General features: G+C 73.6%; 103 protein-coding genes (1 of these 103 running past the window's edge). 34 read left to right on the top strand and 69 right to left on the bottom strand.

All coding sequences use genetic code 11. The annotated features are described in order from the left end of the window. From CTE05_RS01670 to CTE05_RS01695, 6 genes are all read right to left on the bottom strand, one after another. Positions 1–205: the start of an ABC transporter permease gene (locus CTE05_RS01670; RefSeq protein ID WP_146844358.1), read on the bottom strand. It extends 833 nt beyond the left edge of the window; the window shows 205 of its 1,038 coding nt (coding positions 1–205); it begins with the start codon at positions 203–205; its stop codon lies beyond the left edge, outside the window. Between the two features lie 8 nt (positions 206–213). Continuing rightward, positions 214–1,755, bottom strand: a complete 1,542-nt coding sequence (locus CTE05_RS01675) for a sugar ABC transporter ATP-binding protein (protein ID WP_146844359.1) — start codon at positions 1,753–1,755, stop codon at positions 214–216. Between the two features lie 96 nt (positions 1,756–1,851). Continuing rightward, complete coding sequence (locus CTE05_RS01680; RefSeq protein WP_146844360.1) at positions 1,852–2,859, bottom strand: ABC transporter substrate-binding protein; 1,008 nt, start codon at positions 2,857–2,859, stop codon at positions 1,852–1,854. A gap of 256 nt (positions 2,860–3,115) precedes the next feature. Then, entirely contained in the window at positions 3,116–3,895 is a 780-nt protein-coding gene (locus CTE05_RS01685; RefSeq protein ID WP_146844361.1) for an ABC transporter permease, read from the bottom strand. Then, positions 3,892–4,689, bottom strand: coding sequence for an ABC transporter ATP-binding protein (locus tag CTE05_RS01690; RefSeq protein WP_146844362.1), 798 nt, complete (start codon positions 4,687–4,689; stop codon positions 3,892–3,894). Before CTE05_RS01690 ends, CTE05_RS01685 begins: the two co-directional genes overlap by 4 nt. 44 nt (positions 4,690–4,733) lie before the next feature. Further along, positions 4,734–5,528, bottom strand: a complete 795-nt coding sequence (locus tag CTE05_RS01695; protein ID WP_186814692.1) for a maleylpyruvate isomerase N-terminal domain-containing protein — start codon at positions 5,526–5,528, stop codon at positions 4,734–4,736. Between the two features lie 58 nt (positions 5,529–5,586). On the opposite strand from CTE05_RS01695, the gene CTE05_RS01700 reads away from it, so the two are divergent. After that, the gene (locus CTE05_RS01700) at positions 5,587–5,976 is read left to right on the top strand and encodes a DoxX family protein (protein WP_146844364.1); all 390 of its coding nucleotides are present in this window, start codon (positions 5,587–5,589) and stop codon (positions 5,974–5,976) included. On the opposite strand, the gene CTE05_RS01705 is transcribed toward CTE05_RS01700, so the two are convergent. The 16 genes from CTE05_RS01705 to CTE05_RS01780 form a co-directional block, all read right to left on the bottom strand. Continuing rightward, the gene (locus CTE05_RS01705) at positions 5,917–6,612 is read right to left on the bottom strand and encodes a TetR/AcrR family transcriptional regulator (RefSeq protein WP_146844365.1); all 696 of its coding nucleotides are present in this window, start codon (positions 6,610–6,612) and stop codon (positions 5,917–5,919) included. The two genes, CTE05_RS01700 and CTE05_RS01705, sit on opposite strands and share 60 nt — an antisense overlap. Before the next feature lie 22 nt (positions 6,613–6,634). Next, the gene (locus CTE05_RS01710) at positions 6,635–6,856 is read right to left on the bottom strand and encodes a hypothetical protein (protein ID WP_146844366.1); all 222 of its coding nucleotides are present in this window, start codon (positions 6,854–6,856) and stop codon (positions 6,635–6,637) included. A 77-nt stretch (positions 6,857–6,933) separates the two neighbouring features. Continuing rightward, complete coding sequence (locus CTE05_RS01715) at positions 6,934–7,938, bottom strand: hypothetical protein (protein ID WP_146844367.1); 1,005 nt, start codon at positions 7,936–7,938, stop codon at positions 6,934–6,936. 105 nt (positions 7,939–8,043) lie between these two features. Continuing rightward, entirely contained in the window at positions 8,044–9,543 is a 1,500-nt protein-coding gene (araA, locus tag CTE05_RS01720; protein WP_186814693.1) for an L-arabinose isomerase, read from the bottom strand. After that, positions 9,543–10,232: an L-ribulose-5-phosphate 4-epimerase gene (locus tag CTE05_RS01725; RefSeq protein WP_146844369.1), complete on the bottom strand. Its 690-nt coding sequence runs from the start codon at positions 10,230–10,232 to the stop codon at positions 9,543–9,545. The genes araA and CTE05_RS01725 overlap by 1 nt, the downstream gene beginning before the upstream one ends. Next, positions 10,229–11,809, bottom strand: coding sequence for a xylulokinase (locus CTE05_RS01730; protein ID WP_146844370.1), 1,581 nt, complete (start codon positions 11,807–11,809; stop codon positions 10,229–10,231). Before CTE05_RS01730 ends, CTE05_RS01725 begins: the two co-directional genes overlap by 4 nt. Before the next feature lie 138 nt (positions 11,810–11,947). Further along, complete coding sequence (locus tag CTE05_RS01735) at positions 11,948–12,286, bottom strand: cupin domain-containing protein (RefSeq protein WP_146844371.1); 339 nt, start codon at positions 12,284–12,286, stop codon at positions 11,948–11,950. After that, complete coding sequence (locus CTE05_RS01740) at positions 12,283–13,128, bottom strand: helix-turn-helix transcriptional regulator (RefSeq protein ID WP_146844372.1); 846 nt, start codon at positions 13,126–13,128, stop codon at positions 12,283–12,285. Before CTE05_RS01740 ends, CTE05_RS01735 begins: the two co-directional genes overlap by 4 nt. Continuing rightward, the gene (locus tag CTE05_RS01745) at positions 13,125–13,535 is read right to left on the bottom strand and encodes a hypothetical protein (protein ID WP_146844373.1); all 411 of its coding nucleotides are present in this window, start codon (positions 13,533–13,535) and stop codon (positions 13,125–13,127) included. The genes CTE05_RS01740 and CTE05_RS01745 overlap by 4 nt, the downstream gene beginning before the upstream one ends. Positions 13,536–13,703: 168 nt before the next feature. Then, positions 13,704–14,714 carry a LacI family DNA-binding transcriptional regulator gene (locus tag CTE05_RS01750; protein WP_246123189.1) on the bottom strand — a complete coding sequence of 337 codons (1,011 nt, stop codon included), beginning with the start codon at positions 14,712–14,714 and terminating at the stop codon, positions 13,704–13,706. Next, positions 14,714–15,544 (bottom strand): pyrroline-5-carboxylate reductase, encoded by an 831-nt coding sequence (gene proC, locus CTE05_RS01755; RefSeq protein ID WP_146844374.1) that lies wholly within the window; start codon positions 15,542–15,544, stop codon positions 14,714–14,716. Before proC ends, CTE05_RS01750 begins: the two co-directional genes overlap by 1 nt. 103 nt (positions 15,545–15,647) lie before the next feature. Further along, entirely contained in the window at positions 15,648–17,501 is a 1,854-nt protein-coding gene (locus CTE05_RS01760) for an HlyD family efflux transporter periplasmic adaptor subunit (RefSeq protein ID WP_146844375.1), read from the bottom strand. Further along, the gene (locus CTE05_RS01765) at positions 17,494–18,393 is read right to left on the bottom strand and encodes a DUF5666 domain-containing protein (protein WP_146844376.1); all 900 of its coding nucleotides are present in this window, start codon (positions 18,391–18,393) and stop codon (positions 17,494–17,496) included. Before CTE05_RS01765 ends, CTE05_RS01760 begins: the two co-directional genes overlap by 8 nt. A 24-nt stretch (positions 18,394–18,417) precedes the next feature. After that, a complete protein-coding gene (locus CTE05_RS01770) occupies positions 18,418–19,650 on the bottom strand; it encodes an ABC transporter permease (protein ID WP_146844377.1) in 1,233 nt (410 codons plus the stop codon). After that, a complete protein-coding gene (locus tag CTE05_RS01775; protein ID WP_146844378.1) occupies positions 19,647–20,366 on the bottom strand; it encodes an ABC transporter ATP-binding protein in 720 nt (239 codons plus the stop codon). Before CTE05_RS01775 ends, CTE05_RS01770 begins: the two co-directional genes overlap by 4 nt. Then, positions 20,359–21,501: an efflux RND transporter periplasmic adaptor subunit gene (locus CTE05_RS01780; RefSeq protein WP_146844379.1), complete on the bottom strand. Its 1,143-nt coding sequence runs from the start codon at positions 21,499–21,501 to the stop codon at positions 20,359–20,361. Before CTE05_RS01780 ends, CTE05_RS01775 begins: the two co-directional genes overlap by 8 nt. 310 nt (positions 21,502–21,811) lie before the next feature. Here CTE05_RS01780 and CTE05_RS01785 point away from each other — a divergent pair, with 310 nt between their 5' ends. Next, positions 21,812–24,754, top strand: a complete 2,943-nt coding sequence (locus CTE05_RS01785; protein WP_146844380.1) for a glycosyl hydrolase — start codon at positions 21,812–21,814, stop codon at positions 24,752–24,754. Positions 24,755–24,889: 135 nt separating this feature from the next. Here CTE05_RS01785 and CTE05_RS01790 read toward each other — a convergent pair whose 3' ends face one another. From CTE05_RS01790 to CTE05_RS01805, 4 genes are all read right to left on the bottom strand, one after another. Continuing rightward, entirely contained in the window at positions 24,890–26,425 is a 1,536-nt protein-coding gene (locus tag CTE05_RS01790; protein ID WP_246123190.1) for a DUF7059 domain-containing protein, read from the bottom strand. Between the two features lie 95 nt (positions 26,426–26,520). Next, positions 26,521–27,204 carry an endonuclease/exonuclease/phosphatase family protein gene (locus CTE05_RS01795; RefSeq protein ID WP_146844382.1) on the bottom strand — a complete coding sequence of 228 codons (684 nt, stop codon included), beginning with the start codon at positions 27,202–27,204 and terminating at the stop codon, positions 26,521–26,523. 106 nt (positions 27,205–27,310) lie between these two features. After that, on the bottom strand, positions 27,311–27,970 hold the full coding sequence (locus CTE05_RS01800) for a ThuA domain-containing protein (protein WP_146844383.1): 660 nt from the start codon (positions 27,968–27,970) through the stop codon (positions 27,311–27,313). Between the two features lie 73 nt (positions 27,971–28,043). Then, positions 28,044–30,335 (bottom strand): sodium-translocating pyrophosphatase, encoded by a 2,292-nt coding sequence (locus CTE05_RS01805; protein WP_146844384.1) that lies wholly within the window; start codon positions 30,333–30,335, stop codon positions 28,044–28,046. A gap of 191 nt (positions 30,336–30,526) precedes the next feature. On the opposite strand from CTE05_RS01805, the gene CTE05_RS01810 reads away from it, so the two are divergent. Continuing rightward, positions 30,527–31,066, top strand: coding sequence for a sigma-70 family RNA polymerase sigma factor (locus CTE05_RS01810; protein ID WP_146844385.1), 540 nt, complete (start codon positions 30,527–30,529; stop codon positions 31,064–31,066). Next, a complete protein-coding gene (locus CTE05_RS01815) occupies positions 31,063–32,271 on the top strand; it encodes a hypothetical protein (RefSeq protein ID WP_146844386.1) in 1,209 nt (402 codons plus the stop codon). The genes CTE05_RS01810 and CTE05_RS01815 overlap by 4 nt, the downstream gene beginning before the upstream one ends. 4 nt (positions 32,272–32,275) lie before the next feature. Here the strand turns inward: CTE05_RS01815 and CTE05_RS20705 are convergent, their stop codons facing one another. The 5 genes from CTE05_RS20705 to CTE05_RS01840 form a co-directional block, all read right to left on the bottom strand. Further along, on the bottom strand, positions 32,276–35,377 hold the full coding sequence (locus CTE05_RS20705; protein WP_281286144.1) for a PKD domain-containing protein: 3,102 nt from the start codon (positions 35,375–35,377) through the stop codon (positions 32,276–32,278). Between the two features lie 128 nt (positions 35,378–35,505). Further along, the gene (locus CTE05_RS01825; protein ID WP_146844387.1) at positions 35,506–35,841 is read right to left on the bottom strand and encodes an STAS domain-containing protein; all 336 of its coding nucleotides are present in this window, start codon (positions 35,839–35,841) and stop codon (positions 35,506–35,508) included. A gap of 21 nt (positions 35,842–35,862) precedes the next feature. Next, complete coding sequence (locus CTE05_RS01830) at positions 35,863–36,741, bottom strand: 5-oxoprolinase subunit C family protein (protein WP_146844388.1); 879 nt, start codon at positions 36,739–36,741, stop codon at positions 35,863–35,865. Next, positions 36,738–37,379, bottom strand: a complete 642-nt coding sequence (locus tag CTE05_RS01835; RefSeq protein ID WP_146844389.1) for a 5-oxoprolinase subunit B family protein — start codon at positions 37,377–37,379, stop codon at positions 36,738–36,740. Before CTE05_RS01835 ends, CTE05_RS01830 begins: the two co-directional genes overlap by 4 nt. A gap of 102 nt (positions 37,380–37,481) precedes the next feature. Continuing rightward, complete coding sequence (locus CTE05_RS01840; protein ID WP_146844390.1) at positions 37,482–38,243, bottom strand: LamB/YcsF family protein; 762 nt, start codon at positions 38,241–38,243, stop codon at positions 37,482–37,484. Positions 38,244–38,385: 142 nt separating this feature from the next. Between CTE05_RS01840 and CTE05_RS01845 the strand changes: the two genes are divergently transcribed. Continuing rightward, positions 38,386–41,034 carry a DEAD/DEAH box helicase gene (locus tag CTE05_RS01845; RefSeq protein WP_146844482.1) on the top strand — a complete coding sequence of 883 codons (2,649 nt, stop codon included), beginning with the start codon at positions 38,386–38,388 and terminating at the stop codon, positions 41,032–41,034. A gap of 151 nt (positions 41,035–41,185) precedes the next feature. Here the strand turns inward: CTE05_RS01845 and CTE05_RS01850 are convergent, their stop codons facing one another. From CTE05_RS01850 to CTE05_RS20815, 5 genes are all read right to left on the bottom strand, one after another. Further along, positions 41,186–41,650 carry a GyrI-like domain-containing protein gene (locus CTE05_RS01850; protein ID WP_146844391.1) on the bottom strand — a complete coding sequence of 155 codons (465 nt, stop codon included), beginning with the start codon at positions 41,648–41,650 and terminating at the stop codon, positions 41,186–41,188. Between the two features lie 41 nt (positions 41,651–41,691). After that, positions 41,692–42,123 carry a hypothetical protein gene (locus tag CTE05_RS01855; RefSeq protein ID WP_146844392.1) on the bottom strand — a complete coding sequence of 144 codons (432 nt, stop codon included), beginning with the start codon at positions 42,121–42,123 and terminating at the stop codon, positions 41,692–41,694. 270 nt (positions 42,124–42,393) lie between these two features. Beyond that, positions 42,394–42,768 carry an Rv3654c family TadE-like protein gene (locus CTE05_RS01860; protein ID WP_146844393.1) on the bottom strand — a complete coding sequence of 125 codons (375 nt, stop codon included), beginning with the start codon at positions 42,766–42,768 and terminating at the stop codon, positions 42,394–42,396. Continuing rightward, on the bottom strand, positions 42,765–43,163 hold the full coding sequence (locus CTE05_RS01865) for a TadE family type IV pilus minor pilin (RefSeq protein ID WP_246123191.1): 399 nt from the start codon (positions 43,161–43,163) through the stop codon (positions 42,765–42,767). Before CTE05_RS01865 ends, CTE05_RS01860 begins: the two co-directional genes overlap by 4 nt. Next, positions 43,160–43,414, bottom strand: coding sequence for a DUF4244 domain-containing protein (locus CTE05_RS20815; RefSeq protein WP_246123202.1), 255 nt, complete (start codon positions 43,412–43,414; stop codon positions 43,160–43,162). Before CTE05_RS20815 ends, CTE05_RS01865 begins: the two co-directional genes overlap by 4 nt. A 392-nt stretch (positions 43,415–43,806) precedes the next feature. On the opposite strand from CTE05_RS20815, the gene CTE05_RS01875 reads away from it, so the two are divergent. After that, complete coding sequence (locus CTE05_RS01875) at positions 43,807–44,982, top strand: VOC family protein (protein WP_246123192.1); 1,176 nt, start codon at positions 43,807–43,809, stop codon at positions 44,980–44,982. Between the two features lie 27 nt (positions 44,983–45,009). Here the strand turns inward: CTE05_RS01875 and CTE05_RS01880 are convergent, their stop codons facing one another. The 4 genes from CTE05_RS01880 to ssd all read right to left on the bottom strand — a co-directional run bounded on the left by CTE05_RS01880 (position 45,010) and on the right by ssd (position 48,471). Beyond that, entirely contained in the window at positions 45,010–45,558 is a 549-nt protein-coding gene (locus CTE05_RS01880; protein ID WP_146844395.1) for a type II secretion system F family protein, read from the bottom strand. Further along, positions 45,555–46,130, bottom strand: coding sequence for a type II secretion system F family protein (locus CTE05_RS20105; RefSeq protein WP_186814694.1), 576 nt, complete (start codon positions 46,128–46,130; stop codon positions 45,555–45,557). The genes CTE05_RS01880 and CTE05_RS20105 overlap by 4 nt, the downstream gene beginning before the upstream one ends. 380 nt (positions 46,131–46,510) lie before the next feature. After that, positions 46,511–47,710, bottom strand: coding sequence for a TadA family conjugal transfer-associated ATPase (locus CTE05_RS01890; protein WP_146844396.1), 1,200 nt, complete (start codon positions 47,708–47,710; stop codon positions 46,511–46,513). After that, entirely contained in the window at positions 47,707–48,471 is a 765-nt protein-coding gene (gene ssd / locus CTE05_RS01895; protein WP_146844397.1) for a septum site-determining protein Ssd, read from the bottom strand. Before ssd ends, CTE05_RS01890 begins: the two co-directional genes overlap by 4 nt. Before the next feature lie 316 nt (positions 48,472–48,787). Between ssd and CTE05_RS01900 the strand changes: the two genes are divergently transcribed. Continuing rightward, the gene (locus CTE05_RS01900) at positions 48,788–49,594 is read left to right on the top strand and encodes an HAD family hydrolase (RefSeq protein WP_146844398.1); all 807 of its coding nucleotides are present in this window, start codon (positions 48,788–48,790) and stop codon (positions 49,592–49,594) included. Positions 49,595–49,860: 266 nt separating this feature from the next. On the opposite strand, the gene CTE05_RS01905 is transcribed toward CTE05_RS01900, so the two are convergent. Further along, entirely contained in the window at positions 49,861–50,682 is an 822-nt protein-coding gene (locus CTE05_RS01905) for a Fic family protein (protein ID WP_146844399.1), read from the bottom strand. A 34-nt stretch (positions 50,683–50,716) separates the two neighbouring features. Here CTE05_RS01905 and CTE05_RS01910 point away from each other — a divergent pair, with 34 nt between their 5' ends. After that, positions 50,717–52,114: an NAD-dependent malic enzyme gene (locus tag CTE05_RS01910; RefSeq protein ID WP_146844400.1), complete on the top strand. Its 1,398-nt coding sequence runs from the start codon at positions 50,717–50,719 to the stop codon at positions 52,112–52,114. Here CTE05_RS01910 and CTE05_RS01915 read toward each other — a convergent pair. Next, the gene (locus CTE05_RS01915) at positions 52,111–52,845 is read right to left on the bottom strand and encodes an IclR family transcriptional regulator (protein ID WP_146844401.1); all 735 of its coding nucleotides are present in this window, start codon (positions 52,843–52,845) and stop codon (positions 52,111–52,113) included. The genes CTE05_RS01910 and CTE05_RS01915 overlap by 4 nt on opposite strands. Positions 52,846–52,919: 74 nt before the next feature. On the opposite strand from CTE05_RS01915, the gene hutH reads away from it, so the two are divergent. Genes hutH through hutI form a run of 5 tightly spaced genes read left to right on the top strand, consistent with a single transcriptional unit; the run spans position 52,920 to position 59,695 of the window. Further along, a complete protein-coding gene (gene hutH / locus CTE05_RS01920) occupies positions 52,920–54,428 on the top strand; it encodes a histidine ammonia-lyase (protein ID WP_146844402.1) in 1,509 nt (502 codons plus the stop codon). Next, entirely contained in the window at positions 54,425–56,086 is a 1,662-nt protein-coding gene (gene hutU / locus CTE05_RS01925; protein WP_146844403.1) for a urocanate hydratase, read from the top strand. Before hutH ends, hutU begins: the two co-directional genes overlap by 4 nt. Then, positions 56,083–57,246: an allantoate amidohydrolase gene (locus CTE05_RS01930; RefSeq protein WP_146844404.1), complete on the top strand. Its 1,164-nt coding sequence runs from the start codon at positions 56,083–56,085 to the stop codon at positions 57,244–57,246. Before hutU ends, CTE05_RS01930 begins: the two co-directional genes overlap by 4 nt. After that, positions 57,243–58,556, top strand: a complete 1,314-nt coding sequence (locus CTE05_RS01935; RefSeq protein WP_146844405.1) for a formimidoylglutamate deiminase — start codon at positions 57,243–57,245, stop codon at positions 58,554–58,556. The genes CTE05_RS01930 and CTE05_RS01935 overlap by 4 nt, the downstream gene beginning before the upstream one ends. After that, positions 58,553–59,695 carry an imidazolonepropionase gene (gene hutI, locus CTE05_RS01940; RefSeq protein ID WP_146844406.1) on the top strand — a complete coding sequence of 381 codons (1,143 nt, stop codon included), beginning with the start codon at positions 58,553–58,555 and terminating at the stop codon, positions 59,693–59,695. Before CTE05_RS01935 ends, hutI begins: the two co-directional genes overlap by 4 nt. Here hutI and CTE05_RS01945 read toward each other — a convergent pair. Continuing rightward, positions 59,692–60,762 (bottom strand): NADH:flavin oxidoreductase/NADH oxidase, encoded by a 1,071-nt coding sequence (locus CTE05_RS01945; RefSeq protein WP_146844407.1) that lies wholly within the window; start codon positions 60,760–60,762, stop codon positions 59,692–59,694. The genes hutI and CTE05_RS01945 overlap by 4 nt on opposite strands. A gap of 87 nt (positions 60,763–60,849) precedes the next feature. Between CTE05_RS01945 and CTE05_RS01950 the strand changes: the two genes are divergently transcribed. The 3 genes from CTE05_RS01950 (at position 60,850) to acs (ending at position 64,950) form a co-directional block, all read left to right on the top strand. Next, positions 60,850–61,695 carry a formate/nitrite transporter family protein gene (locus CTE05_RS01950; RefSeq protein WP_146844408.1) on the top strand — a complete coding sequence of 282 codons (846 nt, stop codon included), beginning with the start codon at positions 60,850–60,852 and terminating at the stop codon, positions 61,693–61,695. Between the two features lie 69 nt (positions 61,696–61,764). Further along, positions 61,765–62,853 (top strand): hypothetical protein, encoded by a 1,089-nt coding sequence (locus CTE05_RS01955; protein ID WP_146844409.1) that lies wholly within the window; start codon positions 61,765–61,767, stop codon positions 62,851–62,853. Between the two features lie 96 nt (positions 62,854–62,949). Continuing rightward, positions 62,950–64,950, top strand: coding sequence for an acetate--CoA ligase (gene acs / locus CTE05_RS01960; RefSeq protein ID WP_246123193.1), 2,001 nt, complete (start codon positions 62,950–62,952; stop codon positions 64,948–64,950). Between the two features lie 37 nt (positions 64,951–64,987). On the opposite strand, the gene CTE05_RS01965 is transcribed toward acs, so the two are convergent. Together CTE05_RS01965 and CTE05_RS01970 are read right to left on the bottom strand one after the other, a co-directional pair. Next, on the bottom strand, positions 64,988–65,821 hold the full coding sequence (locus tag CTE05_RS01965; protein WP_146844411.1) for a hypothetical protein: 834 nt from the start codon (positions 65,819–65,821) through the stop codon (positions 64,988–64,990). Further along, the gene (locus CTE05_RS01970) at positions 65,818–67,512 is read right to left on the bottom strand and encodes a bifunctional lysylphosphatidylglycerol flippase/synthetase MprF (protein WP_146844412.1); all 1,695 of its coding nucleotides are present in this window, start codon (positions 67,510–67,512) and stop codon (positions 65,818–65,820) included. The genes CTE05_RS01965 and CTE05_RS01970 overlap by 4 nt, the downstream gene beginning before the upstream one ends. Before the next feature lie 253 nt (positions 67,513–67,765). Here CTE05_RS01970 and CTE05_RS01975 point away from each other — a divergent pair, with 253 nt between their 5' ends. Continuing rightward, a complete protein-coding gene (locus tag CTE05_RS01975; protein WP_146844413.1) occupies positions 67,766–69,181 on the top strand; it encodes a cellulase family glycosylhydrolase in 1,416 nt (471 codons plus the stop codon). 60 nt (positions 69,182–69,241) lie between these two features. Here CTE05_RS01975 and CTE05_RS01980 read toward each other — a convergent pair whose 3' ends face one another. Next, positions 69,242–70,459 carry an NAD(P)-binding domain-containing protein gene (locus tag CTE05_RS01980; protein WP_146844414.1) on the bottom strand — a complete coding sequence of 406 codons (1,218 nt, stop codon included), beginning with the start codon at positions 70,457–70,459 and terminating at the stop codon, positions 69,242–69,244. An 81-nt stretch (positions 70,460–70,540) separates the two neighbouring features. Here CTE05_RS01980 and mshD point away from each other — a divergent pair, with 81 nt between their 5' ends. Genes mshD through CTE05_RS01995 form a run of 3 tightly spaced genes read left to right on the top strand, consistent with a single transcriptional unit; the run spans position 70,541 to position 74,720 of the window. Further along, positions 70,541–71,512 (top strand): mycothiol synthase, encoded by a 972-nt coding sequence (gene mshD, locus CTE05_RS01985; protein WP_146844415.1) that lies wholly within the window; start codon positions 70,541–70,543, stop codon positions 71,510–71,512. After that, positions 71,509–73,746 (top strand): RNA degradosome polyphosphate kinase, encoded by a 2,238-nt coding sequence (locus CTE05_RS01990; RefSeq protein WP_146844416.1) that lies wholly within the window; start codon positions 71,509–71,511, stop codon positions 73,744–73,746. Before mshD ends, CTE05_RS01990 begins: the two co-directional genes overlap by 4 nt. Further along, a complete protein-coding gene (locus CTE05_RS01995) occupies positions 73,743–74,720 on the top strand; it encodes an NUDIX hydrolase (RefSeq protein WP_146844417.1) in 978 nt (325 codons plus the stop codon). Before CTE05_RS01990 ends, CTE05_RS01995 begins: the two co-directional genes overlap by 4 nt. A gap of 15 nt (positions 74,721–74,735) precedes the next feature. Here CTE05_RS01995 and CTE05_RS02000 read toward each other — a convergent pair whose 3' ends face one another. The 3 genes from CTE05_RS02000 to CTE05_RS02010 all read right to left on the bottom strand — a co-directional run bounded on the left by CTE05_RS02000 (position 74,736) and on the right by CTE05_RS02010 (position 77,328). Next, complete coding sequence (locus CTE05_RS02000; protein WP_146844418.1) at positions 74,736–75,740, bottom strand: inorganic phosphate transporter; 1,005 nt, start codon at positions 75,738–75,740, stop codon at positions 74,736–74,738. A gap of 5 nt (positions 75,741–75,745) precedes the next feature. Beyond that, positions 75,746–76,366, bottom strand: a complete 621-nt coding sequence (locus CTE05_RS02005; protein WP_055911795.1) for a DUF47 domain-containing protein — start codon at positions 76,364–76,366, stop codon at positions 75,746–75,748. A gap of 362 nt (positions 76,367–76,728) precedes the next feature. Further along, positions 76,729–77,328: a hypothetical protein gene (locus CTE05_RS02010; protein ID WP_146844485.1), complete on the bottom strand. Its 600-nt coding sequence runs from the start codon at positions 77,326–77,328 to the stop codon at positions 76,729–76,731. A 172-nt stretch (positions 77,329–77,500) separates the two neighbouring features. Between CTE05_RS02010 and CTE05_RS02015 the strand changes: the two genes are divergently transcribed. From CTE05_RS02015 to CTE05_RS02025, 3 genes are all read left to right on the top strand, one after another. After that, the gene (locus CTE05_RS02015) at positions 77,501–78,982 is read left to right on the top strand and encodes a sugar porter family MFS transporter (protein ID WP_146844419.1); all 1,482 of its coding nucleotides are present in this window, start codon (positions 77,501–77,503) and stop codon (positions 78,980–78,982) included. Between the two features lie 128 nt (positions 78,983–79,110). Further along, positions 79,111–79,608: a MarR family winged helix-turn-helix transcriptional regulator gene (locus CTE05_RS02020; protein ID WP_146844420.1), complete on the top strand. Its 498-nt coding sequence runs from the start codon at positions 79,111–79,113 to the stop codon at positions 79,606–79,608. Positions 79,609–79,678: 70 nt separating this feature from the next. Beyond that, positions 79,679–81,337 (top strand): MDR family MFS transporter, encoded by a 1,659-nt coding sequence (locus CTE05_RS02025; RefSeq protein ID WP_246123194.1) that lies wholly within the window; start codon positions 79,679–79,681, stop codon positions 81,335–81,337. 72 nt (positions 81,338–81,409) lie between these two features. Here the strand turns inward: CTE05_RS02025 and CTE05_RS02030 are convergent, their stop codons facing one another. The 3 genes from CTE05_RS02030 to msrB all read right to left on the bottom strand — a co-directional run bounded on the left by CTE05_RS02030 (position 81,410) and on the right by msrB (position 83,252). Beyond that, positions 81,410–81,859 (bottom strand): MarR family winged helix-turn-helix transcriptional regulator, encoded by a 450-nt coding sequence (locus CTE05_RS02030; protein WP_246123195.1) that lies wholly within the window; start codon positions 81,857–81,859, stop codon positions 81,410–81,412. A 110-nt stretch (positions 81,860–81,969) separates the two neighbouring features. Next, entirely contained in the window at positions 81,970–82,749 is a 780-nt protein-coding gene (locus CTE05_RS02035; RefSeq protein ID WP_146844422.1) for a nuclease-related domain-containing protein, read from the bottom strand. 56 nt (positions 82,750–82,805) lie between these two features. Beyond that, complete coding sequence (gene msrB / locus CTE05_RS02040) at positions 82,806–83,252, bottom strand: peptide-methionine (R)-S-oxide reductase MsrB (RefSeq protein WP_146844423.1); 447 nt, start codon at positions 83,250–83,252, stop codon at positions 82,806–82,808. 175 nt (positions 83,253–83,427) lie between these two features. Between msrB and CTE05_RS02045 the strand changes: the two genes are divergently transcribed. The 4 genes from CTE05_RS02045 to CTE05_RS02060 all read left to right on the top strand — a co-directional run bounded on the left by CTE05_RS02045 (position 83,428) and on the right by CTE05_RS02060 (position 87,249). Continuing rightward, positions 83,428–85,548, top strand: a complete 2,121-nt coding sequence (locus CTE05_RS02045; protein WP_246123196.1) for a putative bifunctional diguanylate cyclase/phosphodiesterase — start codon at positions 83,428–83,430, stop codon at positions 85,546–85,548. Between the two features lie 72 nt (positions 85,549–85,620). Continuing rightward, on the top strand, positions 85,621–86,310 hold the full coding sequence (locus tag CTE05_RS02050) for a TasA family protein (RefSeq protein ID WP_186814695.1): 690 nt from the start codon (positions 85,621–85,623) through the stop codon (positions 86,308–86,310). Between the two features lie 5 nt (positions 86,311–86,315). After that, positions 86,316–87,053 carry a signal peptidase I gene (locus CTE05_RS02055; protein ID WP_146844425.1) on the top strand — a complete coding sequence of 246 codons (738 nt, stop codon included), beginning with the start codon at positions 86,316–86,318 and terminating at the stop codon, positions 87,051–87,053. Next, the gene (locus tag CTE05_RS02060; RefSeq protein ID WP_146844426.1) at positions 87,034–87,249 is read left to right on the top strand and encodes a hypothetical protein; all 216 of its coding nucleotides are present in this window, start codon (positions 87,034–87,036) and stop codon (positions 87,247–87,249) included. The genes CTE05_RS02055 and CTE05_RS02060 overlap by 20 nt, the downstream gene beginning before the upstream one ends. A gap of 3 nt (positions 87,250–87,252) precedes the next feature. Here the strand turns inward: CTE05_RS02060 and CTE05_RS02065 are convergent, their stop codons facing one another. The 8 genes from CTE05_RS02065 to CTE05_RS02100 form a co-directional block, all read right to left on the bottom strand. Further along, entirely contained in the window at positions 87,253–88,656 is a 1,404-nt protein-coding gene (locus CTE05_RS02065) for an FAD-binding oxidoreductase (protein WP_146844427.1), read from the bottom strand. Between the two features lie 116 nt (positions 88,657–88,772). After that, positions 88,773–90,563: a sensor histidine kinase gene (locus tag CTE05_RS02070; RefSeq protein ID WP_146844428.1), complete on the bottom strand. Its 1,791-nt coding sequence runs from the start codon at positions 90,561–90,563 to the stop codon at positions 88,773–88,775. A gap of 7 nt (positions 90,564–90,570) precedes the next feature. Further along, positions 90,571–90,921, bottom strand: a complete 351-nt coding sequence (locus CTE05_RS02075; protein WP_146844429.1) for a response regulator — start codon at positions 90,919–90,921, stop codon at positions 90,571–90,573. Beyond that, complete coding sequence (locus CTE05_RS02080; RefSeq protein ID WP_146844430.1) at positions 90,918–91,103, bottom strand: hypothetical protein; 186 nt, start codon at positions 91,101–91,103, stop codon at positions 90,918–90,920. Before CTE05_RS02080 ends, CTE05_RS02075 begins: the two co-directional genes overlap by 4 nt. Next, the gene (locus CTE05_RS02085) at positions 91,100–92,584 is read right to left on the bottom strand and encodes a glycosyltransferase family 2 protein (RefSeq protein ID WP_146844431.1); all 1,485 of its coding nucleotides are present in this window, start codon (positions 92,582–92,584) and stop codon (positions 91,100–91,102) included. Before CTE05_RS02085 ends, CTE05_RS02080 begins: the two co-directional genes overlap by 4 nt. Beyond that, positions 92,581–93,294, bottom strand: a complete 714-nt coding sequence (locus CTE05_RS02090) for a PHP domain-containing protein (RefSeq protein WP_146844432.1) — start codon at positions 93,292–93,294, stop codon at positions 92,581–92,583. The genes CTE05_RS02085 and CTE05_RS02090 overlap by 4 nt, the downstream gene beginning before the upstream one ends. Next, complete coding sequence (locus tag CTE05_RS02095; RefSeq protein WP_146844433.1) at positions 93,291–94,259, bottom strand: ATP-grasp domain-containing protein; 969 nt, start codon at positions 94,257–94,259, stop codon at positions 93,291–93,293. Before CTE05_RS02095 ends, CTE05_RS02090 begins: the two co-directional genes overlap by 4 nt. Next, positions 94,256–95,335, bottom strand: coding sequence for a response regulator (locus CTE05_RS02100; RefSeq protein WP_246123197.1), 1,080 nt, complete (start codon positions 95,333–95,335; stop codon positions 94,256–94,258). Before CTE05_RS02100 ends, CTE05_RS02095 begins: the two co-directional genes overlap by 4 nt. Before the next feature lie 207 nt (positions 95,336–95,542). On the opposite strand from CTE05_RS02100, the gene CTE05_RS02105 reads away from it, so the two are divergent. Both CTE05_RS02105 and CTE05_RS02110 read left to right on the top strand, forming a co-directional pair. Beyond that, positions 95,543–96,697 (top strand): LLM class flavin-dependent oxidoreductase, encoded by a 1,155-nt coding sequence (locus CTE05_RS02105; protein ID WP_146844435.1) that lies wholly within the window; start codon positions 95,543–95,545, stop codon positions 96,695–96,697. Positions 96,698–96,717: 20 nt separating this feature from the next. Beyond that, complete coding sequence (locus CTE05_RS02110; RefSeq protein ID WP_146844488.1) at positions 96,718–97,338, top strand: CE1759 family FMN reductase; 621 nt, start codon at positions 96,718–96,720, stop codon at positions 97,336–97,338. A gap of 143 nt (positions 97,339–97,481) precedes the next feature. On the opposite strand, the gene CTE05_RS02115 is transcribed toward CTE05_RS02110, so the two are convergent. Then, positions 97,482–97,757: an iron-sulfur cluster assembly accessory protein gene (locus tag CTE05_RS02115; protein WP_146844436.1), complete on the bottom strand. Its 276-nt coding sequence runs from the start codon at positions 97,755–97,757 to the stop codon at positions 97,482–97,484. 207 nt (positions 97,758–97,964) lie between these two features. Between CTE05_RS02115 and CTE05_RS02120 the strand changes: the two genes are divergently transcribed. Further along, positions 97,965–98,339, top strand: coding sequence for an iron chaperone (locus tag CTE05_RS02120; RefSeq protein ID WP_146844437.1), 375 nt, complete (start codon positions 97,965–97,967; stop codon positions 98,337–98,339). A gap of 8 nt (positions 98,340–98,347) precedes the next feature. Here CTE05_RS02120 and CTE05_RS02125 read toward each other — a convergent pair whose 3' ends face one another. Together CTE05_RS02125 and CTE05_RS02130 are read right to left on the bottom strand one after the other, a co-directional pair. Next, positions 98,348–99,100 carry a M15 family metallopeptidase gene (locus CTE05_RS02125; RefSeq protein ID WP_146844438.1) on the bottom strand — a complete coding sequence of 251 codons (753 nt, stop codon included), beginning with the start codon at positions 99,098–99,100 and terminating at the stop codon, positions 98,348–98,350. 79 nt (positions 99,101–99,179) lie between these two features. Next, entirely contained in the window at positions 99,180–99,461 is a 282-nt protein-coding gene (locus CTE05_RS02130; RefSeq protein WP_146844439.1) for a hypothetical protein, read from the bottom strand. A 169-nt stretch (positions 99,462–99,630) separates the two neighbouring features. On the opposite strand from CTE05_RS02130, the gene CTE05_RS02135 reads away from it, so the two are divergent. Then, positions 99,631–99,984: an MmcQ/YjbR family DNA-binding protein gene (locus CTE05_RS02135; protein ID WP_146844440.1), complete on the top strand. Its 354-nt coding sequence runs from the start codon at positions 99,631–99,633 to the stop codon at positions 99,982–99,984. Between the two features lie 14 nt (positions 99,985–99,998). Here CTE05_RS02135 and CTE05_RS02140 read toward each other — a convergent pair whose 3' ends face one another. Continuing rightward, entirely contained in the window at positions 99,999–100,340 is a 342-nt protein-coding gene (locus CTE05_RS02140; RefSeq protein WP_146844441.1) for a YnfA family protein, read from the bottom strand. Between the two features lie 147 nt (positions 100,341–100,487). Here CTE05_RS02140 and CTE05_RS02145 point away from each other — a divergent pair, with 147 nt between their 5' ends. Next, the gene (locus tag CTE05_RS02145) at positions 100,488–101,765 is read left to right on the top strand and encodes an alpha-amylase family glycosyl hydrolase (RefSeq protein ID WP_146844442.1); all 1,278 of its coding nucleotides are present in this window, start codon (positions 100,488–100,490) and stop codon (positions 101,763–101,765) included. Between the two features lie 182 nt (positions 101,766–101,947). Here the strand turns inward: CTE05_RS02145 and CTE05_RS02150 are convergent, their stop codons facing one another. The 3 genes from CTE05_RS02150 to CTE05_RS02160 all read right to left on the bottom strand — a co-directional run bounded on the left by CTE05_RS02150 (position 101,948) and on the right by CTE05_RS02160 (position 106,329). Then, complete coding sequence (locus CTE05_RS02150; RefSeq protein ID WP_146844443.1) at positions 101,948–102,472, bottom strand: class I SAM-dependent methyltransferase; 525 nt, start codon at positions 102,470–102,472, stop codon at positions 101,948–101,950. Positions 102,473–102,571: 99 nt separating this feature from the next. Beyond that, the gene (locus tag CTE05_RS02155; RefSeq protein WP_146844444.1) at positions 102,572–104,611 is read right to left on the bottom strand and encodes a glycosyl hydrolase family 28-related protein; all 2,040 of its coding nucleotides are present in this window, start codon (positions 104,609–104,611) and stop codon (positions 102,572–102,574) included. A gap of 227 nt (positions 104,612–104,838) precedes the next feature. Then, complete coding sequence (locus tag CTE05_RS02160) at positions 104,839–106,329, bottom strand: glycosyltransferase family 39 protein (RefSeq protein WP_186814696.1); 1,491 nt, start codon at positions 106,327–106,329, stop codon at positions 104,839–104,841. A 59-nt stretch (positions 106,330–106,388) separates the two neighbouring features. Here CTE05_RS02160 and CTE05_RS02165 point away from each other — a divergent pair, with 59 nt between their 5' ends. Then, positions 106,389–107,165 carry an aldo/keto reductase gene (locus CTE05_RS02165; RefSeq protein ID WP_186814697.1) on the top strand — a complete coding sequence of 259 codons (777 nt, stop codon included), beginning with the start codon at positions 106,389–106,391 and terminating at the stop codon, positions 107,163–107,165. 9 nt (positions 107,166–107,174) lie between these two features. On the opposite strand, the gene CTE05_RS02170 is transcribed toward CTE05_RS02165, so the two are convergent. Together CTE05_RS02170 and CTE05_RS02175 are read right to left on the bottom strand one after the other, a co-directional pair. Further along, complete coding sequence (locus tag CTE05_RS02170; protein ID WP_146844446.1) at positions 107,175–108,662, bottom strand: outer membrane protein assembly factor BamB family protein; 1,488 nt, start codon at positions 108,660–108,662, stop codon at positions 107,175–107,177. Between the two features lie 22 nt (positions 108,663–108,684). Further along, entirely contained in the window at positions 108,685–110,166 is a 1,482-nt protein-coding gene (locus tag CTE05_RS02175; protein ID WP_146844447.1) for an outer membrane protein assembly factor BamB family protein, read from the bottom strand. 65 nt (positions 110,167–110,231) lie between these two features. Here CTE05_RS02175 and aztD point away from each other — a divergent pair, with 65 nt between their 5' ends. Beyond that, entirely contained in the window at positions 110,232–111,482 is a 1,251-nt protein-coding gene (gene aztD, locus CTE05_RS02180; RefSeq protein ID WP_146844448.1) for a zinc metallochaperone AztD, read from the top strand. Positions 111,483–111,513: the final 31 nt, after the last annotated feature.

Genomic DNA, 111,513 nt, shown 5'->3' on the forward strand with positions numbered 1-111,513 from the left:
CGATGACGAGCGTCATGCCGAGGGCCACCAGCAGCAGGACGCTGGACCGTCGCAGGATGTCGATCGGCCCGCCGTAGAGGTGCCCGTCCCGGATGGTGATGTCCAGGAACGTGCTCGACTTCAGCACGCAGGCCAGCAGCAGCACGGCCAGGGCCACGATCGGCCAGAACAACCGGTGCCGGGCGACGGCTCCGGCAGAGGTCATGACGGAACTCATGACTGCCCTCCGCTCGCGATGAGGTGGACGACGTCGTCGGTGGTGACGTCGTCGGAGTTGGTGATCTCGGCGACCTTCCGGCGGTCGCGGAGCACGGCGATGCGGTGCGACAGGCGCAGGACCTCCTCGAGCTCGGCCGAGATGAACACGACCGCCATGCCCTGCGCGGCGAGGTCGGCCACGAGCTTCTGGATCTCGGCCTTGGCGCCGACGTCGATGCCGCGCGTGGGCTCGTCGAGCAGCAGGAGCTTCGGGGCGGTGGCGAGCCAGCGCGCGAGCAGCACCTTCTGCTGGTTGCCGCCGGACAGGTTGCCGGCGATCGCCTCGGGGTTGGCGGGGCGGATGCCGAGCGCCTCGATGTAGCGGTTCACGACCTCGTCCGACTTGCGCCGGGAGATCCGTCGCAGCCAGCCGCGGTCGGCCTGGAGGCCGAGCACGATGTTCTCGCGCACCGTCAGGTCCCCGACGATGCCCTCGGTCTTGCGGCTCTCCGAGGAGTAGACGATGCCGCGTGCCAGGGCGCTGCGCGGGGTGCGCAGCTTCGTCGGGACGCCCTCGACCCGGACCTCCCCCGAGTCCGCGTGGTCCGCCCCGTACAGGAGGCGCGCCAGCTCGGTGCGGCCGGAGCCGAGCAGGCCCGCGAGCCCGACGACCTCTCCGGCGTACACGTCGAGGTCGAAGGGCTCGATCGTGCCCTTGCGGCCGAGGCCGATGGCCTGCACGTAGGGCTGCGTCTCGGCACGCTCCGCGACGGATCGCTTCGGCGCCTCCTCAAGCTCCTCGAGGACGGCGAGCGCGCGGCCGATCATCTTCTGCACCAGCTCGACCCGGTCGAGGTCGGCCGTGCGGTACTCCCCGACGAGGGCGCCGTTGCGCAGGACCGTCATGCGGTCGCTGATCTCGTACACCTGGTCGAGGAAGTGGGACACGAACAGGATGGCGACGCCGCGGTCGCGCAGGGCGCGCACGACGTCGAACAGCCGGGCGACCTCGTCGGCGTCGAGGCTGGACGTCGGCTCGTCGAGGATGAGCACGCGGGCGTCGACGACCATCGCGCGCGAGATCGCGACCAGCTGCTGCACGGCCAGCGAGTGCGACGACAGCGACGACTTCGGGTCGATGTCGAGGTTCATGGTGCGCAGGTGCTCGCGGGCCGCGTTGCGGGTCTGCCGCCAGTCGACCACCCCGGCCCGCCGGACCTCGTGGCCGAGCATGATGTTCTCCGCCACCGACAGGTTGTCGCAGAGGTTGACCTCTTGGTAGACGGTGCTGATCCCCGCGGCCTGGGCCTGCGCGGGACCGGCGAACGTGCGCTCCTCGCCGTCGACGACGATCGACCCGGAGTCGATGGTGTACACGCCGGTGAGGGCCTTGATGAGGGTGGACTTCCCGGCGCCGTTCTCGCCCATCAGGGCGTGCACCTCGCCCGGGAAGAGCCGGAAGTCGACGCCGTCGAGCGCCTTGACCCCGGGAAAGGTGATGGAGATCCCCGTCATCGCGACGATCGGGGTGGGGTCCTGTGTAGTCACAGCGGTCATCGTCGACCTTTCGTCCGCGCCGGTCTCACGGTACCGGCAGGGCTGTGCCGCCCGGGGGGACGCGGAGGTCCCCCCGGGCAGCCGGGGCGAGAAGGATCAGTACTGGCGGTCGGCCAGGACTGCCTTGGCGCCTTCCTGGTCGAACGCCTCGTCCTTCGTGACGATGCGGGGCTCGACGGTGCCGCCCTCCTCGAGGGTCTTGATGATCTCCGCGAGGTCCGGGCCGAGCAGCGGGTTGCACTCGACGATGTAGCTGATCTTGCCCTCGGCGAGGGCGGTCATGCCGTCCTTGACGCCGTCGATCGTGACGACCTTGATGTCCTGACCGGGCACCTTGCCGGCCGCCTCGATCGCCTCGATCGCGCCCAGACCCATGTCGTCGTTGTGCGCGTACACCACGTCGATGTCGGGGTACGCCTGGAGGAAGCCCTCCATGACCGTCTTGCCCTCGGCGCGCGTGAAGTTCCCGGTCTCCGAGGCGATCACCGAGATGTTGTCGTTGCCCTCGATGGCGTCCTCGAAGCCGGTCTTGCGGTCGATCGCGGGTGCGGAGCCCGTGGTGCCCTGCAGCTCGACGACGTTGATGGGCTCGGTGCCGAGGTTCTCGGAGACCCACTCACCGATGCGCTTGCCCTCCTCGACGAAGTCCGACCCGATGAACGTCACGTAGAGCGACGTGTCCTCGCTGTCGACCGCGCGGTCGGTGAGGATGACCGGGATGTCGGCCGCCTTGGCCTCCTCGAGCACGCTGTCCCAGCCGGACTCGACGACCGGCGAGAACGCGATGTAGTCGACGCCCTGGGCGATGTAGGACCGGATCGCCTGGATCTGGTTCTCCTGCTTCTGCTGGGCGTCGGAGAAGCTGAGGTCGAACCCCGCCTCCTCCGTGAGGGCGTCCTGGATCGACTTGGTGTTGGCGGCGCGCCAGCCGCTCTCGGCACCGACCTGGCTGAACCCGACCGAGATGAGGTCGCCCTCGTCGCCGCCGCCGCTGCCTGCGGTCTCCCCGTCACCGGAGTCGCCGCCCGCGCACGCTGCGAGGCCGAGTGCGAGCACCGCGATCCCTGCGGCCATCGACCGCTTCCTGAACATGTTGCTGACCATCTGCTTCTCCTCCTCGAGAAACGCACTCGCTCGCTGGCCCGACCCACGCCGGTCGAGCCGCGTCGTGCATCCGGGGCACCGGGGGCACGAGTCCCGCTGGACCGAGGTCCAGCAGGTGGTTCGCCTGAATGTTAGCGCTCACATTCTGCTCAAGGGCGTCGTTCAAAGGTTGCATTCCGGTCACGCTTCGCCACGCGACGATGTCCGGTTCATCCGCCCGGGTGACCGTGAGGGTGCCGCGCACCGGCGGTGTGGGTCAGGGGGTGCGGCGGCGGAGCGTCGCTGCGCCGACCACCAGGGCGCCGACGATGAAGCCGGCGATCACCGCGACGTCGCCGCGCACGTCGGGCCACGAGCCGCCGGCCGCGAGCCGCTGCATCGCGTCCAGGGCGTAGGTGAGCGGCAGGACGCGGGAGATCCACTCCAGGACGGTCGGCATCTCGTCGCGGGGCATGAGCAGGCCGCACGTGATCAGCTGCGGGAACAGGACCAGCGGCATGAGCTGCACGGCCTGGAACTCCGTGCGCGCGAGCGCCGACGCACCCAGGCCGAGCGCGCACCCGAGCACCGCGTCGAGCACCGCGACGAGGACCACGAGCCCGATCGGGCCGGCGACGTCCATGCCGCACACCCACACCGCGAACCCGACGATCACGAGCGCCTGCACCGTGGCCAGCACGGCGAACGCCAGGGCGTAGCCGACGACGACGTCACCGCGCCCGATCGGCAGCGTCATCAGCCGCTCGAGAGTCCCCGAGGTGCGCTCCCGCAGGGTCGCGACGCTGGTGACCAGGAACATCACGATCATCGGGAACAGTGCGACCAGCAGCGGACCGAACTGGTCCAGCACGGGCGTCCCGTCGAACATCCACGCGATCAGGCCGATCAGCACGCACGGGAGCAGGACGACGAGCGCGATGGTGCGCTTGTCGTGCCGGAGCTGCGTGAGGACCCGACGCGCGGTCGCCGCGGTGAGACCCGCCGTGATCGTGCGCGACGGGACGTCCCGCACCTCTGCCGCTGTCGTGGCGCTCATGCCACCGCTCCTCTCCCGGAGACACCCTCGCCCGCGCTGCCGCCGGTCGCCGCCGCATGACGTCCGGTGGTGACGTCGCCCGCCGCCGCCTCGTCGACGAGGGCGAGGAACGCCGCCTCGGCGTCGGTCGTGCCGGTGCGGGCGAGCAGGTCCGCCAGGGGGCTGTCCGCCAGCACCCCTCCCCCGCGCAGCAGGACGAGGCGGTCGCACCGCGCGGCCTCGTCCATGACGTGGCTCGACACCAGGAGGCTGACCCCCGTCCGGCTCAGGCGGTGGAAGAGGTTCCACAGGTCGCGACGGAGCACGGGGTCGAGGCCGACGGTCGGCTCGTCGAGCACCAGCAGGTCGGGGCGCCCCAGCAGGGCGATCGCCAGCGACACCCGCGAGCGCTCCCCGCCGGACAGCGTCCCGATCGACTGGCCGGCGTGCCCCAGCAGGTCGACGTCGGTGAGCGCCTGGTGGATCGCCGCGGCGTCCACGCCGAGGATCGCGGCCGCGTACCGCAGGTTCTCCGCGACCGTCAGGTCCCCGTACACGCTCGGCGACTGGGTGACGTAGCCGATCCGTCGCCGCAGCGCCGCGGACCCCGCGGGCAGGCCGAGGACGGTGACGGTCCCGCCGTCGACGATCTGCGCCCCGACGATGGCGCGCATGAGGGTCGTCTTCCCGCTGCCGCTCGGGCCGAGGAGCCCGACCACCTGCCCGACCGGCACCGCCAGGTCGAGCGACGGGATGACCGGGACGCCGCCCCGGACGACCCGGAGCCCGGCGATCTCGATCGCACTATTCCCCATGCGAGGAATTCTGCTCCTCCCGTCGGGCGCGACGCAAGCACCCGCTACTGCGTGGACTCCACGATCACCGCGCGCAACCGGTCGACGGCAGCGCGGTCCCCGGTGACCGTGAGGCCGTCCGCCCCGCCGCGACCCCAGAGCCACAGCTCCAGGTCCCACGCCGGGCCGGCGACCGCGGCGGTGACGTCCTGGTCCTCGCCCTCCCAGGGCGCCTCTCCGACGAGCTCCGCGCACTCCTCGTCGTACTCCGTGCCGGTCGTCGGCGACGTGCCGTGGAACCGGCCGAACGCCATGACCCACTGGCGGTCGGCGTCCGTGGCCACCAGCCGGACCCGCTGGCCGTCGGCCGTGAACGACGCCCACGCCGGCAGGCCGCTGACCATCACCCCGAGCATCTCGTCCACCCCGTCGGCCGCGAGCTCGGTCCCCGGGTCGACGACCGGCAGCCCCGCGGTCTGCTCCGCGTCGACCCGGTGCACCAGCGCCTCGTGCGCCTGACGCCGCAGCACCCAGCCGACGGTCCCGCCCGTGGCCGACCAGGACCAGCACGGGTCGTCGGGGTCGTGCGCGGCGAGCGCGCCCAGCAACGCCTGCGTGCGCGTCCGCAGGAACGCGACCAGCTCGTCGTCGGGCCGGCGCTCCGTGTCCTGCGCGTCGTCGGGGCCCGCTGGGGCGTTCCCGACGATCTGCGACCAGAAGTCCTGCACCTCGCCCAGGTGGTACGCGAGGTCGGCGGCGTCCCAGTCCGCGCACGACGGCACCTGCGCCGTGAGCGGCGCCTCCGCGAGGGCGTCGGCGGCCCGCGCCGACTCCTCGGCGATCACACCTGCGTAGTCCATGAGCCGCACGCTAGCGTCCCGACGTGCCCCGCGCCGACCGGGGTGGCTACGGTGACGGGTGCTCACCGAGACCCTCCGCCGGCACGGCCCGGCCCTCGCGCTCGCCGCCCTGCTCGGCACGTCCGGCGTGCTGCACCTGCGGCGGCCCGCTGTCTTCCGGCCGCTCGTCCCGCGCATCCTCGGCGACCCCGACCCGTGGGTGCTCGGCAGCGGCGTCGCGGAGCTCGCGTGCGCCGCCGCGCTGGTGGCACCGCCCACGCGACGGCTCGGCGGCTGGGCCTCGGCCGCGCTCCTGGTCGGTGTCTTCCCGGGGAACGTGACGATGGCCGTCCGGTCCCGGACCGACGCGCGCGGGTGGGCCGGCAAGCCTGCGGTGGCGTGGGGGCGGCTACCCCTCCAGGTGCCGCTGGTCGCCTGGGCCGTCTCGGTGGCGCGCCGGGGCGGCTGACGAGGTCCCGAGCGGCCCGGTCAGGTAGCGGTCGAGCGTGGGGCCGACGAGCGCGACGACCTCCTCGACGGGCATCGACGCGAGCGGCTCCAGCCGCAGGACGTGCCGGGCCAGCAGCACGCCCGCGACCTGCGACGCGACGAGGGACACGCGCAGCTGCTGGTCGGGTGGCGGGAGCAGGGGGGCGACCCGGGCGAAGACCTGCCGGCCGACGTACCCCGACAGCGCGTCGGCCTGCACCTCCCCCGAGGTCATCCCCGCGAACGCCACCCGCAGCGCGACGCCGCCGTCCTGCCCCCAGATCCCGAGCACCGCGGTGAGCAGCCGCTCCCCGAGCCCGTCGACCCCACCGGCGGCCAGCCGCGCGACGAGGACCGCCGGGTCGACGCCGTGCGGCACGATCCCGGCGGCGAACAGGTCGGACTTGGTGCGGAAGTAGTGCCGGACCAGACCAGGGTCCACGTCGGCGCGACGCGCCACCGACCGGATGCTCGCGCCGTCGAAGCCCCGCTCCGCGAACTCGTCGCGGGCGGCCGCCAGGATGGCGCCACGCGTGTCCTCACCGGCGGGGCGCCGACCCCGCCTGCGGGCAGCGGGCCCGACGGCGTCGTCGTCGGCGCCTGCGTCGATGGACATGCGCACAGCGTACGGAGCGCGTTCAGGACTCCGGTGGCGCGGTGCGCTGCGTCGGGACCTCCGTGAGCGTGGACGGCCCACGGTCGGTCGGCCAGTGGAACGTGCGGGTGACGGCGGGGGACGCCGCGACGGCGACGACCGCCATGGCGACGGCAGCGGCGGCCCCGGCGAGCTCGAGGGCGATGGCGGCCATCCCGCCGCTGATGATGACGGTCTGGACGGATCGACGGAGGAACGGGTGCACGGCGGACTCCCTGGACGAGTGTGGGAGCGCCCTGGTCGGGCGCCGAGGCGTGCCGCGCGGGCGCGCGGGGCGCCCGGTCACGCAGGGGAGTCGAGGATCTCGATCTGAGGTGCGACGGCAGGTTCGGCTCCGGGTCCGGCCCGAACGCTGAGCACGCGCAGCTGGGGAGGTTCGAGATCGGCGGGCAGGTCGCCGTCCACGCATGAGCGCGCACCCGACGACGTCCCGGCGCTCGGCGTCGACAGACCGGCTGCCGGCCGGCCCGTCGGACGCGGGTGGTCCGCGGTGCCGCTGCGGACGTGCTCCGCACCGGGCGGGGGCGCGACGACGGGGAGCCGGTCGTCGGGACGCGGTGCGTCGTCGTGCGACGTCCCTGGGTGCCACGGCGAGGACGGCCGGACGGTCGGGACGACCGCTGCGGCGACGGTCGGGCAGGGCAGCGGCGCAGCGACCGCGACGACGGGCGCGCGAGGCGCCGGTGCCATCCCGTGTCGGGGTGAGCCGACCAGGCGAGGCGCGTCGGGCACCGGCGGCAGCGACGCCGTCAGCGCGCCCGCGACGGGGCCCAGCCCGCTGGTCGCCGCCGTCGCCACCTCGGCCACCGGCCCGAGGACCGTCGTGACCGACTCGGCCACGGGCGCGCCGACCTCGACCACGGGTCCGGGCGTCTCGGCCACGGGTGCGACGGACTCCGCGACGGGCGCGACGGGGGTCTCGGTCACCGGGGTGGCGAGGGACTCCACCACCGGCACGACGAACGTCTCGGCCACCGGCGCGGCCGCCTCCGGTACCGGCTCGACCGCGGTCTCGGCCGCCGGGGCGACGGGCTCACCCTCCGCGACCGCCTCGGTGGCCGTCGTGACGGCGCCGCCGTCGGCCCCGGTCGCACCGGAGGCGGCGATGTCGCCGACGAGTCCGGTCAGCGAGGCGGTCGCTGCGGTCGCTGCGGCGTCGGGGTCAGGAGTCGCGTGCGCCGAGGGCGCCGACCACAGCACAGTGAGGACCGCGACGAGCATCCCGAGGCCGACGACGAGCAGCAGGCGCAGCAGCCACCTCGGCCCTGCCACCCCCTGCACGGTCATCGCTGCACTCCCCCGAGTCGCCCGTGTCATGACGTTATGCACACAAGTCGAGAGAGGCAATCACTGCCTCCCGCTCCACCCGTTCGGTGGAACCTGTCCGACCCGTCAGAAGCCCTGCGCGAGCCGGAAGTACACCTGGTTCCAGCGGACCTGGTCGCGGAACCCGCGGCGGGTCGTCGCCTCGTCGATCACCAGGAGCTCGGTGCGAGCGATCTCCGCGAAGTCCTCGAACGCCTCGACGCCGACGGCCGTCGTCAGGACGGTGTGGTGCGCTCCCCCGGCGGTCAGCCACGCCTCGGCGGACGTGCGGAAGTCCGGGCGGGGCTCCCACACGGCGCGGGCGACGGGCAGGTGCGGCAGGTCCGCGGTCGGCGGCACGACGTCGACCACGTTCGCCGTGAGCCGGAACCGGTCGCGCATGTCGGCCAGCGAGACGACCACGCCCACGCCGGCGTCGGCGCTGAACACGAGGCGGACCGGGTCCTCCTTGCCGCCGATGCCCAGCGGGTGGATCTCCAGGGTCGGCTTCGACGTGGTCAGCGTCGGGCAGATCTCGAGCATGTGGGCGCCGAGGATCCGCTCCGAGCCGGGCGTCAGGTCGTAGGTGTAGTCCTCCATCAGCGACGCGCCACCGGGCAGGCCGGCGCCCATCACCTTGGCGGCGCGGACCAGGATCGCGGTCTTCCAGTCGCCCTCGGCACCGAAGCCGTACCCGTCCGCCATGAGCCGCTGCACGGCGAGCCCGGGCAGCTGGCGCAGGTCGCCGAGGTCCTCGAAGTTCGTCGTGAAGGCCCTCGCCCCCAGCGACTCGAGCAGGGTCCGCAGGGCGATCTCCTGGCGGGCGCCGTAGCGCAGGGAGTCGTGCCGGTCGCCGTCCTTGCGCAGCTCGGGGACGACGTCGTACAGCTCCTCGTACTCGGCGACGAGCGCGTCCACGTCGGACTCCGCGACCGCGTCCACGGCCGCCACGAGGTCGTTGACGCCCCACGTGTTCACCGAGACGCCGAACCGCAGCTCGGCCTCCGTCTTGTCCCCCTCGGTCACCGCGACGTTGCGCATGTTGTCGCCGAACCGGGCGAGCCTGAGCTCGTGCGTGGCGGCCCAGCCGGCGCACGCGCGCACCCAGACGTCGATCGACGCCGTGACGGCCGGGTTCGACACGTGCCCCGCCACCGTCTTGCGCGCGGCACCCAGACGCGTGGCGATGTACCCGAACTCCCGGTCGCCGTGCGCGGCCTGGTTGAGGTTCATGAAGTCGAAGTCGATGGAGTCCCACGGCAGCTCGACGTTCGCCTGCGTGTGCAGGTGCAGCAGCGGCGTGCGCAGCGCGTCGAGGCCCGCGATCCACATCTTGGCCGGGGAGAACGTGTGCATCCAGGCGATCACGCCGATGACGGAGTCGTCCGCGTTGGCCTCCAGGGCTGCGCGCCGGATCGCGTCGGAGTCGGTCAGCACCGGCTTCCAGACGACGTTCGCGGGCAGGACGTCCTGCAGCGCGGTGGCGATCTCCTGCGACTGCGTCGCGACCTGGCGCAACGTCTCCTCGCCGTAGAGGCCCTGGCTCCCGGTGAGGAACCAGATCTCGCGGTCGGCGTACGGCTTCATCACTTCGTGTCCTGTCCGTAGACGTTCTGGTAGCGGGCGTAGAGGGAGTCGATGTCGGCCTGCGCGATCGGCACGGTGTCGCCCAGCTGGCGGGCGATGTGCACCGTGCGTGCGACCTCCTCGACCATGACGGCGGCCTTCACGGCGGCCGTGGCGTCCTTGCCGACGGTGAACGGGCCGTGGTTGCGCATGAGCACCGCGGGACTGCGGGAGTCCCTCAGCGTCTCGACGATGCCGCGGCCGATGGAGTCGTCCCCGATGAGCGCGAACGGGCCGATCGGCACGTCGCCGCCGAACTCGTCGGCCATCATCGTCAGCACGCACGGCACGGGCTCGCCGCGCGCGGCCCACGCCGTCGCGTAGGTCGAGTGGGTGTGCACGACGCCGCCGACGTGCGGGAGGTGCCGGTAGACGTAGGCGTGGGCCGCAGTGTCGCTCGACGGGGCGCGGGTGCCGTCGACGAGCGTGCCGTCCAGGTCGCAGACGACCATCGCCTCCGGGGTCAGCTCGTCGTACGTCACGCCCGAGGGCTTGATGACGAACAGGTCGTCGGGACCAGGCTCGGAGCCCACCACGACGCGCTGCGAGACGTTCCCCGCCGTCCACACCACCAGGCCCCAGCGCGGCAGCTCCGCGTGGAGGCGTGCGACGACCTCGCGGGTCCGCTCGATCTCGTCCGTCGTGCTCACAGCGCCTCCACCGCGGCCCGCTCGATCGCCAGCCCGGCGCTGTAACGCTCCAGGTAGGTGTCGAAGCCGCGGACGTCGTCGGGGTCCGGCTCGACCGTCGTCGCGACGGCACCACCGAACACACGGTCCTCCAGGTAGCCGGCCAGGTCCTGGCCGGGTGCCGCCCCCAGGTACGCGGCGAGCACCGCGATCCCCCACGCACCACCCTCGCCCGCCGTGCTGCCGACGGTCACCGGCGCGCCGACGGCCGCGGCGAGCAGCCGCTGCGCCACGCCCTCGGTCCGGAACAGGCCGCCGTGCGCGAACATCGCGTCGAGCTCGACGCCCTCGCCGCGCAGGACCCGCATGCCGAGGCTGAGGGTGCCGAACGCGCTGTACACCTGGGTGCGCATGAAGTTGGCCAGCGTGAGCCGGCTGTCGGGCGTCCGCACGACCAGCGGGCGACCCTCGTCGAGACCCGTGATCGGCTCGCCCGACAGGTAGTTGTAGGCCAGCAGGCCGCCGCCGTCGGCGTCGCCCTCCAGGGCCTCGCGCAGCAGCACCCCGAACACGTCGTCCGCGCTCGCCGTGGTCCCGAGCGCCGCGGCGAACTGGCCGAACACCTCGGCCCACGCGCCGAGCTCGCTGGCGCCGTTGTTGCAGTGCACCATCGCGACCAGGTCGCCCGACGGCGTCGTCACCAGGTCGAGCTCGTGGTGCACGCTGCCGAGCGGCTTCTCCAGCACCACCATCGCGAAGATGCTCGTGCCGACGCTGACGTTGCCGGTGCGCGGCGCGACCGCGTTGGTGGCGACCATCCCCGTTCCCGCGTCACCCTCGGGCGGGCACAGCGGGATGCCCGCCTGCAGGGTGCCCGTCGGGTCGAGCAGCGCGGCACCGGCCTCGGTCAGCCTGCCGGCGTCCTGGCCCGCGAGCAGGATCTCGGGCAGCAGCCTCGCCACGTCCGTGCCGGGGTAGGCGGCGAGCATCCGCTCGTCGTAGGTGTGCGTCGCGGTGTCGATCGGGAACATGCCCGACGCGTCGCCGACGCCCAGCACCTTGCGCCCGGTGAGCCTCCAGTGCACGTACCCGGCGAGCGTGGTGACGAAGGCGATGTCGGGGACGTGCGGTTCCGCGTCGAGCTCCGCCTGGCGCAGGTGCGCGATCGACCAGCGCAGCGGGATGTTGTGGCCGAACAGCCCCGTCAGCTCCGCCGCGGCCGCGCCGGTGGTGGTGTTGCGCCAGGTACGGAACGGGACGAGCAGCTCGTCCGCGGCGTCGAACGCGAGGTAGCCGTGCATCATCGCGGAGATGCCGATGGCTCCGACCGTGGTCGGCCGCACCCCGTGCTGCGCCTCGGCGTCGGCCAGCAGCCCGGCGACGGCGGCCTGCAGGCCGGACCAGACGGCGTCCAGCGAGTACGTCCAGACGCGGTCGACGAACTGGTTCTCCCAGTCGTGGCTGCCGCTCGCCAGCGGGGTGTGCCCGGGGCCGATGAGGACGGCCTTGATCCGGGTGGAGCCCAGCTCGATGCCGATCGCCGTCCGACCGGCGGCGATGGCCTCCCGGGGGTCGGCACCGTGGGGGTCGACCGTCATCACGCGGGCTCCGCTCCGTCCGTCACGGACCGCGGCGGACGCCGGCGGCCGAGACACATGTTAGCGCTAACATCGCCCCCGCGGTCCACCTTCTCGCAGGTACCCGTCAGGTCCAGGACGGCGACGTCGCGGTGCTGGTCAGCCGTGCGAGGCCCGACCGACCCCGGTGAGCGTCGTCAGCAGGAAGACCGAGTCCTCGACCGCGTGCACCGAGTGCCGCTCGTGGGTGAGCACCCACAGGTGACCGGTGCTCGCCTCCACGTCACCCGCAGGCGACTCGACGCGCACCCGCCCTTGCCAGACCTGCAGCGTCGCCGCGTTCGGCGAGTTGTGCTCGCCCAGGCTCGACCCGGCGGTCAGCGCGATCACCGACTGACGCAGCTCGCCGTCGTGGACCACGACCCCGGCCGACCGGCCGTGCGGGTCCGCACGGGCCGCCTCGAGGTGCCGGTCGGCCAGCTCGGCGATGTCGATCATCGGACCTCCAGGTGCGTCGGGGACGACCCGAGCCTAGAGCCCAGCACCGCCGCGACCAGGGTCGGGTCCACCGACGCCGCGAGCCGGGCGAGCGCCCGGGCGCTCGCCGCGTCCGCGGGGTAGAACGACTCGATCACGAGCTCGGCCACCGTGATGTCCAGCGGGGTGCCGAACGTCGCGACCGTCGTGAGGAACGCGAGCGGCTCCCCGCCGATCGTGACCTGCATCGGGATCGCCACCCCGTCGCTCACCCCGGCCATCGCCTCGCCGCCGGGATACGCGCTGAGCTCCGCGAGCAGCCGGGCGAGCTCGGGGTCGCCGGTCGACGCGACCTGCCGGCGCACCCGGTCGAGCGCGTGCGCCCGCCACTCGGCCAGGTTCGCGATGTGCGGCGCCATGCCGCGGGGGTGCATCGCGACCCGGAGCACGTTCACCGGCGCCTCGAGGAGCGCCGGGTCCACGTCCCCGAGCAGCACCGCGACCGCGGCGTTGGCCTCGACCAGGTTCCAGGACCGGTCGACGACCAGCGCCGGGTTGGGGCCGTGCCCGTCGAGGACCACGCGCAGCGCGGCACGCACGGCGTCCATCGACGGGTCGTCCAGCGGCGTGCCGCGGTACTCGGGCGCGAAACCGGCCGCGACCAGCAGGTGGTTGCGCTCGCGCAGCGGCACGTCCAGGTGCGAGCTCAGCCGCAGCACGAGGTCGCGGCTCGGGCTCGACCTGCCCGTCTCGACGTAGCTGAGGTGCCGCGTCGAGACGCCCGTCTGCGACGAGAGCTCGAGCTGGCTGAGGCGTCGACGCACCCGCCACTGGCGCAGCAGCGTCCCGGGTCCTGTGGTCATGGTGCCGACGAGTCTCGCAGGGATCGCGCCTCGGCCACCGCGAACCCGGCGACGACCAGGGCCTGCCCGATCACGTAGACGACCCCGAACGGTGTCGCGGGGACCGTCACGACGAGGACCGCGCTCGCGGCGACCCACGCCCAGTTGGCGACGACGAGCGCGCCGACGGCCCGGCGGCGCAGGGGACGGGCTCGGCTCGTCCACGCGAGGGCGACGACGTAGCCGAGGAGCAGCAGGCCGACCACCCGGAGCACCGGGACGGGCAGGCCGGTGAGCCGGGCGTACAGGTCCGTCGCCGCGAGCAGCCCGACGGCGGCGAGCAGGCCGACGAGCGCGTCGGCCACCAGGACGCGGCGCAGGGTGCGCTCGCTCGTCGGCACGGCGGTCAGGGCAGGGGATGCGGTCATGGTGCTCCTCCTCGGGATCGCGGCGGGTGTCGCACCAGAACCGTCGCGCCCGGCAGGTCATCGTGTCGATGACCTGCGAGGTCATGCTGTGGGTCGTGCGGATCCGATGTCCGCTCGTGCACCCAGCGGAGGTCCCGGGCGATCGGCCTGCAGCGGCGTCGGTCCGGGCTAGGCGCGTCGCACCGAGCTGGCGCGGACCACGAGCTCGGCCGGGATCTGCTGGCGCGCGACGTCCTCCCCGGCGAACGCGGCCTGCAGCGAGCCGACCGCGAGCCGGCCGAGCGCCCCGAAGTCCTGCCGCACGGTGGTCAGCGGCGGTGTGTAGTGCGCGGCGCCGACCTCGTCGTCGAACCCCACGACGGCCACGTCGTCGGGCACCCGCACACCCTTCTCCCAGAACGCGTGCAGCAGGCCGAGCGCGAGCTGGTCGTTGGCCGCGAAGATCGCCCGCGGCAACCCCCCGCGGACCATGCGCAGCCCCAGCTCGTAGCCGTCGGCCGCGTCCCAGCCGGCCTCGATGTGCTCGGGGGCGCCGGGCCCGGACACCTCGCGCCAGCCGGCGAGGCGGTCCTGGGCGTCGAACCAGTCCTGCGGGCCGGCCACGTGCACCACGTCGCCGAACCCCTGGTCGAGCAGGTGCTGGGTGGCGAGCCGGGCGCCGTGGCGCTGGTCGACGCCGACGGCGTGCAGGTGCGGGACGGGCGGGACGTCCGACGCGGACGAGATGAGCACCACCGGGACCGGGGACGCGATCGCGGCGATGGCCTGCGCGACCTCCGTCGTCGGCGCGATGATCGCGATCCCGTCGACGCCCTGCCCGAGGAAGTGCTCCAGCGCCGTGTGCATGCTGTCGCCGTCGAACTGCCGGATGGTCGCCACCGACACGAACCAGCCGACCACGCGCGCGGCCTCCTCGAGCCCCACCAGGGTGCTCGTCGGGCCGTACAGCGCGGTCGCGGGCGTGACCACGCCCAGCGTGCCGGACCGGCGGGTGACCAGCGTGCGGGCGGCGCTGTTGCGGCGGTAGCCCAGCTGGAGGATGGCCTCGGTGACGCGCTCGCGGGTCTCCGGGCGGACGCTCGGGTGGTCGTTGAGCACCCGGGAGACCGTCTGGTGGGAGACGCCGGCGAGCGCGGCGACGTCACTCATGGCGGGTGGGCGCGCGGCGCTGTTCATCATCAGTACTGCTGGCCGAGCTCACGCGACCGGTTGCGGGCCGCCTCGGCCGCGGCGACGACTCCGGCGCGGACGCCGTGGGCGTCGAGCACCTGGACGGCGGCGACCGTGGTCCCGCCCGGGGACGAGACCCGTTCCCGCAGCACGGCGGGGTGGTCCCCCGACTGGGCGGCGAGCGCCGCCGAGCCCTCGACGGTGGCGACGGCGAGCCTCGTCGCGAGGTCCCGGCTGAGGCCGAGCAGGACGCCCGCCTCGGCCATCGCGTCGATCAGGTAGAACGCGTACGCGGGTCCGGACCCGGAGATCGCGGTGACCGCGTCGAGGTCCTTCTCCTCCACCCGGACCACGAGCCCCGTGGCGGCGAGCATCGTCTCGACGAGGACCAGGTGTCCTTCGGTCGCGTGCGTGCCGGGCGCGATCGCGCTCGCGCCCTTGCCGACGACCGCCGGGGTGTTCGGCATGACGCGGACGACGGGCTGCCCGGTGCTCAGCCGCTTCTCGTAGCTGGAGATCGGGAGCCCGGCGGCGACGCTCACGACGAGCTCGCCGCCGCGCAGGGCCTGCTTCACCTCGTCGAGGACGGACGCGACGACGTTCGGCTTCACCGCGAGGAGCACGACGTCGGCGCGGGCGGCCGCCTCGGCGTTCGACGCCCCGGTGCGGACGCCGTACCGGCCGGCCAGCTCGTCGGCGCGCGGGACGTGCCGCTCGGTGACCTCGACCTGCTCCGGCGTCCAGCCCGCCGTCAGCAGCGCGCTGAGCAGCGTCTCCCCCATGACGCCGCCGCCCAGCACCGCGACCTGCGGCCTGCCGCCGGTGGGCTCGTCGGTCATCGTGGTCCTCCCGTCCGTGCCGCCGGAGGGCGACGCCGCGAGCCTACCGACGCGAGAGGGCCGCCGGGGTGAGCGCTCACACGGACGCGCCCACCGCCGGCCGTCAGCCGCCGTCGCGCTGGGTGAACCCGGCCGGCGGGCCGCCTCCCAGGTCGCCGTTCATCACGAAGCCCTCCGGCGGGCCCGGCATCTCGACCTGGTCGCCGCCCAGGCCCGACAGGCCCGTGGTCGCCGACGTGCCGGACTCGATCGGCTCGTCGAGGTCGGCCAGGACCACCTCGTCACCGACGGCCAGACCGTCCGTGATCTCCGTGCGCTCGGCGCCGACCGCGCCGCGCGTCACCGTGACCTCGGTGGGCGTGCCGCCCTCGAGCACCTGGACCGTGGCCGTCGTGCCGTCGACGTGCACGGCCGACGTCGGGACGGTCAGCACCTCGTCGGCGCCTGCGACCGTGATGCGGACCTGCGCCGAGGCGTCGTCGTACAGCCTCTCGTCCGTCGGGTCGACCGCCAGCTCGACCGTGTACGCGGGGTCGGCCGTGGTCGAGGTGTCGAGGACTCCGATGCTGCTGACCGTGCCCGTGAGGGTCGCGTCGGTGCTGGGCGTCGTCACCTGGGCGGTCTGGCCGACCTCCACGATGTCGATCGACGTCAGCGGCACGCTGGTGGTGACCGTGTAGCCGTCCGGGCCGAGGACCGTGACGACCACGGTCGTCGACGACGCCGTGACCGCGTCGCCGGGGGCCAGCGACACCGCCGCGACCGTGCCGGCGATCGGGCTGGTCAGGGTGGCGAACGGGAGGCGGCTCTGGGCGAGCGTGACGTTCGCCTCGGCCAGGTCGATCGCAGCCTGGTCCGCGACGATCGTCGCCGCCGTGACCGTCGTCGTCGTGTCGCCGGAGGGGGACGGCGTGCTCGGCGACGGGGTGTCGGTCGACGGCGAGCTGGTCGACGGGCCGCTGGTGGTCGTCGTCGGGCTCGACGACGACCGCGTCTCCGCCTCCTGGAGCGCCCGCACCGCCTCGTCCAGCGCGGCGGCCAGCGTCAGGAGCGCCTGCTGCTCGGCGTCCGTGGCGGTCTGGGCGTCGAGGGTGCCCGTGAGCGCGGCCTGGCAGTCGGCGAGCGCCTGCTCGACGACGGTCGGGTCCGGCTCCGCTGTGCTCGGCTCGTCAGTGACGGGCGCGCCGGTCGTGTCGGTCGGGTCGGTCGTGTCCGTCGCGTCGGTGGTGTCGGTCGTGTCCGTCGCAGGCGGCTCGGTCGCTGTCGGCGTGGGATCCGGCGTGTCGACGTCGCCCGCGACCACCGCGAGGAACGCCGCGCACGTCGCCTGCGACGCCGACACGCTCTCGCCGCTGGCGTCCAGGGCGTCCGCCGTCAGCCGGTACTGGTCGAGGAGCGCCTGCTGCGCCGCCCGCACCTCGGCGGCCGCGCGCTCGACGGCGGGGTCCGCGGGGTCCGCAGGTGCCGTGGGGTCGTCTGCGGGCTCGTCGGTGTCGGCAGACGTGAGCGACGAGGTCGACGGCGACGGTGTCGGGTCGGACGACGTCTGGGCGTCCAGGTGGTCGCTGAGCTGCTGCTGCGCGGCGGCGAGGTCGGCCTCCGCCCGCTCGACGGCGCCCTGCAGAGCCTCGGTGTCGAGCGTGGCCAGCACGTCACCCGCGCCGACGACCTGCCCGACGGTCACGCGCACGTCGGCCACGGTGCCGTCGACGGAGAACGACGCGTCGCGCCGGTTGGCCGACGCGATCGTCCCGACCGTGTCGACGACCTGCTCGACGCTCGCCCGCTCGGCCGTGGCCGTGCGGTACCGGCCGTCGTCGGAGCCGCCGACGGCGAGGGCGACCCCACCGCCGGCGGCCACGAGGACCACGGCACCGGCGGCGCCGAGGGCGACCATACGGCGCCGCCGGGTCCGCCGCCGGCGGGCGAGGGACGGGCTCGCTGTCTGCTCAGGCATCGGTGCCGCCCTGCGTCGCGTCCTGCGTGTCCTCCTGCGGGACGCCGTCCGGACCGCCGCCGCCCGGGCCGCCGGGGCCGCCGAAGCGCTGGAGCATGCCGCCGGTGCACTCGCCGTCGGTCGGCGCGGACACCGTGATGCTCGTCGCGGTCACCTTGCCGCTGTCGTCGGCCTCGCCGCGGGCGCTCGCGCACTGCCCGACGACGATCGCGGAGGCGTCGGCAGCCACGGTCTTCGTGTACGCGGTCGCGTCGGTGACCGTGACCGTGCGGGTCGTCGTCTCGTCGTCGGGCCCGGTGCTCTCGACGGTCAGGGTGCTGCCGTCGACCGCGGTGACCGTGCCGACCGCGCCCCCGCCGAACGACCGCAGGCCGGTCGGGGGCCCCGAGGGGCGCTCGCCCTCCGGCATGGCCGGCAGGTCCGTCGGCGCTCCGTCGGGCCGGTCCCCGCCGAAGGGGGGTCCGGCGCCCAGGCCGCCGGCGCAGGTGCCGTCGTCGGCCGGCTCGGTGAGCGCGACGCTCGTCGCCTCCACGGGAGCGTCGGCGTCGTCCTCGGTCGCGCTCGTCGTGCCGGCCGACACCGCCACGACGCACGCACCGACCGTGACGTCGCCGAGCGTGCCGTCCACGGTCGCGGAGAACGTCGTGGCATCGGTCCAGGTCACCGCGGTCTGCGCGTCGGCCGACCGGACCTGCACCACCGCGCCGGTGACGGACGCGATCTCCCCCGAGACGCCACCGCCACGGCGCTGCGGTCCGTCGTCCTGCCGGGTGACGGCTGTCGGGTCGTCGTCGGGTGCTGCGGCGGACGAGGGCGAGCCCGTGCAGCCGGCGAGCACGAGGACCGTGGCCGCGGCGAGCGCGGGAAGCAGACGCTGGGTGAGGGTGGGCATGGGAAGACTCCTTGCTGAGAGGGGCTACTCCGCGCGCAGCGCGTCGATGGGGGCCAGCCGCGCGGCGCGCGTGGCGGGGTAGACGCCGAACACCAGGCCGATGCCGACGGCGACGACGACGGATCCGGCGACGGCCGCACCCGACACGACGACCGACGTGTCGAGCAGGCCGGGCAGGACCTGCGCGGCGACGATCCCGAGCGCGGCACCGAGCACCCCGCCCGCGAGGCCGAGCACGGCCGCCTCGACCAGGAACTGCCGGCGGATCGCCCACGGCGGGGCGCCGAGCGCCTTGCGCAGACCGATCTCCCGCGTCCGTTCGGTCACCGAGACGAGCATGATGTTCATGACCCCGATGCCCCCGACCAGCAGCGACAGGGCCGCGATGCCGGTGAGCAGGACGGTCAGGGTCTTGTAGACGGCGGTCGCCGTGGACACCAGGGCGTCCTGGCTCTTGATCGTGAAGTCGGCGCTGGCGGCGTCGGTGATGCCGTGCAGGTTGAGCAGCACGGCCTGCGCCTCCTGGTAGGCGGCGCCCAGCTGGTCCGCCGACGCGGCCTGCACGTAGATCGTCGAGACGGCGGTGCGGTCCTGGCCGCCGACGATCGTGTCGGCCGCGGTCGACATCGGGATGACCGCGAGGTCGTCGAGGTCGCTCTCCCCGGACGCACCCTCGGCCTCCAGGACGCCGACGACCCGCAGGTCGGTGTCGCCGATGGTCACGGTCTGGCCCACCACACGGGTGGAACCGAAGAGCTCCTCGGCCGTCGACGGCCCCAGAACGACGACGGCCGCGCGGGACGCCTCGTCGTCGGCCGTGAAGAACTCGCCGGACGCGAGAGTGCGGCCGCGGACGTCGAGCCAGTCCGCGCTCGTGCCGACGACGCTCGTCGTCCAGTTGGTGTCGTTGGCCTCCAGCGACGCGGACGACGTCTTCTCGGCGGCGACCTTGCCGATGTCCGGCGCGTTCACCGACGAGTCGAGCGCGTCGGCGTCGGCGGTGGTCAGCGTCGTGCGGGACCCGAACCCGCCGCGGACCCCCTCCACGCTCGTGCTGCTGCCCGGCCGGATGATGAGCAGGTCGCTGCCCAACGCGCTGATCTGCGCGCTGACGTCCTTCTGCGTGCCGAGCCCGAGCCCGACCGTGAGGATTACGGCCGCGATGCCGATGAGGATGCCGAGAACGGTGAGGATCGACCGCATCGTGTGCGTGGTGACCGCCGACCAGCCGGTGCGCAGCGTCTCCGTCCACGTCATCGGGCACCGTCCGACACGATCAAGCCGTCGTGCACCCGCACGACGCGGTCCGCGCGGGCGGCGACGTCGGCCTCGTGCGTGATGAGGACTATCGTGCGGCCCTGTCCGTGCAGCTCGTCGAACAGGTCCAGCACGTCCCTGGTCGACGTCGAGTCGAGGTTGCCCGTCGGCTCGTCGGCCAGGAGCAGCGCGGGTTCGCCGACGAGGGCCCGCGCGACGGCGACGCGCTGCTGCTGCCCGCCGGACAGCTCGCCGGGCCGGTTGTCGAGGCGGTCGGCCAGTCCGACGCGCTCGAGCGCCGCCGAGGCCCGGACCCGGCGTTCCGTCGAGGGCACTCGTCCGTAGACCAGCGGGAGCTCGACGTTGCGCCACGCCGACAACGACGGCAGCAGGTGGAACTGCTGGAACACGAACCCGATGCGCCGGTTGCGGATGTCGGCGAGGTCGATCTCGTCGAGCTCCCCGACGTCCTCGCCGGCCAGGTGGTACGTGCCCCGGGTGACGGTGTCCAGGCACCCGAGGATGTTCATCAGCGTCGACTTGCCCGAGCCCGACGGGCCCATCACCGCGACGTACTCGCCGGGCTCGATCCGCAGGTCGACGCCGCGCAGGGCCTCGAACTCGATGCTGCCGGACGTGTAGGTCTTGGTGACGCCGACGAGGTCGATGACGGCGTCGGTGCGCCGCTCGACGCGCGGCAGGGTGAGCTCAGCCATCGGCCGGACCGCCCTGCCGGAGCTGCGGGCCGCCACCGGGGCCGCCCTCGAACACCATCCCGCCGCCGGGCAGCTCCGGCACCTGCCGGCCGGAGCCACCGGTGCCCGGCGTGAACACCGCGAGCACCACCTCGTCACCCTCGGCCAGCCCGTCGACGATCTCCGTGACGTTCCCGGACGTCTCCCCGGTCGTCACAGGGACGTCGACGAGCTCGCCGTCCTCCCCCGTCTGCTGCACGGTCGTCGTGCCGTCCTCCGCCGTCGTGACGGCGAGGCTCGGCACGGTCAGCACGTCGGTGCGGCGCTCGTAGACCAGCTCGACCTCGGCGGCGACGCCGTCGTGCAGGCCGTCCTGGTCCCCGGTGATCGCGACGGTCACGGGGTAGGCAGCGACGCCTGTGTCACCGGTGGACAGCAGCCCGATCTCGCTGACCGTGCCGAAGACCGGCTCCGTCGCCTCGTCGAGCGTCACCTCCGCCTGGTCGCCCACCTCGATCAGCGCGACGTCCGCGTCGGAGACCGTGACGACGACCTCCCACGCGTCGGTGCCGACGATGGTGAACGGCGCCTCGGCGTCCGCGGTGGGCCCGTCGCCGCCGCCGACCGCGTCGCCGACCTCGAGGTTCACTGCCGTGAGCAGCCCGGCGACCGGTGCCGTCAGGGTGGCGTCGTCCATCGCGGCCTGCGCGGTGTCCACCCCCGACTGCGCGACGTCGACCTGCGCCTGCGCCGCGGCGACCTGCGCGGTGCCGGACGCGTCGGCCAGCGTCGCCCGGGCGTCGGCGAGGTTCGCCTTCGCCTGGAGCAGGTCCGCGGTCAGCTGCAGGGTGTCGACCGTGGCCAGCGTCTGCCCGGCCGTGACCGTCTGCCCGACAGCCACCGGGACGGCCGTGACCGTCCCGCTGACCGCGAAGCTCACGTCCTGCTGCACCGACGGGGTCAGCGTCCCGCTGCCGCCGACCGACTTCTGCATCGTCGTCAGGCTCGCCGCGACCGTCCTGGTGACCGGGTCCGTCGCCGCCGCCGACGCGTCCCTGATCCCGAACCACCAGATCCCCGCGGCGACGAGCGCGACGAGGACCACGGCGCAGACCGTCCTCGTCAGCGGCGTCGTCCGCCTCCATACGTGCTGCATGCCCGTCCCTCACGTCGCCCAGCCTTCTGACCTGGGCCGAACGTAGGGAGGTCGGCTGGGCCGCCCGTAGCACGGACCTGTGGCTCACCTGTGGAAGCGATCGAGCACGCCATGAGTGCCGCGTCGGGGTCCGTTCGCGTCCCTCATGGCTGGGTCGACCAAGGACACGGCCGACCGCGCGACTGCCCAAACGTTTCGGGGCTGTCCGGTTCGACCCTTTCTTTGGTAACTTGACTAACTCTGCTCCGCCTCGCCCGCGACCCACGGCACTCGTCGTCTCCCCGCGGATCGAGACCACCCAGGAGGTTCAATGAAGAACCGTCATCTCGCGCGTGCTCTGACTGCGGGGATCACCGCGGCAGCACTCAGCGGGCTCGTCACACTGCCCGCCGCCCAGGCGGCCGAGACCGTCACCATCGTCGACCCCGACGCCAGCCCGGCCACCCGGTCGCTGTTCTCCTACCTCGACGACGTCCGCGGCGACGGCATCCTGTTCGGCCACCAGCACACGACGTCCTACGGCCTGACGTTCAGCAACCCCGACGGCATCCAGTCCGACGTCAAGAACCTGACCGGCGACCACCCCGCCCTGTTCGGCTGGGACACGCTGATCCTGCAGGGCGACGAGCGCCCCGGCTCCGCGGGCAACACGACCGAGCAGAACATCGCCGCCCTCGCGGACCACATCGCGAAGGCGCACGCGCTCGGCGGCATCAACACCCTGTCCGCGCACATCGAGAACTTCGTGACGGGCGGCAGCTTCTACGACACGACCGGGGACACGCTGCGCGCGGTCCTGCCGGGCGGTCCCAAGAACGCCGAGCTCAACGCGTACCTCGACAACATCGCGGCAGCGGCCGACGGCGCGCGCGACGCCGAGGGCGACCTCATCCCGATCATCTTCCGCCCGTGGCACGAGAACGCGGGCTCCTGGTTCTGGTGGGGTGCCGCGTTCGGCTCCCCCGGCGAGTACAAGGAGCTCTTCCGCTACACGGTCGAGTACCTGCGGGACATCAAGGGCGTGTCCAACTTCCTGTACGCGTTCGGTCCGGGCAGCGGCTTCGGCGGCAACGCGGACACGTACCTGCGCACCTACCCCGGCGACGAGTTCGTCGACGTCTTCGGCCTCGACGCGTACGACAACACCGGCTCCGAGGCGTTCCTCGACGGGCTCGTCGCGGACCTCGGCATGATCGCGGACCTCGCCGACGCCAAGGGGAAGGTCTCCGCGTTCACCGAGTTCGGCGTGACCAACGGCGTCGGCACCTCCGGCTCCAGCCCCGAGCGATGGTTCACCAAGGTGCTGAACGCCATCACGGCCGACCCGAAGGCCAGCCGCAACGCGTACATGCAGACGTGGGCCAACTTCGACGCGGGCCAGCACTACGTGCCCGTGACCGGGGACGCGCTGCTGCCCGACTTCCTGGACTACGCGGCCGACCCGTACACGCTGTTCGCGAGCGAGGTCACGGGCGCGTTCGACCGTGCGGTCGACACGACGCCCGCCGGTCCGGTCCTGCACATCGCCTCGCCGGCCGACAGCGCCCGCGTCGCGACGTCGCCGACGACCATCCGCGCGACCGTGCAGAACGTCGACGCCGACCGCGTCTACGCCACCGTCGGGAGCACCGAGATCGAGCTCGCGGCCGGTGACGGCCTCTGGTGGTCGGCACCGTGGGACATCCCCGCGGAACAGCTGGACAACAGCACGCAGACGCTCACGGTCCACGTGGTCGTCGACGGTGTCGAGGTGCTCACCGAGAGCTCGTCCGTGGTCCTCGGCCCGCGACCGACGTTCGGTCCCGGCGTCGTCGACGACTACGAGGGCTACGGCGACGACACCGCGCTGCGGGCCGAGTACGTCTCCTACGGCGCCAACACGCTCTCGCTCGACACGAGCGGCGCGTCGAAGGCGCTGCGGATGGACTACGACTTCGCGACCCAGACGTACACCGGGTTCGGGAAGCAGATCAGCGGCGACTGGTCCGACTTCAACGAGCTCGCGCTGTGGGTCAAGCCCGACGGCTCGGGCAACAAGATGGTGCTCCAGCTCGTGGCCGGTGGCGTCTCCTACGAGGCGTACCCGTCCCTGGCGGGCACCGAGGCCGGTGTGGTCACCTTCCCGTTCGTCGACTGGCGTCCGGCACCGTGGGACACCGCCAACGCGAACCGTCGCATCAGCGACGCGGACCTGCGGGCGATCTCGCAGTTCAACATCTACGTCAACGCAGCCGACGACGGCAGCGGCGACCCGTCGGGCAGCATCGTGGTCGACGACATCGCCGCCCTGCCGGGGGTCGAGCCGCCGCCGGTGTTCTCCGACGTCCTGCCGGGCTCGCCGAACTTCGACAGCATCATGTGGCTGCACGACCAGGGCCTGGACGACGGCTACGAGGACGGCACCTTCCGTCCGAACAAGCCGCAGACCCGCGAGGCCACGGCGTCGCTGCTCTACCGCTACTCGGAGTCGACCTTCGTCCCCACGGCGAAGAAGCCGACGTTCCGCGACGTGCCGAAGAAGCACGCCTTCTCCAAGGAGATCGAGTGGCTGGCGAGCGAGAAGCTCGTCGACACGACGATCCCGCTGTTCCTGCCGAAGGCCCCGCTCGACCGCTCCTCGGCGGCTGAGCTGCTCTGGCGGCTGGCGGGGTCGCCCGAGCCTGCGGCACCGGAGCCGTTCACCGACGTCCCGTCGTGGCACCCGTTCGGCACGGCCATCGCGTGGGCGACCGAGACCGGGATCATCGTCCCGACGTCGGCCACGAGGTACGGCGTCCTCACGGTCGTCACGCGCGGCGACCTCGCCGGGTACCTCGACCGGTTCGACCACCGGCCGAGCCCGCTCGAGCCCGTCGTGCTGACGGACTTCGCGGACGGCGCCCAGGGTTGGGGGCCCGTCGGTGAGGGCACCGCAACCGGCACCGGGGGGACGCTGACCATCGACGCCGCGGCCCCGGACGGCGGCTGGTTCGGCTTCGGGCCCTCGGTCGGTGACTGGACCGGACGCACCGAGGTGCGGTTCGACGTGGTGTCCACCACGGGCTTCGACACCAAGGCGGCGCTGCAGGTGGGGTCGTCGTGGACCTGGTGCGAGACCGCGCAGGTGGGGTGGATCTCGACGCCGACCTCCGACGTCCTGGTCGACCTGGCCACGCTGAGCGCCGAGTGCGGTGCCCAGCTGGCCGACGTGAAGAAGGTCAACCTGTACTTCAACGCAGGCACCCACGTGATCGACGACGTCGAGCTCCGCTGACGGACCCGACGCGCATGCCCGCGCGTCTCCCCTGCTGACGTCCGCACTCCTGAGGGCCCCTCCCCCTCGGAGTGCGGACGTCAGCGCTGGGCGGGGGCGCACGACGCTCGTCCCTCCGCCGGCGGTCCTGAGCGCCTACCCCGCAGGGAGCAGCAGGCCGTCGCGGACCAGGCCGCGCGCCGACGGCAGGACGTCCGCGGCGACCGCGTCCGCGCCGACCTCCAGCAGCGCCCCCAGCGCGTTGACGATCTGCCCGACCGTGAGCTCCCCGTCACAGACACCGACGAACCCCGCGAGCGCCGTCCCCGCCTGCACCGCGCGACCGAAGCCACCGCCCTGGCGCAGGAGGACCACCTGCGGGTCCGGGTCGCCGGGCGTCAGGTACCGCTCCTCGGACACGTCGGGGGCGACGAAGAGGCGCTGCTCGGCGAGGTCGTCGTCGCTCATCGCGAGCCAGTCATGAGCGGCGAGCGCGGCCGCCACGGCCGGCCCGAGCGGCTGCCGGACCGTCCCGGTGACCTCTTCGAGCCGGCGCAGCGTCGGCGCGCCGTGCGGCCTGCGCAGGGTGACGAACCCGAACCCGATGCCCTCGACGTCCCGCGACGCGAAGTCGTCCAGCCACTGCCCGTAGCGGTCGGCCCACGCGGCCCGGTCGCGGTCGGGCGTCGTGCCGCCGTCGCGGATCCACGTCTCGGCGTACTGCGCGGGATCCTGCAGCTCGCGCTGGACCACCCACCCGTCGAGGCCGGAGGCGTCGAGCCACGCACCGACGCGCTCGTGCCACTCCTCGCCCCGGCGCACCTCCCAGTTCCCCAGCAGCTGCGCCACTCCCCCGGGCGCCAGGACCTCACCGACGCCCTCGACGAGCTCGCGCACGATCGCGTCCCCGGAGCGGCCGCCGTCGCGGTACTCGTACGACGGCATCCCCGGAGTGCGGGGCGTGATGACGAACGGCGGGTTGCTCACGACGAGGTCGAACCGCTCGTCCGCGACGGGCTCCAGCATCGACCCCTCGCGCAGGTCGAGCGCCACCCCGGCCAGCGCCGCGTTGAACCGCGCGAACGCGAGCGCCCGGCGCGAGATGTCGGTGCCGACCACCCGCCGCGAGTGTCGCGACGCGTGCAGCGCCTGGATCCCGCACCCCGTCCCGAGGTCGAGCACGTGGTCCCGGTCGTCGCGCACGGTGACCTGCGCGAGCGTCGTGGAGGCCCCGCCGACCCCCAGCACGTGGTCGGTCCGCAACGCCTGCCCGGTCGCGAGCTCGCCGAGGTCGGACGCGATCCACCAGTCGACCTCGCCGCCGCCGTCGACGGCCGTGTACGGGCGCAGGTCCACGCGGGCGCGGACCTGGTCGCCGTCGGTCTCGACCAGGCCGAGCCGCTCCGCACCGCCGATCCCCAGGGTCGGGAACGCACCCTCCACCGCACGGCGGGGCACGGCGACACCGAGCAGGAACGTGCGGACCAGCGCGGCGACGACGTCGTCGCCCGCCGCCTGTGTGGCTCGCAGCGCCGGCACGGGCTCCTCGCGGTGCAGGGCGTCCGCGGCGACCGCCCCCAGCACCTCCTCGACGCCGGCGACGCCGTACCCGGAGGCCGTGAGGTCGTCGCGCAGGGCGGCGACGAGGTCGGGATCGGTCACGGGCGCACCGGGCGCGGTCGGGAGAGCCACCCGCCCATCATCCCCGCACGCGCCGAGCGTCCGGCACCACGCGGGGCGTCCGAGCATCCGGTCGCCGGGACGCTCACGTCATCGGACGTTGCGGGTCAGGCGGCGAGGGACGGGAGGTGCAGGTCCACGACCACGGGGCGGTGGTCGCTGCCGACCTGGACAGGCTGGCCAGACGGGACCCGGGCAGTCCCCGTCGCCAGGTCCGGCGAGCGCAGGATCGCGTCGATGCGCTGCCGCGGCTCGATCGCGGGGAAGGTCGGGTCACCCTGGGGGTCGACGTCCACCAGCACGGTGGTCAGGCTCGTCCACGTGGGCCCGCCGGGGGGCTCGTTCAGGTCGCCGAGCACGACCGTCCGCATCGTCGCCACGTGGTCGACGAGGACCTCCGACAGGTGGGCTGCGCGCTCGTCGCGGACCAGCGACAGGTGCACGACGACGAACCGGATGCCGTCCACGGTCGCGACCGCGATGCCGCGGTTGGTCCGGCCGGACAGGTTGGGCAGCCGGACGGAGGACCGACCGGTCACCGACCGGCCGTGCGCGACCAGCAGCGCCGTCGTGCGGGCGCCCCGACCGTTCACGACGGCCCGCATCCCCACGTCGCGCGCGAACCGCCAGGTCCGGAGCCAGCCCAGGAGACCGCGCGGGGGTTCCTGCACGCCGAGCACGTCGGGCGCGGCCGCGCGCACGACGGCGACCACGTCGGGACGTGACAGGTGCAGGCCCTTGACGTTGTACGTCATGACCCGCAGACGGTCGGCGGTGGGAATCGGGTTCACCGGTCCATCCTCCTCGCTGACGACCGCACTCGTGAGTGCCGGAACCCACCGGAATGCGGACGTCGGCAGGGAGGAACCGTGGACGTCGGAGGCGGGGTGCGGGTGGTCAGCCCGCCAGCAGCCAGCGGACCTCGCGGCGGACGAGGTCCACGCGTGACGGGGAGTCGTACGAGCGGACGTCGTGACCGAGGGCGTCGTAGACGACCCGGCCCGGACCGGGAGCGATCCAGACGACCGGGTGCGACTCGCCCTCGTGGTCGGCCACCACGAGCACGTCCACGTCCGGTGCGACCTGGAGCGCGAGGTACTGCTCGTCCTCGACCGAGATCTCGGCCAGGCCCGAGACGAGGGCGTGCTCGGAGACGACCCGGAAGGTGGCGGCGCCCAGCGGCGGGTGCCAGGTGGTGCCCTCGATCCAGCGACCGCCGAGCAGCGGGCCCCAGGCGGGTGAGTCGAGGAACGTGTTCGCCGCCTGGTGCAGCCCGAGCACCGGGACGCCGGACGCGACGAGCGCGGCGAGGCGCTCGTGGAACGGGCGCCAGTCCTGGTCGGTCCCGTCGAAGTCGGCGTCGGGCCGGCCGCGACCGGACGCCACGACGAGGAGGTCCGGATCGATGCCGTCGAGCGCCTCCCGGAACGTGCCGCGGACCGTGGAGCCGATCCCGTCCTCGGCCAGGAGCTGCGCGACCCGGTGGCCGATCGCCGCACCGTCGTGCCACGGGTCCTCGTAGCGTCCGTGCCCGACGAGCACGAGTGCGTGGGTCAACGATCCTCCCGGGGGTGATCGGCAGACGGCCGCTCCCCCGTCCCGCAGGACGAGGGAGCGGCCGCGGCGTCCGTCAGGCGAGCGCCTTCTCGGCCTCTCGCGTCAGGTCGTTCCTGTCCGCACGCGCCGCCCGCAGGCGGGACGCCACGACCGCGCCGCCGGCGACGAGCGCGGCGACGACCGCGATCGACAGGCGGACGGTCTGGTTCGCGTCGTCGCCCACGGAGATGGCGACCACGGCCGGCGCGATGAGCAGGGCCACGAGGTTCATGACCTTGATCAGCGGGTTGATCGCCGGACCGGCGGTGTCCTTGAACGGGTCGCCGACGGTGTCGCCGATGACCGCCGCCGCGTGGGCGTCGGACCCCTTGCCGCCGAAGTTGCCGTCCTCGACGATCTTCTTCGCGTTGTCCCAGGCGCCGCCCGAGTTGGCCAGGAAGACCGCCATGAGCACGCCGGTCGCGATGGCCCCGCCGAGGAACCCGGCGAGCGGGCCGACGCCGAGACCGAAGCCGACGGCGATGGGCGCGAACGCCGCGAGCAGACCGGGGGTGGCCAGCTCCCGCAGGGAGTCCCGCGTGCAGATGTCGACGACCTTGCCGTACTCGGGACGCACGTCGTACGTCATGATCCCGGGGTTGTCGCGGAACTGGCGACGGACCTCGAACACGATGGCCCCGGCTGCGCGGGTCACGGCGTCGATGGCCAGGCCCGAGAAGAGGAACACCGTCGCGCCACCGAGGATGACGCCGACGAGGGTGACCGGGCTGATGATGCTGTAGTTCAGCATCGCCTGGGTGAGCTCGTCGCCGGCCTCGCCCGCCGTCTGCAGCGCGTTGAACACCGCATCCGCGTAGGAGCCGAACAGCGCGGTCGCGGCCAGCACGGCGGTCGCGATCGCGATCCCCTTGGTGACCGCCTTCGTGGTGTTGCCGACGGCGTCCAGGTCCGTGAGGATCTGCGCGCCCTCGGGCGTGACGTCCCCGGACATCTCCGCGATGCCCTGCGCGTTGTCGCTGACCGGCCCGAACGTGTCCATGGCGACGATGACGCCGACCGTGGTCAGCAGGCCGCAGCCCGCGAGCGCGATGAGGAACAGGGACAGCGACACCGAGCCGCCGGCCAGCAGGAACACGCTGCAGATGGCCGCCGCGATGATGCCTGCGGTGTAGACGGCGGACTCGAAACCGACGCCGATGCCGGACAGGACCGTGGTGGCCGCGCCGGTCAGGGTGGTCCGCGCCACGTGCAGCGTCGGCTTGCTCGTCGTGCCCGTGAAGTACCCGGTCACCCAGAGGATGACGCCTGCGAGGACGACGCCGATCGCCACCGCGACCGAGGCGATCAGCCGTGGGTCACCGCCGTGCGTCTCCAGGCCGGCGGTGCCGCCCGTGAGCTCCGCGAAGGACGACGGCAGGTAGACGAACGCCGCGATCGCGGAGAGCCCGACGCCCACGAGCGCCGAGATGTAGAACCCGCGGTTGATCGCCGCCAGACCGCTCTCCGCACCTCGCACCCGCGTGATGAACACGCCGAGCACGGCGACGATCGCGCCCATGGCCGTGACGATGAGCGGGAACACGAGGCCCTGCTCGCCGAACGCCGCCTTGCCCAGGATCAGCGCCGCCACGAGGGTCACGGCGTAGGACTCGAAGAGGTCCGCCGCCATGCCCGCGCAGTCGCCCACGTTGTCGCCGACGTTGTCCGCGATCGTGGCCGCGTTGCGCGGGTCGTCCTCCGGGATGCCCTGCTCGACCTTGCCGACGAGGTCGGCGCCGACGTCGGCGGCCTTGGTGAAGATGCCACCGCCGACCCGCATGAACATGGCGAGCAGCGCGGCCCCGAAGCCGAAGCCCTCGAGCACCGCGGGCGCCTCCGCCCGGTAGATCAGGACCACCGACGCGGCGCCGAGCAGGCCGAGGCCCACGACGCTCATGCCGACGAACCCGCCGGTCCGGAACGCGATGCGCGCGCCCTCTGCACGCCCACCCGGCTCCGACGCGGCGGCTGCGACCCGGACGTTCGCCCGCGTCGCGAGCCACATGCCCAGGTACCCGATCGCGGCCGAGAACGCGGCCCCGAGCAGGAAGAAGACGGACCGCCCCAGCTTGACGCCGCCGTCACCGGGCAGCAGGAACAGCAGGGCACAGACGACGACCGCGAAGAGGGCCAGGGTGCGGAACTGCCGGCTCAGGTACGCCGCAGCCCCTTCCTGGACCGCGCGCGCGATCTCGCGCATGGACTCGGTCCCCTCACCGGCCGCGAGCACCTGACGGCGCAGGACGACGGCGATGAGCAGGGACGCGACCGCGACGGCCGCGATGACACTGACGATCGTGATGCTCGTGGACCCGAGCTCGACCATGCATCCTCCTCGGACTCAGCGAGGCCCCCCTGACCACGCCCGTCCCACAGCCCCGTTGCTGCGCGACCCGGTGAGTCTAGCCAGCAGATGTGACGTGGATCGCACAAGCCCACGTCGGGCGCGCGTCGGTCCGACCAACGGTTCGCACCTGCCGGTCGTCCAGGAAGATGACGGCACCACGAGGAGGTGGCATGACGACCTGGGAACAGGTTCTGGACGAGCTCGTGCGGGCTCGGGGACGTGCGCTCGTGCGGTACGCGACGCTGCTCACGGGCGACGAGCGCGAGGGTGAGGACCTGGTCCAGGACGCGCTGGTGCGCTGCTTCAGCCAGGGCCGCCCGCTGCGCGACCCCGGCGCCGCGGAGGCGTACGTGCGGCAGGCGATCCTCACGATCTTCCTCGACTCCTACCGTCGCCGGGCCCGCTGGACCGCGGTGCGGCACCTGCTCGCGCGGGACGACGACACCGCCGACCACGGGCCGGCGAGCACGACCCGGCTCGACGTGCAGACCGCGCTGCTCACGCTCCGGCCGCGCCTGCGCGCGTGCGTCGTGCTCCGGTTCTACGACGACCTGACCGTGCCGGAGATCGCCCGCAGGCTCGCGATCTCCGACGGCACCGTCAAGCGGTACCTCTTCGACGCGATCGGCCAGCTCGAGTCCCTGCTGGGACCGCTGCCCGACGCGCACACCATCGACATCCAGCTGGTCCCGACAGGAGTGACCCGATGAGCCCCGACCTGACCCGCACGCTGCACGACGCCGTCGACACCGGCCCCGACGACTCGCCCTTCGACGTGCTGACCCTCACTGGCCGCATCCGGCGGCGCCGGACCGTCCGCGCGGGGGTGCGCGGCGGGGTGGCCGTGGGTGCCGTCGGGGCCGTGGCCCTCGGCGCCGTGTACGTCGGGGGCCGTCAGCCGTCCTCCGTCCTGCCTGCGGCCCGGGCGGACGCCGAGCCCGGCACGTGCGCGTCGGACATCGGCCTCCTCCCGGCGGCCGACCCCGGTCGGGTCGGCCTGCTGCCGTCGACGGACGGCTCCTGGTACCAGGACGAGCCTTCCGCGATCCCCCCGCAGGGGACCGACCTGGGAACCCTGGTCGGGCGCTTCATGAGCCCGGTCCTGGTCCGGGAGCTGTCGCCGGGCGCTCGGGACGCCGCGGTCGCCGAGCTGGTGCGCAGCGCGAACGAGTCGCTGGCCGCCGCCGAGGAACGTCGCTCGAGCAGGCTGGCCGCTCCTCCGGGTGGCGTCCCGCTCACCGCCGGCGAGGTCGCCGCCCTGGACCGTGGCGTGGAGGTCGCGCGGCAGCAGCTCGAGCTCGCGCAGACCTCGGAGACCATCACCGGAGTCGGCGACGAGCTCGACAGCCAGGTCCTGGTCACCCATGACGGCACCGTCGTGGCGTCCGACGCCGACCCGTCGCCGGACCCGCGGTACTCGTGGACGTCCTCGCCCGACCGCTCCGTGGTCATGGGCCTGACGAGCACGGAGCTGATCACCTGCGCGAGCGACGGCGATCCCGGAGGCGAGCCGCTGCCCGCCGGGGAGTACGCGGTCTACGTGAGCTATGCCGAGGCGGGTGGGCGCGCGGTGGCGGGACCCTGGTCGCTGACCCTGGTCGACATGCCCCCGGTCCCGACCGGCTTCCCCGGGGGCTTCCCCGTCGACGACGTCCCCCTCATCGGTGGGCGGCTGGTCTCCGTCACGCCGGCGGGCGGGTCGGGCGGCGAGGGGTGGGACGTCGTGATCGCCGTCGAGGGGGACGACGCCGCCAGGGAGGCCGTCCGGCTGCTCGACGACGACCGGACGACGTACCCGGCGCTGGCGCCCCCGCCCGGCATGACCTTCCCCGTGGCGGGGTGGGAGGTCGGCATCGCAGCGTCGACGTCCCCGGACGGGGAGCCGACGGTCGCGTACTCGATCCGCCGGGGCTGACGCGTCAGCCGATCGGCGCCACCGCCAGGTCGTCCCAGCGGGCCACCGCCGGGGCGGTCGCGGACGAGCTCAGGTAGGTCTGCAGCCGGACAGCGCCGGCCGACTGCAGGCCTACGGTCGAGTCGGTCGTCGTGTACTGCCAGGCGGCCGGCTCGGTCGAGCCGGCTGCCCAGGCCTTGACGCGCACGACCGTGGGTGACGTTCCCTGGACCTGCACGCGCACGCGCAGCTGCTGACCGGCGGTCAGGGTCAGGCCCGGCAGCGTGCCCCCGGCGAGCACGGTGCCGCTGCGCTCGGTGTGCAGCTGCACGACGCCGGTCGGCATCAGCTTCAGGCGCGCTCCGTAGGTCGCCGACCCGACGACGCGTCCGGCGACCGTCAGGTACACCGGGCCGGTCGGGACGGTGTCCATGCTGACGGCGACGGTGGTGTCCGTGGCGGTCGAGGACACTCCCGCGAGCGTCGCGGCCAGGGTGCCGCCGATGGCCGGCGACTGGAGGCCGACGCTCCCGTTCACGGAGAACCGGGTGCTCCCGCCACCGACCGACCAGGTGCCGCCCGTCGTCGCGCTGCCCCAGCCCGAGCTGACCGTGCGCGTGAACGAGTCGGTCGCGAGCGTGGTCGGCGGCGGTGTCGCGGTCACGGTGACCTGGCGCGTGGTGGTCGCCGTGGCGCCGTCGTCGTCGGTGACCGTCAGGGTGATCGTGTACGTGCCGGCGGCGGAGTAGGTGCGGCTGCTCGTCGTCCCCGTGCCGGAGGCGCCGTCGCCGAACGCCCAGGCGCGGCTCACGATCGTGCCGTCCGGGTCGCTCGACGCCGACGAGTCCACCGACGCCGTGAGCCCGGCCGCCGTCGCCGTGAAGCTCGCCGTCGGCGCCTGGTTGGGGGGTGGCGCGGTGACGGTCACCTGGCGCGTTGTCGTTGCCGTGGCGCCGTCGTCGTCCGTCACCGTGAGCGTGATCGTGTACGTGCCGGCAGCGGCGTAGGCGCGGCTGCTCGTCGCCCCCGTCCCGGAGGCGCCGTCGCCGAACGCCCAGGCGCGGCTCACGATCGTGCCGTCCGGGTCGCTCGACGCCGACGAGTCCACCGACGCCGTGAGCCCGGCCGCGGTCGCCGTGAAGCTCGCGGTCGGCGGCACGTTCGGCGGTGGCGTCGTCCCGCCGACGCCCGTCGCGAGCAGGTCGTCGTACCGCGCGACGATGGCGCCGCCCGTGACGGTCGAGCTCGCGTACGTCGTCAGCCGGACCCCGCCGCCCGTCTGGAGGCCTGCTGCCGAGTCGGTCGCCGTGTACTGCCAGGTGGCAGGTTCTGCGGAGCCGACCTTCCACGCGCGCGTCCGGATGGTCGTCGGGCTGGTGCCCTCGACCTGCACCCGCACCCGTAGCCGGTCACCGGCGGCCAGCGTCAGGCCGGGCAGCGTGTTCCCGGTCAGCACCGTGCCGGACCGTTCCGTGTGCAGCTGGACCGCACCCGTGGCCAGCACCTTCACGCGGGCGCCGTAGTCCGCGCCCCCCACGACCCGCCCGGAGACCGTCAGGTAGACCGGCCCGGACGGGACCCGGTCGAGCCCCACGGACACCGAGACGTCCGACGACGTCGACGCGACCGACCCGAGCGTCGCCGCCACGGTCCCCCCGGCCGCAGCCGACTGCTGACCCGCGCCGGACGCGACCGAGAACCGCGTGCTCCCCCCGCCGACGGTCCAGGCCCCACCGACCTCGGCGATGCCCCAGCCGTTGGAGACCGTCCGCGAGAAGGCGTCGGACGCGAGCGTCACCGGTCCGGCCGGCGCGACCGTGTACGACCACGTCGGGCCGCGCGTGACCGTCGTCCCGTCGTCGACCGTCGCGTACCAGTCGACGACGGTGCCGGGCGGCAGCGTCGGGACGGGGACCGAGGCGACCGCGCCGGACGCGACGGTCGCCGCGCCGACCACGGGGAGGTCCGCCGGCTGGGTCATGTCGTACGGGAGCGTGAACTGGCTGTCCGCGTCCGTCTCGAACTGCCCCAGGAACGGCGAGTACGTGAACGCGCGGATCTCGTCGGCGCCCGGGTCGAACGTCAGGTACCGCAGCCAGCCGTCGCCGCCGCGCGGGCGGTCCTGGTAGTCCGAGAGCATCGCCTGGACCGGCTGCCCGCACGCGTTGGTGTCGGTGCGGCGCGCCTCGGCGGTGACCTCGTCGGAGAAGTGCCCGTTGACCACGAGGAACACCGAGCAGCTCGGACGCACGAGCTCCTCCCAGATGGCCTGCCCGCTGTTCCCGCCGTCCGCGCGGCCGACCTGCGTGGTCAGCCCACCGGCCGTGTCGACGTAGCTGTGCGTCGCGACGATCGCCCGCCGGTCCGGGTACGCGGCCAGGACCCGTCGCGCCCAGTCGAGGACGGGGTCGGGGGCGTTGAACTCGAGGCTCAGCAGCAGGAAGTCCATGCCGCCCGCGGTGAACAGGGAGTAGCTGTCGAGGTTCTGCCGGTCCACGGGGTCGTCGCCGAACTGGTCCTGGCCGAGGTAGCCGCCGTAGGACGCCGCCGGCGAGTTCCACGCCGCGTTCGCGTACCGGCTCACCGGGAAGTACTGCTGGTACAGCACCGCCGAGCCCGTGGTCAGGTTCATGTCGTGGTTGCCGGGCAGCACCGCACTGGGGACGTTCGCCGCGTCGAGGATCGCGAGGTACTGCGAGGCACGCTCCCACTGCACGGTCGACGTCTCGACACCGACGATGTCGCCGAGGTGCGCCACGAACGCGATGTTCAGCGGGTCCTTGTTGTCCGCGATCCACTGTGCCTGCTGCCGCATGATGTCGGTGTTCGCCGACGTGCTCACGTAGTTCTGCGTGTCCGGCATGAGCATGAGCGTGAAGGGGTCACCGGCTCCGGGCGTGCCGGGGGTGTCCGCCTGCGCGTGGAAGGTCACGTCCACCTGCGCGTCGTCGGGGTCGGTCGCGCGGACCTGCAGCTGCGCACCCGACGGGACCGACGGTGCACCCGCGGCCGGGCCCACCAGGACGGGTGCGCTCGGCGGGGCGCCGGCGGCCTGTGCGGGCGTCACCAGCCCCACGACCGTCAGGATGCTGACCGCACCGGTGGCGAGGCAGGCACGTAGCCGCATCGTCGTCCCCTCGCTGAGCGGGAGCGGTCGCCGCGACGTCGGCGGCCAGTCGTCCCGCCGACGAGTTCACGCCTCGCGGGGAACCCTGTCAATATCTGACAAACCGGACACGCTCGGGTTTCACCCGGTCAGGCGTCCAGTGCCGCCTCGACCGTGTCGTGCACGGTGAACACCTGGAGCAGCGCCGTGATCCGGAAGACCTTCAGCAGCCGCTCCGAGTCGATCACCAGCTGGAGCTGACCGCCCGCCAGCCGGACCTTCTTCAGCGTGCCGACGAGGACGCCGAGGCCGGTCGAGTCCATGAAGCGGACCGCCCGCAGGTCGATCACCAGGTCCGTCCGGTCGCGCTCGAGCAGCTCCGAGAGCTGGTCGCGCAGGGCATCGGCCGACGACACGTCGATCTCGCCGTCCACCTCCACGACGGTCCGGGGACCGACGTCCCGGCTGGTCACGCGCACATCCATCGGGTCCCTCCTTCGGTGCATTCAAACAGACGCACGGCCGTGGACGAAGGACACCCGGTCCCCGGGCCGGACCTGGGCGAGTCGGCCGTGCGCGTACCGCCGGACCACCGCGACCACCGGGTAGCCGCCCGTGACGGGATGGTCGACGCCGAACACGACGGGCTGCCCGTCCGGCGGCACCTGCACCGCACCGAGGACCAGCCCCTCCGACGGCAGCTCCCGTCCCGCGTGATCGGGCGTGCGGGCGAGGGCCGGTCCCGTCAGCCGGACGGCCACCCGGCTCGTCGCCGGGGTCACCCGCCAGTCGCCCGCCTGCAACCGCGACAGCACGTCCTCGAACCAGTCCGCGTGCGGGCCGCGCACCACCGGCAGCTCGACCCGGTCCGGCGGGGCCGGCACCGGCGCGAGGTCCACGACCGGCCACCCCGCCGGTGCCGGGCCGACCGCCAGGACGTCACCCGCCCGCACCGGATCCGGTCCGAGCCCCGCGAGCTGGTCCGTGGACCGGGACCCCAGCACGCTCGGCACGTCGATCCCCCCGCGCACCGCGACGTACGTGCGCAGGCCGGAGGTGACCGTGCCGAGCCGCAGCTCCGCGCCCGACCGCAGCTCCAGCACGGCCTCGTGCCCGACCGGCCGGTCGTCGAGCCACGTCGGCCCGCGCGCTCCCGCGAGCGCCACGGTCACGTCCCCGACGGCCCGCAGCCGCAGCCCGCCGAGCAGGACCTCGAGGCCAGCGGCGCCCTCGTCGTTGGCGACGAGCCGGTTGGCCAGCCGCAGCGCACCCGCGTCGGCGGCACCGGACCGCCCGACGCCGACGTGTGCCCAGCCGGGCCTGCCCAGGTCCTCGACGAGCGTGAGCAGGCCCGGGTCGATCACCTCCAGGGCGGCGCCCGTCATCGGGCCGTGAACCGCACGTGCGTCCCGGGCTGCAGCAGCGCCGGAGGATCGCGGTCGACGTCGAACAGGGCCTCCTCGCACCGGCCCAGCAGCCGCCAGCCCCCCGGGGTCGCGGCGGGGTACACCGCGCTGAACTCGTCGGCGATCGCCACCGAACCCGCCGGGACGCGCTCGCGCGGGCTGTCGAGCCGCGGGACGCGCAGCATCGGGTCCAGCCCGACGAGGTACGCGAACCCCGCCATGAACCCGCCGAACGCCACCGTGTACAGGGCGCCCGTGTGCCGGGCGACGACCTCGTCGACCGTGAGCCCGGTCAGGCGCGCCACGTCGGCGAGGTCGGAGCCGTCGTAGTCGACGGCGAGCACGACCTCGCGGTCGTCGATGTCCACAGCGCTGGCCGACCGCGCCGCCCACCAGCGCTCGATCGGAAGCGCCCCGGGGTCCGCGTCCTCGCGCACCCGGAGCAGCAGGGTGCGGGCGGCCGGGACCTGGTCGACGATCCCCGCTGCGTCCGGGTCGGACGCCCGCGCGGCCCGGACCGCGTCGTCGAGCGCGCGCACCTCGGCCAGCCCGGTGAGCTCCACCAGGACGGCATCGTCCCCGTAGGGCACCACCCGGGGCGCAGGCACGTCGGTCATGGACCGATCCTGCCGGACCCCGGGCACGACGACGCCCCGGCGCAACCTTGCGCGACCCCGCCCGCACTCTCGCGCGCGCTCGTCGGGACGTGATCCGGCCCCTCAGGTCACGAAGGGCACGACCGTCACGCCGGCCTCCGCCAGCGTCGCCCGGACGGCGCGCGCCAGCGCCGCAGCCCCGGGGGTGTCCGAGTGCACGCACACCGACTCGGCCTCCACCCGGACGTCCGTCCCGTCGACGGCCCGCACCACACCGTCCACGGCCAGCCGCACGACGCGCGCGGCCACCTCGGCGTCGTCCGTGACGAGCGCACCCGGCTCGGAGCGCGGTACCAACGTCCCGTCCGCGCGGTACCCGCGGTCCGCGAACGCCTCGGTCACGGCACGCAGCCCCCGGGCGCGCGCCGCGGCCAGCACGGCCGATCCCGGCAGCCCGAGCACCGGGAGGTCCGCGCTCGCCGCGACGAGAGCGCGGGCGTGCGTCTCGTGGTGGACGACCGCGTTGTAGAGCGCACCGTGCGGCTTCACGTAGGCCACCCGCGTCCCTTCCCACCGCGCGATCGCCCGGAGCGTCTCGACCTGCCGGGTCACCTGCTCCTGCAGCACGTCGGCCGGGACGTCGACGAAGCGTCGACCGAAGTGCTCGCGGTCCAGGTAGGACACGTGGGCGCCGACGGCCACCCCGCGCGCCGACGCCGCCCGGCAGACGGCCGCCATGATGCGCTCGTCACCTGCGTGGAGCCCGCACGCGACGTTCGCGCTGGTCACGACGTCGAGCAGCTGCGTGTCGAGCCCGTCGACACCCGGCTCCCAGGCGTCGACCTCCTCGCCGAGGTCGCAGTTGAGGTCGATCCGGTCCGCCATGCACCCGATCCTGCCTCGTCCACGATGCTGAGGCGTTCAGGCAGCGGCCAGCCGGCGGCAGGGCCGGTGCGAGGATGGGTGGGTGGTGGAACCCGGCGCGCTGCTCGACGTGCTGCTCGCCGCCGGGGCTCGCTCGGACCGCATGACCCACGTCCGGCACCTGCCCGCGCGGACGGGCACGCAGGCGGACTGGCCGGCCTGGGCCGACCCGGACCTCGTGCAGGGCTACCGCGCCCTCGGGGTCGACCGCCCCTGGCTGCACCAGGTCGAGGCCGCCGACGCCGCCTGGTCCGGCCGGCACACCGTCCTGGCCACCTCGACCGGGTCCGGCAAGTCCCTCGCGTTCTGGCTGCCTGCCCTGTCGACCGCTCGTGCCGCGAGCGCCGAGTCGCTCCTCGACCCCGGCCGCATCGAGTCCGTGGCCCGTCGCGCGACGACCCTCTACCTGTGCCCGACCAAGGCGCTGGCCGCCGACCAGCTCGCCGCGCTCGACCGCCTCCTGGTCGCCGGCCGCACCCGCGACGTCCGGCTGTCCACCTGCGACGGCGACACGTCCCTCGACGAACGCCGCTGGGTGCAGGAGCACGCCGACGTCGTCCTGACCAACCCCGACTTCCTGCACTTCGCGCTCCTGCCGCAGCACCGGCGGTGGGCGCGGTTGCTCGGGTCCCTGCGGTACGTCGTGGTCGACGAGTGCCACGCGTTCCGTGGGGTGTTCGGCGCGCACGTCGGCCTCGTCCTCCGGCGCCTGCGCCGGCTCGCCGCGTCCTACGGCGCGACGCCGACGTTCCTGCTCGCGTCCGCCACCACGTCCGACCCCGCCGCGAGCGCCGCCCGGCTGATCGGCGTCGACCCGTCCGAGGTCACCGCCGTCACCACCGACGCCTCCCCGGCCGGTCGCAAGACCTTCGTCCTGTGGCAGCCGCCCGAGCTGCCCGGGTCCGACGCCCCCTGGTCCGCCCTCCTGCCCGCGGACGACCCGTGGGCCACCCCGCTCGCCCTCCCCCGCCACGTGACCCGCAGCGCGGACGACCTGAGCCCACCCGGTCCGGACGACGTCTGGGCGACCGGCGCCGACGTCACCCCGCCGCCTCCGGCGTTCCCCGGTGCCGAGGACCCCGTCGTCCTGTCGGAGGCCCTCGCCGCGGTGCTGCCCGGCCTCGGCGACGTCCCGGGACCAGGCGCTGGCAGGTTCGGCGGGAGCGACGGATCCGGCGACGCCCGCCCTGGGCATCTCGGCACGGGCGAGGGGTCCGGCCCGCTCGGGACGGGCGAACGGGTCGTCGCGGAGCCCTCCGACCGGCCGCGCCGCACGGCGACCGCCGAGATCGCCGACCTCCTGGCGGACCTCACCGCCGCGGGCGCCCGCTCGCTCGCGTTCACGCGGTCGCGGCGCGGCGCGGAGTCGGTCGCCGCCACCACCCGGGCTCACCTGCTGGAGATCGACCCGACGTTCGCGACCTCCGTGCAGGCGTACCGCGGCGGCTACCTGCCCGAGGAACGGCGGGCGCTGGAGGCCGCGATCCGGTCCGGCGCGCTGCGTGCCCTGGCCACCACGAACGCGCTCGAGCTGGGAGTCGACATCTCCGGGCTCGACGCCGTCCTCATCGCCGGCTGGCCCGGCACCCGCGTGTCGCTGTGGCAGCAGGCGGGCCGCGCCGGCCGCGCCGGCACCGACGGGCTCGTCGTCCTGGTCGCCCGCGAGGACCCGCTCGACACGTTCCTGGTGCACCACGCCGAGGCGATCTTCGACACCCCGGTCGAGGCCACGGTCTTCGACACCACCAACCCCTACGTGCTGGCGCCCCACCTGTGCGCCGCCGCGGCCGAGCAGCCCCTGCGGTCCGAGGAGCTGGACCTCTTCGGCCCGCGCACCGCCGACCTGCTCGCCGAGCTGGTCGAGCGCGGGACCCTGCGCCGGCGCCCCTCGGGCTGGTACTGGACCCACAACGAGCAGGCCAGTCGCCTGACCGACCTGCGCGGCTCCGGCGGCGACCCCGTCCGTGTGGTCGAGTCCGTCACCGGACGCCTGCTGGGCACCGTCGACGCCGCCTCCGCGGACTCCACCGTGCACGACGGTGCCGTCTACGTGCACCAGGGCGCCTCGTTCGTCGTCGACGAGCTGAGGCTCGAGGACGGTATCGCCCTGGTCACCCGCCGCGACGTCGACTACGGCACGTGGGCCCGCTGGGTCACCACGACCGAGATCCAGTCCGTCGACGCCGAGGTGCCCTGGGGGCCGATCACCTGGGGGTTCGGGTCCGTCGACGTGACCACCCAGGTCCTCGGCTACCAGCGCAAACGCATCCCCGACCTGCAGGTGCTCGGCACCGAGGAGCTCGACCTGCCCGCCCGCACCCTGCGCACGACGGCCGTCTGGTGGACCGCACCCGCCGAGGTCCTCCTCGCCGCCGGGGTCACCGTCGAGGCCACGCCGGGCGCCCTGCACGCCGCCGAGCACGCGTCCATCGGCCTCCTGCCGCTGCTCGCGACGTGCGACCGGTGGGACCTCGGCGGCCTCTCCACCGCGCTGCACGTCGACACCGAGCAGGCCACCGTCTTCGTGCACGACGCCTACCCCGGCGGGGCGGGCTTCGCGGAACGTGGCTTCACGCTGGGTGCGACCTGGTTGCGCGCCACCCGCGACGCCATCGCCGCCTGCCGCTGCTTCGCCGGGTGCCCCGCGTGCGTGCAGTCGCCGAAGTGCGGCAACGCGAACAACCCGCTGGACAAGGCCGCCGCGATCCGGCTGCTCACCGCGGTCCTCACCCACGCACCGACGGCCTCCTGAACCAGCACGACCGAGGGCGACCTCGCGAGTCCCGGCGTCGTCTGCACGGTCCACGCCTGCGACCGACGTCGGTCGCCGGCACCCCTCGACGTGCGCGGGGCGGTGAGGCGACGCGCGACGCTCCGGGCAACCCGCGAGCGCGCCCGCCGGCTCACGGCACGATCGGCAGCACCAGGCGCGTCTCGTTCAGGTCCGGATCGGCCACCTCCGACGGGTCCGTGACGTACACCTCGAGGAAGTCGCCACGCATGTCGGCAGGGTTGTCCGACATCCACGTCCGGAGCTCGTCCCAGGCTCCGGGGAGACCCTCGTAGCGACCGACGTGCATCCCGACCGCCGCCGGGCCTCCCGGCAGCTCGACCACCTCGACCCCGCCCCCGAGGGGACCGACGTCGTCCGCGTCGACCCAGAAGCCCGCGGCGAGGTCGACCGAGTCCGGCGTCATGTCGCGGTACCAGCCGAACGCGGGGCCGGTCACGGCCAGCCCCGCTGCTGCGACCTCCTGGACGACGGCGCGGTAGGCGCGGTCGTAGAAGGCCGCCAGGGCGTCCATGGCGACGCGCTCGCGCACGACGGCGACCAACGCGGTCGGCTGCTCTTCGACAGTGATGTCCACGGTGCTCCTCGGGTCGGTGCGGTCGCCTCGACGGGCGTGTGTCAGGAGGTGCCGTGGCACCTCGCGAACACCTTCACCGTGCGCGCGTCGTTCGCGTACTCGACGAGCGTGTTCTCGTCCATGATCACGGCGGACACCTCCGCCGTGCCACGGGTGAACTCCGCAGTGCCAGGAGGAGCGCTGACCGGGAGAACGACGTGCACCACGTGCCGGCGTCCGTCACAGACGAGCGGTAGTCCTGCCCAGGCGAAGACCTCACCCTGGGCGACGTTGACGAATCCTTCCCACTGCACACCGTCGACCGGGCGGCACCGGACGAGAAGCCGGGCGGTGATCGCCGCCCCTCCGTCGGTGAGGTGCGCTGCCGGCAGGACCGTCACATCGGCGACGGGTTGGCGGGTCACCGCTGCGGCCGGCTGAGCGGCGAGCACCGACATGCCCGCCACGAGGAGCGCGATGAGTCCTCGAACCATCTTTCGCACCATGTCTTCCTCCTCCTGCCTTCTCCTTCTCCTTCTCCTTGCTGACCGTCGTCTTCGTGCGCCTCACGGACCGCACGTCGTCCAGCCCGCGCGTCGTCCCGCCCGACCGCCACGCGCTCGTGCCGTGCGGGGTCCGCCCATGGCTCCTCCCAGATCAACCGTCCGCCGGGCGGAGGCGACGTGCTAGGGACCAAGTGCCCGGGTAGGCGGTCTCGGCCCGGGCTCGGGAGCCGATCAGCCCGTCGCGACGGGGACGACCGGTCACCTCCGGGCCGACGCCGGGCCGGCCCGAGCAGACGCCGTCGCGGACCCGGCTGCACCTCGCACCACGACCCGCACGGTGACCACACCTGCTCCCTCGTGCGTGCACGACGAGAGCCTCGCCCCGTTGCGGCGGACGACCTCCGCAGCGACCGGGCACGGGTCACCCGGCTGCCCCGCCAGCACCTGCGACGCCCCGGCGAGCGCGCCGAGGTCGGCCGCCGTCTGCGCGCGGCCGCGACCGAGCTGTGCGGAGCCCAGCAGCCCGAGCAGAGCCGCGACGACCAGGACGACCGCGACGAGCGCGAGCAGCAGGACCGTGCCCGAACCCCGGTCGTCCCCGCACCCGAGGAGGCGGTGACGCCGGACCGTCACGGCTCCACCCGAGCCACGGCGGTCGCCCGCGCCTGCAGCGGCGAGCCGCCCCACGACGCCGGACCCACGGGCGACGACACCTCGACAGTCACCCACCCGTCGGCGCGCGACACCGCGACCGACGCGTCCGCACCGGCCAGCCGCCGAGCCGTCGTCGTGACGTCACCATCCGGTTCCCCCAGTGCGGCGGCCCGGGCCCCGGCTCGTGCGGCATCGGTGCTCCGCGTCTGTGCGATCGCCGCCGACGCGACCGCGAGCAGCGCGACCAGCAGGAGCGCGACCGCGGGCAGACCGATCGCGAGCTCGGCAGTGACGCTGCCGCGATCCCGCCGGCTCGCGGGCATCGTCGCGGCCGTCGTCCCGGCAGTCTTCGTGGTCGCCGGCGCGGTGGTCACGACGACAGGGCCTGACGGATGATCCCGAGCAGCAGCCCCTTGACCTCGTTCCCCTTGAGGATGACGACGAGCAGGCCCGCGAAGCCGACCGCCGCGAGCGTCGCGATGGCGTACTCGGCGGTCGCCATCCCCGCGTCCGCCAGTCCGGCCCGAGCACGGCGGCTTCGTTCGTGCCATGCCAGGACGGTGCGCGGGAGCCGCCGACCGCGTCCGCGGACCGCCGACCGTCGCGCGTCGGACCGGGTGCGCAGGCGCCTCGCGGGGCTGGTCCGGCTCTTCGCATCGCGTTCCGCGCCCGGCGGTGGAACCAGCCGCAGCGTGGCACTCCCGGACGTCGGGTCGTCGTCGCACGGGTGCGTGCGGTCCACTGCCGGGACCGTGGTGTGGTGCGTCATGGCCTCTCCTCTCTCGTGGCGCCGCGGACTGTCCGGCGCCATGCCAGCGTCGACGGCGGCGCGGGTGCGCGGACGTCGCCGGGCCACATCGGTGGGTGGAGGTCCCGCGCGAGGGGGCTGTGGACGCCTCGATCGACGACCTGATCTCGATCGAGCGGTCGGTGGCACGGCGGCTGCGCCGGTGCTCCGGCCCGTGCGTGACCGTTGCCCGCACGAGAGTGTCCGAGGGGAGTCCTACAGTGCGTGACATGGCGACGATCGGGACGGACTGGCGGATGGTCGACGGCGTTGCGACGGCATGGTTCGACGCGCCGTCGCTGACGGCGGGAGCCGCACTGGCCGGGCGCACCGTCGAGCTGTCGACCGAGATCGTCGTGGACCTGCGCGCGACGGGCGTCCGGGTGCGCCTCGACACCGCCGAGCACGCCGAGGCGGTGTCGGCGGCCGCGCAGGAGCTCGGGCTGTCCGCGAACCCTGCCCCTCTCCAGCACCTGAGCGTCGTGCTCGAGTCCGTCGACCCGTCCGCGGTGACACCGTTCTGGCGGCGCGCCCTCGACTACGCGCCCGGGCCGGCCGGCGAGCTGGCGGACCCCCTGCGGCGCGACCCCGCGCTGCGGGTCCGGCGGTCGACCGAGCCGAGGCCGTTGCGCAACCGCATCCACCTGGACGTGGTGCGCCCCTCCGCAGGCGTCGAGCAGGCGGATCTCGGCGAGCCGTTCGGGGCGTACGGGGTCTGTCACGCCGACGCCGACGGCAACGAGGTCGACCTGGTGCCGGGTGGGCCGCTCGACGAGAGGACCGAGGCCTCGGACTGGCAGGCGGTGTTCAGCGCGATGGCGTGCTACCGCACCACCTCCCCGACGCAGCAGCGCGACCTGGTCGCCGCAGCAGCGTCGCTCGCCGACGACGCGGGCTTCCCGCTCCTGGTCGACGTGCGGCCCGGGCTCGTGATCCTCGACAGCGGCAAGGACCAGTGGGTGGACGACGCTCACGGCCTCGACCTCGACTTCACCGACCTCGCCGCACGCCTCCAGACCGCGGCCCGCGAGCTCGGGGCCACGGCGGACCCGGGGGTGCCCCGCTTCGTCCAGCTGTTCCTCGACGCCGCCGACGTCGCCGCGGTCCGCGCGTTCTGGGTCGCCGCACTCGGGTACAGCCCCGACCGCCGCGACTGGAACAGCGACATCAACGACCCCCGCAGGCTGAACCCGGAGCTGGTGTTCCAGGAGGTCGACACCGCGGAGACGGAGCGGCGCCGGCAGCGCAACCGGATCCACGTCGAGCTGGCTGTGCCGGCAGACCTCGCGCAGACGCACCTCGCCACGGCTGTCGGGGCCGGGGGCCGGCTCCTGGACGACTCGCAGGGGCGGTGGCGCGTCGCCGACCCCGAGGGCAACGAGCTCGTGATCGTCAGCGGGGCGTGAGCGCGACGGTCTCCGCAGCGGTCAGGCTCAGCCGACCAGGTCGCCCGCGAGGCTGAGCAGCATCGGCACGAGCCCGAGCAGGACGAACGCGGGCAGGAAGCACAGCCCGAGCGGCAGGACGAGCTGCACCCCGAGCGCACCGGCGGCAGTGCGGGAGCGGGTGCGCCGGTCCCGTCGTCGCTGGTCCGCTCGCCCGCGCAGAGCCGGCCCGGGTGCGGTCCCCGTGCTCCAGCTGGGCCCCAGCGCCTCGACGAGGTCGGTCAGGTCCGAGCCCGCCCACGCCGACTGCCAGGACGCTCCGAGCAGCAGCGCCGACCCGCCCCGAGCCAGCTCCTGCCCCTGTGCTCCGCCCACGGCCGCGCCGACGGCCGACAGTGCCCGCGGCAGGGACACCCCGGTGCTGATCGCGACGTCGAGCAGGTCGAGCAGCAGCACCCCGTCCATCGGCCCAGCGAGATCGCGACCTTCCGGTCGGGCCCGCTCTCGCGCGGTCCACCCTCCACGGACCCACCACCACGGGCTGGTCGCCGCACCGCACGAGAGCACGACCAGCACGGCGAGCCCGGCAGGCGTCACGATCGTGTCCGTACGACGTCGGCACGGACGTCGGGTGGGCCGAGGAGCCCCGTGCCCGATCGTGTCCGCGCAGCGTCGGCACGGACGTGGGGCTGACCGAGGAGCCGTGTGCCCGGTCGGGCCCGTTCACCGCCGCCCCGGACGACAGGCGGTCCGAGGAGCCAGCTGCGGGGCCGGCCCGCCCGAGGCATGCCCGCAGGGTCGTCGCCGGCGCGACCCGCCCGGGCCAGGAGCGCGGCCGTCCACCAGCGCCCCAGCAGCAGCAACGCCGCACCGACCAGCGCCGACACCGTCCCGGGGCCACCGGAGAGGACGACACCGACCGGGTCGGCGCCCAGCAGAGCGCCCAGCACCACGCCGAGCAGCGGGAGCCACGCGAGCACCTGCGCGGTGGAGCGCGGTCCGGACAGCGCCGCGCGGCGTTCGCCCTCCGCCTCCTCGTCGGCCGCGACCGCGGACGCGATCCGTTCGAGCACCCCCGCGAGCGGTGCGCCGAGCTCTTCCGAGAGCCGAACCGCGGCGAGCACCGCACGGGCACGCTGCACCGTCCCGTCGTCGCCGCGCCCGCGCACCCGGCTCCGCCCGGGAGGGGCAACGACTCCGCGGACCGGGCCACTCTCGGCATGCCGGCGAGCCCGCACCCGAGCCGGTCGGGACGTCGCCGCGAGCAGGGCGTGGAGGCTCGGCCCAGGTCCGGGTGCTGTCGCGAGCACGGCGTGGTCGCTGGGTCTGCGAGCCGTCGTGCCGAGCGTCCGGGACCACGCCTGGGCAGGTGCCGCACCGGCGCGGAGCTGCGCGCAGACGCCGAGCAGCACGGCCGCCAGGTCAGGAGCTGCCGATGGTCGTTCCCGTCGGTCGACCGGCCGTTCTCGCGCGGCCGGCCCGACCCGGCGCCCTCCTCCCCCGGCCACCGTGAGGACAGCGAGCGCGACGAGCAGCCCGACCGTGACGCTCATCGGGACCGCCCGAGCTCCGCGCGTGTCACCGGCAGGCCCAGACGGCCCGCGAGCGCCGGCCATGCCGAGCCCGGAGTGGTGACACCCGACGCGTCGACGCGGATCGCGCAGGCGACCTCGAGGTCCCCCGACGCCGCCCGCTGCACGACACCGACCTCGGCGACGTACCGGCGGTCGTCCCGTCGCAGGTGCAGCACCGCGTCGAACGCGCTCGCGGCCTGCGCGGCGAGGGCCTCACGGGACATCCCCGCCAGTGCCGCGAGCGCCTCGAGGCGCGCGGGCACGTCAGCGGCGGCGTTCGCGTGCACGGTGGCGCACCCGCCGTCGTGCCCGGTGTTCAGCGCGGCGAGCACCTCCCGGACCTCGGCGCCCCGGCACTCCCCGAGCACGATCCGGTCGGGTCGCATGCGCAGCGCGTGCCGGACGAGATCGGTCAGGTCCACCCGCCCGGCGCCGTCGACGTTCGCGTGCCGCGCGAGGAGCCGGACGACGTGCGGGTGCGCGGGGGCCAGCTCGCCGGCTTCCTCGACGACCACGAGGCGTTCGTCGTGCGGGACCAGGGACAGCAGGGCGGCGAGCAGCGTCGTCTTCCCCGAGCCGGTGGCCCCCGAGATCAGCAGGTTGGCCCGGGTCGCGACGAGCGCGCGGACCACGGGCACCAGGGCGGGTGCGAGCGTCCCCGACGCGACGAGCTGCTCCACGGTGAACGCGCGGGACCGGACCACCCGCAGGCTGATCAGCGCGCACGCACCCGCGACCGGTGGGAGCACGGCGTGCAGGCGCGTTCCGTCCGGCAGCCGGGCGTCGACCGCGGGAGAGGCGTCGTCGAGCCGCTGCCCGCCCGCCGCGGCGAGCCGGACCGCGAGCGCTCGGACGTCCTCGGCACCCCCGAGGTCCACGTCGGCACGACCCAGCCGGCCCGCCCGCTCCACCCAGACGTCGCGCGGCCCGTTGACCAGCACGTCGGTGACGTCGGGGTCGTCGAGGAGGACCTGCAGCCGACCGGCTCCGAACAGCTCGTCGCGCACGGTCCTGGTGACGGACCTCAGCGCGCTCGAGCCGAGCACGGCGCCGACGTCGCGCGCCGCCGCCTCGACGGCGACACCGAGGGAGCTGTCGGAGGTGGCGTGCGGGCCGAGCCGGGTCCTGACCGCATCGAGGAAGTCTGGTCCGACGCCCCTGACCACCGTGCTCACGTCAGGTTCCGCTGCAGGGCCGTGACGACCCGGGCCGCCGAGCGGGCGGTCCGGCCGGTGTCGGGCACCCCGCCCCGTTCGAGCGCCGCCGCGAGAGCGCGGTCCGGCGCGAGCGTCAGCAGGACCGGCAGGTCGACCGCCTCCGACAGCTCGGTCGAGCCCAGCCCGCCCGGCGCCGGGCCCCGGGCGACGAGCCACGTCGGGACGTTCGGTGGGCCGAGGTGGGGACGCATCGCGAGGATCCCGGCGACCGTCCGCAGGTCGCGCGGCGCGACGACGAGCACGGCGTCGCACGCGCCCGCGAGCGACTCCCCGGCCACGACGGCGGCGCGGTCCAGGTCGAGCACCAGCGCCCCCGCCTCCGAGGTCAGCGCGTGCAGGACGTCGGCGACGACCGCCGGTTCGGGGGCTCCCGGGCGGGCGCGGTCGGCGCTGAGCACCCCGCACGCGCCCCACCGCGGCAGCAGCGCGAGGACGTCTGCCCCGGACACCTCGCCACGCGCGTCCGCCAGGTCCGGCCAGCGGACGCCGTCGGCCGACTCGAGCCCGAGCAGCACGTCGATCCCGGCCGACGCCCGGTCGAGGTCGACCAGGACGGTCGCGGTCCGTCGGGCGAGGTGACGGGCGACGGTCGCGGCCAGCGTCGACGCGCCGGCGCCGCCGCGCCCGGCCACGACACCGATGACGAGCGCGCGCTGCGGAGGTGAGGCGACCGACGGCCAGGTCGGGAGGACGGGTCGGGCACCGGCGAGGGGGGTCATCGGTGCTCCTCTGCGTCGGTGCCGACCTGACCGCCGGCGCACCCCGAACACTGCCGCGCGCGACGGCATCGACGGCGCCCGCTGCCGCTCCCTGTGGACGCCCGTGGGCTCGGCCGGGCTGTGGGCGGCTCGGGGCAGAGTCTCGGTCAGCGCTCCCCGTCGGACGGCCAGGAGCGGTCCGCGCCACCCCGACTCGCCTCGACCGACCTGCCTCGTCAGCCCGCGCTCTGTCGGCGTCGCCCACTAGGCTCACCGCGAGCCGCCAGGCACCCGGACACGGGGCCGCCGACATCGACGACGACCACCGCGGAGCAGCATGGACGAGGACCCGACGCAGCCCGACGTGCTGCGCGAGGCTGCCTTCTTCGACCTCGACAAGACGATCATCGCGACGTCGTCCGCCACGGCCTTCTCCCGCCCGTTCCTGGCCCAGGGCCTGCTCACCCGGCGCTCGGTCCTGCGCACCGCCTACGCGCAGCTGCTGTACCTGGTCGGCGGCGCGGACGAGGACCAGACGGAGCGCCTGCGCGCGCAGCTGTCGCGGATGGTGGCGGGGTGGGACGTCTCGCTGGTGTCCTCGATCGTCGCCGAGACGCTGCACGAGTCCATCGACCCCACCGTGTACGCGGAGGCCGTGGCGCTGATCGAGGCGCACCACGCCGCGGGCCGGGACGTCGTGGTGGTGTCCGCGTCGGGCGCGGAGGTGGTCGAGCCGATCGCCGCGATCCTCGGCGCCGACCATGTCATCGCGACCCGCATGAACGTGGTCGACGGCCGGTACACGGGCGAGATCGACTTCTACGCCTACGGGGAGAACAAGGCGTCGGCCATCCGGGACCTCGCGCTGGTCGAGGGCTACGACCTGGCGGCGAGCTACGCGTACTCGGACTCGATCACGGACGCCCCGATGCTCGGTGCGGTCGGCCACGCGTTCGCCGTGAACCCGGACCGGGCGCTGCGCAGGCTGGCGGCCGAGCGGGGCTGGGGGACGCTGTCGTTCGTCCGGCCGGTCCCGCTGTTCCCGCGCCGGGCGCGCATCGCCACGGCAGGCGTCGTCGCGGTCGTCGCCATCGCCGTCGTGGTCACCTGGGTGGCCGTCCGCCGGCGTCGCCGGGGCCCCTGAGCCCGTCCCGCATCACGGACAGCCGTCCCAGCATCCGGCGGACCGGTCGGCGTGGCCTGCGGCGTCGTCGCCACGGGTTCCGCTCGTCCGGGATGTGAGGTACGACAGGTCTCACAACTGCATGACCGTGAAGGTACCCACGCGCAGGAGAGCCCACCTATGGGCAGGTCGACCGGGCTGGACCCGTCGCGACCGACACCGGTGCACGCTTGATCGCCTTCTCGGTCGGCTGTTGGCGACGGCGCCCCCTGGGGCGCCGTCGTTCGTCAGGGCAGCGAGCCCGCCAGCACACCGTCCGCGATCACGCGCGCCTCGGCCGCCCCGCTCGACACGGCGGCGCCAGACGCGCGCACCCACGCTGCCACGCCGTCGGCCGAACCCGTCGCGAAGCCCGCCGCCGCGCCCAGGTACGGGTTGAGGGCAGCGGCCCAGGCGGGCTCGGTGACGAGCGACCCGGTCGGGTCGAGGCCGCGGGTCGTCAGCAGCAGCCGCGCCACCGCACGGGCGACGATCCCGTTCGCGGCGGCGAACGGTCGTAGGGTGAGCAGCTCGCCGTGCACGACGGCCGCGACGACGAGGGCCGGCGCGGCGGAGTCCTGCAGGGTGCGGCCCAGGAGCTCGACGCGAGCGGCGAGCTCGTCACCGACCACCGCCGGCCCCAGTCCACGGAGGTCGCCGGGCTGCTCGGTCGAGCGCAGCCGGCCGACCGACGCGTCGGGCAGCCAGCCACCGGTCGCGGCGACGTGCAGCTGCGTGAGCAGCTGGCCGAGCGGGGGCAGCGCGACGGCGCCGCGGTCGCCGAGGGCCGGCATCCAGCGCTCCACCAGGGCGGTCGCTCGCAGCGCGCCGACGACCACGGGTGCGTTCCCGCCCTCGGTGGCCAGCGACCGCACGAGCGACAGCGGCACGCGGACGCCCTCGATCTCGCACGACGCGCGTGTCGCCCGCAGACCGGCCTCGGCCCGCACCTCGCGCCACCGGCGCCGGTAGGCCTCGTGCCAGCGCAGCTCCTCGCACGCGACCCTCGCGCGGTCGACCGTGTCGGCGACGCCGGGGAGATCCAGCAGCGGGGTGAGGGGGTCGGTCACGCCGTCACCCTAGTGAGCGCGGCACAATGTCCGGATGGTCTCCCCGAGCGTCTCCTCGTCCATCACGGCGCGCCTGGAGGTGCAGGCCCGGCCGACCGCCGTCAGCGAGCTCACCACGGCGATCGAGAAGGCCGGTGGCATCGTCACCGCGCTGGACGTCACGGCGTCGGGCCACGAGCAGATGACGGTCGACGTCACGTGCGCGACGCGTGGCGAGCAGCACGCCGCGGACATCGTCGAGGCCCTGAAGGGTCTGCACGGCGTGGTCGTCGACCGGGTCAGCGACCGGACGTTCCTCATGCACATCGGCGGCAAGCTGTCGATCGAGTCGAAGGTGCCCCTGCGCAACCGCGACGACCTGTCGATGGCGTACACGCCGGGGGTCGCGCGGGTGTGCGAGGCCATCGCGGCGCACCCGGAGGACGCCCGTCGCCTGACCATCAAGCGCAACACGATCGCGGTGGTCACGGACGGCACCGCGGTGCTCGGGCTGGGCAACATCGGGCCGCTGGCCAGCCTGCCGGTGATGGAGGGCAAGGCGGTGCTGTTCAAGCGGTTCGCGGGGATCGACGCGTTCCCGATCGCGCTGGACACCACCGACGTGGACCAGATCGTGGAGACGATCTGCGCGATCGCCCCGGTGTTCGCGGGGATCAACCTGGAGGACATCTCGGCGCCGCGCTGCTTCGAGATCGAGCGGCGCCTGCGCGAGCGGCTCGACATCCCCGTGTTCCACGACGACCAGCACGGCACCGCGATCGTGGTGGTGGCGGCGCTGACCAACGCGCTGAAGGTCGTCGGCAAGGACCTGGCGACGGTGCGGATCGTCCTGTCGGGCGCGGGCGCCGCGGGCACCGCCGTGCTGAAGCTGCTGCTGGCGGCGGGCGCCAAGGACGTCGTGGTCGCCGACATCGAGGGTGTCGTGCGCGCCGACCGGCCGGGGCTGGACGAGTCCCTGTTCTGGACGGCGTCGATGACCAACCCGCGCGGCATCTCGGGCAGCATCCCCGACGCGCTCCGGGGTGCCGACGTGTTCATCGGCGTCTCTGCCCCCGACGTGATCACGGGGCACGACGTCTCGACGATGGCGAAGGACGCGATCGTGTTCGCGCTGGCCAACCCCCGCCCCGAGGTCGACCCGGACGACGCGGCGCAGTACGCGGCGGTCGTCGGGACGGGGCGCTCGGACTTCGCCAACCAGATCAACAACGTGCTCGCGTTCCCGGGGGTCTTCCGCGGGCTGCTGGACGCGCAGTCGCACCGGATCACCAGCGCGATGCTGCTGGCGGCGGCGTACGCGCTGGCCTCGGTGGTCACGGACGACGAGCTCAACCCGACGTACATCGTGCCCAGCGTGTTCAACCCGGAGGTCACGACGGTCGTCGCGGCGGCGGTGGTGACGAAGGCCGCGCACACCCCGATCGAGGCCTAGACCCTCCGGGAGAGCTCGACAGCGGCCCGCTGCGTCGCCCGGACCAGCCCGTCGGGCACCTCCCCGTCGGCGAACGTGACGGCGAGCCCGGCGATCGGGTGACCGGTGTGGTCGCGCACGACCGACGCGACCGACGCGAAACCGGCGGTCACGTCCCCGCGCTCGGCCGCCCAGCCGATTCGGCGGACCTCGGTGAGGATCGCGCGCAGCTCGGACAGCCGCCGCGGTCCGACGCCCGTGCGGTCGACGAACGCCTCCCGGCCGGGGAACAGGGCGCGCACCTGCGCCGGCGGCAAGCCCGCGAGGATCGCCCGCCCGCTCGCGGTGAGGTGGGCGGGCAGGCGGACGCCGACGTCGGTCACCAGGGCCGGGCGCCCGGCGGCACGCTCCTCGACGACGTAGAGGACGTCGCGCCCGTGCAGGACCGCCAGGTGCGCGCTCTCGCCGACCTGGTCGACCAGCCGGGCCAGCACAGGACGTGCGGCACGCGCGAGCGGCGCCTGCCGGGAGTACGCGGAGCCGAGCTCGAACGCGCTCAGGCCCAGCCCGTAGCGGTGCTCCTCGGGCAGGTGGACGACGAAGCCGTGCTCGGTGAGCACCGCGAGCAGGTGGTAGGTCGTCGACCGGGGCAGGTCGAGCGCGACGGCGAGCGCGGCGGCGGGCAGCGGACCGGTCCGCGACAGGTGATGCAGCAGGCGGAGGGTCGCGTCGGCGGCGGGGACGGCGGTCATGGTGTGTCTGGGATACCAGACAGAATCGCGCCGAGCCACCTAGGAAGCCGTCGCGCGCAGCGGTGTCATGAAGCATGAGCGCCACCGTCGTCGTCGGCACCGGTCCCGTCTCGCTCGCGGACGTCGTCGCCGTCGCCCGCCACGGGGCGGGGGTCCGCCTGTCCGACGGGGCCCTCGCCGCCCTCCGCACGGGTCGCGCGGTCGTCGACGAGCTCGCCGCCGACACCCGACCCCACTACGGCATCTCCACCGGCTTCGGCGCGCTGGCCACCCTGTCCATCCCGGCGGAGCGACGGAAGGACCTGCAACGCAGCCTGGTCCGCTCGCACGCGGCGAGCACCGGCCCGGAGGTCGAGCGGGAGGTGGTCCGCGCGCTCATGCTCCTGCGCCTGTCGACGCTGGCCACGGGCCACACGGGCGTCCGCCCGGAGACGGCGCAGGCCTTCGCCGCGCTGCTCGACGCCGGCCTGACCCCGGTGGTCCGCGAGCACGGCTCGCTGGGCTGCTCGGGCGACCTGGCGCCGCTGGCCCACTGCGCGCTCGCCCTGATGGGCGAGGGCGAGGTCCGCGACGCCACCGGGGCGCTCGTGCACGACCTGCCCGTGCACGAGCTGACCGAGAAGGAGGGCCTGGCCCTCATCAACGGGACCGACGGCATGCTCGGCATGCTCGCGCTGGCGCTGCACGACCTGGAGCAGCTCCTGGACACGGCCGACGTCGCCGCGGCGATGAGCGTCGAGTCGCTGCTCGGCACCGACGCGGTCTTCGCCGCGGACCTGCAGGGCCTGCGCCCCCACCCCGGCCAGGCCACCTCCGCGGCGAACCTCCGCGCCGCCCTGCACGGCTCCGGGATCATGGCCAGCCACCAGACCCCGGAGTGCACCCGGGTGCAGGACGCGTACTCGCTGCGCTGCGCCCCGCAGGTGCACGGTGCCGCCCGGGACACCGTCGCGCACGCGAGGGCGGTCGCGGAGCGTGAGCTGGCCGCGGCGATCGACAACCCCGTGATCACCGACGACGGCCGCGTCGAGTCGAACGGCAACTTCCACGGCGCCCCGGTCGGCTACGTGCTCGACTTCCTGGCGATCGCCGTCGCGGACGTCGCGAGCATGTCCGAGCGCCGCACCGACCGGTTCCTCGACGTCGCGCGCAGCAACGGCCTGCCCCCGTTCCTGGCGCACGACCCCGGCGTCGACTCCGGCCTGATGATCGCCCAGTACACGGCCGCCGGGCTGGTCTCCGAGCTCAAGCGGCTGGCGGTCCCGGCGAGCGTCGACTCGATCCCGTCGTCGGCCATGCAGGAGGACCACGTGTCGATGGGCTGGCACGCGGCCCGCAAGCTGCGCCGCGCCATCGACGGCCTGACCCGGGTGCTCGGCATCGAGATCCTCACGGCCGCGCGAGCGCAGGACCTTCGCGCACCCCTGCAGCCGTCCCCCGTCACGGGTGCCGTGAGGAACCTCCTGCGCGAGGCGGGCGTCCCCGGCCCCGGCCCGGACACGTACCTCTCCCCCGACCTCGAGACCGCCGCCGACCTCGTGCGCGACGGAGCAGTCGCCGCGCAGCTAGGAGCCCACCGATGACCGGCCCCCGCCCCGTCCGCGCCCCGCGCGGGACCACCCTGACCGCCCGCAGCTGGCAGACCGAGGCCCCGCTGCGGATGCTCATGAACAACCTCGACCCCGAGGTCGCCGAGCGCCCCGACGACCTGGTCGTCTACGGCGGCACCGGCCGGGCGGCCCGGTCGTGGGACGCGTACGACGCCATCGTCCGGACGCTGACCACGCTGGGCGACGACGAGACGCTGCTGGTCCAGTCGGGCAAGCCCGTCGGCGTGCTGACGACGCACGAGTGGGCACCGCGCGTCCTGATCGCCAACTCGAACCTCGTCGGGGACTGGGCGACGTGGCCGGAGTTCCGGCGGCTGGAGCAGCTCGGGCTGACGATGTACGGGCAGATGACGGCCGGCTCGTGGATCTACATCGGCACGCAGGGCATCCTGCAGGGCACCTACGAGACGCTGGCCGCGGTCGCCGCGAAGCGGTTCGGCGGGACGCTGGCCGGCACGCTCACGGTGACCGGCGGCTGCGGTGGCATGGGCGGGGCGCAGCCGCTCGCGGTCACGCTCAACGGGGGCGCGTGCCTCATCGTCGACGTCGACGGCGACCGGCTGCACCGCCGGGTCCGGGAGCGCTACCTGGACCAGGTGGCGGGGAGTCTCGACGAGGCGGTCGCGCTCGTCACGTCAGCGAGGGCGGCCCGCACAGCCCTGTCCGTGGGCGTCGTCGGCAACTGCGCGCAGGTGCTGCCCGAGCTGCTGCGCCGCGGTGTCGAGGTCGACGTCGTCACCGACCAGACCTCCGCGCACGACCCGCTGTCCTACCTGCCGGTCGGCGTCGACGTGGCCGACTGGACGTCGTACGCCGCGGCGAAGCCGGAGGAGTTCACCGACCGCGCGCGCGAGTCGATGGCCCGCCACGTCGAGGCGATGGTCGGGTTCCTGGACGCGGGCGCGGAGGTGTTCGACTACGGCAACTCGATCCGCGACGAGGCACGCCAGGGCGGCTACGACCGGGCGTTCGACTTCCCCGGCTTCGTGCCGGCGTACATCCGGCCGCTGTTCGCGGAGGGCAAGGGCCCGTTCCGGTGGGCCGCGCTGTCGGGCGACCCGCACGACATCGCCGTCACCGACCAGGCCGTGCTCGACCTGTTCCCCGACGACGACCACCTGCACCGCTGGATCCGCGCGGCGCAGGACCGGGTCGCGTTCCAGGGCCTCCCCGCGCGCATCTGCTGGCTCGGGCACGGCGAGCGCGACCGCGCGGGGCTGCGGTTCAACGAGCTCGTCGCGTCCGGCGAGGTGACCGCCCCGCTGGTCATCGGCCGTGACCACCTCGACGCCGGCTCGGTCGCGTCGCCGTACCGGGAGACGGAGGGCATGGCCGACGGGTCCGACGCCATCGCCGACTGGCCGCTGCTGAACGCGCTGGTCGCAGCGTCGTCGGGGGCGACCTGGGTGTCGATCCACCACGGCGGCGGCGTCGGGATGGGCCGCTCGATCCACGCGGGCCAGGTCTCGGTGGCCGACGGCACCGCCCTCGCCGCCCGCAAGCTCGCGCGCGTGCTGTCCAACGACCCGGGCACGGGGGTGCTGCGGCACGTGGACGCGGGCTACCCCCGGGCGGAGGAGGTCGCGACGGCCAACGGTCTGCGGGTGCCGATGCGCGAGGGCGACGCATGACGTTCGCCTCGACGTGGGCCGACCTCGCCCCTGTCGGCCGCGCGCCGGACGGTGGCTACCGCCGGTTCGCCTGGACCAGCGAGGACCACGTGCTGCGCGAGTGGTTCGCGGGCGAGGCCTCCGCCCGTGGGCTCGACCTGACGACCGACCGGGCCGGCAACCAGTGGGCGTGGTGGGGCGACCCCGACGTGACGCCCGGGGTCGTCACGGGCAGCCACCTCGACTCGGTCCCCGGCGGCGGCGCGTTCGACGGGCCGCTCGGGGTGGTCAGCGGGTTCGCCGCGCTGGACGCGCTCCGGGCGAAGGGCGTCGCTCCGCGCAGGCCGTTGGGCATCGCCCACTTCGTCGACGAGGAGGGTGCGCGCTTCGGCGTCGCCTGCGCCGGGTCCCGCCTGATCACGGGTGCCCTCGACGCGGACCGTGCGCGCGGGCTGCGCGACGCCGACGGCGTGACGATGGGCGAGGCCCTGCAGCGGGCGGGCCGTGACCCGCACGCCCTCGGCCGCGACGACGAGACGCTCCGCCGCGTCGCGTCGTTCGTCGAGCTGCACGTCGAGCAGGGCCGCGGCCTGGTGCACACGGGCGACGCGGTCGGGGTCGGCCGGATGATCTGGCCGCACGGCCGCTGGCGGGTCGAGCTGCGCGGCGAGGCGAACCACGCCGGGACCACGCCGCTCGCGGACCGGAGAGACCCGATGCTCGACCTCGCGGCGTTCATCGCGCACGTCCGGCGGGCGGCCGACGACGCCGGTGCGCTCGCGACCGTCGGCAAGCTGCACGTCGACCCGAACGGCGTCAACGCGATCCCGTCGCAGGTCACGGCATGGCTCGACGTCCGGGCGGAGGACGAGTCGGCGGTCCGCGCGGTCCTGGCGGCGCTGCGCGACTACGCCCCGGCCGAGGAGTCCTGGACCCCGGTCACCCTCCTCGACTCCGACCTCGCGGACGTCGTGGCCGGCGCGTTGACCGACCCGCCGCGCCTGGGCACCGGCGCGGGCCACGACGCCGGGATCCTCGCCGCTGCGGGCGTCCCGACGGCGATGCTCTTCGTGCGCAACCCGTCGGGCATCTCCCACGCCCCCGGGGAGGACGCCGACGAGGCGGACTGCCTGGCGGGCATCGACGCGCTGGCCACGGTGCTGGAACGGTTGCTGACATGACGACCTACTGGGCGGCGCACGCCTGGCTGCCGGGCGGCCTGGCCGGCGACGTCCGGATCACGGTGGCCGACGGACGGATCGCCGCCGTGGCCACGGGGCCGGCAGAGCCCACCGACCACCGCCTTCCCGGCGTGGTCCTGCCCGGCTTCGCCAACACGCACTCGCACGCCTTCCACCGGGCGCTGCGCGGACGCACGCACGACGGCGGCGGCACGTTCTGGACGTGGCGGGAGCGCATGTACGCGCTGGCCGCGACGCTGACCCCGGACACGTACCTGGACCTGGCACGCGCCACGTACGCCGAGATGGTGCTCGCGGGGGTGACGGCGGTCGGTGAGTTCCACTACCTGCACCACGGCGCGGACGGCACCCCGTACGACGACCCGAACGTCATGGCCGAGGCCCTGCGCACCGCCGCGCACGACGCCGGCCTGCGGCTCACCCTGCTGGACACGGCCTACCTGACGGGCGGCATCGACGCCCCGCTGGAGGGCGCCCAGCGCCGGTTCGGCGACCACGACGCCGACGCCTGGGCCGCCCGCGTCGCCGCGATCCGGCCCGACGACACCCTGACGGTCGGCGCCGCGATCCACTCGGTCCGCGCGGTCCCGCTCGACGCGATCCCCGTCGTCGCCGCGCACGCGACCGGGCGCCCGCTGCACGTGCACCTGTCCGAGCAGCGCCTGGAGAACGAGCAGTCGCTGGCCACGTTCGGGGTCACCCCGACCCGGCTGCTGGAGGATGCGGGCGCGCTCGGCCCGGACACCACGGCGGTCCATGCGGTCCACCTGACCCCGGAGGACGTCGCGATCCTCGGCTCGACCCGCACCGGGGTGTGCCTGTGCCCGTCGACCGAGCAGGACCTCGGCGACGGGATCGCACCGGGTGCCCTGCTGCACGCAGCGGGCGCCCGCCTGAGCGTCGGCAGCGACCAGCACGTCCGCACCGACCTGCTCGCGGAGGCGCGGACGGTCGAGCTGCACGAGCGCCTCGCGGGCGAGGAGCGCGGCGTCCTGGCCCCTGCGGTCCTGGTCGACCTGCTGACGACGGGTGGCCACACGAGCCTGGGCGACCGCACCGGCGGCCGGCTCGAGCCCGGCGCCCGGGGCGACCTCGTCGCCGTCCGCACCGACACCCCACGGACCGCCGGTGCCGACCCCGCCCAGCTCGTCCTCGTCGCGGGCGCCGCGGACGTCGACACGGTCGTCGTCGGCGGTGTCGTGCGGGTCGAGGGCGGCCGGCACGTGCTGGGCGACGTGGGCGCGATGCTCGGCACCGCGATCCGTGCGGCATGGGAGGAGGCTCGATGACGTCGCACCTGGTCACGGGGATCGGCGAGCTGGTCACGCACGACCCGCGGTTCGACGGACCGCTCCTGGACGCGGCGCTCGTCGCGCAGGACGGTGTCGTCGTCTGGGTGGGCCCGTCCGCCGAGCAACCGGCCGCGGACGACCGCACGGACCTCGGCGGTGCCGCGGTGGTCCCCGGCTTCGTCGACCCGCACACGCACCTCGTCTTCGGGGGCGATCGCGCGGCCGAGTTCGAGTCCCGCATGGCCGGCACGACGTACACGGGCGGCGGCATCGCGACCACGGTCGCCGCGACCCGCGCGGCGTCCGAGGACGACCTGCGCCGACGCCTCGCGGCCCTCGTGGCCGAGGCGCGCGCCCAGGGCACCACGACGATCGAGGTCAAGAGCGGTTACGGGCTCGACGTCGAGAGCGAGGTCCGCCTGCTCCGCCTGGCCCGCGAGGTCACGACGGAGACGACGTTCCTCGGAGCGCACGTCGTCCCGCCCGGCGTCGACCGCGGCACCTACGTCGCCCTGGTCACCGGCCCGATGCTCGACGCGTGCGCCCCCCACGCCCGCTGGGCCGACGTCTTCTGCGAGCCCGGCAGCCCGCTGGCGTTCGACGGGGACGAGGCCCGGACGGTCCTGGTCGCCGCGCGGGACAAGGGCCTCGGCCTGCGCGTGCATGCCAACCAGCTCACGCCGGGGCCAGGGGTGCGGCTGGCCGTCGAGCTCGGCGCGGCGAGCGTCGACCACTGCACCTACCTGAGCGGTTCCGACGTCGACGCACTGGCCGACTCCGACACCGTCGCCACCCTGCTGCCCGGCGTCGAGTTCTCCACCCGCTCGCCCTACCCGGACGCCCGTCGGCTGCTCGACGCGGGTGTCGAGGTCGCGCTGGCCAGCGACTGCAACCCGGGCACCTGCTTCTCCACGTCGATGCCCCTGATGATCGCGCTCGCCGTCCGCGAGATGCGGATGACCGTCGCCGAGGCGCTCCGTGCGGCCACGCTCGGCGGCGCCCGCGCGCTGCGTCGCGACGACGTGGGCCACCTGCGCCTCGGTGCCCGCGCGGACCTCGCCGTCCTCGACGCCCCGACCCACGTGCACCTGGCCTACCGCCCGGGCGTCCCGATCGCCCGGGCGTTGAGCCTCTAGGCCCAGGTCGCGCGCAGGTACTGGGGCTGCCACGCCGCATCGTCGGCGACGCCCAGCTCGTGCGCGGCCCGCAGCGGCCAGGACGGGTCGCGCAGACCCTCGCGGCCGAGCAGGATCGCGTCCGCCGACCCGTCGACGAGCACCGCCTCCGCCTGTGCCGGGTCCGTGAGCAGCCCGACGGCCGCGACGGGCAGCGCCGACGTCGCGCGCACCTCGTGCGCGGCGGGCACCTGGTAGCCCGGGCCGACGGGGATCTGCGCGGGCGCGTTGCCGCCGGTCGAGACGTCGACCAGGTCAACGCCGTGCCCGCCCAGCTCCTTCGCGACGAGCGCGACGTCCTCGACCGTGAGCCCGCCCTCGACCCAGTCCGTCGCGGAGAGCCGGACGAACAGCGGCTTGTGGTCGGGCCACACGGCGCGGACCGCGTCGGTCGTCTCGACGAGCAGGCGCGCGCGGTTCTCCAGCGAGCCGCCGTACTCGTCGTCCCGCTCGTTGGACAGCGGCGAGAGGAACTGGTGCAGCAGGTAGCCGTGCGCGGCGTGCAGCTCGACGACGTCGAAGCCGGCGTCGTCGGCCCGTCGCGCGGCCGCCGCGAACGCCCGAGGGATGCCGGCGATCTCGTCGAGCGTCAGCGCACGGGGCGTCGCGAGCCCGGGGAACGCGGTGGCCGACGGGCCGACGGTCGCCCAGCCGCCCTCGTCGACCGGCACGGAGCCGCGCCCGCCGGCGAACGGCGAGTACGTCGACGCCTTGCGGCCCGCGTGCGCCAGCTGCACGCCGACCAGGGTGCCGCGCTCGTGGACGAAGTCGGTGATCCGTCGCCACTCCGCGATGTGCAGGTCGTGCCACAGCCCGGTGTCCTGCGGCGAGATCCGCCCCTCGGGCACGACCGCCGTGGCCTCCGCGATCAGCAGCCCGAACCCGCCGGCCGCCCGGGCGCCGAGGTGCACCAGGTGCCAGTCGTTCGGGCTGCCGTCGACCGCCGAGTACTGGCACATCGGCGCGAGCCAGGCGCGGTTGGCGAACGTGGTGCCGCGCAGGGTCAGCGGCGAGAAGAGGAGGGTCACGTGCGGTCGCAACCGCGGTGGGCCCGTCCGGATTCCCCGGGCCCTTCGACCCTGCACACCTCCGCGGCACCGCGCGACGATCGACGGGTGCTGAGCATCCCCGACACGGTCGACGCCCAGGCGGCCGCCGCGCGCCACAAGGTGGACCTCCTGACCGTGCCGGGCCTGTTCCTCGTGCGGACCATGCTGGCCGGGGCGTACATCGGCATCGGCGTCCTCATCATGGCCACCGCAGGCGGCCCGCTGGCCGAGGCCGGGTCTCCGTTCACGCCCCTCGTGCAGGGCCTGGTGTTCGGCGTCGCGCTGACCGTGGTCCTGGTCGCCGGGGCCGAGCTGGCGACCTCGGCGATGATGACGCTCACCCAGGGCGCGCTGCGCGGCGCCGTCGCCTGGGGGCGTGCGGGCCTGACCCTGCTCGCCTGCCTGGGCGGGAACCTGCTCGGGGCGCTGCTGTTCGCGTTCCTCGTGCACGTCTCCGGGGTCCTCGCCCCGGGCACGCCAGGGGGGACCGTCCTGGCGGGGATGGTCGAGCACAAGGCCCACACGACGTCGGTGCAGCTGTTCGTCCGCGGCATCCTGTGCAACCTGCTGGTCTGCCTGGCCGTCTGGAGCGCGGCCCGGCTGCGCAGCGAGAGCGCCCGGATCGTGGTCGTCCTCGGCTGCGTGATGGTGTTCATCACCTCCGGCTTCGAGCACGTCGTCGCCAACATGACGACGTTCTCGCTCGGCCTCTACGGCGGTCTGCCGGGGGCCGACGTGGTCGAGATGGCTCGCAACCTCGCGCTCGTCGGGCTCGGCAACCTCGTCGGCGGCGCCCTCCTCGTCGGCGCCGCGTACGCGTACGGCGGCCGTCCCGCACCGCCCGACGCACAACCGGACATGTCCGGCTCGGGCGCGCTGCCCAGCGACCGGGAGCCGCTGGCAATACGGTGACTCGGAACAGCGGCGTCGCCCGACACCGCTCGACTCTCGCCTGACCCAGGCCCCCTTCGAGGAGCACGCATGAGCACCTCCGACCCGCACCGCCCCGGCGGCGCAACAGACGGACCGGACGAGACGACCGGCACGGACGCGACCACCGAGCCGTCCACGTCCGTCGAGGAGACGACCCCCGCCGTCGACGACGCCGGCACCCACGAGGTCGCGCCGACCGTCGAGACCCTCGACCCGCCGACGCCGGACGAGTCGGAGACGCCGTCCGCCACCGCCGCTGCGAGGACGACACCCGGGTCCCGGACGCCGACCGAACCCGAGCTGCCCTCGGACACGGACACGGGCACGACCCCGGTCACGTCCACGAGCGCGACGACGGCCTCCGCCGCGGCGAGCACCGCGCGGACGTCGGGCGAGCCCGGCGCGGACACCGGCCGGCACGCGATCGTGCGACCCGCCCCCACCCCTCCGGACGAGCCGGGAACCGTCGCCGCAGCACCCGTCGACCCTGCGCCTGACCCGGTGACGTCCGCGACGACGACGCCGAGCCCCGGTGACGAGACACCCGAACGGGTCGCCGCACCCGCGGCCCCGCTCCCGCCGGCCGCCGCGCCGACGCCCGCGACCACGCCCGCTCCGGCCACCGAGGAGGACGACCGCCTCTTCCCCGACCCGAACGCGCCGCGCAGCACCTCGGTCGGCTCGCACATCCTGGGCGTCATCGTGGGCCTGATCCTGGCCCCCATCGGCGTCGCGGTCCTGCTCCTGGGCGAGTCCCGCATCCTGCAGGCGCAGGTCAGCGGCTGGGACGCGTCCACCGAGGTGCTCGGCATCGTGCTCGTCTCCCTCGGCCTCCTGCTCCTCGGCTGCGTGCTGCTGCTCGCGCTGTGGACCCCGGCTGTCCCGATCACGGGCGGCGCCGTGCTGACGCTGGCCGGGGCGGTCTACCTGTACCTGCCGTCGGTCGCCCGCGAGCAGACGCTCAACCTCCTCACGTCGTCGGGCTGGCGCCTCACGGTCACGCAGGTGACCGTCGCCGGGACATCGGGCATGGTCCTCGCGGCCGGCTTCCTGCTCCTGCTGGCCGGCATCGTGACGGGTGCGGCTCGTCGTCGCGGCGTCCGGCTCGGGGAGTTCCGCGAGCGTCATCGCGTCTGAGCCACGAGCATGGGCTGGCCGGGTCTCCGGCTAGAGTGCGGTTCCGGGGACCCCCGGTCCACCTGCATCGACGTCGCTGCACAGGAGGTGGTCCTCGTGACCGACACCACGCCCGAGACCCACGAGCCCGGGCTCGAGAACCTGCTCACCGAGGACCGCCGGTTCCCGCCGAGCCCCGAGTTCACCGCCCAGGCCAACGCGCAGCACGGGCTGTACGCGTGGGCCAACGCCGACCGGCCCAGCTTCTGGGCGGAGCAGGCCCGTGAGCTGCTGAGCTGGGAGAAGCCGTTCGAGGAGGTCCTCGACTGGTCGAGGGCGCCGTTCGCGCGGTGGTTCGCCGACGGCACGATCAACGCGGCGTACAACGCGGTGGACCGGCACGTCGAGGCGGGCAACGGCGACCGGGTCGCCCTGCACTTCGAGGGCGAGGGCGGCGACACCCGCACGGTCACGTACGCCGACCTGCAGCGCGAGGTGTCCAAGGCCGCGAACGCGTTCACGGCGCTGGGCGTCGGCACGGGCGACCGCGTCGCCATCTACCTGCCGCTGATCCCCGAGGCCGTCATCGCCATGCTGGCGTGCGCCCGCATCGGCGCCCCGCACTCCGTCGTGTTCGGCGGGTTCTCCGCGGAGGCCCTGAGCAGCCGGATCAACGACGCGGAGGCCAAGCTCGTCGTCACCGCGGACGGCGGGTACCGCCGCGGGTCGGCCAGCGCGCTGAAGCCGGCCGTCGACGAGGCGCTGACCAAGGGCACCCCGTCGGTGCAGCACGTGCTCGTCGTCAAGCGGACCGGGCAGGACGTCGCCTGGAACGACGAGGTCGACGTCTGGTGGTCCGACGTCGTCGACACCGCGAGCGACCAGCACACCCCGGTCGCGCTCGAGGCCGAGCACCCGCTGTTCATCCTGTACACGTCCGGCACCACCGGGAAGCCGAAGGGCATCTTCCACACCACCGGCGGCTACCTGACGCAGGCGGCGTTCACGCACCGCAACGTGTTCGACCTCAAGCCCGAGACGGACGTCTACTGGTGCACGGCCGACGTCGGCTGGATCACCGGGCACACGTACGTCGTCTACGGGCCGCTCATCAACGGCGCCACCCAGGTCATCTACGAGGGCACGCCCGACACGCCGCACCGCGGTCGGTGGTGGGAGATCATCGAGAAGTACAAGGTCACGATCCTCTACACCGCCCCCACGGCCATCCGCACCTGCATGAAGTGGGGCGAGGAGATCCCGGGCAAGTTCGACCTGTCCAGCCTGCGGGTGCTCGGGTCGGTGGGCGAGCCCATCAACCCCGAGGCGTGGATCTGGTACCGCCGGGTCATCGGCGGCGACCGGACGCCGATCGTCGACACGTGGTGGCAGACCGAGACCGGCGCCATCATGATCAGCCCCCTGCCGGGCGTCACGGAGACCAAGCCCGGCTCGGCGCAGGTTCCGCTGCCGGGCATCGCGGCCGACGTCGTCGACGACGAGGCCCGGCCCGTGCCCGACGGGGGTGGCGGCTACCTGGTGCTCACCGAGCCGTGGCCGTCGATGCTGCGCGGCATCTGGGGCGACCCGGACCGCTACGTCGACACCTACTGGTCCCGGTTCCAGGGCCTGTACTTCGCGGGCGACGGCGCCAAGAAGGACGCCGACGGCGACATCTGGCTGCTCGGGCGCGTGGACGACGTGATGAACGTGTCGGGCCACCGGCTGTCCACCACGGAGATCGAGTCGGCGCTCGTGTCGCACCCGTGGGTCGCGGAGGCGGCCGTCGTCGGTGCGGCCGACGAGACCACGGGGCAGGCGGTCGTCGCGTTCGTCATCCTGCGCGGCGACGCGGGCGGTGGCGACCAGGAGGCCGACGCCGTCCAGACCGAGCTGCGCAACCACGTCGCCAAGGAGATCGGCCCGATCGCGAAGCCGCGGCAGATCCTCGTCGTCGCGGAGCTCCCGAAGACGCGGTCCGGCAAGATCATGCGCCGGCTGCTGCGCGACGTCGCCGAGCACCGCCAGGTGGGCGACGCGACGACCCTCGCGGACTCCTCGGTGATGGACCTGATCGCGCAGGGCCTGTCCGCCCCTGGCGCCAAGCAGGAGGACTGAGCGCAGGCTCGGACAGCAGGGACGTGGACCAGAAGGACTAGGCGGGAGCCGGCTCCGTTCGCGGAGCCGGCTCTCCCTCTGCCGCCTCGTTCGCGGGGCTCATCGCGAGCACGACGCAGCCGCTGATCGCCAGGACGAGCCCGACGACGACCCCGGGGAGCATGCCGTTCGCGACGGTGTCCCCGAGCACCAGCACCCCGACGGCGCCGGGCACGACGACCTCGATCACCGACAGGATCGCGGCGCTTGGTCCGGCGGCGAGCCGCTCCAGGGCGCGCAGGTACCAGAGCGCGCCGACGATCCCGCCGACGACGATGCAGGCCGTCATGGGCTGCCAGAGGGTCGCCCAGATCCCGTCGTGGTGGTGCGAGGCACGTGCGGCGATCGCCGCTCCGGAGAAGCCGAGCCCCGCGACCGCCGCGAGCAGCCAGCCGGGTCCGGACCGGTAGGACGCGAGGGCGACGACGACGAGCACGCCGGTCGCGACGAGCATGGCCCGCTCGAACGACGCCGGCGGCGCGACCGCCGGCTGCTCGCCGGAGCCGAGCCCGATGAGGACGAGCGCGACGATGACGACGACGACCGCCGCGACGTCCAGGCGGCGCATGCGCGCGTGCAGGACGAACCGGGCGCCGACGACGACCACCACGAGCATCGACGCCATGATCGACTGCACGACGAACAGCGGCAGCGTGTTCAGCGCCAGGAGCGAGAGCACGAACCCGACGCCGTCGACCACGAACGCACCGATGACCAGCGGCGTCAGCACGGCGGCGAGTCCCCGCGCCCGCCGGGTCGCGACCGCCTGCATCAGGGTGCTCGTGCCGTAGGCGAACGCGGAGCCGATCGCGCACAGGAGCGAGACGGTCACGGCGCGGACCCGATGTTCCCGAGGAAGCGCCCGATCACCGGGATCTCCGTGACCCCTTCCGCTCCGGCCAGGACGAGGGCCTGCGTCGCGACGAGCTCGACGGAGTCGAGGATCACGTACCGCGGCACCCAGCCGGGGTCGAACTTCTCGTTGAACGTGCTGAGCGTGCCCATCTGCGTGCCCTGCGAGAGCCGCTGCAGGATCGGCCGGGTGAGCGTCTCGATGCGGGAGCTGTCCTGCGGGTCACCCTCGAGGACCTCGCGCATCATCGCGAAGTTCAGCCCGAGCCCCCGCAGCCCGGAGTCGGCCAGGTGGGCGATGGTCGCGACGATGTTGGCGTCGATGAGCCCGTTGGGCAGCCCCTCGACGTCCGTGCGTCGCCGCATGACGTCGAGCGACCAGCCGCCGATCGCGGCCGCGGGGACCCACTGGCAGAACGCGTCGACGCGGCCCGCCGGATCGCGCGTGACCGAGAGCAGCAGCCCGGTGTCCTCGGGCTGGAACAGGCGCGACAGCGTCATCGAGAAGCCCCGCTCGGTCTCGCCGTGCCGGGACTCGTCGCTCATCGCCTCGATCTGGGCGCGCAGCGCGGGCTCGATCGCCGACGGGTCGTGGAAGGTCGTCGTGTAGCCCGCGCGTGCGATGCGGTTGACCGCCTGCCGCAGCGACTTGTGCGACCGGCCCTCCAGGCTGAACGTCGGGCAGTCGACGATGGCCTCGTCGCCCAGGTAGACCGTCCGCAGACCGCTCGCCTCGTAGTGCGGGAGCCAGTCCGCGGCCGCGCCGATGACGGTGACCGACCAGCCGAAGTCGTCGGCGAAGTCGAGGAACTCCGCCCAGACGATCCCCCGTTCCTCGGGCGGTCCGATCGGGTCCGGCGACACCAGGCACACTCCCCCGCGCACGGAGTGGGCGACGACGGACGACCCGGTGAAGAACCAGTCCTTGTCGTCCCGCAGCGCGAAGTAGTCGAGCGTGCCGGTGCCGTGCTCCTGCACCACGAGCCGGGCCCGCTCACGCTCGTCGTGGTGGTCCTGGGGGCTGAGCCGGCGTGGTCGGCGGGGTGACAGGAGCGACCAGAGCAGGGCGGCGACGAACACGACGACCAGCGCGTAGGTGACGGGGACGACGATCCGGCCGAGCCGCTCGATCTGCGCGTCGGACGCGTCGGTGCTGACGGCCCAGACGGTCAGCCCGACGACGAGCACCACGAGGAGCACGACGACGGCGACCGTCCAGGTGACCGCCCACCGGACGGCGCGGCGCGTCGGCAGCACCGGGAACGCGTCGCGCTGCGCGCCGAGCCACACGGTGCCGACGGCGATCACCAGGGCGGGGACGAGATCGGGTCCTTTGGCGAGGTGGATCGCGACCGAGGCCGCCAGCGTGGCCAGCGTGCCGAGCCACGCGAGCCGGTTCCCGCGCCGCAGGCCTCGGGCGGTGAGCAGCAGGACCACCGAGACCAGTGCGAGAGCGGGCCGCGCGGTGTGCACGGCCAGCTCGGGGACGAGGGTGCGCACGAGGCCCATCCGCTCCCAGAGCGGCTCGATCGCCGCCGACAGCAGGCTCAGCACGGCCAGGACCAGCACCGCGCGGGAGGCGATCTCCCGGACCCGCCCCCGCCTGCGCTGCTCCTCGATGGCCGACGCGGCCGTCGTGGGTGGTCGGTGGACGACGTGACTCCCCGTCATCCGTCCAGTCTGCCGGTTGAGGCACCTGGGCGGGGCGACACCCTCGCGACAAATCCGGAGGTCAGGTGCGAGGTCGCCTTCGGTGTGAAGCGTTTCGGGCCGTGGAGAGCCCCTTCCTGACCTGGTTGTGTGACCACGCACCCGCCCGTCGGCCGGCCGGCGGAACGGCGGGCGGGTGCTTCCAACCACCAGAACCCCTCGAGGCTGCCGCATGCCCGCGGCGGGCCCGATGCCCCAGGAACGAGGAAGTCCCATGAGGTCTCGACTGTCCCAGCTGTCCGGCGCCGCCCTGGCTGCCGCCGTCGTCGCGCTCGGCGCGACGTCGCTGATCTCGACGTCGGCGCAGGCCGCGACGCCGCCCGGCCTGCACGTCTCCGGCACCCAGCTCGTGGAGAAGGACGGCACCCCCTTCGTCGCCCGCGGCGTGAGCCACGCCCACACCTGGTACACGTCCCAGACCCCGACGGCGATCCCGGCGATCCGCGCGGCCGGCGCGAACGCCCTGCGCGTGGTGCTCTCGGGCGGTGACCGCTGGACCAAGAACGACGCGAGCGACGTCGCCAACATCATCAGCCTGTGCAAGGCCAACAAGCTGATCTGCATGCTCGAGAACCACGACACCACGGGCTACGGCGAGCAGAGCGGCGCGGTCAGCCTGGACACCGCGGCCAACTACTGGGTGAGCATCGCCTCGGCCCTCATCGGCCAGGAGGACTACGTCCAGATCAACATCGGCAACGAGCCCTTCGGCAACAACGCGACGACGAACGCCACCTGGGCGTCGGCGAGCTCCGCGGCCATCCAGAAGCTGCGCAACGCCGGGCTGCACCACAACATCGTGGTCGACGCCCCCTCGTGGGGTCAGGACTGGGCCGGGATCATGCGGGACAACGCCGCGACCGTCGCCGCCTCCGACCCCGACAAGAACGTCCTGTTCTCCGTCCACATGTACGGCGTCTACAAGGACGCCTCGACCATCAACGCGTACCTCGACGCGTTCAAGTCGAAGGGCCTGCCCCTCGTCATCGGCGAGTTCGGCTACGACCACTCGGACGGCAACCCCGACGAGGAAACGATCATGTCCGAGTCGGTCAAGCGCGGCCTCGGCTACTACGGCTGGTCCTGGTCGGGCAACGGTGGCGGCGTCGAGTACCTCGACATGGTGACCGGCTTCAACCCGTCGCAGCTCACCTCGTGGGGCACGCGCATCTTCAACGGCGCCAACGGCATCAGGTCGACGGCCGTGACCGCGAAGATCTACGGCGGGTTGCAGCCGACGCCGACCGTCACGCCCACCCCGACGGTGACGCCCACGCCCACCGTCACGCCGACGCCGACCGTGACGCCCACGCCCACCACGCCACCGAGCAAGGGCTGCACCGCTGCCCTCACGGTGAGCAACACGTGGCCCGGTGGCTACCAGGCCGCCGTCACCGTCAAGAACGGCAGCGCGATGATCAGCACCTGGAAGACGTCCTTCACGCTGCCCTCGGGTGGCGCGGTGGCGAGCGGCTGGTCCGGCACCTACTCGACGTCCGGCTCGACCGTCACGGTGTCCAACGCCGCCTGGAACGGGCTGCTCGGCGCCAGCGCGTCCACCACCTACGGCTTCGTGGGCAGCGGCACCGCGCCGAGCTCCTCGACCACGGTGAGCTGCACCGCCAGCTGACACGGCTGACGGCTGTCCTGGTGAAGGGCCGGGTCACACGACCCGGCCCTGCACCGCGCCCTAGACCTCCCACAGCCTCCGCAGGTTCCGCGTCGCCTCACGGCCGGCACGGTTGGCGCCGACCGTCGACGCGCTCGGGCCGTAGCCGACGAGCTGGACCCGGGGGTCGGCGACGACCTGGGTGCCGTCCATGACGATGCCGCCGCCGCGTGCCCGCAGACCGAGGGGCGCGAGGTGGTCGAGGGACGCCCGGAACCCGGTGCACCACAGCAGCGTGCGCGCCTCGACGTGCGCGGGGCCGCCGACCCAGCCGTCGCCAGGGCTGTCGGGGGCGTCCCACTCGACGCCGTTCGGGGTGATCCGGTCGAACACGGGCCGGGCGCGCAGGATGCCGGCCGTGATGCCGGTGCGATACGCGGGCGTGAGCGGCAGGCCGGTCACGCTGACGATGCTCTGCGGCGGCAGCCCGGCGCGCGTGCGGTCGTCGACCTGGGCGACGGCGTCCCGGCCGACCTCGGGCGTGAACGTCTCGTCGCGCCACGCGGGCGGCCGTCGCGTGACCCACGTCGTCGTCGTGACGCGCGCGAGCAGGAGCGTGAGCTGGACCGCCGAGGTGCCGCCGCCGATCACCACGACGTGGCCGTCGGCGAGGTCGGCGGGGAGCCGGAAGTCGTGGGCGTGCAGCTGGCGCCCGCGGAAGGTCCCGCGGCCGGGGTACGCGGGCCAGAAGGGCTTCTGCCAGGTGCCGGAGGCGTTGATCAGACCGCGGGCGCGCCAGGTGACGGACTCGTCGGGACGGTCGACGCTGCGGGACCGGACGAGGAGCCGGTCGCCGTCGGGCTCGACCCGCTCGACGCGCACGGGCCGCTGCACGCGGAGCTCGAACGCGTCCTCGTACTGCGCGAAGTAGTACGGCACGGCGAAGGCCGCGGGCTCGGTCGGGTCACCCACGACCAGGGGCATCCCGGGCAGCTCGTGCACCCCGTGCGCGTCGGCCATGGTCAGGTCCGGCCACCGGTGCTGCCACGCACCACCCGCCTGGGGCGCGTCGTCGAGCACCACGAACGTCGCCGCCGCCCGTTCCCAGCCCCGCTCCCCGACCGCGACGAGTCCCGCGCGCCGCAGGTGGTACGCCGAGGAGAGCCCCGCCTGACCCGCACCGACCACGACCACCGTGACCTCGACCGGGGTCGTCGTGCCCGCCCGTCGCGCCCGCCTCGACCGGCGGGTGTCCTGCGGGCGGTCGTCGTGCAGCAAGGCGTTCCCCGAGACATCCATCGCCCGCCAACGTACCCGCTCACCCGACGGCACCCGCCGCGATGCCGTCCCGCCGAGACTCTCTCGTGGTGGGATGGGGCCATGCTCGACGACGCGTCCTCGCAGGTCATCCTCAGTGCGACCGCCGGGCCCTTGCCGGCAGGGTCCGCCGGCGCGGTGCGTGCCCTCGCGGACCGCGCGGCGGCCGCCGACGGGGTCCCCCCGCTGTCGGAGCAGCCGCTGCTGTGGCTGAGCGCTCCGGAGGCTCCGGTGGTCCACCTGCACGCGACGGTCGGTGGCGCGCTCGTCGGCTACGCGCAGCTCGACGTCGGCACCCAGTCGTCGACGAAGGCGGAGCTGGTCGTCGACCCGGAGCACCGCCGCACCGGGGTGGGCCGCGCGCTCCTGACCCGCGCGCTCGCCGAGACGTCGGTCGTCCCCGGTCGCACCCTGCGGGTCTGGGCGCACGGGGACCTGCCGGCGGCGCGACGGTTCGCCGAGGACCAGGGCATGGCCGTCGTGCGCGAGCTGCTGCAGATGCGCGTCGACCTGACGACGCGGCCGGCGAGCACGCCCGCGCTGCCGACGGGGGTCACGGTGCGGGCGTTCGAGCCGGGCCGCGACGAGGACGCGTGGCGCCGCGTGAACTCCCGCGCGTTCGCGCACCACCCGGAGCAGGGGCGGATGACGTCGGCGGACCTGCGCGCGCGGGAGTCGGAGCCGTGGTTCGACCCCGCCGGGTTCCTGCTGGCGGAGCGCGACGGGATCCTGCTGGGCTCGGTGTGGACCAAGGTGCACCCCGCGGGCGAGCACGGAGCGGACCCGGTGGGCGAGATCTACGTGGTCGGGGTGGACCCGGACGCGCAGGGACTGGGCCTGGGACGCGCCCTGACGGCGCTGGGCCTGAACCACCTGGCCGCCCGCGGCCTGGGTGCGGCGATCCTCTACACCGGCGCGGAGAACACGGTCGCGGTGCACACCTACGAGCGCGCGGGCTTCGTCCGCTCGGCGGTGGACGTGATGTTCGGTTCCGATACGCCGAGTTCACCTGCGGGTGTCACGATGGGCGCATGACGGACGCCACCGCCCTCGACCCCGCCCTGGCCGCGGCCATCGCCGAGCACATGGCCCAGAGCGACATCGAGGAGCACATCGACAGCGCGGAACCGCTCCCCGACGGCCGGTTCCTCGATCGCGAGCTGTCCTGGCTCGCCTTCAACCAGCGGGTGCTCGAGCTCGCCGAGGACGAGGGCATGCCGCTGCTGGAACGGGTGCGGTTCCTGGCGATCTTCGCGTCCAACCTCGACGAGTTCTTCATGGTCCGGGTGGCCGGTCTCAAGCGGCGCATCGCGACCGGGATCGCGGTCACCGCCGCGTCGGGGCTGTCCCCGCGGCAGGTCCTGGAGGCGATCAGCGAGGAGGCGCACAGGCTCACGGCCCGGCACGCCGCGGTGTTCGCCGAGCAGGTGCAGCCCGCACTGGCGAACGAGGGCATCACCCTGGTCCGCTGGGACGAGCTGGGCGAGAGCGAGCAGGACCGGCTGCGCAAGTTCTTCCGCCGGCAGATCTTCCCCGTCCTGACGCCGCTCGCGGTGGACCCCGCGCACCCGTTCCCGTACATCTCGGGGCTGTCGCTGAACCTGGCCGTCGTGGTGACCAACCCCGCGACGGGCAAGGAGCACTTCGCCCGCGTCAAGGTGCCGCCGCTGCTGCCCCGGTTCATCGCGGTGGACGCGTCCGGCCGGCCGAGCGCCCCCGACGTGCAGGCGGCGTCGCCCGAGAAGGGCCCGATGTCGTTCGTGCCCGTCGAGGACGTCATCTCCGAGCACCTCGAGCAGCTCTTCCCCGGCATGGTCGTCCAGGAGCACCACACGTTCCGGGTCACCCGCAACGAGGACGTCGAGGTCGAGGAGGACGACGCCGAGAACCTGCTCAAGGCGATGGAGAAGGAGCTGCTGCGCCGCCGCTTCGGGCCGCCGGTGCGCCTGGAGATCGCCGACGGCATCAGCCCACGCATCCGCAACCTGCTCATCCGGGAGCTCGACGTCGCGGAGGACGAGGTGTACCAGCTGCCCGCGCCGCTGGACGCGACTGGCCTGAACCTCATCGCGGACCTGGACCGCGCGGCCCTGCAGTTCCCCCGGTTCATCGCCTCCACGCCCCGCCAGCTGGCCGAGGTGGAGAGCGCGACGCCCGCGGACATGTTCGCCAAGATCCGCGAGCGCGACATCCTCCTGCACCACCCGTACGACTCGTTCTCGACGTCGGTGCAGACGTTCCTGCAGCAGGCCGCGGCGGACCCGCAGGTGCTCGCCATCAAGCAGACCCTGTACCGGACGTCGGGCGACTCCCCCATCGTCGATGCCCTGATCGACGCCGCCGAGGCCGGCAAGCAGGTGCTGGCCCTGGTGGAGATCAAGGCGCGGTTCGACGAGCAGAACAACATCTCGTGGGCGCGCAAGCTCGAGCAGGCCGGGGTGCACGTCGTGTACGGCATCGTCGGCCTGAAGACGCACTGCAAGCTGTCCCTGGTGGTGCGCCAGGAGTCCGACGGGCTGCGCCGCTACTGCCACATCGGCACCGGCAACTACAACCCGAAGACGGCACGGCTCTACACCGACCACGGGCTGCTGACGAGCGACCCGGAGGTGGGTCAGGACCTCACGCGGCTGTTCAACCAGCTGTCGGGCTACGCCCCGAAGTCCCGCTTCCACCGGCTGCTGGTCGCGCCGCGCTCCGTGCGGGCGGGGCTCATCGAGCGCATCGACCGCGAGGCGGACGCGGCGCGGATGGGTCAGCCGGCGTGGATCAAGATCAAGGTCAACTCGATGGTCGACGAGGCCACGATCGACGCGCTGTACCGCGCGTCGCAGGCGGGCGTCCCGATCGACATGGTGGTCCGTGGCATCTGCGCCCTGCGCCCCGGGGTTCCCGGCCTGTCCGAGACCATCCGGGTGCGCTCCATCCTCGGCCGGTTCCTGGAGCACTCCCGCATCTTCGCGTTCGCCCACGCCACGGCGCAGAGCGACGCGGCGTTCGAGGGCCCCGAGGTCTACATCGGCTCCGCGGACCTGATGCACCGCAACCTCGACCGACGCGTCGAGGCGCTGGTCCGCATCGCCGACCCCGACCAGGTCAGCGAGCTCATCGAGCTCATGGACGAGTCGACGGACGACGGCACGTCCTCGTGGCACCTCAACCAGGACGGGACGTGGCAGCGGCACCACCTCGGACCGGACGGGCCGCTGGTGGACCTGCAGGCCGCCCTGATCTACCGGCAGCGGCGCCGACCGGGCACGGGACGGTGACCGCAACGCACGCACCGGTCGTCGTCGAGGCGGCCGGCGCTCTCGTGTGGCGCGTCCGTCAGGGCACGCTGCAGGTCGCCCTGGTGCACCGCCCGCGCTACGACGACTGGTCCTGGCCGAAGGGCAAGGTGGACCCCGGCGAGACGATCCTCGCGACGGCCGCCCGCGAGGTCGCCGAGGAGACCGCGCACGACGTCGTCCTCGGCATCCCGCTGCCGGGGCTCGAGTACGCGCTGTCCGACGGGCGCCGCAAGCGCGTCCACTACTGGGCGGCCCAGGTGGCCGGCCGACCCGACGCCGCCGCCCTGCGCGCCCGCCCGCCGGTCCCGCCGGTGTCCCCCAAGGAGATCGACCAGCTGCGGTGGTTCGACGTCGTCACGGCCGCCAAGCGGCTGACCCGCGACGACGACCGGGCGCCGCTGGCGGAGCTGGTCGAGGCGTACGAGAAGGGCCGGCTGGACACGCGCGCCCTCGTCATCGCCCGGCACGGCACGGCCCGTCGTCGCTCGGACTGGAAGGGCACGGAGCTGGACCGGCCGCTCACGCCGGAGGGCCAGCGGCAGGCGCGCGCGCTCGTGCCCGTGCTGTCGACGTTCGGCGTCGCGCGGGTGGTCACCAGCGCCTGGGCGCGCTGCGTCAGCACGGTCGCGCCGTACGCCGCGGCGGCGCAGGTGGCCGCCGAGGTCCTGCCCGTGCTCACGGAGGCGGAGCACTCGACGTCGCCGGCCCGGGTGGCCGCGGAGGTGCTGCAGCTCCTGGAGCAGACCGGGGACGCCGTCCTGTGCACGCACCGGCCGGTGCTCCCGACGGTGGTCGACGTGCTGGCGCAGCACGCCCGCCGCAGCGTGGCCGACGCGCTGCCCGCCACCGACCCCTTCCTGCACCCGGCGCAGGTGCTGGTCGCGCACGTCGCGCAGACCCCGAAGGGGCCCCGCGTGGTGGCGACGGAGACCCACCGCCCGGGAGAGCACTGACCGGCGGGGGTGCGCTCAGGTCAGGATCGGGTTGAGGATCCAGTAGACGCACGCGGCCACCAGGGCGGCCATCGGGATGGTCAGCACCCAGGCGGCGCCGATGTTCTTGGCGACGCCCCAGCGGACCGCGGACAGCCGCTTGGTGGCTCCGACGCCCATGATCGCCGAGGTGATCGTGTGCGTGGTCGAGATGGGCGCGTGCAGCCAGTAGGCGCTGGCGTAGAGCACGGAGGCGGCCACGGACTCGGCGACGAAGCCGCGCGCGGGGTCCAGCTCGATGATCTTGCGGCCGAGGGTGCGCATGATGCGCCAGCCGCCGGCGTACGTGCCCAGCGAGATCGCGCCCGCCGCGGAGAGCTTCACCCACAGCGGGATGGCGTCGCCCTGCGTGTAGAAGCCGCCGGCCACCAGCGCGAGCATGATCACGCCCATGGTCTTCTGCGCGTCCTGCAGACCGTGCCCGAGGGCCATCGCCGCGGCGGACGCCGTCTGTGCCAGCCGGAACCGACGCATGGTCCGGGCGGGCGCCGAGTTCCGCACCAGCCAGAGCACCCCGACCATGAGCCCGAACGCCAGCGAGAAGCCGACGAGCGGCGAGAAGATCATCGGGATGACGACCTTGTCGAGGATCGCGTCCCAGTGCACCGTGACGCCGGACGCGATGCCGACCCCGGTCAGCCCGCCGATGAGGGCGTGCGTGGAGGACGACGGCAGGCCGAGCCACCACGTGATGAGGTTCCACGTGATCGCACCGATCAGCCCGGACAGGACGATGATCAGCGCCTCCTCGGAGCTGACGCTGCCGATGCTGATGATGTCCTCGGCGATCGTGGTCGCCACCTGGGTGCCCAGGAGCGCGCCGACGAGGTTGAAGACCGCCGCCATGATGAGGGCGACCCTGGGCGTCAGCGCACGCGTCGAGACCGAGGTCGCGATCGCGTTGGCCGCGTCGTGAAATCCGTTGGTGTAGTCGAAGCCGAGCGCGAACGCGACGACGATGACGACGAGCGCCAGTTCCACCGGGCTCAGGACTCCTTGAGCGCGATGGTCTCGACGGTGTTCGCCACCTTCTCGAACGCGTCGGCGGCGTCCTCGAGCTTCTCGACGATCTCCTTGACCTTCATCAGCTGGATCGGGTCGGTGACCTCGTCGAACAGCTGCGCCAGGAGCTTGCGGTGGATCTTGTCGGCCTGGTTCTCCAGGCGGTTGACCTCGACCCAGTACTCGGACAGCGAGTCCATCGAGCGCAGCCGGGGCATGGCCTCGGCGGTGAGCTCGGCGGCGCGCTGGAGCACCTGGACCTGGTCGGAGACGCGCGCGGGCAGGGCGTCGACCTTGTACAGGACGATGAGGTCCGCGGCCTCCTCCATGAAGTCCATGCAGTCGTCCAGGCTCGAGGCCAGCGTGTAGATGTCGTCCCGGTCGAACGGGGTGACGAACGTCTGGTTCAGCCGCCGCATGATCGAGTGGGTCGCGTCGTCCGCCTCGTGCTCGGCGTCGGCGATGCGCTTGCCGATCTCCTTGCGGGTGGAGCGGTCGGCCCCGAGCATCTCGCCCAGCAGGTTGGCACCGGTGACGAGGTGGATCGCCTGTGCGGCGAAGAGGTCGAAGAACGTGGTGTCGCGCGGGGTGAGGCGCAGGCGCACAGCGGGCTCCGGGAGACAGGGTGGGAGGGGGGAGGTGCCGGGGAGGAAGGGCGGGGATCAGGCTAGGTCACGTCCGCTCGGATGCCTAACGGCAGCCGACGCGTGCATGGACACATGGTGACAGCCAAGTGGCCACGGAGGCGACACGCGGCCCGCCTCGACCGCAGGAGCGACGCCGGACCGCGGAGCGCCTCTCGGCGCGAGGCCGCTCGGAGCGGCTTGAGATGGAGCCCGGGGCTACCGCGGCCCGACGTCGCCGCTCATCGTACGCCCGTGGGGGTGCGGCGACCGGGTGATCGACGCCGGGTGGCCTGGCTGTGCGGTCCCGACCTGCACCTTCACCCCCGAGCACGTGGGCGACGTCACTCCAGCCGGTCGGCCCGCCACAGCGAGGCGGCGTGCTCGAGCTCCTCTGCGGTGCGCACCAGGGACGCGGCGCCCCGGGTCAGCCGCTGGGCGGCGGACGGGTCGACGTCGTCGAGGTGGTCGGCGTCGAAGGCCGCACCCGTCGCCAGGACCCGGCCGAACGCCGCCGCGCGCTCCAGCGCGACGTCGAGCTCACCCGTGTAGACGCCCGACAGCACCGCGTCGGCGACCGCGAGGACGTCGGCCGGCCCGGGGGCGTCGGCCACGCCGGCGACCACGTCGTGCACGGGCGCGGCCGCGACACCGAGGCGGTACCGGTCGGCGACGGTCGCGGGGTCCCGCCGCACCCACTCGCGCAGGACGTACAGCCGCCAGAGCGCTCCGGGCAGGCTGTCCGCCTGGCTGTCGGACCAGAGGGCGGCGACGACGTCGAGTCCCTCGCGCTCGACGAGCGAGACCAGCCGGGCGACCACCTCGGGGTCGGTGTTGGCACGGCCCTGGTGCACGAGGGCCGCCGCGGTCGTGTGGGCCGCCTCGTTGCGCAGAGCCGGGTCGTAGCCGCCGGGCAGCTCCTCGGCCTGGGCGGGGTCGAGCATGGCGGGGCGCCGAGGGCGCTTCGCTCCACCGGTGCCGTCCATCGGACGATCTTGCCCCCCGCGCGGCGGCTCGGCCAACAGACACGTCTCCGAGGTGCGCCTTCACCGGGTCGGGGCCAAGGTGGGGGTGATCTCCCCGGGACCGGCTCGGGGTCCGACGGAGGTGCACATCATGTCCCAGGCAGCGTCGCCGCAGGGGGCGACGGGCGGCTCGGCCGTACCCCCGCACCCGTACAAGAACAAGGCCATCGGGCTCGCCGTCGCCGCGGCGGTCGGTGGCTTCCTCTTCGGCTTCGACAGCTCGGTGATCAACGGCGCCGTCGACGCGATCGAGGGCGAGTTCGAGATCGACCCCGCCGTCACCGGCCTCGTCGTCGCGATCGCGCTGCTGGGCTGCGCGTTCGGCGCGTGGCTGGGCGGCAAGCTCGCCGACCGCTGGGGCCGCACCCGCGTGATGTTCCTCGGGGCGGTCCTGTTCTTCGTCTCCTCGATCCTGTCCGGTATCGCGTTCAGCGTCTGGGACCTGGTGCTGTGGCGCGTGATGGCCGGCATCGGCATCGGCATCGCGTCGGTCATCGCGCCGGCCTACATCGCCGAGATCGCCCCGGCCGCGATGCGCGGCCGGCTGGGGTCGCTCCAGCAGCTCGCGATCACGCTCGGTATCTTCGCGGCGCTGCTCTCCGACCAGCTGCTCGCGACCTCGGCGGGCGGTGCGTCCGAGGAGCTGTGGCTGGGGCTGGAGGCCTGGCGCTGGATGTTCATCGTCGCCGTCGTCCCCGCGACCGTGTACGGCATCCTCGCGCTGCGGATCCCGGAGTCACCGCGCTACCTCATCGCCACCGGCAAGCGCGAGGAGGCCAAGAAGGTGCTGGCCACGACGCTCCCCGAGGGCGACGACGTCGAGGCCCACATCGTGCAGATCGAGCACACGATCGCCACGGACAAGAAGCTCGAGGCGCAGGCGAGCCTGCGGGGTCCGCGGTTTGGCCTGCTGCCGGTGGTGTGGGTCGGCATCCTGCTGTCGGTGTTCCAGCAGTTCGTCGGCATCAACGTGATCTTCTACTACTCGACGACGCTGTGGCAGGCGGTCGGGTTCGAGGAGAGCCAGTCGTTCATGATCTCCACGATCACGTCGGTCACCAACGTGCTCGTGACGTTCATCGCGATCGCGCTCATCGACAAGGTCGGCCGTCGCCCGCTCCTGCTCACCGGTTCGTTCGGCATGGCGGTGACCCTCGGGCTCATGGCGCTCGCGTTCACCCAGTCGACGGGCACGGGTGACGAGCTGACCCTGGACGGCCCGTGGGCCGTCATCGCCCTGGTCTCCGCGAACCTGTTCGTGGTGTTCTTCGGTGCGACCTGGGGCCCGCTCGTCTGGGTCCTTCTGGGCGAGATGTTCCCCAACCGCATCCGCGCGGCAGCCCTCGGCGTCGCAGCCGCCGCGCAGTGGGTCGCCAACTTCCTCATCACCGTGTCGTTCCCGCCGATGCTCGACGCGTTCGGGGCGTCGATCCCGTACCTCATGTACGCGATCTTCGCGACGCTCTCCTTCTTCTTCACGCTCTGGAAGGTGCCCGAGACGAAGGGCATCGAGCTGGAGGACATGGAGGGGGTCAAGGTCGAGCGCGGCCGCCGCGGGGCGCCGACCGCCTAGACCTGCCCTCGCACGCGGCCGGACCACTCCACGGGTCCGGCCGCGCTGCTGTGCGGGAATAGATCGTCGTATCAGTTGCTTGGAGCAAGCATCAGGTATGGTTGCGTCGAGCAACAAAGAGAGGTCCCATGTCGTCCAGCACGTCCGAAGCCCCGCCGCAGCAGCTCCTGCGGTCCGTCGAGGCCTTCAGCCGCGCCCTGCGCGAGTCGTCGCTCGGGATCGCCCGCGACGTCGGCTGCTCCCGGGGGACGTTCGCGACCGTCCGGATCCTCGAACGCCTCGGCACCCTCCAGGTGAGCGACATCGCCCACGCCCTCCGCGTCGACGTCTCGGTCGCCAGCCGCCAGGTCAGCCAGCTCGTCGACGACGGCCTGGTCGAGCGTGCGGTCGACCACGGGGACCGACGCGTCCGCACCGTCCGGCTCTCCCCCGCCGGCCGCTCGCTCGCGCTCGAGATCGGAGCGGTCCTCGACCGCCGCGCCGCCGAGGTCTTCGCGGACTGGTCCGCCGCCGACCTGGCGGCCGCCACCGCGACGCTCGACCACCTCACGAGGACCGTCACCCGGCTGCCCGGTCCGACCGAGCAGGCCGGCGCCGACCGCGAGCTCGCACCCACCCACGCCTGACCCCACGACCCTCGCCCGCCGGAGACCCGTCGCCGGCGCACGACCCTGCCAGCACCACGAGAGCGAGACCATGTCCAGCACCACCGCACCAGAACCCACCAGCACGGCCGAGAGCACGACCGCGCCGAAGATGACCCACCGCGAGGTCCTCGAGGCCCTGTCAGGCATCCTGCTCGGGATGTTCGTCTCGATCCTCGCGACGAGCGTCGTGTCCTCGTCGCTGCCGCGGATCATCTCCGACCTCGACGGCACCCAGTCGGCGTTCACGTGGGTGGTCACCGCCACCCTGCTCACCACCACGATCTCCACGCCGATCTGGGGGAAGCTGGCCGATCTCGTCGACCGCAAGCTGCTCATCCAGCTCGCGCTGGCCATCTCCGTCATCTCGTCGGCCCTGGCCGGGCTCTCCCACGACACCGGCATGCTCATCGGCATGCGTGCCCTGCAGGGCATCGGCGCCGGCGGTCTCACCGCGCTCGGCACCGTCCTGATCGCGGACATCATCAGCCCCCGCGAGCGCGGCCGGTACATGGGCCTCATGGGCGCCGTGATGGGCATCGGCATGGTGGGCGGGCCGCTGCTCGGCGGCGTCATCACCGACAGCGCCGGCTGGCGCTGGAACTTCTTCCTCGGCCTGCCGTTCGCCGTGGCCGCGATCATCGTGCTCCAGCGCACGCTGCACCTGCCCGCCCGCACGGCGCGCAAGGTGACGATCGACTACGCGGGCGCGACGCTCCTGTCCGTCAGCATCGCGACCCTGCTGCTCTGGATCACCTTCGCCGGCACGTCGTTCGACTGGGCCTCGTGGCAGACGGCCGCGATGGTCGGCGGCTCCCTGGTGACGCTCGCCGCCGCAATCTGGGTCGAGTCCCGCGCGAGCGAGCCGATCATCCCGCTGCACCTGTTCCGGAACCGCACGCTGGTCCTGTCCGTCGTGGCCAGCATCGCCGTCGGTGTCGCCCTGTTCGGCACGTCGGTGTTCCTCAGCCAGTACATGCAGCTGGCGCGCGGCAAGACCCCGACCCAGTCCGGTCTGCTGACCATCCCGATGATCGTCGGCCTGCTCGTCTCGTCGACGATCTCCGGGCAGATCATCAGCCGCACGGGGAGGTACAAGAAGTTCATGGTCGCCGGCGCCGTGCTGCTCACCACGGGCCTCGGCCTCATGGGCACGATCCACTTCGACACGTCGTTCACGCTGGTGTCGCTCTACCTCGTCGTCATCGGCGCGGGCGTGGGGATGCTCATGCAGAACCTGGTGCTGGCCGTGCAGAACACCCTGGACGTCCGCGAGATCGGCTCGGGGACCTCCACCGTGGCGTTCTTCCGCACGCTCGGCGGCGCGCTGGGCGTGTCCGCTCTCGGCGTCGTGCTGTCCCACCGGGTCACCGACCTCATGGCCCGCGGCCTCGTGGCCATCGGCATCGACCCGTCCGTCATGGGGTCCGACGGGGCCATCCCGGACCTGTCGGCCCTCCCGGAGAACGTGCGGGTCGTCGTCGAGCAGTCGTTCGGCAACGCGATCGCGGACCTGTTCCTCGTGGCCGCGCCCGTGGCGCTCGTCTCGCTGGTGGCGGTCCTGTTCCTCAGAGAGGTGCCCCTCGGCACGCGCTCGGGCATCGAGCAGCTGCTGGACCAGGAGGGCGAGCCGGCCACGGCGGACCGGGCCGACGTGGACGCCGAGCTCGACGTCCTCGACGCGGAGCAGGAGACCTCCGCGCGCAGCTGACCCGGTCACTGCGTGCACCGGCGCCGCCCGGCCCCTCCGGCCGGGCGGCGCCGGTGTGCTCGTGGGCGGGCGTCAGTGCGTCCGGCGAGCCGCCGCGAGGTCCTCGTTCAGCCGGCCCAGCTGCGTCGCGAGGGCCTCGATGTCCGACGCGCCCCACCCCTCCAGCGCGTGCCGCAGGAACGCCCGCCGCGCCTGCTGAGCGGTCTCGAACCGGCGCAGCCCCTCGTCGGTGAGCTCGAGGAGCTGGCCGCGGTAGTCGTCGGGGTCGGGCCGCCGGGACACGAGGCCGAGGGTGCCGAGCCGGGCGAGCTGGCGCGACATCGTGCCCCGCCCCACGCCGATCGTCAGGGCCAGGTCGCTCGCCCGCACCCCCGGCGAGGCCGCGATGAGCGCGAGGAGCGAGTAGGCGGCGGGCTCGAGGTCGGGGTGCACGTCCCGCGAGATCGACGCCGAGGAGGCCTGCGCACGCCGCAGGAGGAGGCCGAGCTCGCGCTCGAGCTGACGGAACTGTTCGTCGACCACGGTCACATCCTGACGGGACCCCAACGGAAATCGCCGCATCGCCACCCGAGCAGATGGAAGCGTTTCAGCAGATCACCGCGGGGATCGGGTGTCAACACCCTGTCGAGGGGTCAGCGCGACCAGGTGGCCCGCTGGCGGGCGACGTGCGCGATGGCCATGACCCGGGCCGGGTCGAGCCGCACCGGCATCGCGCGGAACACGGTCTGCACGTCCTGGCGGGCGATGGCGAACGCGTCGTGCTGCGGCTGGACCGTGCGCACCTCGAGGTCGCCGTGCACGACGACCACCCCGCGCACCGTGATCGCGGCGCACGCGGCCGCGAGCAGGGCGCCCTGCACCCGGGTGGCCTCGAGCCGCGCGTCCCGCAGGTAGGACATGGACCGTCCGTCGACGGCGATGGTGCGCCCCTCGACGACGATGCGCTGGCCGGGGTGCCGCCGCTCGGCGACCGTGAAGATCCCGGCCGGACCGATGAGCAGGTGCTCGACCAGGCTGCCCTGCCGGCCGAGCGGGACGTCGTGGACGACCTGCCAGCCCTCGTCGCCCATCCGCTCGAGCCGCGTCCGCACGGAGCTCCCGCGCTCGCCGCGGATCGCCGCGAGGTTGATCGAGTCCCAGTCGTCCCCGCCGAGCCACGCCTGCAGGGCCGACTCGTCCACCGGGTCGAGGGCCGCGCCGGGGTCCGGCAGGGTCATCGCCAGCTCGGCGACGTCGGCGCGCAGGTACGCCTGCGCGGCGCGGCGCAGGCCGGCCTCGTGCAGCGGGTCGTCGACGACGACCTCACCGGACTGGAGGTCGACCGAGCCGACCCGGGCACCGCTCTCCTGCGTGACATAGAGACGGTCGGCGCCGTAGCGCCTCCACCGCCGCACCGTCAGAACATCTTCCACGTGAGCATTATCGGCATCCGCGGAGCCGGACTTCACACGTGTCGACCATCTGGACGTCACACGTCCGGGGTGTCCCCGTCGGCACGCCGACCCTCACCCGGACGAGTGAGCGGCTCGAACGTCAGGCTCACCGAGTTCATGCAGAAGCGGTCGCCCGTGGGGGTCTGCGGCGCGTCGTCGAAGACGTGCCCGAGGTGCGAGCCGCACCTCGCGCAGCGCACCTCCGTGCGGACCATGCCGAGGCTGCGGTCGGAGATCAGCTCCACGCGGTCGCCGGCCAGGGGCGAGAAGAAGCTGGGCCAGCCGCAGTGCGAGTCGAACTTCGTGTCGGACCGGAACAGCTCGTTGCTGCACGCCCGACAGCGGTAGACGCCCTCCCTCTTCTCGTCGAGCAGCTCACCGGTCCACGGCCGCTCGGTCCCGGCGCGGCGGAGCACCGCGAACTCCTGCGGCTGGAGCTCCAGGGCCCACTGCTCGTCGGTCTTGGACACCTCGTACGTCATCGGATCCTCCTGGGTCGGGTGGGGCGTCGGGTGTAACCGTGGCGGCTGCGCGGACGTTCCCGACGTCCGGACGCAACGCGCTGACCTGGCCTGTCGTCGCTCGGCGCTTCTTCCGCATACTCTCGCCTCAGCGCGGCCCTCCCGAGCAGCGCTCGCCCCAGCTCGTGAGGTCCACGTGCCAAGAGCCGTCCGCCGCCGCTGGCCGCTGACGCGGTCGTTCGCGGTCATCAGCAGCATCGCCATGGGCGTGCTCGGGTGCGCGCTGGTCTGGGTCACGTGGAGCGTGATGAGCCAGCAGTCGGTGCGCGACGGGATCGCGACCGCCGAGACCGTCACGACGTACGCCACGGCGACCGTGCCGACCGACTCCTTCGTCCTGCCGGACATCCTGGACGAGGCCGAGAAGGACGCCGTCGCGAAGGCGACCTCCGGGTTCGGCGAGCGGCTCGTGGAGCTGCGGCTCTGGGCGCTCGACGGCACGCTCATCTACAGCTCGGCCGAGAAGACGGAGACCGGGTTCCCCGACGGCGACCGGCTGGACCTCGTCACGACCGGCGGCGAGCCGAGCGCGCGGGTCATCACGGACGTCCGCGGGGCCGACACCGGCGACGGCGGCGGCACCGAGCGGAACGTCCTGGACGTCTACGTGCCCGTGCAGGCCGACGACGTGGTCGACCCCGACCCGGCGCGCGAGGACACCGTGATCGGCGCCGCCGAGGTGATGCTCGACCACACGGCCGCGGCCGCCGCGCTCTCCGAGGCCGTCCGCACGCTCGCGCTCGTCGTGGCGATCGGCCTGCTGGCGCTCTGGACGGTGCTGTTCCGGACCGTGTGGACGGCGTCCCGGCGGTTGCAGGCCACGGCGCTGGAGAACGCCCGCCTGGCGCTCCTCGACTCGCTGACGGGGCTGCCCAACCGCCGCATGCTCGCGGAGCGGATGCGCCGCACGATCCTCGAGTCGGAGGAGACCGGCTCCCGCGTCGGGCTCATGCTCCTGGACATCGACCGGTTCAAGGACATCAACGACTCGCTCGGCCACGACCGCGGCGACGAGCTGCTGGAGCAGGTCGCCGAGCGCCTGCGCGGCGCGCTGCGGGACGACGACGTCGTCGCGCGGCTCGGCGGCGACGAGTTCGCGATCCTGCTGCCCGACGTCCGCTCCGTCGCGAACGCCGAACGGCTCGCCCGGCGCGTGCGCGGGCTGTTCGTCCCGCCGTTCATGCTCGGTGAGCTGCCCCTGCACGTCGACACGTCCGTGGGCGTCGCCTGCCTGCCCGACCACGCGACCGACCCGTCGTCCCTCATGCGCACCGCCGACGTCGCGATGTACGCCGCCAAGCACCACCGCACCGGCGTCTCGGTGTACTCCGCCGACGAGGACGACTCGTCGCCCGCGCGGCTCGTGCTGCTGGGCGACCTGCACCGCGCGCTGACCCCTCCCCCGGGCGGCCCCCGCGAGCTGCGCATGCACTACCAGCCGAAGATCGAGCTGGCGACGGGGCGGACCGTGGGCCTCGAGGCGCTGATGCGCTGGGTGCACCCCACGCGCGGGGTCCTGCCGCCCACCACGTTCATCCCGCTCGCGGAGCAGTCGGGGCTCATCCACGACGTCACGCGGTACGCGCTCACCGAGTGCGTCACCCAGCTCGCCGCCTGGCGCGCCGAGGGCCGGGCGACGCCCGTGGCCGTGAACCTGTCCGCGCACGACGTCACCACCGTCGCGGTCGTGGACCTCATCGAGTCGCTGCTGGAGGAGCACACCGTGCCGGCGGACCTGCTCGAGGTCGAGATCACGGAGACCGCCCTGGTGGCCGACCCGTCGCGGGTGGTGCCGGTCCTGGAGCGCCTCGGCGCGCTCGGGATCCGGGTGGCCATCGACGACTTCGGGATCGGGAACACGTCGATCTCCCAGCTGCGGGACCTGCCGGTGGACGAGCTCAAGATCGACCGGCTGTTCGTCTCGGACCTCGGCGTCGACGGCCGTGAGGGGTCCGAGGTCGTGGTGCAGGCCATGGTCGACCTCGCCCACTCGTTCGACCTGCGGGTGGTCGCCGAAGGTGTCGAGGACGAGCCCACCGCCGTCATCCTGCGCCGGCTCGGCGTCGACCAGGCGCAGGGCTTCCTGTACTCGCAGGCCGTGCCCGCCGACGACCTGCGGCTCACCCCGTCCGTGCCGCGCCCGCGCCGGGACCGGGGTGGTTCCCGGGGCGGCGTCGCGGTCGCGCCGACGCGTCCGAGTACGACACGCCACCAGCGTCCTCCGAGGTCACCTGGCACGGGCGACACGAACGGGTGAGTATCGTGCGTTCGGCTCAAGTCGGGCGCTGCGATGCCGATAACACCTTTTTCCACCTACGGGGGTTCCCACATGATGGACGACCTGCTGCAAGAGATGATCGACCCCGCGCCGGTGCACCACGACGCACCGCGGCGACGGCGGCTCTGGACGACCGTGGCGATCGTGGGCCTCGCGGCCGTCGGCGCCACGACGCTGACGACGTCGGCCATCTTCACCGACAACGACGCGACGTCCGCCACGATCGAGAGCGGCACGGTGGACCTGGAGATCGGCGACGCGGTGCCGTTCACGTTCTCGCCGCAGAACCTCGCTCCCGGGGACTCGACGTTCACGCCGCTGCAGGTCCAGAGCAACGGCTCGCTGGAGCTGCGGTACGCCGTGTCGTACTTCGCGACGCCCACCACCAACCCCGAGGACGACCCCGTCCTGGACCCGCCGGCCACCGCCGGCGACCTCCGCGACATCCTCGCGCTGTCCGTGTACGAGGTCACGTCGGAGACCGCCTGCACGGCGACCGGCGTCGCCGCCCTCACCCCGATCAACAACGCGGGCGTCGGCGAGGACTGGCCGGCCACGGCCACCGCGCTGGTCGGCTCCCCGACGACGGGGCCGAGCACGGGTGACCGCAGCCTGGCCGCCGGTACCAGCGAGTGGCTCTGCTTCCAGGTCGACTTCCCCATCGCGGCCGACAACGCGTACCAGGACTCCGCGGTGGATCTCGACCTGATCTTCAACGCCGAGCAGACAGCCAACAACTGAGCTCGATGACCCCCTGGTCGGACGGGCGACGAGACGCCCCAGCCGTCGACCGGCGCGCGCCGCGCGCGACCGGTCGACGGCGCTCTCGTGCCCCGAAGCCGACGTGGCGCCGCCTCCTCGGCGTCGCCCTGTGGACGGTCGTCGTCATCTGCGGCCTGGCGTACGCCACGTCGCTCGCCGTGCCGCTGTGGTTCCAGGCCCACCAGCAGCGGATCCTCATCGTGACGTCGGGCTCGATGGCGCCGAAGTTCGAGGCGGGCGACGCGGTCGTGCTCCGGGCGATCTCCGACGAGTCCGACCTGAAGGTCGGCCAGGTCATCTCGTTCTGGCCGACGGGGTCCGACGAGCTGGTCACGCACCGGATCGTCGCGCTGCGCAAGCTGCCCGACCTCCAGCAGGACGAGGCGACCGGCCGCATGGTGCAGAAGATCGGCGCCGACGGCGAACCCATGACCAAGTCCTACGTGGTGACCAAGGGCGACGCCAACGCGGAGGCCGACGTCAACGCCACACCGATCGGGCGCATCCGCGGGGTCCAGCTGGCCGTGCACGAGGGCTGGGGGTGGGTCCTGCAGTGGGCCGGGTCCGCGCAGGGGCGCGCGGTGATGCTCGTCCCTCCCCTGCTCGCGCTCGCTACGCTCGAGCTGCTCGCGATGGGTGACGCCCGCCGCGCGCGGCGCGACCGTCCCGCCCCCAGGACGGACCACACGGACAGGAGGGTCGATGAGCTCCTCCTCGACTGAGCGTCCCGCCGCCGAGGTCACCCCCTCGCGGCGGAGCTTCCTGTCCGTGGACCGTGGCGGCCTCGTGCGGCTCGGGGTCGCGGTCGCGTTCGCGGTCGCGGCCCTGCTGAGCCCGGTGGTCGGGGCGACGTCCGCGCAGTTCACCGACAGCACGGACGTCTCGATCACCTTCGTCGTGGCGCCCGAGCAGCCGTAGGGGTCAGGACCGGACGCCCCGGGCGGCGAGCAGCACCGCGTCGGGGTCGTACACCATCGAGAGCGTCTGGAGCCGTCGTGCGACGGCGGGGGTGAACACGCGCTCCGCCCACTGCGGCCCCGCCGAGTCGGTGAAGTTCGGCAGGCCACCGTCCCGGGCCCACGTCGCGAACCCGTCGTGCACGCGCGCGGTGTCCCGCGGGACCACCTGGGCGACCTCCGGGATCATCAGGCCGACCGTGAAGAGCGAGAACGCCGCGTCGCGGTACGGGAACGCGCTGGGCACCCCGCCGTCGTCGAGCACCTTGCCCCCGAGCTGGCGGACCTCCACCATCACCTGGGCGCACTGCGCGTCGGGACCCACCAGCTCCAGCAGCCGGTCGGCGGCCTCCAGCGGGAACGCGTCGAGCAGGCTGTGGTGCTCGTGCAGGGGCATCGGGTCCGTGGGGTCGGTGTGCACCGCGCCGAGCGCGGCGTAGGGGATGACCTGCACGGTGTCGATCAGGGGGGTCGCGACGGATCGGATCGCCCGGATCATCTCCTCGCCGACGGCCGGGTCACCCGTCCACGCGAACCGCACGGCGACCGACGTGGTGCCGCGCAGCGGCTCGGGGACGAACGGCAGGTCCGGCAGGCGCATCACGGCGACCGACGTGGTGCCCTCCTCCGGCAGCACGTCGCACCACCGGCTCCACGTGCGGACCACGGCAGCGGCGTCGGCCCCGGCGAACCAGAGCGCGCCCGCGTAGAGCTCCGCCTGCTCGACGAGGTCGATCTCGACGGCGGTGACGATGCCGAGCGTGCCCTTGCCGCCGCGCAGGCCCCAGAACAGCTCGGGGTGGTTCGTCGCGGTGACGCGGCGGGCGACGCCGTCCCCGGTGACGACGTCGAACGCGCGGACCGTGTCCGAGGCGAGCCCGTGGGTGCGGGCGACCGGGCCCAGCCCGCCCCCCGTCAGGTAGCCGACGACCCCGACGTCCGGTGAGGACCCCGCCAGCCCTGCGAGCCCGTGCGGTGCGCACGCGTCGAGGACGGCCGCCCACCGCACGCCCGCACCGACGCGCGCCCAGCGCTCGTCGGCGTGCACGGTCAGCTCGTCGAGGGCCGAGGTGCTCACGAGGATCGCGTCCTGCATCGTCTCCGTCGCACCGTGCCCGGTGCTCTGGACCGCGACCCGCAGCCCTGCCGCCGCCGCCACGCGCACCGTGCGGCTCACGTCCGCGGCGTCACGCACGGGGACGACCGCGACGGGCTGGATGGCCTTGGTGAGGTTGCTGGTGCCGGTCAGGGCGGCGTACGCCTCGGTGCCCGGCAGGTGCACGGGCACGCCGGCGTCCGTGAGCGCCGCGACGGCCGCGGTGGTGGCGGGGCGGTAGTCCGCGCCGATCGGCGAGCTGAGGATGGTCATGGGGGTTCCTTCGTCGTCCTGTTCCTGCGCCGTCATCGACGCACGGGCAGGAAGGGACGCGGGCCTCCCGTCTGATACATCCCGGGATGTCCGAAGTTACCGCGGAGTACGACAGGTCAGCCGGGCGGAGTCGCCGGGAGCGTGATCGTGAACGCGGTCCCCTCGCCGACCGTGCTGGTGATCGACAGCGAGCCGCCGTGCGCGTCGACCACCGCCTTGGTGATCGACAACCCGAGCCCGACGCCCGGGATGGCACGCCGGGTGGCCGTGGACGCACGGAAGAACCGCGTGGTCAGGTGGGAGAGCTCGTCGGGCGGGATGCCGATGCCCGTGTCCGAGACGATGACGTCGGCACCCTCCGCGCCCTGCTCCCCGCGAGAGGTCACGCCCACCCAGACTGTGCCCCCCGACGGCGTGAACTTGATCGCGTTCGAGACCAGGTTGTCGACGGCCTGCCCGAGCCGCACCGGGTCGCCGTTGAGCGGCGTCGCCCGCGCGGTCACCGCGAGGGTGACCCCCGCCGCGTCGGCCACCGGCTTCGCGGCGTCGACCGCGGCGTGCACGACGTCGGCGAGATCGATGGCCTGGGGCGCGATCGAGAACCGTCCCGCGTCCACCTGGGCGCTGAGCAGCAGGTCCCCGACCAGCCGCAGCTGACGCCGGGCGTTGCGCTCGATCACCGTGAGGTACTCGCGCTGCTCGTCGGTGAGCGGATCGGTACCGTCCGTCAGCAGTTCGAGGTAGCCCAGGACCGAGGTCAACGGGGTGCGCAGCTCGTGGCTGACCAGGCTGACGAACTCGTCCTGGAGCCGCGCCGCCTCCCGTTCGGACGTGACGTCGGACGCGACGACGACGTACCCGGTGGTGGTGCCGTCCGCCTCGAAGCGTCGGGTGACCGCGAGCCGGACGGTCAGCCGCGTGCCGTCGCGCGTGACGTAGGTCCAGTCGCGCACCTCCGGACGCCCCGCCACGGCCGGTGCGACGAGCGCGTCGACGAGGGTCTGCGGGTGGTCGATCGGCGAGTCGTCGGCGAAGAGCAGCGTGCGGCGCGCCTCCAGCTCGTCCCGGTCGTGGAAGTCGGTCAGGCGCAGGCGCCCGACCACCTCGCCCTGCCCGTACCCGAGCAGCCGCTCCGCGCCGGCGTTGAAGACCTCGACGAGGCCCGTCGCGTCCGTCGCGATGATGGCCTGCTCGGTCGCGGAGTCGATCACCGAGACCAGGGCGTCACGCGCGGCGCGGCGCTGGTCGGCGACCCGGGCGAGCGAGGCGGCGTCGGCGCGCGCACGGTCCAGGAGCACCGCCTGGTCCATCTGCAGCGACAGGAGCGCGTTGCTGCGCGCGCGCAGCCGGGCGGTGATCTCGTGGACGGTGGCGGCGACCACCACGGCGACGAGCGTGACGAACAGGGTGCGGACGCCGGTGTCCACGGTGAGCTCGACGTTCGACGTGAGCAGGACGGGCGACAGGACGACGCCCGCCACCCCGAGCGCCGCCAGCACGATCCCCCGACGGTCACGCTGCGACGCCAGGGTGATCACCGGGAAGAACACGAGCGTGGTGTAGGCCGACCCGGGACCGCCCGTGCCGATGCGCAGGAACGCCACGGCCAGCAGCTGGACCATGGGCAGGATGTCCTGCCGGCCCTCGGGCCAGCGCGCCCACGGCAGGTAGCGGGCCGCGAGCAGCTGCCCGGTGGTGAGCAGGGCGGCGATCACGATGTCGCTCTGGCTGACCACGTTGACGCCCGGGATCAGGAGCGTGAGCAGCGCGACCATGAACACCCCGACGAACGGCAGCTGCCGCTCCACCACGCCGCCGTCCGGCCCGAGGTGGCGCGCGAGCCGGCGCAGGTAGCGCGACCCCATGGTGACCAGGTCGGTGCGCTCGTTCGACCAGAGCTCGGTCATGCGGGTCTCACGACCCGCCGGCGAGCGCTCGGGCCAGCGCGGCCTGGACCCCGTCGCCCGTGAACGGCTTCGGCAGCCAGGCCTCGACGTGCGGGTAGTCGTCGGCGTCGAGGACGGACGTCACCACCACGGGCAGGTCGGGCCTGCGTTCGTGCAGGACGTCGATCAGCTCCCAGCCGCCCATCCCGGGCAGCCGCAGGTCGACGATGGCGACGTCCACCGTGTCGAGCTCGGGGTTGGCCAGCGCCTCCTCGGCGCTCTTCACGCCGACCGCGTCGTGCCCGAGGCGGCGCACGTGCCGGGTGATCAGCGCGAGCTCGTCGGGCTCGTCGTCGACGATGAGGACGCGGGCGGTCACGCCACACCGCCGTGCAGCAGGAGCGCGGCGACGGTGATCGCCAGCGAGACCAGCGCGACGACCACCAGCAGCCGTCGCTCCGATCGCCTGTTGGACCGGATCTCGTCCTCGAGGGCGTCGGGCGTCAGCGTCGCCCACCACCGGGCGTCGTCGCCCGGGGCCGCCCGGTGAGAGCCGCTCATCCCATCACCCGTCCCGTCTTCTCGGTCTTGTCCCACGCCGCGCTCGCGCCCCGCGCCTGCTTGACGTACGCGTCCAGCGTGATCGCACAGAGCACCGGACCGAAGCCCACCACGTACAGCAGGGGCGTGGCGAGCCACCGCACCGCACGGGACTTCTCCAGGAGCTTGACCACCCAGGCGAGCGCCATCGCGATCACCGACCAGGAGTAGAGCGTGAGCGTCCAGACCATCCGCCCGTTCTCGGACATCTCCAGCCCGAGCAGGCTGGGGATCCGAACCTCCCACAGGTTCGGGAACCACGCGGCGCTCATCACGACGAGCGCGCCGAGCCCGGGGAACAGCAGGCCCTGCAGCCAGGAGCGCCGTGCCGTCTCCCGGTCGAGCATGAGCGTCGCCGCGGTGATGAACACGTACGCGGTCACCGCGACCCACCAGAAGCCCTGGAACACCTGCGTCGCGGTCACCTCGGCGACGAAGTACAGCCCGACGAGCCCCACCGTCGCGAACCCCATCGCGACGGGCAGCAGGTAGATCGCGAACCAGATGATCCCGAAGTCGACGTGGCCGAGGTTGTGCGTGCGGGACGGCCGGAACCAGACACGCCGGAACTCGCGCGTGATCTGCACGTTCCCGCGGGCCCAGCGGACCCGCTGCTTCCACAGCGCGGTGACCGTGTCCGGCTCCTCGGCGAGCACGACGGCGGCCGGCTCGAACACGACGCGACGACCGTTGAGCTGCGTGAGGAACGTGGTGTAGGTGTCCTCGGCCAGGGTGGAGGTGTCCACCTGCCCGCCGACCGCCTCGAGGTTCTCGCGCGAGTGCAGCTGCGCACCGCCCGCGAGGCACGCCATGGCGCCCATGACGTTCTGCGCGCGCCGGGCGGCGGCCTGCGCGGTCACGTACTCGTACCCGATGAAGCGGGCCACGCTGCCCGGCCGGCCGCTGCCCTCGCGGATGAACGCCGTGACAGCCCCGACCGTCTCGTCGGCGAGGTGCCGGGCCATGCGGCGCAGCGAGTCGGGCCGGTAGATGACGTCGGCGTCCATGATGAGCAGCGCCTGCATCCAGTCGTCCGCCAGGGCGTACCGGATGCCGTGGTTGAGGGTGTGCGCCTTGCCCTGTCCGCCCTGCTCGCGACGCAGGTGCACGATGCGGTCGTCGTACTGCGCCGCCTTGGCGCGGACCACCTCGGGGGTGTCGTCCGTGCTCGCGTCGTCGACCACGAACACCTTGAGCCGGTCCGGCGGGTACTGCAGGCTCATCAGCCGGTCGAGCGAGGCAGCCAGTACGGCGCCCTCGTTCCAGGCGGGCACGATGACGACGACGCGCGGCAGGTGCGGCGCGGCGGCGCGCAGGTGGTTGCGGAACGCGTGCACGGGGACGAGCAGGTACTGGTAGAGCCCTGCGAGGACCGGGAGGGCACCGATGCCCACGAGGGTGACGAGGATCGCGACGAGGGCGCTGCGTCCGACCCCGCTCATCCGTGCACCCAGTCGTACACGCCGACGTCGGCGGCCTCGTGCGCGTCGGTGGACGCGACGAGCAGCACCCCGGCCGCCTGCAGCCGGTCGGCGACCCGCGGCCCCGGGCAGTGCCACTTCTCGTTGACCTCGACGGGGGTGCCCGTCTGCACGGCCGCAGCAGCGAGCGCGTCGAGCAGGTCGTCCGGTACGGCGTCCTCGGTGAGGCCGATCTTCGGCAGGATCGAGAACGGGTGCGCCAGCTGCGCCCGCCCGACGGCGTGCATGGCGCGAACCATGGCCGTGACCAGCATCTCGACCACGTCGGCGGGGTCCAGGCCCGCCTCGATCCGGGCCCGCGTCGACCGCGGGCTCCACGGACCGTCCGGGCCGGGGACCTGGTGGTCGGCGAGCAGGACGCGGTCCGGCCCGGACGGTGTGCCGAGCGCGGCGAGCACCTCGGGCGGCGCGTCTACGGCGCCGGACGCGTCGAGGATCTTCGCCTCGACACCCGTCAGCACCGTCAGCCCGTCGACGGTCGGCAGCGCGCGGACCGCCGCGAGGAACTCCGGGACGTACGTCGTCGACACGCGCACGTGGTCGACCATCCGGACCTCGCGCAGCCCCACGGCCTGCGCGGCCGCGAGGTTCTCGGCGGGGGTGCTGACCGCGTCGTCGGAGAACGTCGAGTGGACGTGGTGGTCTCCCGCGAGGGAGGGGCCCGACGTCATGGGGCCGGCAGCACGTCGGCGATCGGGAGGAAGACGTCCTCGAGGTATCGCACGTTCGCGATCTCCTGGAAGTCGACGTGGTCCGGCAGGGGTCGGCCGAGCACGGCGTCGAGCGTGAGGGACGGCATGTCGACCCCCGCCGCGATGGTCAGCGGCATGGCGCCCGGGAACCGCGGGTTCACCTCGAGCAGGGCGGGGCGGCCGTCGGCGTCGCGCTTGAGCTGGACGTTGGCGACGGTCGTGAGCCCGATCGCGCGGGCCACCGCGGACGCGGTCTCGATGAGCTCGTCGTCGTGCACGGTCACCCCGGCGACCGCGACCCCGGAGTCCACCCGCAGCCGCGCGCGCGGCACGGCGGCGATCACCCGGCCGTCGAGACCCGCCAGCACGTCGACGGAGTACTCGTCGCCCGGCAGGAGCTCCTGGACCAGCAGGTCCTCCTCCGCGTCGTGCACGGCGTCGAGCTCGGCCTGCGTCCCGACCAGCCGGACACCGCGCGACCCGGCGCCGCGGCGCGGCTTGACGATGACGGGGAAGTCCCAGCCGGACACCGCCTGCGGCGTGCCGACCAGCTCGGTGCGCGGCACCCGCACGGTCCGGGCGCACGCGGCCGCGAGCGCCAGCTTGTCGAGGCACGTCTCGAGCGTGTGCAGCGCGGGCGACGCGAGGATCGTGCCGTCGGCCAGCAGCTCGTCGCGCGCGGCGGCGAGCTTGGGCAGCTCGACGTCCACCGTCGGGAAGAGCACGTCGACCCGTTCGTCGCGGCAGAGCCCCCGCACGACGTCGACGAAGTGCTCGGCGCGGCCGGCGGGCACGAGGTGCCGGGACCCGGCGTCCACCAGGTACAGCGCGCTGGCCCAGCGGTCCATGTCCGCGGCGATCACCTCGACGTCACCGCGCCGCAGCAACGACCGGATGACCGCGACCCCCGCAGGGCCGCCCGCGCCCGTGACCAAGACCCTCATGCGTGCCCTCCGCGTTCCTCGACGACGTTCGACTCCGGTGCGGCCACGACACCGGCGGCGCGTGCCCTGCCGCTGAGGGTCGCCGCTGCGCGCACCATCTCCAACGGCTCCGCCAGCTGCCCGCCCCCGAACCGTGACCAGTACCGCGCCGTCGCGCGGACCAGGTCCGGGTCCATGTAGTCGCGGTGCGACTGCGACTCGAACGAGGCGAGCATCTGCAGCTTGGCCTCGATGAAGCCGTCGACGGGCACGAACCGGGTGGGCCGGAAGTCGATGGTCGACGACGGGCTCTGGAAGCACGCGAGCGTCGGGACCCGGCGGGCGGCGACGTCGACGGCCTGCCGGACCGCGCGGTGGTCCTGGTGGCGGTCGTGCTCGCTGTGCGTGTAGACGATCGTCGGCTCGATCTCGCGGATGAGGTCCTCGATCGTCGTGATCAGGCCGCCGGCGGGATCGAGGCGGGTGTCCTCGAAGTCGTGCAGGTACAGGCGGGCCCCGATGACGCCCGCGGACGCGAGCGCCTCGTGCCGGCGGGCCTGCACGTCGCCCCCGATCGCGCCGCTCGACAGGGTCAGGATCACCACGGTGTCGCCCGCGGCGCGATGCGACGCGAGCGTCGCTCCGACACCGATCTCGACGTCGTCGGGGTGCGCGCCGACGGCCAGGACGACCTCCGTCGAGCCGGCCGCCTCCCGCTTCGCACGGCCCTCGACGGCGAGCGCCGTGATCCGTTCGAGCAGCGTCGCGGCGGCGACGGGCTTGACGAGGAACTCGTCGGCGTCGCGACGCAGCGCCTCGACGGCGTAGTCGACGCTGGCGAAGGCGGTCATGACCGCGACCGGGGTGCCGGCCGCGCGCGAGCGCAGCTCCCCCAGCAGGTCGAGCCCGCTCATGCCGGGCATCTGGATGTCCGTCAGCACCACGTCGAACGTGCTCGCCGCGACCTCCGCGAGGGCGGACATCGGCTCGTGCACCACGGTCACGTCCATGCCGCCGCGGCGCTCCAGCACCGTGCGCACGTACTGCGCGGTGTCGGCGTCGTCCTCGACGACCAGCACCCTGATCTGCTCGTTCACCCCGAGTCGCCCTCCCCCAGCCGGCCGGTGTGGCCCCACGCTATAGGGCTCCCCGGCGCGCGGCTCATCGGGCGTCGCGCGCCACCGGGACGATTCGGACATGGACGCGCATCCTGGTCCTGGGCCGGGGAATAGGTGGCGGAGCACCCCTGTTGAGCGGCAAGTACATGCAAACGCATGGAATCTCTTCACTGAGCGAGGCGCGAGATGCAGTTCGGGATCTTCACCGTCGGCGACGTCACCACCGACCCGACGACCGGCCGGACGCCGGACGACACGGAGCGGGTGCGCAACATGCTCACCATCGCCCAGCACGCCGACCAGGCGGGGCTGGACGTCTTCGCGACGGGCGAGCACCACAACCCGCCGTTCGTCCCGTCGTCGCCGACCACCATGCTCGGCTACCTCGCGGGCACGACGACGAACATCATCCTGTCGACCGCGACGACCCTGATCACCACGAACGACCCGGTCCGGCTGGCCGAGGAGTACGCGATGCTCCAGGTCATCTCCGACGGTCGGATGGACCTCATGATGGGCCGCGGCAACACCGGCCCCGTGTACCCGTGGTTCGGCCAGGACATCCGCCAGGGCATCCCGCTGGCGATCGAGAACTACGCGCTGCTGCGTCGCCTCTGGGAGGAGGACGTCGTGGACTGGCAGGGCAAGTTCCGCACCCCGCTGCAGGGCTTCACGTCGACCCCGCGGCCGCTCGACGGCGTCCCGCCGTTCGTGTGGCACGGCTCGATCCGCAGCCCCGAGATCGCCGAGCAGGCCGCCTACTACGGTGACGGCTTCCTGCACAACGCGATCTTCTGGCCGCTCGAGCACGCCGCGCAGATGGTGAACTTCTACCGCGAGCGCTACGAGCACTACGGGCACGGACAGGCCGACCAGGCCATCGTCGGGCTCGGCGGGCAGGTCTTCATGAACAAGAACTCGCAGGACGCCGTGCGCGAGTTCCGGCCCTACTTCGACAACGCGCCCGTCTACGGGCACGGCCCGGCGCTGGAGGACTTCGCGCGCGACACCCCGCTGACCGTCGGCAGCCCGCAGCAGGTCATCGACCGGTACGGGAAGTTCCGCGACCAGGTCGGGCACTACCAGCGCCAGATGTTCCTCATGGACCACGCGGGGCTCCCGCTGAAGACCGTGCTGGAGCAGATCGACATCCTCGCGACCGAGGTCGTCCCCGTGCTGCGCGCCGAGGCCGAGTCCGCCCGTCCCGCGCACGTGCCGGCCGACCCGCCGTCGCACGCGTCCCGGGTCGCGGCCGCCCGCGCCGCGGGTACGGTGCACGAGCAGGTCGTCGCCGAGGACACCTTCACGGGCCTCCGGGCCGAAGACTCGCTCTCCTCATGACGTTCGGGAAAGGCATCACGATGAGCAACCGCTCCATCGTCGTCATCTCGGCCGGGCTGTCCCAGCCCTCGTCGACGCGTCTGCTGGCCGACCGCCTCGCCGACGGAGTCGTCTCCGAGCTCGCCGCCCGCGGCATCACCGCGACGGTCGAGCACGTCGAGCTGCGCGACACCGCCCACGAGGTCGTCAACATGACGCTCTCCGGGTTCGCCTCCGGGCCGCTCAAGGACGTCCTCGAGAAGGTCGCGGCCGCCGACGGCGTCATCGCCGTGACGCCGATCTTCTCCGCGTCCTACTCGGGGCTGTTCAAGTCGTTCGTCGACATCCTCGACAAGGACGCCCTCGTCGGACGGCCCGTGCTCGTCGGCGCGACCGGCGGCACCGGCCGGCACTCGCTGGCGCTCGAGTACGCCCTGCGCCCGCTGTTCGCCTACCTGCGGGCCGACGTCGCCGGGACGGCCGTGTTCGCGGCCACCGACGACTGGGCGGACGGCGGCGGGGACGACGTCAACCCCCTCCCCCAGCGGATCCGTCGCGCCGGCCGGGAGCTCGCCGAGATGGTCGCCGACCGGGAGCCGTCCGCGCCCGTCGGCCTCTACGACGCCGTGCCGTCGTTCGAGCAGCTGCTCGGCGGCGCCTGACCTCCCCGCACACCACGACGGGCCCGACGCACTCGCGTCGGGCCCGTCGTCGTCCCGCGGCGCGACGACGGCGAGGACCTCGGAGGGGGAAGGGTCCTCGCCGTCGTCTCCTCGCGCCCGCGCCGCGGCGGGCTGCCCAGGGGTTACTGCGGGCTGAGCGTGAACATCGTCCCGTCAGGCGCCGGCTCGACGTCCAGGCGCTGGTCGGCGAGCGTCACGGACGCCTCGGGATCCACGTACACCCGGGTCGCTCCGTCGGTCACGACGTCGTCGCCCGGGAACGGCTCCGGGACGAGCGCCAGCGCGAAGCCGCCGGCCTCCTGCTGCGCGATCCGCAGGCCCCCGGTCTCGTCGGGAAGGCCGGCCTTCGTCGTCAGCGTGTGGACAGCGGTGCGGGCGGTGTCGGTCAGGGTGAGCACGAGGCTCTCCTCTCGGTTGCCGGTGGCGCCACCGTTGCGGGCGGCTCGATCGGACGTCTCCACCGTGCTCAGGTCCGCACCGCCGGTGCAACCCGAGGTCCGCTGGGCGAGACCTCGGGTGTCCAGACCGCTCCTGGGCTCGCGCTCCCCGGGGGGCCGCCCTACCCTGCGCACTAGCGGCCGCATCCCGCGTCCCGAGGAGGATCCATGGTCCGCGAGGGCTATCCCGCGACCACCGTCGAGGAGTACCTCGACGCCGTCCCGCCCGAGCAGGGCGCAGCGCTGCGTCTCGTACGCGACCGGCTGCTCCAGGTGGTTCCCGGCGCCGAGGAGGTCATCTCCTACCAGGTCCCGACCATCCGGTACCGCGGGACCGGGCTCGTCGCGCTGTCGGTCGCGAAGTCGCACTGCAGCCTGCACCTCATGAGCCCGCCGCTGGCGACGTCGCTCGCGGGGGTGCTCGACGAGGGGAAGCTGTCCGGCGCCACCCTGCAGTTCGACGCCGCCGCACCCCTGAGCGCCGCGACCGTGCGGCTCGTCGCCGAGCGCCGCATGGCGGAGGTCGACGCACGGCTGGGCTGACCGCCCTCTCACCGTCCCGACGGCGAGAAGTGCTGGTAGTCGACCGGGGAGTCCCAGTCGCCGCCCCAGAGCCACCCGACGGAGGCGAACGCGCGCACCACCTCGTCGTCGTCGTGGATCACCCCCGGGCTGTCCGGCCGGTTCACGAACGCCCGGCCGGCACGAGGTCCCACCGACGAGCCCGACACGTAGGGGTTCTCGACCGGGTTGACGTCGATCGCCCGCCCGTACGCGTGCTCCGACCAGCCCGTGCCGCCGGTGATGGCCCGGCAGTTGAAGGCCGACGTGTTGTCCGCGTCCATCGACGCGTCGTCGCTGGCGTCGAAGTCGTCGACCAGCCGCATCGACCGGATCGGGTAGCCGGCCTCGAACAGGGTGCGGAACACGGTGACCATGGCCTCCGCCGCGTCGGCGTGCACGACGAGCTCCCCCTGGACCTTCTCGCCGTCGAAGTCGCGGTGGGTGACCGTGACGTAGCGGAGGTCCTCCAGCGGGACCGGGCACCCCGGACGCCACGACGGCTCCATGCGGGTGGCCAGCTCGGGGGTGATCTCGGAGACGGTGGACGTGAACTCCGGGGGCGGCACTGCGACGACCGGCGCGTCCGGCAGGTCCGGGACCGCCGGGGCGGTCACGGGCGCCGGGCTCGACGGCACGACCGCCGTCCCGGTCGGGGCCGGGGCACGGCTGGCCCGCGACGACGCGCACGACGCGCACAGCACCGCGACGACCAGCACCGCGACGCCCCGCCGACCCCTCATGGCACCCACTATCCCGCGACACCGTCGCCCGGCACCGCCGACCTCTCCGCGCGATCCTGGCGGCCTCGTCCGCTCGGGCTCACACCCGACCGCGTCGGCTGCCGACGATCCCCGACGACACCGTCGTGCCCGCCCACAGCTCCGTGTCCGTGCAGCCCTCCGCGCAGTGCATCCCGCACGTCGGGCACACCCAGAGCGTGTGGTGCCGGTCGACCGTGCACCCGCACGTGACGAACCGTTCCGACGGCCGACCCGGACCGCTCGTCGTCCACCGGTGGCCCGCCGGGCAGCCCTGCGGCGGCACCCGCACCCAGCCGCGCGGCGTCCGCTGCCACTTCGACCAGTCGACCTCCCGGACCATCGAACAAGTGTACGAGTGCCTCACGAGCGCCGGATCGGGTGAACCTGAGGGTGCAGGAGACAGCCGCTCGAGGACGCGGCATCGGCGTCGGCAGGGATCGGCGGCGCGGGCGGCCCTCCGTGTGCCCGGTCCGTCCTCCGGTGTCGGTGGTCCGCGACAGGATGGCCGGATGGACCTCGACGACGCCCGCCGGGCGGCACTCGCGCTGCCGGAGGTGACGGAGCGGCAGAGCTGGGGGCAGCCGGCGTGGTTCCACCGGAACCTCGTGGCGCGCCTGTGGGACGAGGACCGGCTCACCGTCCGGGTCGAGGACGACGGGGAGCGTCTGGCGCTGGTGGAGCAGGAGCCCGCGCTGTACTCGACCACCGACCACCACGCCGGCACGAACCTGGTCCTGATCGCGATGGACGTCGTGGACGCCGAGACGTTGCAGGCGCACCTCGCGGAGTCGTGGTGGTGGGCTGCGCCGCCCGTGCTGCGGCGCCGGTACCCGCACCTGGGCCCCCCGCAGGAGGGTGGCTGACGGTCGGCGACCGGTCAGCCGCCCGAGGACCGCGGGCCGTACATGATCAGGGCGACGCCGACCATGCAGACGAGCGCGCCGATGATGTCCCAGCGGTCGGGCACGAAGTCGTCGGCGACCATCCCCCACACCAGCGAGGCGACGACGAACACGCCGCCGTACGCGGCGAGGATGCGGCCGAAGTGGGCGTCGGGCTGCAGCGTCGCGACGAAGCCGTACACACCGAGGGCGACGACGCCGGCCCCGATCCACGCCCAGCCACGGTGCTCCCGCACGCCCTGCCAGATCAGCCACGCACCGCCGATCTCGAGCAGGGCGGCAGCCACGAACAGCACCACGGACCGGGCGACGGTCATCGATCCTCCAGCCTGTGCCGGTGCCGGGGCGCTGGTCCGGCAGCGATGGGCAGACCCTATCCGGGGCGCACTCAGGTCCGGGCACCTGCGGCGGCCACGGCCACGGCCTACGCTCGACGACGAACCACGACGGGGACGAGGGAACCGATGACCGAGCCCGACTGGGTCCGACACGCGATCTGGTGGCACGTCTACCCGCTCGGAGCCGTCGGCGCGTACCCGGGAGAGCCGCCTGGTCCCGACGAGCACCGCCTGGGCCGCCTGGTCGCGTGGCTCGACCACGTCGTCGCGCTCGGGGCCTCGGGTGTCCTGCTCGGTCCCGTGTTCGCATCGAGCACGCACGGCTACGACACCGTCGACCACCTGCGCATCGACCCCCGCCTCGGCGACGACGGCGACTTCGACGCGCTCGTCGCGGAGGCGCACGGTCGCGGGCTGAAGGTGCTGCTCGACGGGGTCTTCAACCACGTGGGCCGTGACTCGGCGATCGCTCGGCGGTCGGTCGACGCGCTGGAGGGCCGGTCCGACGACGACGTCTGGCTGCTGCGCGACGAGGATGGCGGGTTCGTCGGGTTCGAGGGGCACGGCGCGCTGGTCACCCTGGACCACGCGCACCCCGGCGTCGTGGACTACGTGGTCCGCGTGATGACGCACTGGCTGGGCCGCGGTGCCGACGGCTGGCGTCTGGACGCGGCGTACGCGGTGCCGACGCAGTTCTGGGCGCAGGTCCTGCCGCGCGTGCGCGCCGAGCACCCGGACGCGTGGTTCGTCGCGGAGGTCATCCACGGCGACTACCCCGCGTTCGTGCAGGAGTCGACGGTCGACTCGGTCACCCAGTACGAGCTGTGGAAGGCCGTCTGGAGCTCGATCAACGACGCCAACCTGTGGGAGCTGGCCTGGTCCTTGACGCGGCACGACGAGTTCCTCGAGTCGTTCGCCCCGCAGACGTTCGTCGGCAACCACGACACGACGCGCATCGCGAGCATGATCGAGGACCCGCGCCACCGGGCGCACGCCGTCGTCGTGCTCTGCACGGTCGGGGGGACACCGACGGTCTACGCGGGAGACGAGCTCGGGTTCACGGGGGTGAAGGAGGAGCGTGAGGGGGGCGACGACGCGGTCCGCCCCGAGCTCGCCGCGGACGGTCCGGGTGTCGCGCAGAACGCCGTCCTGCGGCTGCACCAGGAGCTGATCGGTCTGCGCCGCCGCCACCCGTGGCTGCACCGCGCACGCACCAGCCAGGTCACGCTCACGAACACGACGTTCGTCTACGAGGTCCGCGACGGCGACGACGCCCTGGTGGTCGCGTTGAACCTGGACGACGAGCCGCTCGCGCGACCGGCCGGCGAGGTCCTCGCGAGCGACGACGGCACCCGCACGCGGGACGACGTCGCACCGCACGGCTGGGCCGTCGTCGCACCGTAGGGGTTCGACGCGCAGCGCACCGCCCGCCGTCGTCGCGCCGTAGAAGTCCGACACGCACCCTCGCCGCGCAGTGGCACACGGCCCCGGCGGCCTCATGCCGTACGCGGCAGCGCAAGGCTCGCCGTCAGCACGCGTGGGTGCTTCCCGCGCGGTCGGCTCCCGCTGGTGGTGCCCGGCGAGGCTCAGGGTTCGTGCCGGGCGACCAGGCAGACCGACTCGACGGGTGAGGTGTCTGCGACCAGGGTCTCGAGCACCGTCCAGCCGGCGCCGGTCAGGAGCCGGGTTGCTGCCTCGACGACCGCGGGGTTCTTCTCGGGGGACGGCGGTTGGTGGAACACGAACAACCGGCCGCCGGGGACGAGCGCCCGCGCCAGCACCGCCAGCTCCCGCGCGGGCGAGGTCCAGAAGAGGCTCACGTTGAACGCGAAGGCCACGTCGAAGGACGCCGGCGGGAGGTCGACGTCGGCCAGCGAGGTGGTGCGGAACGCGACGGCTCCGGCCGCGACGTGTGCCTGGTTGCGCCGGAGGGCGGCCGTGGTCATCGTCGCGGAGCGGTCCAGACCGAGCACGTGGCCGCCGTCGAGGCCGTGGGCGACCAGGGCGGCTGCGACTCCGCGGCCGGAGCCCACCTCGAGCACGCGGTCGGTGGGCCGGACCTGCATCACGTCGACCGCCCAGCGGAAGCGGTCGGGGACGTCGTCCGGCATGGTCACGCACGCTAGCGCCTGCTGGCGCGCGAAGGGCGGCGGGCCGGTACCCAGCCGGCTCGCCGCCCCTCGCTCACCGCACCCCCTGCGGTGGTCCTGTCACCAGGGCGACGGCGCCGGAGGAGCCACGACCGGCGGCCGGTCGTCGCAGGTGATGGTGTTCGGCAGCTGCCACGGGGCGAACCACGGGCCGGTGGTGCCGCCGCCGTCGTTGCCGCCGAGGTCGACGGACGACCACTCCGAGCCGGTGGGCGGGAAGGTGAACGCACCGCAGTTGTTGATGCCGACGGCACCGACGTTGCGTGCGTCGACGTTCTCGAACGTCGCGGAACCGGCGGCCCGCGCACTGAGCACGGAGGTGCCCGTGCCGTCCACGCGGATGTCCTTGAAGTGGATGTTCGTGACGGAGTAGAGGTCCTTCACCGGCCAGTCGGCGACGACCATGATCGCGTTGTAGGTGCTGTCGAGGAAGTGGTCACCGACCACCTGGATGTCCGCCTCGATGTCGCCCTGGAGCGCGTAGAACCAGATCGCGCCGAGCCCGATGTTCCAGTTGAGCTCGTAGGTGCCGGCGCGGACGGTCGTGTTGTCGGTGATCCACAGGCTCCCGGTGAACGGCTCGGCGCCGAACCGGGACCCGACCTGGATGCCGCTGCCCTCCCGGATCGGGTCGGCCACGAGGTTGCCGACGAGTGTCGTGTCGTGGCCGCCGTAGATGGCGATCCCGTTGGCGAGGGTCGGCGTCTGGACGGTGTTGTTCTCGAACCGGTTGCCGGAGTTCGTGGTCTTCTCGGCCCACATCGCGAGGCCGTCGTCACCGGTGTTGCGCACGAAGTTGTTCGACGCGACGGAGTTGGTGACGCCGGTGTGGAAGTTCAGGCCGTCGGCGATCTGGTCCACGAAGTAGCTGTTCTTCACGACCAGGTTGTCCATCGGGCCGTCCACCCAGACGCCGACCTTGGTGTGCTGGATGTAGAGCCCGTCGATCGTGGAGTCGCTCAGCGCGCCCCCGATGCCGTTGACCTGGTCGGTGTCGATGCGTTCGCGCACGTCACCCTGGATGGCGAACCCGGACAGGTGCACGTTCGACGAGCCGCCCACCGCGGCGTCCTTGCCGTAGAAGCCGACCCCGGTGTGCACGGAGCCGTCGGGCGCCGGGGTGGGGAGCGCCATCTCGCGACCCTTGATGATCGTGTACCAGCTGCCGGCCCCCTCGATCGTCACGTCGTCGACGATGATGTGCCGGTTCACCTGGTAGACGCCCGGCGGCACGTAGACGGGCAGGTCCTTCTTCTGCGCGTACGCGATGGCCTTGTCGAACGCGTTCGCCGAGTCCTTGCGACCGAACGGGTCCGCGCCGAACAGCAGGACGTTCGCGGCCTTGAGCCGGACGTGCGGCGCCCCGACGACCTCGGAGTCGAGCAGGTCGATGACGGTCCAGGCGGCGTTCGTGCCCTTCGGTGCGGTCAGCCGGACCTTCGCGCCCGCGGGGTAGGTGCGACCGAGCAGGAGCCGCTGCTCGTCGTAGAAGTGCATGGGCCGGAACGGCGTCGTGATCGTCGGGGTGGGCGTCGTCGCCGCGGGCACGCACGCGCACTCGGTGATCCACCAGTCGGGGTGCAGCAGGCCGGCGTTCGGGTCGTTGCTGAACGGGTACTGGTTGTAGAGCCACGAGTACTGCGAGGTCAGCGTCATGGTCCGCTTGCCCGAGCCGTTCACGGTGACGTCGAGCGGGGCGGTGATGCCGCCGCCGGTGGCCGAGTCGGGGATCGAGTACCGCACGGTGAGCGCGTTCGCGGCCCGCGGCAGCGTGAACTCGACGTGCTGCCCCGGCTGCAGCCGCACGGCCGAGCGGCCCGACGCCTCCGCGGGCAGCGTGTACGCGGTCCGGTCGGGGCCGATCACCGTGCCGGTGGTGACCGCCTTCTCCGCCTCCTGCTCGAGGAACCCGACCGCCGCACCGCGCCCGCTGACCAGCGCGGGGTCGAGGGCTGCTCGGGTGACGGGGGTGGGCGCGGGTGCCGGTGGGCGGCCGTGGGCCGACGCCGCGCTCCCGGTGCCCACGACGACGACGGCCGCGAGCACGAGGGCGAGCGTGCGGGCCGCACAACGGCGGGGCCTGATGACGGTGTTCCTCACGGGAGCGCCTCCTTGCGCAGCCGGGACGGCTCGGTGCTGACAGGGAGGCACCAGGCCGCGTGGACGGGACACACCGTACGTTCTGGACAATCGAGGAGACAAGATCGGATAGCAGACGGCAAGAACTTACGCAGATCGACGCAAGAGATCGTCTGGAGAGGACTGTGTGGTGCGTCCCGCGCGGCAGGAAGCCAGTGCAAGTCCACGATCGGAGCAACGGCGAGGCGTCACGCGTCGAGGTGGCTGACCTCGCCCCACACGTCGGCCCAGGAACCGCGCGGCCCGGCGCACACCTGCACGAGCCCGCCCTGCTCCTCGTTGTCGACGTCGACACCGTTGTCGACACGACCCGCGCCCCGGCACCCGACCGCCCAGCCCGGGGCCTCGTCGTACCCGACCAGGACCACCGGCCCGACGACGTCGGGGGCCGGCGGGCCCCACGCCGCGTACCCGTTGTGCCCGCTGAACACGGGCACGTCGGACCCGTACCACTCGAGCGCACCCGCCTCGCCGTAGTTCGACGTGACGACGAGAGCGGCGCCGCTGTCGGTCACGGCCCGGTCCACCGCGTCCACGAGTGCGGGCCAGCCGATCATCTCCGCCTGGTCGTCGTTGAGCTCCGGGTAGACCGACGCCCCGAACGTCCGCTCGGGCAGCAGCGGGAGCGCCGCGGGCCACGCGACGAACGCGCTCAGCGCGAGGACCGCAGCGGACACGACGAGCCCGCGTCGCGACCACCGCTCCTCCAGCCCGCACGCACCCGCCGCCAGCAGCACGGGTACCGAGCCGACGACGTAGTACGCCTTGCCACCGGTCACCAGGAACACGGCGACCAGCACGAGGAACGCCCACGCCAGCGGCTTCGCCCGGACCAGCGCAGGCACCCGCAGCAGGCGCACGAGCCCGTAGACCCACAGCACCGCAGCGACCGGGCTGAGCTGCACGAGCAGGAGGCCGACGAACTCGAGCCGCGGACCTGCCCCCGAGTACTCGTCGCGGATGTCGGCGGCGAGCTCCAGCTGCGGCCAGCCGTGCGTCGCCTGCCACAGCAGGTTCGGCAGCCAGAGCAGCACCGCCAGGCCCACCCCCGCCCAGGCCCACGGCGAGCGCAGGTGGTGCCGGACCTGCGGGGTCAGCGCGACGCCGACGACGACGGCTGCCAGCAGGAACGCGACGAGGTGCTTGTCGAGCAGCCCGATCCCGCCGAGCAGCCCGACGAGCAGCCACCCCCGCGGCGCGTCCCGGGACAGGGTCCGCAGCACCACGAAGACGATCGCGACCCAGAAGAGGACGTCGATCGTGGTCGTCGACAGGATGTGCCCGAGCGTCACGACGACCACGCCGGTCCCCGTCGCGACGGCCGTGAGCAGCTGCGCCCCGGTCCGACCGCCCAGCTCGCGCGCGGTCAGGGCGGACAGCACGACGACGGCCGCGGCTGCGAGCGCACTGGGCAGGTGCAGCGCGACGAGGGACCCCGGAGCCACGAGGTCGGTCGCCCGCGCGATCAGCGGGGTCAACGGCGGCTGGTCCGGGTAGCCCCACGCGAGGCGCCGGCCGGCGGCGACGAAGTAGAGCTCGTCGCGGTGCGGGCCGTAGCGGCCGGACAGGGCGACGAGCACCGCGAGCAGCGCGCCCGCGGTGACGAGGACCCAGAGCGTCGCGAACGGAGCCACGGGCACGGGTGCGCCGCGACGCCGGCCGACGTCGGCGACGACCACCCGGGGAGCGTAGCCAACCGGCCGCGCGCGGCGGGAGGTGCCGGGTGACACTGGAGCCCATGATCAACGCACAGGTCCCCACCCTCACCCTGCCCGGCGGGCAGATCCCTGTCATCGGCCTCGGTACCTGGCAGTCGGAGGGCGGTGCCGCGGAACGTGCGGTCAGCGCGGCCCTGCAGCTCGGCTACCGCCACATCGACACCGCCACCGGCTACGGCAACGAGGCGGAGGTGGGCCGCGCCCTGGCAACCGTCGGGATCGACCGCGACGACGTCTTCGTCACCACCAAGCTCCCCCCGGACCACGCGCGCCGCGCCCGCCAGACGCTGACCGAGTCGCTCGCCGCGCTGGGCACGGACCACCTGGACCTCTGGCTGATCCACTGGCCGCCGAACAAGCAGGCGTCACCGGAGACGTGGCAGGTGTTCCGGGAGGTCCGCGACGAGGGCCTCGTCCGGTCGATCGGCGTGTCCAACTACTCGCTCGCGCAGCTCGACGAGCTCATCGCGGCCACCGGCGAGGCCCCCGCCGTGAACCAGGTCCCGTACAGCCCGCGCGACCACGACCCGGACCTGCTCGCGGCCCACCGCGAGCGCGGCATCGTCGTCGAGGGGTACAGCCCGCTCAAGCGCACGGACCTGGCCGCGCCGGCGCTGACCGACGCCGCGCAGGCCCACGGCGTGACGCCCGCGCAGGTGGTGCTGCGCTGGCACGTCCAGCACGACGTCGTGGTCATCCCGAAGTCGACGACGCCGGAGCGGATCGCGTCGAACCTCGACGTCCTGGGGTTCACGCTCACGGATGCGCAGATGGCGGCGATCGACGCGCTCGGGTGAGCCGTCGCGTCACTCGACGAGGGTGACCTCGTCGGTCTGGGACGACCAGCCGACGAGCATCCCGTGCATCAGCTGGATGTCGGACACGCCGTCCGGGAACGCGACCGTCCGCACCTCGTCGCCGCTCGCGAGGTCGAGGACGGTCACCCCGGCCTCTCCGCTGCCGTCGTACGCCGGCGACAGCAGCAGGAGGTCGCGACCGTCGGTGGCGAGCGACCCCTCGCCGGTGGACGGCAGCGGGGTGCGCCAGACGACGTCGCCGCTGCGGCCGTCGAGCGAGACGATCTCGGTCGAGGTGGTCAGGTAGACACGTCCTCGGATCACCAGGGCGTTGTAGCCGGGCTGGACCTCGGCCTCCCACAGCTGCTCTCCGGTCCGGCGGTCCCAGGCGTACGCGTGGCTGAGGTAGGTGAGCACCACGCCCGGCAGGCTGCCGTCGTCCACCGTCACCGGGACGGGCTCGCCGCGCAGCACGACGTCGCCGGAGGGGTCGGCGTCGGGGGCGAGCAGGGTCGTGGTCCGCGCACCCGTGCTCGCGTAGGACGTGATCGCGAACGTGCCCGTGACGGGGTCGGTGCTGAAGCTGGCGTCGCGGGTCGCGGTCCGGAGGTCGTCGCGGACGAGCTGTCCGGTCGACGACAGGAGAAGGAGGCCGTCGGCGTCGTACACGGCGACGGTGGCCCCGGCGGCGAACAGCCCCCAGTACTGCCGCTCGGACGACGTGACGCGGGCGTCGGCGTCGAAGGGCTCCTGGTAGCGCCACTGCTCGTCGCCGGTCCGCACGTCGTGCGCGACGACGACGACGCCCCGCTCCTCGTCACGCGTCCCGACGACGACGAGGTCGCCGACGACGGCCAGCTGCGCGGACTGCTCGACGGCCCACTCGGTGACGACGTGCCCGTCGCCGAGGTCGATCACCACCGCTCGGCTGGTGGTCGCGGGGTACCGCTCCTCCGTGCCGTCGTCCGCGTAGTGCACGAACCCGTCGGTGGCGAGGCATACGGCGACCGTCGCCTGCTCCCCCCTCGCCGCGTCGCCCTGGCACCCGCCGCCGAACCCGTTCGCCGGCGCTTCCGCCCGCCGCGCGTCCGGCCCGACCAGCGGCGTCGACCAGAGCGCCTCGCCGGTGCGCTGGTCGGTCGCCGTGAACGACTGCGACCCGTCCTGCGCGACGACGAGAGCGGCTGTGCGACCGGCACCGATGACGACTCCTGACCAGAGGTTCGTGGCGTCCGCCTGAGAGATCGTGCGCACCACGACGAGCTCGTCGCCGAGCGGTGGGAAGACGCCGGGGACGGAGGCGAGCCGTGCGGCCGCCGCGTCCTCGCGGGCGTCGACGACGAGCTGTGTGCCGACGAGCGAGAGGGCGACCGCTGCGGCGCCGGCCGCGACCCACCACAGTCCCCGCCTGCTGCGCGCGGGCACGTCGGGCTGCTCGGTGACATCGACGTCACCGTCGAGCAGCTCGACCTCCTGCATGTCGCCACCGCGCGCCATGGCGGGACTGTACCTGGCCCGCTCACTCCAGGAGGACGACCTCCTCGAAGGTCCGGGAGTAGCCCAGGAGCTGCCCGTCGTGCGCCGCGAGCTGGACGATCCCCGCAGGGAGCCCGAACCGGCGCGTGACCTCGCCGGTGGCGAAGTCGTACCCCGTCATGCCGCCAGGCCCCGTGGTGCCGGTGGTGATCGAGGTCATCAGGAGACTGTGGCCGTCGGTCGTCAGGCCGGAGTAGAAGCAGGACGGGGCCTCGGCCTCCCACACCGTCTCCCCGGTGCGGCCGTCGAGCGCGACCACGGACCCTGCGTCGCACACGTAGACGCGTCCCCGCACGACGAGCGCGTCGTATCCCGCGCGCACCTCGCGGTCCCACCGTGCCCGGCCGGTCTCCTCGTCCCAGGCGTACAGCTTGTCCCGCGTGCTCAGCACCAGACCGGGCACGCTCCCGTCGTCGACCGTGACGCTCAGGATGCGGCCGGCGAGCACGCGGTCGCGGGCGGGGTCGGCGTCGCGCGCGAGGAGCGTGGTGGTGCTCGTGGTGTCCCCGTCCTCGCCCAGCCGCGCCGGCAGGGCCGGCAGGCCGGTCGCGGGATCGGTGACGAGGATCTCGCGCCCCGGTGCCGGCAGGTCCGTGCGGACGACCTCTCCGCTCGCGGACAGCACCGTCAGGTGGGCCCCGTCGGGGTACGCGACGACGTCGCCGGCGGCGACGAACGACCAGGACGCGGCCGGACGGGACGCGGACCCGGCGGGCGAGTCCTCGTGGCGCCACCGCTGCGCCCCGGTCCGGGCGTCGTGCGCGACGATCTCGACGTCCCCGTCGCGCCGGAGCCCGACGAGCACCAGGCCCGGCAGCACGTCGATCAGGGCGTCGTGCGCGACGGCCCAGTCGGCGAGCAGGTGCCCGTCGCCGGTGTCGAGGACCGCGACCCGGGTGGTCGTCGCCGGCACGCGCTCTTCCCCCGTCGCGGTCGAGAACGTGCTGTACCCGTCCGTGACGGTGCACACGGCCCACGTCGCCTCGGCCGCCGAGGGCTCCGGGGCGCCCGGCCGGCACCCTCCGCCGCTGCTCTTGTCGCGGCCCGCGGCGCGACCGGCGTGCGGCCCGAGCAGCGGCGTGGACCAGACCGCCTGCCCGGAGCGGAGATCGGTCGCGGTGAAGGACTGGGACCCGTCCGCGCCGATCCGGATGCCCGCCCAGGTGTGGTCCGCCACCGGGATCGAGCTCGCCAGGGACCTCGTCTCCTCCTCCCCGAGCCGGCGCACGACCTCGAGCTCGTCCCCCAGCGGGTGGAGGGCGCCGGGCACGGCAGCGAGGTGCGTCACCGCGGTGCGCTCTCGGGCGTCGACCATCCCCTGCACCCCGGCGAGCACCAGCACGAGCGCGACGACGCCCCCGGCGAACCACCAGCGCCGCACCCGCGGGGTACCCGCGACCGGCAGGGACGGCTCGGCCGCGCCCTCGACGAGCTCGACCTCCTGCGTCCCCACGCGGCGGTCCATGTCGGGATTTTACTCGCCCCGGAGCCTTGTTGATATTTGTTCTCATTCGCTGTTACGGTCACGCCATGACCTCCACGAGAGCTGCCCTGCGACGCCGGACGACCATCGCCGGGCTCGCCCTGCCCCTGACCCTGCTCGCCGCCTGCGCGGGCACACCGGCCGACCCCACGACCCCCGAGAGCACGTCCGACGCGCGCGAGACCGCGACCCTGGAGTCGCGCCTCGTCCTCACCTACGACGGCGGCCTGCAGGTGCTCGACGCGAGCACGCTCGAGACCCTCGCGGACCTCCCGCTGGAGGGCTTCACCCGTGTCAACGAGGCCGGCGACGGCCGGCACGTGCTCGTCTCCACGGACGAGGGCTTCACCGTCCTCGACGCCGGGGTCTGGGCCGACGCCCACGGGGACCACTCCCACTACTACGCAGCCGACCCCGAGCTGACCGGGACCGTCTTCCCCGCCGAGAAGCCCGGGCACGTGGTCCCCCACGACGGGCGCACAGCCCTCTTCGACGACGGCACCGGCACGGTCACCGTGGTCGACAGCGCGCACGTCGCCGACGGGCCTGCCGACGCGCGCACCCTGACCACCCCGTCGGCGCACCACGGCGTCGCGGTCGAGCTCGAGGACGGCACGATCGTCGTCAGCGAAGGGACCGAGGACGCCCGGACCGGCATCCGGGTGCTCGACGCGGACGGCACCGAGACCGGCCGCTCGGACGCGTGCCCCGGCGTGCACGGCGAGGCGGTCGCCGCCGACGAGGCGGTCGTCGTCGGCTGCGAGGACGGCGTCCTGGTCTACCGCGCCGGCACCATCACGAAGGTCGCGTCCCCGGACGCCTACGGCCGCATCGGCAACCAGGCCGGCACCGAGGCGTCCCCGGTGGTGCTCGGCGACTACAAGTCCGACCCCGACGCCGAGCTCGAGCGACCGACGCGCGTCTCCCTCGTCGACACCGTCGCCGGCACCCTGCGGCTGGTCGACCTGCCGGCCAGCTACTCGTTCCGGTCCCTCGGCCGCGGCGCGGACGGGTCCGCGCTGGTGCTCGGGACCGACGGCGCGCTGCACGTCGTCGACCCCGGGACGGGTCAGCTCGTCCGGTCCACCCCGGTGGTCGAGCCGTGGACCGAGCCCGAGGACTGGCAGCAGCCCCGCCCGACCCTGCGCGTGCTCGACGGGATGGCGTACGTGACGGACCCCGCGCAGCGTCGCCTGCACGTCGTCGACCCCGCCACCGGCGAGATCTGGAAGAGCGTCGAGCTGACGGTCACCCCGAACGAGCTCACCGGCGTCACCGGCGCCACGCACTCCCACTGACCGGCGGGCGCCCCCGGCGGAACCCCGGGGG

It is taken from the genome of Cellulomonas terrae (assembly GCF_007990265.1).
GTDB classification, from domain to species: Bacteria; Actinomycetota; Actinomycetes; order Actinomycetales; family Cellulomonadaceae; genus Cellulomonas; species Cellulomonas terrae.

Coding starts and splice junctions, on each gene's coding strand:
- CTE05_RS01690 (WP_146844362.1), bottom strand. CDS start 4,689: ATGGGGAATAGTGCGATCGAGATCGCCGGGCTCCGGGTCGTCCGGGGC.
- mshD (WP_146844415.1), top strand. CDS start 70,541: ATGCTCGACGACGCGTCCTCGCAGGTCATCCTCAGTGCGACCGCCGGG.
- CTE05_RS02050 (WP_186814695.1), top strand. CDS start 85,621: ATGATGGACGACCTGCTGCAAGAGATGATCGACCCCGCGCCGGTGCAC.
- CTE05_RS01675 (WP_146844359.1), bottom strand. CDS start 1,755: ATGACCGCTGTGACTACACAGGACCCCACCCCGATCGTCGCGATGACG.
- CTE05_RS01810 (WP_146844385.1), top strand. CDS start 30,527: ATGACGACCTGGGAACAGGTTCTGGACGAGCTCGTGCGGGCTCGGGGA.
- CTE05_RS01900 (WP_146844398.1), top strand. CDS start 48,788: ATGGACGAGGACCCGACGCAGCCCGACGTGCTGCGCGAGGCTGCCTTC.
- CTE05_RS01780 (WP_146844379.1), bottom strand. CDS start 21,501: ATGCAGCACGTATGGAGGCGGACGACGCCGCTGACGAGGACGGTCTGC.
- CTE05_RS02120 (WP_146844437.1), top strand. CDS start 97,965: ATGGTCCGCGAGGGCTATCCCGCGACCACCGTCGAGGAGTACCTCGAC.
- CTE05_RS01775 (WP_146844378.1), bottom strand. CDS start 20,366: ATGGCTGAGCTCACCCTGCCGCGCGTCGAGCGGCGCACCGACGCCGTC.
- CTE05_RS01835 (WP_146844389.1), bottom strand. CDS start 37,379: ATGACCGACGTGCCTGCGCCCCGGGTGGTGCCCTACGGGGACGATGCC.
- CTE05_RS01770 (WP_146844377.1), bottom strand. CDS start 19,650: ATGACGTGGACGGAGACGCTGCGCACCGGCTGGTCGGCGGTCACCACG.
- hutH (WP_146844402.1), top strand. CDS start 52,920: ATGAGCGCCACCGTCGTCGTCGGCACCGGTCCCGTCTCGCTCGCGGAC.
- CTE05_RS01745 (WP_146844373.1), bottom strand. CDS start 13,535: ATGACCGCATCCCCTGCCCTGACCGCCGTGCCGACGAGCGAGCGCACC.
- CTE05_RS01875 (WP_246123192.1), top strand. CDS start 43,807: ATGGCGACGATCGGGACGGACTGGCGGATGGTCGACGGCGTTGCGACG.
- CTE05_RS01715 (WP_146844367.1), bottom strand. CDS start 7,938: ATGACCGTGCAGGGGGTGGCAGGGCCGAGGTGGCTGCTGCGCCTGCTG.
- CTE05_RS01735 (WP_146844371.1), bottom strand. CDS start 12,286: ATGATCGACATCGCCGAGCTGGCCGACCGGCACCTCGAGGCGGCCCGT.
- CTE05_RS02110 (WP_146844488.1), top strand. CDS start 96,718: ATGAGCAACCGCTCCATCGTCGTCATCTCGGCCGGGCTGTCCCAGCCC.
- CTE05_RS02065 (WP_146844427.1), bottom strand. CDS start 88,656: ATGACCATCCTCAGCTCGCCGATCGGCGCGGACTACCGCCCCGCCACC.
- CTE05_RS02105 (WP_146844435.1), top strand. CDS start 95,543: ATGCAGTTCGGGATCTTCACCGTCGGCGACGTCACCACCGACCCGACG.
- CTE05_RS02095 (WP_146844433.1), bottom strand. CDS start 94,259: ATGAGGGTCTTGGTCACGGGCGCGGGCGGCCCTGCGGGGGTCGCGGTC.
- CTE05_RS01730 (WP_146844370.1), bottom strand. CDS start 11,809: ATGACGGTCGACCCCCACGGTGCCGACCCCCGGGAGGCCATCGCCGCC.
- CTE05_RS01840 (WP_146844390.1), bottom strand. CDS start 38,243: ATGGCGGACCGGATCGACCTCAACTGCGACCTCGGCGAGGAGGTCGAC.
- CTE05_RS01935 (WP_146844405.1), top strand. CDS start 57,243: ATGACGACCTACTGGGCGGCGCACGCCTGGCTGCCGGGCGGCCTGGCC.
- CTE05_RS02130 (WP_146844439.1), bottom strand. CDS start 99,461: ATGGTCCGGGAGGTCGACTGGTCGAAGTGGCAGCGGACGCCGCGCGGC.
- CTE05_RS01930 (WP_146844404.1), top strand. CDS start 56,083: ATGACGTTCGCCTCGACGTGGGCCGACCTCGCCCCTGTCGGCCGCGCG.
- msrB (WP_146844423.1), bottom strand. CDS start 83,252: ATGACGTACGAGGTGTCCAAGACCGACGAGCAGTGGGCCCTGGAGCTC.
- CTE05_RS20705 (WP_281286144.1), bottom strand. CDS start 35,377: ATGCGGCTACGTGCCTGCCTCGCCACCGGTGCGGTCAGCATCCTGACG.
- CTE05_RS01980 (WP_146844414.1), bottom strand. CDS start 70,459: ATGGATGTCTCGGGGAACGCCTTGCTGCACGACGACCGCCCGCAGGAC.
- CTE05_RS01845 (WP_146844482.1), top strand. CDS start 38,386: ATGACCCACGTCCGGCACCTGCCCGCGCGGACGGGCACGCAGGCGGAC.
- proC (WP_146844374.1), bottom strand. CDS start 15,544: ATGACCGACGAGCCCACCGGCGGCAGGCCGCAGGTCGCGGTGCTGGGC.
- CTE05_RS02015 (WP_146844419.1), top strand. CDS start 77,501: ATGTCCCAGGCAGCGTCGCCGCAGGGGGCGACGGGCGGCTCGGCCGTA.
- CTE05_RS02145 (WP_146844442.1), top strand. CDS start 100,488: ATGACCGAGCCCGACTGGGTCCGACACGCGATCTGGTGGCACGTCTAC.
- CTE05_RS02170 (WP_146844446.1), bottom strand. CDS start 108,662: ATGGCGCGCGGTGGCGACATGCAGGAGGTCGAGCTGCTCGACGGTGAC.
- CTE05_RS01765 (WP_146844376.1), bottom strand. CDS start 18,393: ATGCCCACCCTCACCCAGCGTCTGCTTCCCGCGCTCGCCGCGGCCACG.
- CTE05_RS02025 (WP_246123194.1), top strand. CDS start 79,679: ATGTCCAGCACCACCGCACCAGAACCCACCAGCACGGCCGAGAGCACG.
- CTE05_RS02080 (WP_146844430.1), bottom strand. CDS start 91,103: ATGAGCGGCTCTCACCGGGCGGCCCCGGGCGACGACGCCCGGTGGTGG.
- CTE05_RS01685 (WP_146844361.1), bottom strand. CDS start 3,895: ATGAGCGCCACGACAGCGGCAGAGGTGCGGGACGTCCCGTCGCGCACG.
- CTE05_RS01910 (WP_146844400.1), top strand. CDS start 50,717: ATGGTCTCCCCGAGCGTCTCCTCGTCCATCACGGCGCGCCTGGAGGTG.
- CTE05_RS01750 (WP_246123189.1), bottom strand. CDS start 14,714: ATGATGAACAGCGCCGCGCGCCCACCCGCCATGAGTGACGTCGCCGCG.
- araA (WP_186814693.1), bottom strand. CDS start 9,543: ATGAAGCCGTACGCCGACCGCGAGATCTGGTTCCTCACCGGGAGCCAG.
- CTE05_RS01970 (WP_146844412.1), bottom strand. CDS start 67,512: ATGACGGGGAGTCACGTCGTCCACCGACCACCCACGACGGCCGCGTCG.
- hutI (WP_146844406.1), top strand. CDS start 58,553: ATGACGTCGCACCTGGTCACGGGGATCGGCGAGCTGGTCACGCACGAC.
- CTE05_RS01760 (WP_146844375.1), bottom strand. CDS start 17,501: ATGCCTGAGCAGACAGCGAGCCCGTCCCTCGCCCGCCGGCGGCGGACC.
- CTE05_RS02055 (WP_146844425.1), top strand. CDS start 86,316: ATGACCCCCTGGTCGGACGGGCGACGAGACGCCCCAGCCGTCGACCGG.
- CTE05_RS02090 (WP_146844432.1), bottom strand. CDS start 93,294: ATGACGTCGGGCCCCTCCCTCGCGGGAGACCACCACGTCCACTCGACG.
- CTE05_RS01785 (WP_146844380.1), top strand. CDS start 21,812: ATGAAGAACCGTCATCTCGCGCGTGCTCTGACTGCGGGGATCACCGCG.
- CTE05_RS02135 (WP_146844440.1), top strand. CDS start 99,631: ATGGACCTCGACGACGCCCGCCGGGCGGCACTCGCGCTGCCGGAGGTG.
- CTE05_RS01695 (WP_186814692.1), bottom strand. CDS start 5,528: ATGGACTACGCAGGTGTGATCGCCGAGGAGTCGGCGCGGGCCGCCGAC.
- CTE05_RS01815 (WP_146844386.1), top strand. CDS start 31,063: ATGAGCCCCGACCTGACCCGCACGCTGCACGACGCCGTCGACACCGGC.
- CTE05_RS02085 (WP_146844431.1), bottom strand. CDS start 92,584: ATGAGCGGGGTCGGACGCAGCGCCCTCGTCGCGATCCTCGTCACCCTC.
- CTE05_RS02010 (WP_146844485.1), bottom strand. CDS start 77,328: ATGCTCGACCCCGCCCAGGCCGAGGAGCTGCCCGGCGGCTACGACCCG.
- hutU (WP_146844403.1), top strand. CDS start 54,425: ATGACCGGCCCCCGCCCCGTCCGCGCCCCGCGCGGGACCACCCTGACC.
- CTE05_RS02140 (WP_146844441.1), bottom strand. CDS start 100,340: ATGACCGTCGCCCGGTCCGTGGTGCTGTTCGTGGCTGCCGCCCTGCTC.
- CTE05_RS01825 (WP_146844387.1), bottom strand. CDS start 35,841: ATGGATGTGCGCGTGACCAGCCGGGACGTCGGTCCCCGGACCGTCGTG.
- CTE05_RS01915 (WP_146844401.1), bottom strand. CDS start 52,845: ATGACCGCCGTCCCCGCCGCCGACGCGACCCTCCGCCTGCTGCATCAC.
- CTE05_RS01990 (WP_146844416.1), top strand. CDS start 71,509: ATGACGGACGCCACCGCCCTCGACCCCGCCCTGGCCGCGGCCATCGCC.
- aztD (WP_146844448.1), top strand. CDS start 110,232: ATGACCTCCACGAGAGCTGCCCTGCGACGCCGGACGACCATCGCCGGG.
- CTE05_RS01855 (WP_146844392.1), bottom strand. CDS start 42,123: ATGGTTCGAGGACTCATCGCGCTCCTCGTGGCGGGCATGTCGGTGCTC.
- CTE05_RS01705 (WP_146844365.1), bottom strand. CDS start 6,612: ATGTCCATCGACGCAGGCGCCGACGACGACGCCGTCGGGCCCGCTGCC.
- CTE05_RS02020 (WP_146844420.1), top strand. CDS start 79,111: ATGTCGTCCAGCACGTCCGAAGCCCCGCCGCAGCAGCTCCTGCGGTCC.
- CTE05_RS01740 (WP_146844372.1), bottom strand. CDS start 13,128: ATGACCACAGGACCCGGGACGCTGCTGCGCCAGTGGCGGGTGCGTCGA.
- CTE05_RS02165 (WP_186814697.1), top strand. CDS start 106,389: ATGATCAACGCACAGGTCCCCACCCTCACCCTGCCCGGCGGGCAGATC.
- CTE05_RS01830 (WP_146844388.1), bottom strand. CDS start 36,741: ATGACGGGCGCCGCCCTGGAGGTGATCGACCCGGGCCTGCTCACGCTC.
- CTE05_RS02175 (WP_146844447.1), bottom strand. CDS start 110,166: ATGGACCGCCGCGTGGGGACGCAGGAGGTCGAGCTCGTCGAGGGCGCG.
- CTE05_RS01680 (WP_146844360.1), bottom strand. CDS start 2,859: ATGGTCAGCAACATGTTCAGGAAGCGGTCGATGGCCGCAGGGATCGCG.
- CTE05_RS02060 (WP_146844426.1), top strand. CDS start 87,034: ATGAGCTCCTCCTCGACTGAGCGTCCCGCCGCCGAGGTCACCCCCTCG.
- CTE05_RS01975 (WP_146844413.1), top strand. CDS start 67,766: ATGAGGTCTCGACTGTCCCAGCTGTCCGGCGCCGCCCTGGCTGCCGCC.
- CTE05_RS01805 (WP_146844384.1), bottom strand. CDS start 30,335: ATGGTCGAGCTCGGGTCCACGAGCATCACGATCGTCAGTGTCATCGCG.
- CTE05_RS02125 (WP_146844438.1), bottom strand. CDS start 99,100: ATGAGGGGTCGGCGGGGCGTCGCGGTGCTGGTCGTCGCGGTGCTGTGC.
- ssd (WP_146844397.1), bottom strand. CDS start 48,471: ATGACCCCCCTCGCCGGTGCCCGACCCGTCCTCCCGACCTGGCCGTCG.
- CTE05_RS02070 (WP_146844428.1), bottom strand. CDS start 90,563: ATGACCGAGCTCTGGTCGAACGAGCGCACCGACCTGGTCACCATGGGG.
- CTE05_RS02150 (WP_146844443.1), bottom strand. CDS start 102,472: ATGCCGGACGACGTCCCCGACCGCTTCCGCTGGGCGGTCGACGTGATG.
- CTE05_RS01955 (WP_146844409.1), top strand. CDS start 61,765: ATGAGCACCTCCGACCCGCACCGCCCCGGCGGCGCAACAGACGGACCG.